Raw genomic sequence first — 111,627 nt, 5'->3', positions numbered from 1 at the left:
GCACGCAGGGCGCGCAGGGCGGCGAGGTCGTCGGCGTCGGGGTCGTAGCCGGCGGCGAGGGCGTCCTGGAGGAGCTCCAGATAGCTCGGGAGCGACCCGGGCAGGGCCTCGCGGTAGCGGGTCAGGTCGGCGAGCAGGAAGGCGCGCAGCCGGCCGGCCTCGCGGACGGCGTCGTCCACGGATTCGGCGAGGCGCAGGCAGTCCTGGACGTCCTCGTCCTGAAGGGGGGCAGGGTTGAGGGCGGTGGCAAGGGCGCGTCGGAGCACACGCAGCTCGTCCGCGCTGAACGCCATGCCGCCGCGGGATCCGTATGGCGTGGGCATGGGGTGACGATACGCGCTAATCGGACAAATTTCGTTTACCGATGATCTCGGCGCGTTGCCCTCGGGGCGGGCGGCGGACCGGGGTGCCGAGTGCGGGCCGGTGGGGGTGCGTACCCCCACCGGGGCCCGGGCTCCGGGTCCGGCGGCAGTCGCCGCCGGCGGCTACATCCGCGAGACGTTGCGTTCGTACACCAGGCGCAGGCCGATCAGGGTCAGCCAGGGCTCGTGCTCGTCGATCTCCTTGGCGTCGGCCAGGACCATCGGGGCGAGGCCGCCCGTCGCGATCACCGTCACGGTGGAGGGGTCGCCGTCCCGGCCGACCAGTTCGCGCTTCATCCGGGACACCACGCCGTCGACCTGACCCGCGTAGCCGTAGACGATGCCCGACTGCATCGCCTCGACCGTGTTCTTGCCGATCACGCTGCGCGGCCGGGCCAGCTCGATCTTGCGGAGCATGGCGCCCTTGACGCCCAGCGCCTCGACCGAGATCTCGATGCCGGGCGCGATCGCCCCGCCCGCGTACTCGCCGCGCGCGCTGATCGCGTCGTACGTCGTCGCCGTGCCGAAGTCGACCACGATCGCCGGGCCGCCGTAGAGCTCGACCGCCGCGACCGCGTTGATGATGCGGTCGGCGCCGACCTCCTTGGGGTTGTCCGTGAGGATCGGAACGCCCGTCTTGACGCCGGGCTCGACCAGGACGGCCGGGACGTCGCCGTAGTACCGCCGCGTCACCTCGCGCAGCTCGTGCAGCACCGAGGGCACGGTCGCACAGATCGCGATTCCCTCGATGCCGTCGCTCAGCTCGACGCCGAGCAGCGGATGCATGCCCATGAGGCCCTGGAGCAGGACCGCCATCTCGTCGGCGGTGCGGCGCGGGTCGGTCGAGATGCGCCAGTGCTCGACGATCTCCTCCCCGTCGAAGAGACCCAGAACCGTGTGCGTGTTGCCGACGTCGATGGTGAGCAGCATCAGCCCCGCACCTCGCGCAGGTCGAGGCCGATGTCGAGGATCGGGGACGAGTGCGTGAGCCCGCCCACCGCGAGGTAGTCCACGCCGGTCGCCGCGTACGCCGCCGCGTTCTCCAGCGTGAGGCGGCCGGAGGACTCCAGGACGGCGCGGCCGGCAACCAGGGCGACGGCCTCCTCGGTCTCCATGGGGGTGAAGTTGTCGAGCAGGATCAGGTCGGCGCCCGCGTCGAGGACCTCGCGGACCTGGTGCAGCGTGTCGACCTCGACCTCGATCGGCAGGTCCGGGAACAGCTCGCGCACGGCCTTGAAGGCCTGCGCGACGCCGCCGGCCGCCACCACGTGGTTGTCCTTGACCAGCGCGGCGTCCGACAGCGACATGCGGTGGTTGACGCCGCCGCCGCAGCGCACCGCGTACTTCTCCAGCGCGCGCAGGCCGGGCGTGGTCTTGCGGGTGTCGCGGACCCGGGCCTTGGTGCCCTCCAGGACGTCGGCCCACGCGCGCGTGGCGGTGGCGATGCCGGAGAGGCGGCACAGGATGTTCAGCGCGCTGCGCTCACCGGTGAGCAGGTCGCGGGTGCGCGTGGTGACGCTCAGCAGCTTCTGGCCGGCCTCGACGCGCTCGCCGTCCTCGACGTGCCGCTCGACCTCGAAGGTCTCCGTGCAGACGATGGACAGCACCGCCTCGGCAACCCGCAGACCGGCCACGACGCCGGCCTCCCGGGCGGTGAAGTCGGCCGTGGCGATCGCGTCCTCGGGGACGGTCGCGACGGTCGTCACGTCCACCCCGCCGTCGAGGTCCTCCTCGATCGCCAGGTGGGCGATGTCCTCGACCTGGACCGGGTCGAGCCCGGCGTCGGCGAGGAGCTGCGCGAGCGCGGGGTCGAGCCCGCACTCGTACACCTCGTCGCCGTCGGCGCAGCCGCAGCCGTCACCGCAGCCACCCGCGTCCTCGGCGGGGGCGCTGATCTGGATCAGGGGTACGTCCACGGGCTGCGGACGTGCTTCTTCGGGCGTGCTCACGACTGCGGCTCCCTGGTTGCGTCGGGGGTTACTGGCGGAAAGTCTGCGGTGGCGGTACGGCGGACGACGAGCCGTCGGTCCGAGGTGAGGCGCACGACCAGATGGCGCTGCCAGTCCTCGTCGCGCTCGGGGTGGTCCTCGCGCCAGTGGCAGCCGCGGGTCTCCTCGCGCGCCAGGGCAGCGGCGACCAGCACCCGCGCGACGCACAGGAGGTTCGTGGTCTCCCAGGACTCGACGCCCGGCTCGGCCGCCTTGCCCAGGTGGTCCTCCGCCGCCGTGAGGCTCAGCGCCTCCAGGGCGTCGGCGGCGTCCCCGAGGCTCTCGGCGGACCTCAGCACTCCGGCGTCCGCGCTCATGATCCGCTGGATGCGGACGCGGGTCTCGGGTGCGAGCAGCGGCAGCACCCGCTCGGTGGCGGACACCACCGGCAGGCCCTCGCGGTGCGGGCCGAGCGTGGCGATGTCCTCGGCGATGCGCTCGGCGAAGACCAGGCCCTCGAGGAGCGAGTTCGAGGCGAGCCGGTTGGCGCCGTGGACGCCCGTACAGGCCACCTCGCCGCACGCGTAGAGGCCCGGGACGGTGGTCCGGCCCGTCAGGTCGGTGCGGACGCCGCCGGAGGCGTAGTGGGCCGCCGGGGCGACCGGGATCGGCTCGGTGACGGGGTCGATGCCATGGGCGCGGCAGGCGGCCAGGATGGTGGGGAACCGGTTCTCCCACATCTCGGCGCCGAAGTGCCGGGCGTCCAGGTACATGTGCTCCGCGCCCTGCTCCTGCATCCGGCGCATGATCGCCTTGGCGACGATGTCGCGGGGGGCGAGCTCGGCCAGCTCGTGCTGCCCGAGCATGAAGCGGACCCCGTCGGCGTCGACGAGATGGGCGCCCTCGCCCCGTACCGCCTCGGAGACCAGCGGCTGCTGGCCCTCGGAGTCGGCGCCGAGGAAGAGCACGGTGGGGTGGAACTGGACGAACTCGAGGTCGGAGACCTCGGCCCCGGCGCGCAGGGCGAGCGCGACGCCGTCGCCGGTGGAGACGGCCGGGTTGGTGGTGGCGGAGAAGACCTGGCCCATGCCGCCGGTGGCGAGGACCACGGCGGGGGCGTGGACGGCGCCGACGCCGTCGTGCTGGCCCTCCCCCATGACGTGCAGAGTGACGCCCGCCGTGCGGCCCTCCGCGTCCTTGAGGAGGTCCAGGACGAGGGCGTGCTCGATGGTGCGCAGTCCCCCGTCCCGTATCGCCTCGACGAGGGCACGGGAGATCTCGGCGCCGGTGGCGTCGCCGCCTGCGTGCGCGATCCGGCGGCGGTGGTGGCCGCCCTCGCGGGTCAGCGCGATCTCGCCGTCGGCGGTCTTGTCGAAGTCGGCGCCGGTGGCGATCAGCCGGCGGACGGCGTCGGGGCCTTCGGTGACGAGGAGCCGTACGGCCTCGGTGTCGCAGAGCCCGGCGCCGGCCACGAGGGTGTCGTCGAGGTGCTGCTCGGGGGTGTCGCCGTCGCCGAGCGCGGCGGCGATGCCGCCCTGCGCCCAGCGGGTGGAGCCGTCGTCCAGGCGGGCCTTGGTGACGACGACCGTGCGCAGTCCGGCGGCCGTGCAGCGCAGGGCCGCGGTCAGCCCCGCGACGCCGGAGCCGACCACGACGACATCGGCGTCGATGGACCAGCCCGGCGCGGGCGCGTGCAGCCGTATTCCGGTCACTTGGTGGCTCCGAAGGTCAGCGGGATGTTGTCGATCAGCCGCGTCCGGCCCACGCGCGCGGCGACGGCGAGGATCGCCTCGCCGTCGTGGTCGTCGGCGACCTCGGTGAAGTCGGACGGGTCGACCAGGGCGAGGTAGTCGAGAGTGAGCGGCGGCTCGGCCTTCGCCGCGTCGTCGAGGACGGCGCGGGCCGCGGCCCGTACGGCTTCGGCGCCGCCGCCCTCGGCCGCCTGGGCCACCGCGTGGGCGTCGGCCGCGGCGCGGGCCTCGCCGAGCCGGGAGAGCGCCTCCGCGCGGGTCTCGGCACGGTTCTGCGCGCCGGGCAGCGAGTCGGCACGCGCGCGCAGCGCGTGCTGGGCGGCGAGCCGGTCGCTCGCCGCGAACAGGGCGCGGGAGAGGGCGAGGGCGGTGCGCCGCTCGCCGTCGGAGAGGTAGCGGTTACGGCTGGACAGGGCCAGGCCGTCGGCCTCGCGAACGGTCGGCACGCCGACGATCTCGACCGGGAAGTTCAGGTCGCGGACCATCCGGCGGATCAGGGCCAGCTGCTGGGCGTCCTTCTGGCCGAAGAAGGCCACGTCCGGCCGGGTGAGGTGGAGCAGCTTGGCGACGACGGTGAGCATCCCGTCGAAGTGGCCGGGCCGGGAGGCGCCTTCGAGGCGCTCGCCCATGGGTCCCGCGGTGATCCGGACCTGGGGCTCCCCGCCGGGGTAGACCTCGTCGACGGCGGGCGCGAAGACCGTGTCGGCGCCGGCCTCCTCGGCGGTCTTGAGGTCGGCCTCCAGCGTGCGGGGGTAGCGGTCGAGGTCCTCGCCGGCGCCGAACTGGAGCGGGTTGACGAAGACGGTGACGACGACGACGCCGTCGGGTCCGACGTACTCGCGGGCGGTACGGACGAGGGTGGCGTGGCCCTCGTGGAGCGCGCCCATGGTCATGACGACGGCGGTGCGGCTGTTTTCGGCCGCTCGGGAGCGCGCGCCCAGGGCGTGGAGCTCGTCTGCCGTGCGGACCAGCGCGAAGGTCGCTGACTTCATCGGGCTTCCCCCTCTGCGAGCACGCCCAGGAGGTCCTCGGCCAGCTCGGGCTTGAGCAGTCCGTGCGCGAGCGCCCGGTCCGCGGTCGTGCGGGCCATCGCCAGATAGCCGGCGACGGTGCCCGGCGCGTGCTTGCGCAGCTCGGCGACGTGGGCGGCGACCGTGCCCGCGTCACCGCGCGCGACGGGGCCGGTCAGGGCCGCGTCGCCCGAACGCAGGGCGTTGTCCAGCGCGGCGCCCAGGAGGGGGCCGAGCATCCGGTCGGGGGCGGCGACCCCGGCCGTACGGAGCAGCTCCATCGACTGGGCGACGAGCGTGACCAGGTGGTTCGCGCCGAGGGCGAGGGCCGCGTGGTAGAGCGGGCGGGCCTCCTCCTCGATCCACTCGGGCTCGCCGCCCATCTCGATGACCAGGGCCTCGGCGGCGAGCCGCAGCTCCTGCGGCGCGGTCACCCCGAAGGAGCAGCCGGCCAGCCGCTGCACGTCGACGGAGGTCCCGGTGAAGGTCATGGCGGGGTGCAGGGCGAGCGGCAGCGCGCCGGCGCGGCGCGCGGGGTCCATGACCTGCACGCCGTACCGCCCGGAGGTGTGCACGAGCAGCTGCCCGGGTCGTACGGCCCCGGTCTCCGCGAGGCCCTCGACCAGGCCGGGCAGGGCGTCGTCGGGCACGGTCAGGAGCACCAGCTCGGCGCGGGCGAGGACCTGGGCGGGCGGCATGATCGGCACGTCGGGCAGCAGGGTGGCGGCGCGGCGCACGGACGCGTCGGAGACCGCGGAGACGGCGACGGGGCGGTGTCCCGCGAGCTGGAGAGCGGCGGCGAGGGCGGGGCCCACCCGGCCGGCTCCGACGACTCCGACGGTGAGTCGCGCGGGACGGTCTTCCGCTCGGGGTTCTGCTGGATGGTTCACGCGGCAACGGCCTTCCGTTCCAGTCCGCGGGGGGTACCGGACGATTTCTGGTCATGCTACGCCAGCGTTTCGCGCTCCTCCGTGGCTGTCCACAGGGTGTGGGCGGTGGTGTGATGATCAGTCCATGGACCCGATGAACGAGCAGGAGGTCCGGGAGTACCGGGCGAAGGTGTGGGGCGGTGCGCGGCGCAAGCTGTGGCACCACCCGGTCGACGGCGTGGTCGGGGAGCGCCTGCGGGAGCTGGCCGACTGGGCGGCGGCCGCGCAGGACGACGGCGGCCGGCTCGACGCGTACGGCGACGGGCTCGTCGAGGAGGTCGAGCGGCGGGTCGCCGACGCGCTCGGCCTCCCGGCCGCGGTGTTCTTCCCGACCGGGACGATGGCCCAGCAGGTGGCGCTGCGCTGCTGGTCGGGACGGACGGGGAGCCCGGTCGTCGCGCTGCACCCGCTCGCGCACCCGGAGGTCCACGAGGGTGGTGCGCTGGGTGCGGTGAGCGGGCTGCGCACGGTCCATCCGACGGACGAGCCGCGGCTGCCGACGGCCGACGAGGTGCGGGACCACCCGGAGCCGTTCGGGACGCTGATGCTGGAGCTGCCGCTGCGGGACGCGGGGTTCGTGCTGCCGTCCTGGGACGAGCTGGTCGAGGTCGTGGAGGCGGCCCGGGAGCGTGACGCAGTGGTGCACGTCGACGGCGCGCGACTGTGGGAGTGCGCCCCGCACTTCGGGCGCGGGCTGCGGGAGATCGCGGGGCTCGCGGACAGCGTGTACGTGTCCTTCTACAAGTCCCTGGGCGGGCTGTCGGGGGCGGCGCTGGCCGGCCCGGAGGACGTGATGGAGGAGGCGCGGGTGTGGCGGCACCGGTACGGGGGGCTGGTCTTCCAGCAGTACCCGGCGGCCGTGTCCGCGCTGCGGGGCCTCGAGCGGGAGCTGCCGCGGCTGCCCTCGTACGTGGCGCACGCGCGCGTGGTGGCGGCGGGGTTGCGGGCGGGGTTCGAGGAGGCGGGCGTGCCGTGGTTCCGCGTCCACCCGGAGCCGCCGCACACGCACCAGTTCCAGGTCTGGCTGCCGTACGACCCGGCGGTCCTCACGGCCGCGTCCGCGTCCTTCACGGAGGCGACAGACACGGTCCTCTTCCGCCGCTGGACCGCCCCGGGCCCGGGCGGCCCGCCGGGGTTGGCGATGACGGAGGTGACGGTGTCGGAACCGGGGCTGGAGTGGACGGAGGGGGACGTGCGGGAGGCGGTACGGGAGTTCGTGGCGCGTCTGGCGTGAGACGTCCCGCGCGGTCCGTGGGCGGGGGGCCGGGCGTCAGCCCGCCCGGGGGTGGAGCCAGCGGGTGAGGGTGGTGCGGAGGCGGCCTCGGGTCGGGCGGCCGGCTTCGGAGCGGCGGTGGGTGCGGAGCGCGCGGAGGGTCTCGATGTCGTGGGTGCCGGGCAGCGGCGGTGTGCGGTCCCCGTGCTGCTCGGCGCGGTAGCTGTCGAGGAGGTACTGGTGCAGTGCGTTCATGCACGTCACGATGCGCGGGGCAGCACCCGCGGTCGCGCCGATTGACGGGCACCGTCAAACGGGACGACGCCGGCCCCAACCCGACCCGCACCATAGGGGGGTGAGCGTGACCATCGACATCACCGGACTGCCGCACGAGCGGATCTCCTTCTGCCCCTCGCCGCTGGCCGAGCTCGGCGCCGCGCTGCACGCGCTGTCCGAGCCCGCGCATCACGCCCGGCTCCACGGGTGGACCACGACGACCTCCGCCGCCCTCGAGCCCGAGCTCGCCGACAGGCTGCACGAGGCCGAGTTCATGTGGCGGTCCACGCGGTCCGACTTCCTGCTGCCCGCCCAGCCGCGCGAGACGCTCGCCGAGGAGCTCGACGACCTCGACCGGATGGACGACGAGACGTACGTGGGCGCGGCGCTGGAGATCTCCTGCAGCAGCCAGTACGGGTCCGGCCTGCCCTCCCCCCTCGTCGACCCCCACGCCCGCCGCCGTGCCCTCGACCTGGCCGCCGCGCGCGGCCCCCGCCAGGCCGCGTTCGTCGAGCGGATGCTGGCCGATCCGCCCGGCACGCGCGCGTGGATCCGCCGGCTCCTGGAGGACTGCGAGGACGCGTTCTTCGCCGACACCTGGCGCCGGGTCCGCGTCCAGCTCGCCGCCGACGCCCGGCACAAGAACGAACTGCTCCGCCGCAAGGGCCTCGCCGACGCCGTCGCCGTCGTCTCCCCGGCCATGACCCTGGAGGAGGACGAGCGCGGCTCCCGGATCGTCATCGACAAGCTGGTCCACGGCCGGACCAGCGCCGCCGGCTCGATGCTGACGTTCCTGCCGACCGCCTTCGGCTGGCCGCACCTCCTCGCCCCGCACGCACCCGGCTGGCCGCCCGTGATCCAGTACCCGGTCTCCACCCGCGAACTCGCCGGCACCGCCCCCGTGGAGACGGTCAAGCTCCGCCTGGAGGCCGTCGCGCACCCGATGCGGATGCGGATGTGCCGTAACCTCGCCCGCGCCTCGTACACGACGAGCGAGCTGGCCGACGCGTACGGCATCACCGCTCCGGAGGTGTCCCGGCACCTCGCCGTCCTGAAGAAGGCCGGGCTGATCACCACCCAGCGCCGCGGCCGCTACGTCATGCACCAGCTCGACGTGACCGTCGTCGCCCGTCTGGGCAGCGACTTCCTCGAAGCCGTCCTGCGCTAGCGCCCACCCGCCCTCAGGCCGAGCTCCACGGCCCCGACCACCTCGTCCGCACCCGAACGGGCAGCGGCACGCGCGGTCAGACCGCTCCGCCGCCCGCCCGCACCAGGCCCGTCTCGTACGCGAGCACCACCACCTGCACCCGGTCGCGCAGGTCCAGCTTCGTCAGGATGCGGCCGACGTGCGTCTTCACCGTCGCCTCCGACAGCACCAGCCGCGCGGCGATCTCCCCGTTCGACAGGCCCTGCGCCACCAGGAGCATCACCTCGCGCTCCCGGTCGGTGAGCCGGTCCAGCTCCTTGTGCTGCGGCTCCTTCCCCGACGACGGCAGCATCGGCGAGAAGCGGTCGAGCAGCCGGCGCGTGGTCGACGGGGCCACGACCGCGTCGCCGCTGTGCACGGAACGGATCGCGCCGAGCAGCTCGCTCGGCGGCACGTCCTTCAGCATGAAGCCGCTCGCGCCCGCCTTCAGCCCGGAGAAGGCGTACTCGTCCAGGTCGAAGGTGGTCAGGATCAGCACCTTGGGAGCGTCGGGCTCCGCGCAGATCCGCCGGGTCGTCTCGACCCCGTCGAGCTTGGGCATCCGTACGTCCATCAGCACCACGTCCACGGCCGTGGACCGCAGCACCTCCAGCGCCTCCACGCCGTCGCCCGCCTCAGCGACGACGTCCATGTCCGGCTGGGCGGCGAGCACCATGCGGAAGCCGGTGCGCAGCAGCACCTGGTCGTCGACGAGCATCACGCGGATGGACATGAAGATCCTTAAGGGTCGTCAGTGGGCGGGCTTCAGGGGGAGCAGGGCGCTGATGCGGAAGCCGCCCCCGGGGCGCGGCCCCGCGTCCAGGGTGCCGCCGACCATGCCGACCCGCTCGCGCATGCCGATCAGGCCGTGGCCCCGGCCGTCGGCGCCGCCGTCCTCGTACATCTCGTGGGTCGCGCCCCGCCCGTCGTCCTCGACGAGGAGACCGAGGCCGTCGTCGAAGTACACCAGACGGACGCTGGCCCCGACGTCCGGACCGCCGTGCTTGCGGGTGTTGGTGAGCGCTTCCTGCACGATCCGGTACGCGGTGAGCTCGACGCCGCTGGGCAGCGGCCGCGGCGTCCCCTCGATCCGGAAGTCGACGGTCAGACCGGCCCCGCGGACCTGCTCGACGAGGTCCTCGATCTGCTGGACGTCGGGCTGGGGCACGTACTCCCCGGCCTCCTTGTGCTCGCCGGTACGCAGGATGCCGAGCAGCCGACGCATCTCGGCGAGCGCCTGGCGGCCGGTGGAGGAGATCGTCTCCAGGGCCTGCTTGGCCTGCTCGGGCGAGGCGTCCATGACATAGGCGGCGCCGTCGGCCTGGACCACCATCACCGAGACGTTGTGCGCGACGACGTCGTGCAGCTCGCGGGCGATCCGGGCGCGCTCGGCGGCGACCGCGACCTTCGCCTGCGCTTCGCGTTCCTGCTCCAGGCGGGAGGCACGCTCCTCCAGCTGTGCGAAGTAGGCGCGGCGGGTGCGCAGGGAGTCGCCGAGCACCCAGGCGAGCGCGAACGGCACGGTCATGATGATCGTGAAGAAGACGTGGGCCGCGGTGGAGTTGATCTCCTGCTGGTCCGACCAGCGCAGCTGGGACAGGGTCGCGGCGCTCAGACCGCCGATCAGCGCCAGGCGGGAGGCCCAGCGCGGCCCGTCGTGCGCGGCGACCGTGTAGATGATCAGCAGCATCGCGAAGTCGGCGAAGAAGGGCATCAGCCCGAACGCGAGCTGGGCGATGCCCACGAGGACCGTGAGCACCAGCATCTTCTCGGGCTCGCGCCGGCGCAGCGCGACGACCAGCGACAGCAGCAGCGCGACGACCCCGTACGCGACGGGGTTGTCGATCGGCGGGTAGGTCGAGCCCACCCACAGCAGGGAGAACCCGAGGAGGACGACGGCCCAGAAGCTGTCGACGCCCGTCGGGTGTCTGCGGATGAAGTCGTAGAGGCGCTGCACGTAACCCAGCGTAGGGAAAGCGGATAGGTGCAGGGGTCAACCGTGGGGTCGATCCTTGGCGTGAAGGCCGTACTCCGCAAGGTGGAGACTGGACCGCGTGACGGATGAGACGTGTCAGTGGCAGGGGTGGCGCGAGGCCACGGAGCAGGCGCTGTACGGCCCCGGGGGCTTTTTTCTGCGCCCCGAGGGCCCCGCCGGTCACTTCCGCACCTCGGTGCACGCGTCCCCGCTCTTCGCGGGGGCCGTGACCCGCCTGTTGACGGGGGTGGCTGAGGAGCTGGGGACGGACGAGCTCGCGTTCGTGGACATGGGCGCGGGGCGCGGGGAGCTGGTGACGGGCGTGCTGGCCGCGGCGCCGACGGGGCTTTCGGTACGGGCGTACGGCGTCGAGCGCGCTGCCCGGCCGGCGGGACTCGACCCCCGGGTCGAGTGGACGGACCGGGTGCCGGAGGGGGTCCGGGGACTGCTCTTCGCGAACGAGTGGCTCGACAACGTGCCGGTGGACGTGGCGTGCGTGGACGAGGCGGGGGCTGTCCGGTACGTCGAGGTGCGGGCGGCGGACGGGGCGGAGCGGCTCGGGCGGGTCGTCGAGGGACCGGACGCGGAGTGGCTGGAGCGGTGGTGGCCGCTGCGGGAGCCCGGCGAGCGGGCGGAGATCGGGCGGGCGCGGGACGAGGCGTGGGCGGCGGCGGTCGGTTCGCTGGCGGCGGGGACGGCGGTGGCGGTGGACTACGGGCATGTACGGGAGTCCAGGCCGCCGTTCGGGACGCTGACGGGGTTCCGGGCGGGGCGGGAGGTGGAGCCGGTGCCGGACGGGTCGTGCGATCTGACGGCGCATGTGGCGATGGACGCGTGCGCCTTGGCCGGCGGGGCGGGGTCGGAGCTGGTGACGCAGCGGGAGGCGTTGCGTCGCCTCGGCGTCCGGGGCGAGCGGCCGCCGCTTTCGCTGGCGTCGAGCGACCCGGGGGCGTATGTGCGGGCGCTCGCCTCCGCGGGTGAGGCGGCCGAGCTGACCGCGCGCGGGGGGCTGGGGGACTTCTTGTGGCTGACGGTGAGGGTGCCGGGGCCGTAAGCGCGGGGCGCTCGGGGCGGACGGGCCTGACAGGGCGCCGCTCCCGTGGGTTGTGCCCACCCTCACCCAGACTTCGTCCGGGGGGACCCCCAGCCCAGCGGAACAGTTGCCCACAACGGGTGAGGGGCATTGGGGCCCGACCTGCGGGATGGGTTCCCATGGCGGGTGGTCCGGAAGGGATACTGGGCCCATGACGGAGACGACGGTCGGAATCGGCGGGGCGGCGGAGAGCACCGACATGGTGCTGAACATCGGGCCGCAGCATCCCTCGACCCATGGTGTGCTCCGCCTTCGCCTCGTTCTGGACGGCGAGGTGATCCAGCACGCCGAGCCGGTCATCGGGTACATGCACCGCGGCGCCGAGAAGCTCTTCGAGGCGCGCGACTACCGGCAGATCATCATGCTCGCCAACCGCCACGACTGGCTGTCCGCGTTCTCCAACGAGCTCGGTGTCGTCATGGCCGTCGAGCGGATGCTCGGCATGGAGGTCCCCGAGCGGGCCGTCTGGACCCGCACCCTGCTCGCCGAGCTGAACCGGGTGCTCAACCACCTCATGTTCCTGGGGTCGTACCCGCTCGAACTGGGCGGTATCACCCCGGTCTTCTACGCGTTCCGTGAGCGCGAGGAGCTCCAGGCCGTGATGGAGGAGGTCTCCGGCGGCCGGATGCACTACATGTTCAACCGGGTCGGCGGGCTCAAGGAGGATCTGCCGGCCGGGTGGCTCGGACGGGCCCGGGCGGCCGTCGCCGATGTGCGCTCGCGGATGGACGTGTACGACAAGCTCGTCCTCGGCAACGAGATCTTCCGGGGCCGTACCCGTGGCGTCGGCGTCCTCACCCCCGAGACGGCGCACGCGTACGGCGTCTCCGGGCCCATCGCCCGCGCCTCCGGCGTCGACTTCGACCTCCGGCGCGACGAGCCGTACCTGGCGTACGGGGAGCTCCAGGACACGCTGAAGGTCGTCACCCGCGAGGAGGGCGACTGCCTCGCCCGCTTCGAGTGCCTCCTCGGGCAGACCCACAACTCCCTGGACCTCGCCGACGCCTGCCTCGACCGGATCGACGACCTTCCGCCGGGGCCGATCAACCAGCGGCTGCCGAAGGTGCTCAAGGCGCCGGAGGGCCACACGTACGCCTGGACCGAGAACCCGCTCGGCATCAACGGCTACTACCTGGTCTCCAAGGGCGAGAAGACGCCGTACCGCCTCAAGCTCCGCTCGGCGTCCTTCAACAACATCCAGGCGCTGACCGAGCTGCTGCCGGGCACGCTGGTCGCCGACATGGTCGCGATCCTGGGTTCGCTGTTCTTCGTCGTCGGCGACATCGACAAGTAGATCGGCCAGTAGTCAGCCCGCGTGGCGCATCACGACGTAGTCCCTCGGGTCCTTCTCCCCGGGCGACACGCGCCGCTCGACGCTCCAGCCCCAGCGCTCGTAGCGCTCGCGCAGCTCCGGCACGTCGAGCGTCATCAGCAGGCGCGGTGCGGGGGCCCCGGCGAGCAGGGCGTCGTGCAGGGTGCGGCCCAGGCCGCGGCCCTGGTGGGCCGGGGCGACGACGAGTTCGGCGAGCTCGAAGGTCTGCTCCGCGCCGGAGAGGGCGCTGTCGACCCAGCCGGCCGCGAAGCCCGTCAGGGCGTCGTCCGCGTCGAGGCCGGCCACGCAGCGGAAGTCCGGCTGCCCGGCGTGGGCGAGGAGCCGCTCCACGGTCCGTACGGCGCCGCGGGGTGTGTCGTGCCAGGGCGCGCCGCAGAAGGCCTGCGCGCACAGGGCGATCAACTCGTCCCGGCGTCCGGCCACTTCGCCGGCGCCGAGGGCGGAGGTCACGAGTTCACGGCTCCGCGCAGCTCCGCCACGTCGATCTGCTCGGTCTCGTCGTGCGCGGTCAGGTCGATGACCTGGCCGATCGCCCGCTGTTCGGGGGTGCGCCGGGCGACGGTCGCCAGGACCTCCTCGCCCACGACGTCCGCGAGGTCGGCGTCCTGCACCGCCTCGATGGCGGCCGCCGCCTTCTGCGTACCGAAGAAGTCGAAGCCTCCCTCGGGGCGCGGGGCGCGGCGGGCGGCGTAGGGGACGATCGCGGACGCGGCCGGGACGGGCCGGACGGCGGGCAGGGTGGAGGGCGCGGGAACCACGGCGGTCGACGGGCGAGCGTGCTGCTCGGTACCGGCGGCCGCCGCGTGCTTCCCCTGCGGCTCCTCCGTCTCCCGGGCGCGCTCGGCCAGATCGCGGCTGCGGGCGGCCTCGGCGGTGCGGCGGGCCTCCTGGGCGGCGGCGTTGCGCGCGAGGTTGCGCAGGGCGTCGGCGGCCTGGCGGTACGCGGCCGGGGTCGGCGTGGATCCGGCGGCCGGCAGCTCCTTCGCGGGCGCGGCCGACTCCAGGGCGAGCTGCCTGCGGCCCTCGAGGGCGCTGGCGCGCTCGGTCTCGGCAGTGGCGTACCGGCGCAGCAGCGCGGCGTGCTCGCCCCGCAGACCGGCGAGTTCGACGCGCTTGGCGCGCAGCTTCGTGTCGAGCTTGGCGCGCAGCTCGCGGGACTCCTCGAGGTCGGCCTCGAGCTCGGCTATCCGCTCCTCGGTCTTCCACTGGTCCGCGGTGCGGGCCCGGGTCAGCTCGGCGACCTGCCGGCCGGCGCTCCGGTCCCAACTGCGCATGATGACGCCACCGGTGACCGCAGCCGCCGCGGCGGCCGCCACGAGCAGGCGCAGCGCCACGGGATCGGCGAGCAGCCAGGCGCCCGCGGCACAGACGACCGACGCTCCGGCGACCGCCGAGGGCGGCAGGAGCTTGTGCAGGGGAGGGGAATGGCGGTGGCGTCCACGTGGCATGGCCTGAAATTTACCGTGCGTAGGCGCCGTATGGGGTGTCGGCCCGGCAATCTCTTGGCCACTTCTCGCCGCCGTTCTCACCGCCGGGGCGCCACCCCGGTCGGAGCGGGCCGACTCCCCTTACCCGACCCCTACTTCTTGACCAGCCCCTTCGACTCCAGATAGGCCTTCGCGACGTCCTCCGGCTTCGCCCGCTCCGCGTCCACCTTGCGGTTCAGTTCGGCGAGATCGGCCGTCGTGAGGACCTTTGTGATCTTGTCGAGCGCGGCGGCTATCTCCGGCGATCCGGCGTCCTTGGCATTGACGACCGGCAGCACATTGTCGGCGTTCTGCAGCTTCTTGTCGTCGGTCAGGAAGACCAGACCGAAGCTCTCGATCGTCGCGTCCGTCGTGGTGGTCAGCACCAGCTGGTCCACGCCGTCCTTGACCGCCTGCTTGGACTGCGGGGTCCCGACGCCCTTGGGGTCGATCCCGGTCACGTCGATCCCGTAGGTCTTCTTCAGGCCCGGTGCGCAGAACGGCCGTATCTCGCATTCGTCACCGGCCGCGATCCTCACCTTCAGCTTGGCGGCGCCGAGATCGGAAAGCGTCGTGAGCTTGTTCTTCTCGGCGAATTCCTTCGACACCGCGAAGGCGTTCTGGTCGACCGCCTCGCCGACCGCGAGGACCTTCAGTCCGAGCGGCTCCGCGAGCTTCTTCAGCGCCGCGACCGTGGCGGTCGCGTCCCCGGACGCCACCGGCTTCTCCTCGGGCGCCTTCGGGCCGTTCACCTTGGCATTGAGGAATTCCGCGATCGTCGCCGCGTATTCCGGTACGACGTCGATCTCGCCCTTCTCCAGCGAGGGTTCGTACAGCTCACGGTTCTTCACCGTGGTGATGCTCGCGGAGTATCCGGCGTCGTTCAGCACCTGCGCGTACAGCTCGGCGAGCACCTTCGACTCGGTGAACGCCGCGGCGCCCACGACGAGCGAGCCCTTGCCCGAACCGGCGGCGGTGCTGCCGCCGCCGCCCGTCTTCTCCAGGCTGTCGCCGCCGCACGCGGCGAGCGAGACGGTCAGCGCCGCCACGCCCAGTACCGCACCCGCGATACGCGAGGTCCTGCTCACGAGATCACCCATCCCAGTCGTCGTTCGTCTCACGCTTCACTTCTTCGGGGCCGGCGGCCGAGCAGCCGGTCCGCCCCCACCAGCACCACTTCCACCAGGAGGGCGAGCAGCGCCACGAGCAGCGCGCCCGCGACCACCTGCGGGGTGTTGTACGTGTTGAATCCGGCGGTGATGATCCGGCCCAGGCCCCCCTGGCCGACCATCGCCGCGATGGTCGCCGTGGCGACCACCTGCACGGCCGCCGAGCGCAGGCCCGTCATGACCAGCGGGCGGGCGAGGGGCAGTTCGACCTTCCGGAAGACCTGGCCGCCCGACATCCCCATCCCCCGGGCCGCCTCGACCATCGCCCGGTCGACCTCCCGCATCCCCACGTACGCGTTGGTGAGCAGCGGCGGCACCGCGAAGAGCACCAGCGCGATCACCGTCGGGACGTAACCGGCGTTGCGCAGCGGCGACACCATGAAGAGGGCGAGCACCGCGAAGACGGGGATCGCCCGCCCGGCGTTGGAGACGTTGACGGCGACCGCGCCGCCCTTGCCGAGGTGTCCGAGCCCCAGCCCCACCGGCAGCGCGATGGCGCAAGCGACAAGGAGCGCGACCCCGCTCACGTACACGTGCTCACCGAGCCGGTGCCACACCCCGCCGTCGCCCGCCCAGTGGGCGCCGGTGGTCAGCCAGCTCCAGGCGTCCGCCATGACCCCCATGTCACTCCACCCCCGGCGCCGTGCGGATGCGGGTCCACGGCGTGAGGAGCCGCTGGACGCCCAGGAGCAGCAGGTCGGCGGCGACCGCGAGGAGCACACACAGCACGGAGGCGGCGAGCACCTGCGCCTTGAAGAACGTCGGCAGCGCGTCCTCGATGAGGTTGCCGAGACCGCCGCGCCCGACGATCGAGCCGACCGTCGTCAGCGCGATCGTGGAGACCGTCGCCATGCGTATGCCGGCCATCAGGGCCGGGAGCGCGAGGGGCAGTTCGACCTCCCACAGCAGCCGGCCCGAGCCGTACCCCATGCCGCGCGCGGCCTCTCTCGTCTCGGCCGGCACCGCCGCCAGCCCCGCCAGGATGTTCCGTACGAGGATCGTCAGCGAATACAGCACGAGCCCGGTCACCACCAGCGCCGCGGAGAGCCCGAAGAAGGGCAGCAGCAGCGAGAACATCGCCAGGGACGGGATCGTGTACAGCAGCGTCGTCAGGCCGAGGACCGGACCGGCGAAGCGCGGCCGCGCCCGCACGAGCAGCGCCATCGGAAAGGCGACGGCGAGCCCGATCAGTACGGACACGACGGTGATGCCCACATGTTGGACCGTGGCGTCGGTCAACTCCTGGCTGCGGGTGCGCAGATACTCACCGCAGATCCAGTCGTTCGTCACCAGACAATTCGACGTGCTCATGTGCCTCCCCCCGGTCGCCCGCAGTTGCCGAACGTATGTCCAGCGACCCTAACCCCCGCCACTGACAAACGCCGAGGACCGCCACAATGCGGCAACACGCCCTTCACACGCGCCCGGCCACCAGACGTCAGAATGGGGAACCATGATCCGGTTCGAGCAGGTGACCAAGCGGTACGAGGACGGCACGACGGCCGTCGACGACCTCTCCTTCGAGGTCGCCGCGGGGGAACTGGTCACGCTCGTCGGCCCGTCCGGCTGCGGCAAGACCACCACGATGAAGATGGTGAACCGGCTCATCGAGCCGACCGAGGGGCGCATCCTCCTCGATGGCGAGGACATATCCGCGATCGACCCGGTCCAGCTGCGCCGCCGGATCGGCTACGTCATCCAGCAGGTCGGCCTCTTCCCGCACCGTACGGTCCTCGACAACACCGCGACCGTCCCCCACCTCCTCGGCGCCCCCCGCGCCCGGGCCCGCGCCCGCGCCGCCGAACTCCTCGACCTGGTCGGCCTCGACCCGAAGAAGTACGGCGACCGCTACCCCGAACAGCTCTCCGGCGGACAACGCCAACGCGTCGGCGTGGCCCGCGCGCTCGCCGCCGACCCGCCCGTGCTGCTGATGGACGAGCCCTTCGGAGCGGTCGACCCCGTCGTCCGCGAACGCCTGCAGACCGAGTTCCTCAGGCTCCAGTCGCAGGTCCGCAAGACCGTCCTGCTGGTCACCCACGACCTGGAGGAGGCCGTCCGCCTCGGCGACCGCATCGCCGTCTACGGACAGGGCAGGATCGAGCAGTTCGACACCCCGGCCAGGGTGCTCGGCGCCCCCGCCACCCCGTACGTCGCCGAGTTCGTCGGCGCCGACCGCGGCCTCAAGCGGCTCTCCGTCACCCCGATCGACTCCACCGCCCTCGAGGAGGCCCCCGTCCTGCGGTCCGGCGACGGCGCGCCCACGACCCCCCGGCCCGAGAGCCCGTGGTCCCTGGTCCTCGACTCCGACGGCCGGGTCGCGGGCTGGGTGTCGGCGGACGACCCCGACCGCACCCGCCCGGCCCCCGAACCGGTCCCGCTCGGAGCCTCCCTCCGGGAGGCGCTCGGAGCGCTCCTGCAGAACGACACCGGCTGGCTCCCCGTCGTCGACCCCGCCGACGGCGGCCGGTACGCCGGCGTGCTCACCCCGGCGGGTGTCCACCGGGCGCTCCGCCGGGCGCAGCCGACGGCCGGACCGGACTCCGCCCCGCAGGCCGACCCGACGTCCGCCCCGGAACCCCCCGAGGCACCCGAGTCCCCCAAACAGCTCAGTTCGCGCTGAGCCGACCGCTCATCCACACAAGACCCGGCGGGATCTCCCGGTTCCAGGTGTTGAAGTTGTGCCCGCCGCTGTCGAGCGTGATGGAGGAGACCCGCGCCGGGGCCTTCACCTTCCTGACGAAGTCGCGCGTCGCCGTGCGGTTGTCCTCGCCCTCCTGCGACGTGGTCACGAGGAACGACGACTTCCCCTGCGGCGCGTGGTCCAGGCTCCACAACAGGTCGGCCCGCTTGCGCGCCGCACCGTCGCCGTGGAACAGATCGCCGGTCGTCACGTCCTCCGCCGCCTTGTAGTACGCCGAGAAACCCGCGCCCGCCGCGAACCTGTCCGGATGGTGCAGCGCGATCTTCAGCGCGCAGTAGCCGCCGGTCGAGTTCCCCATGAAGCCCCAGTTCCGCGCCTTCGTCCCCACCCGGTACGTCTCCGAGACCGCCTTCGGCAGGTCCTCGGCGAAGAAGGTCTCGGTCTGCGGCCCGCCGGGGATGTCCACGCACTCGGTGTCCCGGGGCGGCGCCACGGTCGGCCGCATCATCACCAGGATCATCGGCCGCATCTTCTTCTCCTTGGCCTGCAGGAAGGCCGTCTTCGGGTACTTCAGCCCCTTGAGGAGGTTCTCGGCCGTGCCCGGATAGCCCGTCAGCACCACCGAGGCGGGAAAGGTGCTCTTCGCGTACTCCTTCTGGAAGTACTCCGGCGGCAGGTACACATAGGCCGGGGAGTCGATCTTCGACTTCTCGCCGGCGATGACCACCTTCTGGATCTGACCGCCGACCGCCGGACGGCCGCCGCCGGGCACGTCCAGCGCCTGCGTGCCGACGACCTTGATGTCCTTGGAGCCGGCCGAGTGGTCGACGACCACCCCCAGGTCCTGCTCCTGGCCGAACAGGTCCGACCAGGAGCCGTAGAAGAGGAAGGAGTTGTTCGCCGCGAGACCGACCGAGGCGAACAGCGCGAGCTGGGTGGCGAGCAGCAGCCCGATCCGGCCGAGGACGGACCGCACGCCCCCGCGGGCCAGCCGCGGCCACAGCCAGACCGTGGCCGCGAACAGCACCACCGCCACCACGACGGCCAGCGCCAGAACCTTGTTGCTGGTGAGACCCATGAGACGCCCCGAGCCCTCTTCCTGAGAATTTCCTGTGCCTGAATGAACCCGCTCCCCCGCGAAGCCGTCCTAGAAGGCGCAAAACCTCCGGCACGGCTCGCTCCTGACCACCGCGCGCCGCCGGACCACAAATCTTTCGCGGAGCCACGGGAAGCACGGGAAGCGATGTCTGTCACGGTAGATGGGGACAAATCAGGATCGGTTCCGGTTCGGGTGCGCCGGATTCTGCGCGGTCCCCGCCCCGAGAAGGTCCCCTCCCTCGTCGGTACGGCCTGCACCCTCATCGGCCTGATCGACATCGCCGCGGGCGTCTTCCCGCGCTTCCGGGCCAGCCGGATGCACGCCGTCGCCGAGGTCCTCCCCGGCACGCTCGGGCCGCTCTCCGCGGCCCTCTCCCTCAGCGCAGGCGTCCTGCTCCTGCTGCTCGCCCACGGCCTCAAGCGCCACAAGCGCCGCGCCTGGCGAGCCGCCGTCGTCCTGCTGCCGCTCGGCGCCCTCGCCCAGTTCGTCTGGCGCCACTCCGTCCTCGGCGCCCTGCTCTCCCTCGCGCTGCTCGCCCTGCTGCTGCGCCACCGGGACCAGTTCGCCGCCCTGCCCGACCCCCGCAGCCGCTGGAAGGCGCTCGCCAACTTCGTCCTCATGGGCGCCGGATCCATCGTCCTCGGCCTCGTCATCGTCAGCGCCCACCCGCGCCGCGTCATCGGCAGCCCCAGCCTCACCGACCGCCTCGAACACGTCCTGTACGGACTCTTCGGCTTCGAAGGCCCCGTCGGCTACACCGGCAACGTCGACTGGACCGTCGGCTACTCCCTCGGCGCCCTCGGCATGCTGACCGCGCTCACCACCATCTACCTGGCCTTCCGCCCCGAACACCCCGCCGCCCGACTCACCGAGGACGACGAGACCAGGCTGCGCGCCCTCCTCGACAAGCACGGCGCCCGCGACTCCCTCGGCCACTTCGCCCTCCGCCGCGACAAGGGCGTCGTCTTCTCCCCCAGCGGCAAGGCCGCCGTCTGCTACCGCGTCGTCTCCGGCGTCATGCTCGCCAGCGGCGACCCGATCGGCGACGTCGAGGCCTGGCCCGGCGCCATCGACCGCTTCATGGACGAGGCCAAGGCCCACTCCTGGACCCCCGCCGTCATGGGCTGCTCCGAGACCGGCGGCGAGGTCTGGACCCGCGAGACCGGCCTCGACGCCCTCGAACTCGGCGACGAGGCGGTGGTGGACGTCGCGGATTTCTCCCTCTCCGGGCGCGCCATGCGCAACGTGCGCCAGATGGTGAAGCGGATCGAGCGCAACGGCTACACCACCAAGGTCCGTCGCGTCCGTGACCTGTCCGACGGCGAACTCGCCCGCGTCCGCCGCGCCGCCGCCGACTGGCGCGGCACCGACACCGAGCGCGGCTTCTCCATGGCACTCGGCCGGATCGGCGACCCCGGCGACGGAGACGCCGTCATAGCCACCGCCCACAAGGAAGATCCCGACTCCCCCTACGGCGACCTCAAGGCGATCATCCACTTCGTGCCCTGGGGCGCCGACGGCATGTCCCTGGAACTCATGCGCCGCGACCGCTCCGCCGACCCCGGCATGAACGAACTGCTCATCGTCGCCGCCCTCCAGGAGTCCCCCCGCCTGGGCATCGAACGCGTCTCGCTCAACTTCGCCATGTTCCGCGCCGCCCTCGCCCGCGGCGAGAAGATCGGCGCGGGACCCGTCCTCCGGGTCTGGCGCGGACTGCTCGTCTTCCTCTCCCGCTGGTTCCAGATCGAGTCCCTGTACAAGTTCAACGCCAAGTTCCGGCCCCGCTGGGAGCCCCGCTTCGTCGTCTACCGCAAGAGCCGCGACCTGCCCCGCATCGGCTTCGCCGCGATGCAGGCCGAAGGCTTCGTGAACCTCGAACTGCCCCGCCCCTTCGCCCGCCGCCGAGCCGCCGCCAAGGCCCGCCCCTGCGCCCACATCGTCGCCCCGCAGGCGGACCGGGAGGTCCGCGCGGCCTGACCCCGGGCCTGCCCCCTGGACAGGCCGGCACCCCCGGCGCAGGCAGCCCCTAGTCTGGACATATGAGTACGTTGATCGGTCGGGGCACGGCCACGGGCCTGCCGGAGTGGGACCGCTGCGCGGTCATGGGCGTCGTGAACGTGACACCGGACTCCTTCTCCGACGGCGGCCGCTGGTTCGACACCACGGCCGCCGTCAAACACGGGCTCCACCTCGTCGCCGAAGGCGCCGACCTCGTCGACGTCGGCGGCGAGTCCACCCGCCCCGGCGCCAGCCGCGTCGACGAGGAGGAAGAGCTGCGCCGCGTCGTCCCCGTCGTCCGCGGCCTCGCCGCCGAAGGCGTCACCGTCTCCGTCGACACCATGCGCGCCTCCGTCGCCCGCGCCGCCGTGGCGGCGGGCGCCACACTCGTCAACGACGTCAGCGGCGGCCTCGCCGACCCGGACATGGTCCCCGCCGTCGCCGCCGCCGAAGTCCCCTTCGTCGTCATGCACTGGCGCGGCTTCAGCCAGGACATGAACAGCCTCGCCGTCTACGACGACGTCGTCGGCGAGGTCGTCACCGAACTGCGCCACCGCATGGAGGCCGTCGTCGAGGGCGGCATCGCCCCCGAACGGATCGTCATCGACCCCGGCCTCGGCTTCGCCAAACTCGCCCCCCACGACCTCGCCCTCGTCGCCCACCTCCCCGAACTGCGCGCCCTCGGCAGGCCCCTGCTCGTGGCCGCCTCCCGCAAGCGCTTCCTCGGTCACGTCCTGACCCGCGAAGGCGCCGCCCCGCCCCCCGCACGCGAACGCGACGCCGCCACCGCCGCCGTCTCCGCCATCGCCGCCCACGAGGGCGCCTGGGCCGTACGGGTCCACGAGGTCAGGGCCACCGCCGACGCCGTCCGGGTCGCCCGAGCAGTCGAGGGAGCCGCGTGACCCACCCCACCGACACCGAAGCGGTCGAGGCCGCCAACACCGCCTTCTACGAGGCGATGGAACGCGGCGACTTCGAAGAGATCTCCACGCTCTGGCTCGACGACGGCGCCACCCCCATCAGCTGCGTCCACCCCGGCTGGCCGGTGCTCTCCGGCCGCGGCGAAGTACTCCGCTCGTACGCCCTGATCATGGCGAACACCGAGTACATCCAGTTCTTCCTGACGGACGTCAAGGTCTCCCTCGCCGGCGATGTGGCCGTGGTCACCTGCACCGAGAACATCCTCAGCGGCGGACCGGCCGAGGACGGGGCCGAACTCGGACCCCTCGTCGGCCAGCTCGTGGTCGCCACCAATGTGTTCCGCCGCACATTCGAGGGCTGGCGGATCTGGTCCCACCACGGCTCCCCGGTCCTCACCGAATCGGACGAGGAAGAGGACGAGGAACCCGGCTCCTGACCGGGTTCCCCGGTCCTTTCGGGTGACGCCGGGGATTGGAATCCGGCGCTCTGGGTAGGGGCCGCTCCCAGCCCCTGTGGCCGTCGCCGCAGCCCCCCGTGGGCAAGCGCTGTCGGTGCCCGCAGGTAGATTCGATGCTGGACACCCGGCCGTCCGCACCCGGCTGCGTGGCCACAAGAACTACGACAGCAGGAGTGATTCGCGTGGATCGTGTCGCGCTGCGCGGCCTCAAGGCCCGAGGACACCACGGCGTCTTCCCCAAGGAACGCGAGGAAGGCCAGACCTTCATCGTGGACCTCGTCCTCGGCCTGGACACCCGTCCCGCGGCAGCCGACGACGACCTGACGAAGACCGTGCACTACGGCGTCGTCGCGGAGGAAGTCGTCGATGTCGTCCAGGGCGAGCCGGTGGACCTGATCGAGACGCTCGCCGAGCGGATCGCCCAGCAGTGCCTCAAGCACCCCGGCGTCCAGGAGGTCGAGGTCGTCGTCCACAAGCCGGACGCGCCGATCACGGTCCCCTTCGACGACGTGACCATCACCATCACCCGGAGCCGAGTATGAAAGCCACGCACAGCGACCCGACCGTGCAGCCCGTACCCGCCTCCGTCGTCGAGGCGGTCGACGCCGCCGACGTGACGCTCTCCAACCCCAAGTGGGCGGTCATCGCACTGGGCGCCAACCTCGGCAACCGCCTGGAGACCCTCCAGGGCGCCGTCGACGCCCTCGAGGACACCCCGGGCCTGCGGGTCAAGGCCGTCTCCCCCGTGTACGAGACGGAGCCCTGGGGCGTCGAGCCCGGCTCCCAGCCCTCGTACCTCAACGCGGTCGCCCTGGTGAAGACGACCCTGCCGCCCAGCTCCCTCCTGGAGCGGGCCCACGCCGTCGAGGAAGCCTTCCACCGCGTCCGCGAGGAGCGCTGGGGCTCCCGCACCATCGACGTCGACATCGTGGCGTACGCCGACGTGGTCTCCGACGACCCCGTCCTCACGCTCCCCCACCCCCGCGCCCACCAGCGCGCCTTCGTCCTCGCCCCCTGGCACGACGTGGACCCCGAGGCCCAGCTGCCCGGACACGGCCCGGTCGCGGACCTGCTCACGGCGGTCGGCCAGGCCGGCGTCGTGCCGCGCGCCGACCTGGAACTCCGTCTGCCCGAGTAGTCGTTACGCTCGTGGGACACCACCCCCGCGACGACACGAAGGACACTCGGTGAAACAACTGCGGCTCAAGGTTCTCGCCGGACTGTTCATCGTGGCCGGAATCCTGTCCTGGGGCGCCGCGCGCCTCTGGGACGCGGTCGGCACCCTGCCGAGCGTGCCACTCGCCGCGCCGATCGTCCTCGCAGCGATCGCGGTCGTCCTGACCGCGACGGCCCTCTCCATCCGAGCCCGCCTCAAGGCCCAGCGCGAGCGCCGCCCCGGCGCGAAGGGCGTGGAACCGCTGATGGCGGCCCGCGCGGTGGTCTTCGGCCAGGCGAGCGCCCTGGTCGCCGCCCTGGTCGCCGGCATGTACGGCGGCACGGGCGTCTTCCTCCTCGGCTCCCTGGACATCCCGGCCCGCCGCGACCAGGCGATCTACGCCGGCTTCTCGGTCCTGGCCGGCTTCGCCGTGATCGCGGCGGCCCTCTTCCTGGAACGCGTCTGCAAGCTCCCGGAGGACGAGGAGAACGGCAAGGGCACGGCCCCGGTCGCCTAGGACCAGAACGCGTCGTACCCGGTCGGGTCAGTGGTGACGACCCAGCCCTCGGCGATCTTGCTGTCCCGCATGTGGAGGACGAGGGCGAGGTCCATGTCGAGCTGCTTGCCGTCACGGGACGCCGTGACATGGAGCAGAGCGACCATGTGCTCATCGTTGGCGAGGACATCGTGGAGCTGCGCGCGGTACGTGCCACCCGTCAGCTGGAACTCCCGGCCGAGCAACGCAAAGGTGTCCTCGCGCCCCCGGTAGTCACCGGCCAGCAGGTTCCTGCCCCCGATGTGCCAGACCACATCGGGGTGGAATTCCTGCGTCAGTGCGTCCATGTCGCCGGCCGAGAAGGCGGCCAGGGCGCGGTGGAACACGGCGACATGCGGGTGATCGGTCATCGGGGCCTCCAGCGGTCTCCCCGGCAACGTATGCCGCACGACGAGTCACCGCGCGCGGCGTTCGTCCATCGGGCGGAACGCAGGCGCAGGGCCCGGGCGGGTCCCGTGCGGACCTGCTACCTCGCCATGATCAGGCTCATCGCCTCGTTGCGGGTCGCGGGGTCGCGGAGCTGGCCGCGGACGGCCGAGGTGATGGTCTTCGCGCCCGGCTTGCGGATGCCGCGCATCGACATGCACATGTGCTCGCACTCGAAGACGACGATGACGCCGCGCGGCTCCAGGATCTCCATCAGCGAGTCGGCGACCTGCGTGGTCAGCCGCTCCTGGACCTGCGGGCGGCGGGCGTAGACGTCGACCAGGCGGGCCAGCTTCGACAGGCCGGTGATCTTGCCGGAGGTCGAGGGGATGTAGCCGACGTGGGCCACGCCCCTGAACGGGACGAGATGGTGTTCACAGGTGCTGTACACCTCGATGTCCTTGACCAGCACCATCTCGTCGTGACCGAGGTCGAACGTGGTCGTCAGGACGTCCTCGGGCTGCTGGCGCAGGCCCGCGAATATCTCCTGGTAGGCCCGCGCCACCCGCCCCGGCGTCTCCCTCAGCCCCTCGCGGTCCGGGTCCTCGCCGACCGCGATGAGGAGCTCTCGTACGGCGTTCTCGGCGCGCTTCTCGTCGAACTCGCCGATCGTGCCCTCGCCGTCCAGCGTCACCGGGTCGGTCATCTGTGCCTCGTTCCGTCTGACTCATGGCGCGAAATGTGCCGCGCCCCCACAGGCTAAAACCTGTGGGGGCGCGGCATCCATTCCGGGTGGTCGGAGGTCAGGCCTCCGGGGCCTCCTCGGGGGCGACCTCGATCGCCTTGGTGGTGTCCACCGGTGTGCTGCCGTTCGCGCCGTTCGTCAGGGCCAGCTCCTTGGGGGAGAGGACCGGCGGGCGGGTCGAGGGCGTGCGGCGGGACGAGCCCGTCCAGGCCGGGCGGGCCGGGCGCTTGACGATCGGGGCGAAGATCTCGGCGATCTCCTCCTTGCCCAGCGTCTCCCTCTCGAGGAGCTGCAGGACCAGGTTGTCGAGGACGTCACGGTTCTCGACGAGGATCTCCCACGCCTCGTTGTGCGCGGTCTCGATGAGCTTCTTGACCTCTTCGTCGACCAGCGCGGCGACCTCTTCCGAGTAGTCGCGCTGGTGCGCCATCTCGCGGCCGAGGAACGGTTCGGTGTTGTCGCCGCCGAACTTGATCGCGCCGAGCCGCTCGGTCATGCCGTACTGCGTGACCATCGCGCGTGCGGTGGCCGTGGCCTTCTCGATGTCGTTCGCCGCGCCCGTGGTCGGGTCGTGGAAGACGAGCTCCTCGGCCGCGCGCCCGCCCAGCATGTACGCGAGCTGGTCGAGCATCTCGTTGCGCGTGGTCGAGTACTTGTCCTCGTCCGGGAGCACCATCGTGTAGCCCAGGGCCCGGCCGCGGGACAGGATGGTGATCTTGTGGACCGGGTCGGAGTTCGGCGAGGCCGCCGCGACCAGGGCGTGACCGCCCTCGTGGTACGCGGTGATCTTCTTCTCCTTGTCCGACATGATCCGGGTCCGCTTCTGCGGGCCCGCGACCACACGGTCGATCGCCTCGTCCAGGGAGTGGTTGTCGATCAGCTTCTTGTCCGAGCGGGCGGTGAGCAGCGCCGCCTCGTTCAGGACGTTGGAGAGATCGGCACCGGTGAAGCCGGGGGTCCGGCGGGCGACGGCGCCGAGGTCGACGTCCGGGGCGACCGGCTTGCCCTTCTGGTGGACCTTGAGAATCTCCAGACGGCCCTGCATGTCCGGGCGGTCGACGGCGATCTGCCGGTCGAAGCGGCCGGGGCGCAGGAGCGCCGGGTCGAGGATGTCGGGCCGGTTCGTGGCGGCGATCAGGATGACGCCGCCCTTCACGTCGAAGCCGTCCATCTCGACGAGGAGCTGGTTGAGGGTCTGCTCGCGCTCGTCGTGGCCACCGCCGAGTCCGGCACCGCGGTGACGGCCGACGGCGTCGATCTCGTCGACGAAGACGATCGCCGGGGCGTTCGCCTTGGCCTGCTCGAAGAGGTCGCGGACCCGGGAGGCACCGACACCGACGAACATCTCGACGAAGTCGGAGCCGGAGATCGAGTAGAACGGCACACCGGCCTCGCCGGCGACGGCCCGCGCGAGGAGGGTCTTGCCGGTTCCGGGCGGGCCGTAGAGCAGCACGCCCTTGGGGATCTTGGCGCCGACGGCCTGGAACTTCGCCGGCTCCTGGAGGAATTCCTTGATCTCGTGGAGTTCCTCGACGGCCTCGTCGGAGCCCGCCACGTCGGCGAAGGTGGTCTTCGGGGTGTCCTTGGTGATCAGCTTGGCCTTGGACTTCCCGAAGTTCATGACTCGGGAGCCGCCGCCCTGCATCTGGTTCATCAGGAACAGGAAGACGACCACGATGAGGACGAAGGGGAGCAGCGAGAGCAGCACCGACAGGAACGGGCTCTGCCGCTCAGGGGAGACGGTGTAGCCCTTGTCCAGGGCGCCGGAGGCGGACTGGTCCTGGAGCGTGGTGGTCAGGTTGGCGCCCTGGTCACCGATGTAGCTGGCCTGGATCTTGGTGCTGCCGCCGTACTTGTTCTTGTCGGCGTCCTTCTTGAGTTCGACCTTGATGACCTGCTCGTCGCCGGTCGTCAGCTTGACCTGGTCGGCCTGCTTGTCATTGATCGCCTGGACGACCTTGCTGGTGTCCACCGTCTTGTAGCCCTCGGACGAGCCGACCACCTGCATCAGCACGACCACGGCGAGGACGGCCAGCACGATCCACATGACCGGCCCACGGAAGTATCGCTTCACGTCCATCCATACGGAGCGAGAACGCTCCGTCCCTCCTGCCCGTAGGTAAATGCTGCTGTGAGAGCTGCTATGAGAAAAAGCTGTTCTTCGGAAGGTACCTCAGCACGGGGACCCGTGACCGCCTTCCCTTGCTCCAACGGCGGGGAGGCGGTACGGGTTCCCGTGCCTCAGCCGCCGTAGACGTGCGGCGCGAGCGTGCCGACGAAGGGGAGGTTGCGGTACTTCTCCGCGTAGTCGAGGCCGTATCCGACGACGAACTCGTTGGGGATGTCGAATCCGATCCACTTCACGTCGATCGCGACCTTCGCCGCGTCCGGCTTGCGCAGCAGCGTGCAGACCTCGAGGGAGGCCGGCTCGCGCGAGCCCAGGTTGGACAGCAGCCACGACAGCGTCAGTCCGGAGTCGATGATGTCCTCGACGATCAGGACGTGCTTGCCCTTGATGTCGGTGTCGAGGTCCTTGAGGATCCGGACGACGCCGGAGGACTGGGTGCCCGCTCCGTAGGAGGAGACGGCCATCCAGTCCATGGTGACGGGGGTGGACAGCGCGCGCGCCAGGTCCGCCATCACCATCACGGCACCCTTGAGGACGCCGACGATGAGCAGGTCCTTGCCCGCGTACTCCGCGTCGATCTTCGCGGCCAGCTCGGCCAGCTTCGCGTCGATCTCTTCCTTGGTGATGAGCACCGACTTGAGGTCGGTGCCCATGTCCTTCTCGTTCACCCGGGTCACTTTCGTTGCAGCTTGCGACTGTGCAGTCAGCCTTGCCGAATGACCAGTCTGCCACCCTGTCGCCGTGCCTCGACGCGACCGGGCAGATTGATGGCCCCTTGGCCGCGCCAGCCGGTGATCAGCCGGTCGACCTCCTCGATGTGGCGGGCGAAGAGGGAGCCGGCGGGTGCGCCCTCGGCGATCATGGCGCGGCGCAGGATGCGGCGGCGGACCGCGGGCGGGAGTCCGAAGAGTTTGGCGCACTCGAGCCGGCCGGTCTCGTCGCGTACGGCGGATTCCGCGTCGGCGGCCCAGGAGTCGAGGGCGTCGGCGTCGTCGCGGGAGAGCTGGGCCGTCCGGGCGAGGGCTTCGACGACGCCTTTGCCGAGGGCCTTCTCCAGCGCGGGCAGGCCTTCGTGGCGGAGCCGGGAGCGGGTGTAGGCGGGGTCCGCGTTGTGGGGGTCGTCCCAGACGGCCAGTTCCTGGGCGACGCAGGCCTTGCGGACGGTCTGCCGGTCGAGCTCCAGGAAGGGGCGGCGGTAGCGTCCTGCGGCGCCGGAGACGGCGGCCATGCCGGACAGGGAGCGGATGCCGGAGCCGCGGGCGAGGCCGAGGAGGACGGTTTCGGCTTGGTCGTCGCGCGTGTGGCCGAGCAGGACGGCGGCGGCGCCGTGGCGCTCGGCGGCCTCGTCGAGGGCGGCGTAGCGGGCGTCGCGGGCGGCGGCCTCGGGCCCTCCTTCGCGGCCGACGGTGACGGAGACGGCTTCGACGGGGTCGAGTCCGAGCGCGGCCATGCGGCCGGCGACCTCGGCGGCGCGCTGGTCGGAGCCGTCCTGGAGGCCGTGGTCGACGGTGATGCCGCCGGCGCGGACGGCGAGTTTGCGGGCTTCGAAGGCGAGCGCGGAGGCGAGCGCCATGGAGTCGGCGCCTCCGGAGCAGGCGACGAGGACAAGCGGAGCGACCCGGTCCGGGGAGGGGCCGAGGGGGTGCTTGTCGGGTGCCGTGGCGGCGTCGGTCTGGTGCTCGGTGAGAACGTCGTGGAGTACGCGGCGGACCGCCAGGCGTATCGCCGCGACCGCAGGATGGGGACCCATGTCCGGTGCCCTTCGTGATGGGGTGGGGTGCCTCGGTCGGAGTCTTAACGGTCGGAAGAGGGGGTTCGGTCACTCAGAGTGCGTCGATGGTGACAGAACCTGGCCGTTACCCGAGCATTGCACGCCCCACCCCTTGCCTAGGGTCCCTCGGATGGGTGATTGGGGCCGTGTTCGTCCGTCGTGCGTCGCACCCGTCTCACGAGTCTGCCTTACGGTGCACCCTCGCGACCCAGTCGGCCGGTGTGGCGATCTCCGCCTTGGTGGGGAGGGTGTTCGGCGACGTCCAGACGCGGTTGAAGCCGTCCATGCCGACCTGGTCGACGACGGCTCGGACGAAGCGTTCTCCGTCGCGGTACTGGCGCAGTTTGGCGTCGAGGCCGAGGAGCTTGCGCAGGGCGAGGTCGAGGCGGGAGGCGCCGCGGGCGCGGCGCTGCTGGAACTTCTCGCGGATCTCGGTGACGGAGGGCACGACCTGGGGGCCGACGCCGTCCATGACGTAGTCGGCGTGTCCTTCGAGGAGGGACATGACGGCGGTGAGGCGGGCGAGGATCTCGCGCTGTTCGGGAGTCTGGACGATTTCGACGAGGGAGGGGCCGGGTTCGCCCTCCTCGCCTTCGGGGCGGCTGCCGGCGAGGGCCTGGGCGGCTTCGCGCAGTCGTTCGACGACGGTGGAGGGGTCGACTTCGGTGGCGCCGAGGAAGGCCTGGATCTCGCCCTGGAGGTGGTCGCGCAGCCAGGGGACGGCGGTGAACTGGGTGCGGTGGGTCTCTTCGTGAAGGCAGACCCAGAGCCGGAAGTCGTGGGGGTCGACGGCGAGTTCGCGTTCGACGTGGACGATGTTGGGGGCGACGAGCAGGAGCCGGCCGCCGCCGTTGTCCCCGGCGGGCAGTTCGCGGGTGGCGGGGGCGAAGGTCTCGTACTGGCCGAGGATCCGGGAGGCGAGGAAGGAGAGCAGCATGCCGAGCTCGACGCCGGTGACCTTGCCGCCGACCGCGCCGAGCATGGTGCCGCCGGGGGTGTTGGAGCGGCGCTCCTGCATCTTGTCGAGGAGCGGGGAGAGCAGTTCGCGGAAGCCGGCGACGTTGGCCCTGACCCAGCCGGCGCGGTCGACGACGAGGACGGGAGTGTCCCGTGGTTCGTGGCCTTCGGGGATCATCCGGGTGAAGGCCCTGACGTGCTCCTCGGAGGCCTTGGCGTGGCGGCGGAGTTCCGCGACGACCTCGCGGGCCTCGTCCCGGCTCACCTCCGGGCCCGGCCTCACCAGTCGGGTCGCGGTCGCGACCGCGAGATTCCAGTCGACCATCTCGGCACCACCGATGCTCGTCATGCGTCAACCGTACGTTCTCGGCGCCCGTTCGGTGAGGCTTCGGACCTGTTCAGCCCTGGGGGGCGAGGGCGGCGGAGAGCCGGTCGAGGGCGGGCTGGGCCTCGTAGGGGGAGGGGGTCCGGCCGGCGAGGAAGGCGAAGGCGAGGAGTCGGCCGTCGGCGGTGACGACGGTTCCGGCGAGCGTGTTGACGCCCGTCAGGGTGCCGGTCTTGGCGCGGACGAGGCCGGCGCCGGTCGTGGCGGGGCCGGTGTCGAAGCGGCCTTCGAGGGTGCCGCTGAAGCCGCCGACGGGCAGGCCGGTGAGGACGGGGCGCAGGGCGGGGCGGGTGGGGTCGGCCGCCCGGGTGAGGAGGCCGGTGAGCAGGGCGGCGGAGATCCGGTCGTCGCGGGACAGGCCGCTGCCGTCGGCGAAGCGGGCCCCGGCGGTGGGCAGGCCGAGGGCGGCGAGTTCGGCGCGGACGGCCTTGCCGGCGCCGTCGAAGCTCGCGGGCTGCTTGCGGGCGAGGGCGGTCTGGCGGGCGAGGGCTTCGGCGAGGTCGTTGTCGCTGTGGGTGAGGGTGCGTTCGACGAGGGCGGAGAGCGGGGCGGAGTCGGTACGGGCCAGGGGGGCGGCCTCGGCGCCTTCGGCGGCCTTGGGGTCCTTGGGGTCCTTGGCGGCGCGGGCGGGGGCCGGGGTGCCCTGGATCTTCGTGCCGGACTTGCGGAGGAGTTCGGCGAAGGCGGTGGCGGTGTCGCCGGCCGGGTCGGCGGTCCGCGGGGCGGGTCCGTGGTCGGAGCTGTCCAGGCGGCCTTCGTCGAGCATCAGCGGGCTGACGGGGGCGATGTTCTCGTTGGGGCCGATGGGGTGCCGGGCGGGGCCCGTGTAGAGGCCGGCGTCGTAGGCGACCCGTACGGCGGTGATGCCGCGGTCCTTCAGGGCGCGGGCGGTGGACTCGGCGAGGGCCTTGAGGCGGCCGCGGTCGAGGGTGGGGTCGCCGCCGCCGACCAGGGTGACCGTGCGGCCGTCGGGGGAGGCGACGACGGTGGTGGGGATGCGGTGGTCGGGTCCGAGGGCGGAGAGTGCGGCGACCGAGGTGGCGATCTTGATCGTGGAGGCCGGGGTCATGGGGGTGGTGGCGCCCTCCCCGTACAGCTGCTTCCCGGTGGTCGCGTCGACGACGGAGGCGGTGCGGAGCGTGCCGAGGCCGGGGTCGGCGAGGAGCGGTACGAGGATGCCGGCGAGGTCGCCCTGGCGGGTGGTGCCGGGCGCGCCGAGGGCGCGGAGCACTCCGGCGGCGCTGGGGGCCGGTGCGGGGCGCCGGGGGGCCGCGGGGGGCTTGGCGTCCACGTGATGTGCGCCACCTGTCGGGGCCGTGGCGGCCGCACGGGCCCGCTCGGCCTTACGCTGACCGTTGTCCCACGGGCCGGCGGCGGTCACCGCTCCGGCGGCCAGGGCCAGACCGAGCACGGCGGAACCCACCGTGACCTGCCACGTCCTCGGCTCCGGCATTGCTGACCAGCCCCTTTCGCGATCACACACAGGCGTGAGGGACACTTAATCACTGCGCGTTGCCGCAGGCATTCACATGTGTTGATTCAGGAGGAGCCACCCGTGGAGTTCGACGTCACCATCGAGATCCCGAAGGGGTCGCGGAACAAGTACGAGGTCGACCACGAGACCGGTCGCATCCGCCTGGACCGCCGCCTCTTCACCTCGACCAGCTACCCGGCCGACTACGGCTTCGTCGAGAACACCCTCGGCGAGGACGGCGACCCGCTGGACGCGCTCGTCATCCTGGACGAGCCGACCTTCCCCGGCTGCCTCATCAAGTGCCGCGCCATCGGCATGTTCCGCATGACGGACGAGGCCGGCGGCGACGACAAGCTGCTGTGCGTCCCCGCGTCGGACCCGCGCGTCGAGCACCTGCGCGACATCCACCACGTGTCGGAGTTCGACCGCCTGGAGATCCAGCACTTCTTCGAGGTCTACAAGGACCTGGAGCCGGGCAAGTCGGTCGAGGGTGCCGACTGGGTCGGCCGCGCCGAGGCCGAGGCCGAGATCCAGGCCTCCTACAAGCGCCTGGAGGCGCAGGGCGGCGCCCACTGAGTGGGTCCCTGCTGAAGCTGTGACGGGCGGTGCACCTCGTGCGGGTGCGCCGCCCGTCTCGCGTGCGGTCGTATGCCCGTGCCCATACTGGGCAGACAGCGCGAATGGGAGTGAGGGCGAAGAGAGTGGTCGCGGAGGCGGACGGCCCGGAGGACCGGAAGCCGCAGTCGGACGAGGCGCGCAGCGCTTTCACGCCGCCGGCGGGGGTCGAGCAGCCGGTGGTGCCGGAGGAGGAGCATCCGACCTCCGAGTTCGCCGTTCCCGAGGGGCTTGCTCCCGAGCCGCCGGCCGAGCCCGAGGGTTCGGCGTTCGCGCCGCCGTCGACGTACTCCGCGAAGCACGCGCCGCCGGCGTTCACGCCCGCGCACGGCATGCCGCTGGTGCGGCTGCCTGCGGACGCGCCGTGGCAGGACCGGATGCGGACGATGCTGCGGCTGCCGGTCGGCGAGCGGCCGGTGCCGGAGATCGCGCGCAAGGAGGACGAGGCCGGGCCCGCGGTGGGTCGTGTGCTCGACCTGACGCTGCGTATCGGCGAGCTGCTGCTCGCGGGCGGTGAGGGCGCGGAGGACGTCGAGGCGGCGATGTTCGCGATCTGCCGCTCGTACGGTCTGGACCGCAGCGAGCCGACCGTCACGTTCACGCTGCTGTCGATCACGTACCAGCCGTCGCTGGTGGACGATCCGATCACGGCGAACCGGACGGTACGGCGCCGGGGCACGGACTACACCCGGCTGGCGGCGGTCTACCAGCTGCTCGCCGACATCAACGCGGAGGAGCACGACGTCACGCCGGAGGAGGCGTACCGGCGGCTCGCGGAGATACGGCGCAACCGGCACCCGTACCCCGGATGGGTGCTGACGACGGCGGCGGGTGTCCTGGCGGGCGCGGCCTCGGTGCTGCTGGGCGGTGATCTCACGGTCTTCTTCGTGGCGGCGCTGGGCGCGGTGCTCGGGGACCGGCTGGCGTGGCTGTGCGCGGGGCGCGGGCTGCCGGAGTTCTACCAGTTCCTGGTGGCGGCGATGCCGCCGGCCGCGATGGGGGTGCTGCTGACGCTGCTGCACACGGATCTGCGGCCCTCGGCGGTCATCACGGGTGGCCTGTTCGCGCTGATCCCGGGGCGGGCGCTGGTGGCGGCCGTGCAGGACGGTCTGACCGGCTTCTACATCACGGCCTCGGCCCGGCTCCTGGAGGTCGGGTACTTCTTCGTGGCGATCGTGGTGGGTGTGCTGTCGGTGCTGTACGTGGCCGTGCAGTTCGACGCGCAGCTCAATCCGGAGGGGACGCTCAGTGCGGTCGAGCGGCCGGTCGTTCAGATCCTGGCGTCGATGGTGCTGTGCGCGACCTTCGCGATCCTTTTGCAGCAGTCCCGGGAGACGGTGCTGTTCGCGACGCTGAACGGCGGGGTGGCGTGGGTGATCTACGCGTCGATCGCGGTGACGGCGGACGGCTCGGCGGTGATGGCGACGGCCGTGGCGGCGGGTCTGGTGGGTCTGTTCGGGCAGCTGATCGCCCGGTACCACCACACCTCGTCCCTGCCGTACGTGACGGCGGCGATCGGCCCTCTGCTGCCGGGTTCGGCGACGTACTTCGGGGTGCTCTCGATCGCCCAGAACAATCTGGACCAGGGCTTCGCGAACCTGGCGAAGGCGGCGGCCCTGGCCCTGGCGATCGCGATCGGCGTGAACCTGGGAGGCGAGCTGGCCCGCCTGTTCATGCAGGCTCCGGGCGCGGCGGCGGCCCGCCGCGCCGCGAAGCGGACGCGTGGTTTCTAGCGCTCGGCGAGTGAGTCGGGCCTCTAGCGCTTGGCGTGGCGGCCGCGCTCGGCGGGGGCGTCCTGGGTGGCGTGGTCGCCCTCGGCGGCCCGGGCCTTCTTGGACTGGGAGCGGGCGCGGAGGTACTCGATCACGATCGGGATCACCGAGATCAGCACGATCAGGATGAGGATCGCCTCGATGTGCTTGTGCACGAAGTCGATCTTGCCGAGGGAGGCGCCGAGGAGGGTCACGCCCGCGCCCCACAGCACGCCGCCGATGATGTTGAACGTGATGAACGAGCGGTAGTTCATCCGGCTCACACCGGCGATGATCGGGGTGAACGTCCGCACGATCGGTACGAAGCGGGCCAGGATCAGCGACTTCGGGCCGTGCTTCTCGAAGAACTCGTGCGCCTTCTCCACGTTCTCCTGCTTGAAGAGCTTGGAGTCCGGGCGCTTGAAGAGGGCCGGGCCGACCTTGCGGCCGAAGAGGTAGCCGACCTGGTCGCCGATGATCGCGGCGGCCACGACGAGGGTGCAGACGAGCCACAGCGGCTGGTCCAGCTTGCCGGTGGTGACCAGCAGGCCGGTGGTGAAGAGCAGCGAGTCGCCGGGCAGGAAGAACCCGATGAGCAGGCCGGACTCGGCGAAGACGATGACGAGGACACCGATCAGGCCGAAGGTCTGGATCAGATAGTCCGGGTCCAGCCAGCTCGGTCCGAGGGCAAGCGTATTCACGGGTTCCGGGCTCCTGCGGTTGGTGGGGGCATGGGACGGCTGCCCCAAAGTATCAACGCTTTCTTACGACTCCGGGTTCCATAAGCGTCTCATCGGGCCCCGCCGGGATGCGAGCGTGGGCGGCCGAGCCGAGGCTGGTGGCCTGGAGGTGGATGCGTATGGGCATCGAGGAGTACGGAGGCGGTCAGGGGCCGCAGTCCGACGTGCTGGTCGTCACGACGAACGACGTTCCCGGCTACGAGGTCCGGCAGGTGATCGGCGAGGTCTTCGGGCTGACCGTGCGCTCGCGGCACCTGGGCAGCCAGATCGGCGCGGGCCTGAAGTCGATGATCGGCGGCGAGCTGAAGGGTCTGACGAAGACCCTGGTGGAGACCCGCAACCAGGCCATGGATCGGCTGGTGGAACAGGCGAAGGCGCGCGGCGCCAACGCCGTGCTGATGTTCCGGTTCGACGTGACGGAGGCGGCGGACGTGGGGACGGAGGTGTGCGCGTACGGCACGGCGGCGGTGATCGCACCTCGCGCCTGATCGGACGGCGACACCCCCAACTCTCCGGGTGTTATGCGGCTTTTGTGCACTTATGGTGGGGCGGTGGTCACCGATACCCCGACGTCCGGGCCCCCGCCCCCCGTCCCCAAGTCGCCCGCCCGTGTCCTGCTGCCGCAGGTCCTGCCCGCCCTCGTGGTGGGCGTGCTGGCGAGTCTGCTCTTCCTCGCGATCGAGTGGGTCTCCGAAGAGTTCGAGCACGTGCTGTGGGACACCCTTCCGGACGCCCTGGGCATCGGCGGCTACTCCTCCCTCTGGATGATCGTCATGCTCACCGCGACCGGGATCGCGGTGGGTCTCGTCGTCTGGAAGATGCCCGGGCACGCGGGCCCCGATCCTTCCTCGACCGGCCTCGGCGGCAGCCCGCTGGCCCTCGCGGTGCTCCCCGGCCTGCTGATCGCAGCCACGCTCACGCTGGCCGGCGGGGTCAGCCTCGGCCCGGAGAACCCGATCATCGCGGCCAATGTCGCACTCGCCTACTGGATCGGCCGCAAGGCCCTGCCGGCCGTACCGGGAGCGATGTGGGTGGTGCTCGCCTCCTCCGCCACCATCGGCGCCCTCTTCGGCACCCCGGTGGCCGCCGCCCTCGTCATCTCCGAGGCCCTCACCCACCAACCGAAGGGGCAGGGCTCCCTGTGGGACCGGCTCTTCGCGCCGCTCGTCGCCGCCGGGGCCGGGTCGATGACGACGACCCTCCTGGCGCATCCCAGCTTCGACATGTCGCTGCCCCCGCTGACCGAGCCGGGGTGGAGCGATCTGCTCGCCGCCATGGTCGTCGCCACCGTCGCGGCCCTCTTCGGCCTCCTCTGCTGCTACGGCCTCCCCTACGTCCACCGGGCCTTCAAACGGCTGCGGCACCCGATGCTGATGCTCCCCGCCGGCGGACTGGTCCTCGGCCTGCTGGGCGCGCTCGGCGGACATCTGACGCTCTTCAAGGGCCTGGAGCAGGCCAAGGAGCTCACCTCGAACATCGGTGGGTGGTCCTCGGGCGAGCTGGCCAGGATGGCCGTGGTCAAGCTGGCCGCCCTGCTGGTCGCCGCCTCGTGCGGCTTCATCGGCGGCCGGATCTTCCCCGCGGTGTTCATCGGCGTCGCCTTCGGGATGCTCGCCCAGGCCCTCGTCCCGGAGATCCAACCGGCCGTCGCGATCTCCTCCGCCGTCCTCGGCGTGCTGCTCGCGACCACCCGGCAGGGGTGGGTCAGCCTCTTCGTCGGCGCCGTCCTCACCACCTCGCCCGAGATCATCCCCCTGCTCTGTCTGGCCTCCCTGCCTGCCTGGCTGGTCGTCACCGGCCACCCCCAGCTCGAACTGGACGAGTCGGGCGCCCCCCTGCACTGAACCATCCCCCGAATGGAGTCCTCATGCCGCTGCACAAGGGTCCCGCCGAGCCCGAGCCCGACCGGCACCTCGCCCTCAACCCCTTCTACGGCCAGGCCAATCCGGTCGGCGGCATGACCGAGGCACCACCGCGCCACCAGCTCCCCGACGGTCCGCTGCCGCCCATGAGCGCCTATCAGGTGGTCCACGACGAGCTGATGCTCGACGGCAACTCCCGGCTCAACCTCGCCACTTTCGTCACCACCTGGATGGAGCCCCAGGCCGGCGTCCTGATGGCCGAGTGCCGGGACAAGAACATGATCGACAAGGACGAGTACCCGCGCACCGCCGAACTGGAACGGCGCTGCGTGGCCATGCTCGCCAATCTGTGGCATGCCCCGGACCCCTCGACAGCCGTCGGCTGCTCCACCACCGGCTCCAGCGAGGCGTGCATGCTCGCCGGCATGGCCCTCAAGCGCCGCTGGGCCAAGAGGAACGCCGAGCGCTACCCGGGCAGCGCCCGGCCCAATCTGGTGATGGGCATCAACGTCCAGGTCTGCTGGGAGAAGTTCTGCAACTTCTGGGAGGTCGAGCCCCGGCTCGTGCCCATGGAGGGCGACCGCTTCCACCTGGACCCGGAGTCGGCCGCCGCGCTCTGCGACGAGAACACCATCGGCGTGGTCGCCGTGCTCGGCTCGACCTTCGACGGCTCCTACGAGCCGGTCGCGGAGATCTGTGCCGCGCTCGACGCCCTCCAGGAACGGACCGGCCTCGACATCCCCGTCCACGTCGACGGAGCGTCGGGCGCAATGATCGCCCCCTTCGTGGACGAGGACCTGGTCTGGGACTTCCGGCTGCCTCGGGTCTGCTCGATCAACACCTCCGGTCACAAGTACGGCCTGGTCTATCCGGGCGTCGGCTGGGCACTGTGGCGCTCGCCGGCCGAACTCCCCGAGGAACTCGTCTTCCGGGTCAACTACCTCGGCGGCGACATGCCCACCTTCGCCCTCAACTTCTCCCGGCCGGGCGCCCAGGTCGTCGCGCAGTACTACACGTTCCTGCGACTCGGCAGGGAGGGCTACCGGGCGGTCCAGCAGACCACCCGAGACGTCGCCCGGGGACTCTCCGAACGGATCGAAGCGATGGGCGACTTCCGCCTCCTCACCCGCGGCGACCAGCTGCCGGTCTTCGCGTTCACCACCGCCCCCGACATCAGCCGCTTCGACGTCTTCGACGTCTCGCGCCGGCTGCGGGAGCGCGGCTGGCTCGTCCCGGCGTACACCTTCCCGGCCAATCGGGAGGACCTGTCCGTGCTGCGGGTGGTCTGCCGCAACGGCTTCTCGGCCGACCTGGCGGGGCTGTTCCTCGAGGACCTGAACCAGGTCATGCCCGACCTGCGGCGTCAGCCCGGCCCGACCGGCGACAGGGCGGCCGCCACCTCCTTCCACCACTGAGCGGGAGACGGGCTCAGGGGGTCTCGCCCTCGCAGCCCAGGCTGAACTCCGCCCAGCGCTCGCCGTCGACGGATATGTCGTAGAGGCAGCCGGTGCTGTGGCGGAGCAGCCCGACCGGCGTACGGCGGGTGTAGCCCGTGCCCTCGCCCGAAGGGCGGAAGCTGCGGCCGCCGTCGACGCTCACGTACTCCCGGCCCTCGGCCCCGATCAGCACCCGGCCGCCCGGGCCCGGCACGGGGAGCCCCAGGAGCGTGCGGGGCTCCACCATCGGCCCCGTCGTCCACATCCGCTCCCAGGTCCGGCCGCCGTCCCGCGAGCGGTGCAGCGCCCGCATGGGGTTCTTGACCGGCTCGCCGCCCTTCAGCTCCCCCATCTCCGCCGCGTAGACGGCGTCCCGGCCGACCACGACGGAGGTGTGCCGGCCGGGCTCGGCGGTCGGGCTCGGCAGCCGGCTCACCGACCAGCTGCGGCCCGCGTCCCGCGACACGGCGACGGCCGCCCGCCCCGAGAGGGGGTCGGTCCCCGAGGCCCACCACGAGCCGTCGGGCTCCGCGACCTCGGCCGGCCTCGGGTGCGCCCCGAGCAGCGGCCCCTTGGCGAGGGCCCGCCGCCTCCCGTCCTGCGGGGAGATCACGACCAGCCGCTCCCGGGCGCAGTCGTCCACGGACGACCCGGCGGGCTGCGCGCAGTCGGTGGTGAGCACGGCCCCGGCCGGTATCGCCGCGGTCGTGCCGACCGTCCTCCGGTCGCCCTGGCGCCAGCTCCGCCCGCCGTCCCTCGTGAACCAGGTCCGCTGCGTCTCCGGCTCGGCACCGCCCTCCTCGATCAGGGCGCGTCCCGGCCCGAGCACCAGCAGGTTCGCCGAGACGCCGTCCGTCCCCCGGAGTTCGGGCAGCGGGGACTTCCGCAGCACCCAGCTCTTCGCGCCCCGGTCGAGCACGGCCACGTGCTGCCGGCAGAAGCCGTTCGCCGGCACCTTCTCGTCCGTCACACAGTCCGCGAGCAGCACGAAGCCGCTGCCGTCGGCGGCGAACCCCGGAGCGTGCGACCACCCGGGCACCTGCGGCGCGGACGGTATCCGCGGCGGCGGGACGGCCGACGCGCCCGAACCGGGGGCCGGCGTCCCACCCGAGGCCCTCCCACCCGAGCCCGCCGAACCCGCGCCCGCCGAACCCGGCGACCCCGACACGGGCGACCCCGACCCCGAAGCCCCCGCACCCACACCCGTACAAGCCGTCAACACCAGCGCCACGACGGCGCCGGCCACCCCGTAGAGCCTGCGCATCGCCCGTCCCCCTGTCCCTTCGCCCGGTCCGCGGTGAACCGTCTGCCTTAGTTACACCGCTCGACCGCTTCGGGTTCCCACCTCCCGGCGCAGGGCTCCAGGCGAAGGGCTCCCGGCGCAGGGCTCCAGGCAAAGGGACTACGCGCTCAGCCGCCTGAACTTCCGTACCGCCAGCGGGAAGAAGACCGCGAGCAGCAGCAGCGGCCACACCACCGCCGCCATCACATGCCCCGGCTCCCCGCCCGGGTTGCCGAACAGGTCCCGTACCGCCGTCGCGGTCGCCGACATCGGGTTCCACTCGACGGCCGTGCCCAGCCACCCCGGCATGGACTCGGGCGAGGCGAAGGCGTTGGAGAGGAAGCCGATCGGCCAGACCAGGATCTGCACGGCCATCACCAGCTCCGCCCGGCCCGCGACCAGCGCGAGGAAGATGCCGATCCAGAGCATCGCGAAGCGCAGCAGGAGCAGCAGTCCCACGGCCCCCAGGGAGGCGCCGAAGCCGCCGTGCGCCCGCCAGCCGATCGCGTACCCGACGCCGATCATCAGCAGCAGCCCGGCCGCGGACTGGAGCATGTCGGCGACCGAACGCCCCACGAGCACCGCGCCGTCGGCCATCGGCATCGAGCGGAAGCGGTCGATCACCCCCTTGTTCAGGTCCTGGGTGACGGCCGTCATCGTGCCTTCGAGGCCGAAGACCATCGTCAGCGTGAGCATTCCGGGGACGAGGTAGTCGACGTACGCGCCCTCGACGTCCCGCCCGCCGCCGACGAGGTAGCCGAACATCAGCAGCATCATGATCGGGAAGAGCAGCCCGACGACCACCTGGACCGGCTGTCGCGCCCAGTGGGCCAGCTCCCGCCGGGTCATGGTCCAGCAGTCGCTCATCACATACGCCGCGCTCATGCCGCCGCCTCCTTCTCACGATCGGTCAGGTGCAGGAAGACCTCGTCGAGGGTCGGCCGGCGCAGGGCGATGTCCTCCGCCTCGATCCCGGCCGCCTCCAGGGCCCGCACGGTCTCGGCCAGCGCGGCCATCCGGTCCGTCACCGGGGCGCTGATCCTGCGCCGGTCCGCGTCGACGCTCACCTCCGGTCCGAAGACCGGCAGCAGCCGTGCCGCCTCGGCGAGCCGCCGCCCGTCCCGCAGGACGACGTCGATCCGGTCCCCGCCGACCTTGGCCTTCAGTTCGTCGGCCGTGCCGTCGGCGACCACCCGGCCGCGGTCGACGACCGAGATCCGGTCAGCGAGCTGGTCGGCCTCCTCCAGGTACTGCGTGGTCAGCAGGACGGTCGTCCCGCCGCCCACCAGCGAGCGCACCGACTCCCACACCTCGCCCCGGCCGCGCGGGTCGAGTCCGGTCGTGGGCTCGTCGAGGAAGAGCACCTCCGGCTCCGTGACCAGCGAGGCCGCGAGGTCGAGTCGGCGCCGCATCCCGCCGCTGTACTGCTTCACGGGCTTGCGGCCGGTGTCCGCGAGCCCGAAGCGCTCCAGGAGTTCGTCGGCCCGCACGCCGGCCCGCCTGGCACCCAGGTGGTGGAGCCGCCCGAACATCTCCAGGTTCTGCCGGCCGCCGAGCTCCTCGTCGACGGCCGCGTGCTGACCGAGCAGCCCGATCCGGCGCCGCACCTCGGCCGCCCGGGTCCGGACGTCGAAGCCCGCCACCCGCACCACGCCCTCGTCGTGCCGCAGCAGCGTGGCCAGGATCCGCACCGCCGTGGTCTTGCCCGCGCCGTTGGGGCCGAGCACCCCGTGCACCGTGCCGGCGCCGACGACCAGGTCGAGGCCGTCGAGCGCCTGCTTGTCCCCGTACCGCTTCCGCGCGCCATCGACGACGATCGCGTCAGTCATCCGTTTCCCTCCAGCCGGGCCGAGCGGCCCAGTAGTCAAATTTGACCACCGAGGGAAGGTATGCCCGCCACATCGATTAGTCAAACTTGATTAGTCGTGATACTCGTCCGGTGACCCCGTCGCGAACGGGTTCTCCTCACCCTCGGCGAGCACTCCCACGAAGGGCTCCCCGCCCTCCCCCGCGAAGGAGTACGCACCCGCCTCGATCCGCTCGATCAGGCCGAGCGTCCACTCCTTGCCGGCGTCCGCCGAGTGCACCCAGAGGTGCATGATCTCGCCGATGTGCCCGAGCTGCTGCGGGCCGCCCTCCGGGGTGTAGTACTCGGTGACGGCGGCCCGCCACGCGTCGAGCGCCCGCACCCGCTCACGCAGCAGCCCCACGACCTCCGCCCGGGGGAGGTCCACGATGAACCCGATCCCCGCCGACAGGACGTCCATCTTCTGGTCGTACGTGGTCAGCGCCTCGCGCAGCAGCGCGAAGTACTCCTCCGTGCCCTTCTCCGTCACCTCGTACTCGGTACGCGGCGGGCCGCCCGCCGTGCTCGGCGCGATCTCGTACGCGTGCAGCAGACCTTGCTTGGCCATCTGCTTGAGCGCGTGGTAGATCGAGCCGGGCTTGGCGTTGGACCACTCGTGCGCGCCCCAGAACTCCAGGTCGTTGCGGACCTGGTAGCCGTGGGCCCGCCCGTGCTGGCGGACCGCACCCAGAACAAGAAGCCGGATCGCTGACACCCTCGCCACCTCCTAGTCAATTTTGACTAGGGTACGGCGGTCCCGCCTCTCAGAGGCCCGCCTCTTCCGTGATCAGCGTGAACGAGTCCTTGCCGTCGAGGGACTCCCGGACGATGTCCGCGTGCCCCGCGTGCCGACCGATCTCCTGGACGAGGTGGAGCAGCATCCAGCGCATCGAGACCCGCCCGTCCTTCGGGAACCAGGGGGCCGGGGGCAGCGGGAAGGTGTCGTCCAGGCTCGGCACGGACCGGACGAACTCCTCGGTCTCCTTCGCCACGCCCTCCCAGAAGTCCAGCACCTCGGGGACGGTCTCGCCGTCGACGAGTCGGAAGCCGTCGCCCCAGGTCTCCTCGGTGCGGTGCTTTTCGTTCCGTCGCTGCTGGGCCAGCCGGAGCCAGGTCAGCTCCACCTCGGCGACGTGCTTGATCAGCCCGGACAGGCTGAGCGAGCTGGCGCTGGGGCGGCTCGCCGCCTGCTCCTCGGTGAGACCGAGGGCGGCCCGGCGGATCGCGGCCCGTTGGGCCTCGATGAAGGTGAGGAACGCCCCGCGCTCATCGCCCTGGGCCTCAGCGGGAACAAAAGCAACCATGAGAGGTCCGCCTTCCATGTGCGTAAGAACGACTCGTGGGTGCCGGGGAAGCTCTTCCTCCTCCCGACACCCACCACGCTACGGAGCCTTGCGGACAGCTACGGTCCTAGAAGGGGAAGCGGCTCCGGCCGTGCTGGATCGAGATCCACTTCTGGGTCGTGAACGCGTCGATCATCGCGTCGCCGTTCAGCCGGCCGATGCCCGAGTGCTTCTCGCCGCCGAACGGCACGATCGGCTCGTCGTGCACGGTGCCGTCGTTGATGTGGATCATGCCGGTGTGGATGCGCTGGGCGACGCGTACACCCCGCTCGATGTCACCCGTGTGGACGGCGCCGCTCAGGCCGTACGGCGTGTCGTTGGCGATCCGTACCGCCTCCTCCTCGCCGTCGACGGGCACGATGAGCGCCACCGGGCCGAAGATCTCCTGGCTCAGCACGGGCGCGTCGGCCGCGAGGCCGGTCAGCACCGACGGGGAGACGACGTTGCCGTCCGCCGAGCCGTGCAGCAGGGCGGTCGCGCCCCCGGCCACCGCCTGCTCGACGACGGACGACACCGACTCCGCCTGCTGGGAGTTGATGAGCGGGCCGATGTGCGTGGCGGGGTCAGCCGGGTCGCCGACGCGCAGGGTCTTCACCTTGGCGACGAACTTCTCGGTGAACTCCGCCTCCAGGGTGCGGTCCACCAGGATGCGGTTGGCGGCCATGCAGACCTGGCCCTGGTGCACGAAGCGGCTGAAGACGGCCGCGTCCACCGCGTAGTCGACGTCGGCGTCGTCGAGGACGATCAGCGCGCTGTTGCCGCCGAGTTCGAGGACGGCGTGCTTGAAGTTCTGCGCGCAGACGGTGGCCACATGGCGGCCGACCTTGTCGGAGCCGGTGAAGGAGATGACCTTCGGGACCGGGTGGGTCAGCAGCGCGTCGCCGATCTCGGCGATGTCGGTGACGACGACGTTCAGCAGTCCGGCCGGAAGGCCGGCCTCCTCCAGGACCTTCGCGACGAGCGTGCCGCCGCAGATCGGGGTGTTCTGGTGCGGCTTGAGGACGACCGCGTTGCCGAGCGCGAGCGCCGGGGCGACCGACTTGATCGACAGGAGGAAGGGGAAGTTGAAGGGCGAGATGACGCCGACGACACCGACCGGGAGGCGGTAGACGCGGTTTTCCTTGCCGTCGACGGGGGAGGGCAGGATCCGGCCCTCGGGGCGCAGCGCCAGCTGGATCGCCTCGCGCAGGAACTCCTTGGCGAGGTGCAGCTCGAACGCCGCCTTCAGGCGCGTACCGCCGAGCTCGGCGACGATCGTGTCGCCGATCTCCTGCTCGCGCTCCTCGACGATCCGCAGGGCGCGCTCGAAGACGAGCCGGCGGGTGTACGGGTTGGTCTCGGCCCACTCGCGCTGGGCGCGCTCGGCCGCGCGGTAGGCGCGGTCGACCTCGCCGGCGGTGGCGACGGTGATCGAGGCGAGCTTCTCCCCGGTGTACGGGTTGAAGTCGATGATGTCCCACGAGCCGCTGCCGGGCTTCCACTCGCCGTCTATGTACTGGTGGGCGAGCTCGGTGAAGTAGGACATGTACGAGACCCCTTAACCCGCGGTGGCGGACGTGGCGACTGTGACGACTGACATCTGATGTCACGTCATCGTACTGACGTCCTACGAGAGTTGAAGGAGTCCTCGGAGAAGATCACGGGATTCGGCCGGATCGGGGCTGTCCGCGCGCAACCGCTCCATGACGCGCGCGTACTGGGCGACCTCCTCGCGCTTGTCGAGGTAGAGGGCGCTGGTCAGCTGCTCCAGATAGACGACGTCGGAGAGGTCGGACTCCGGGAAGCTCAGCATGGTGAACGCGCCGCTCTCGCCGGCGTGCCCGCCGAAGCTGAAGGGCATGACCTGGAGCGTCACGTTGGGGTGCTCGGAGATCTCGATGAGATGCCTCAACTGCCCCTGCATCACGGACCGGTCGCCGTAGGGACGGCGCAGCGCGGCCTCGTCGAGGACGGCGTGGAAGTGCGGGGCGCGCTCGGAGACGAGGACCTTCTGGCGCTCCAGGCGGAGCGCGACGCGGCGCTCGATCTCGGCGCGCGGGGCGCCGGGCATGCCGCGGGAGACGACGGCGTGCGCGTACGCCTCGGTCTGCAACAGGCCGTGCACGAACTGGACTTCGTAGACACGGATCAGGGAGGCGGCGCCCTCCAGGCCGATGTACGTCTGGAACCAGCCGGGCAGCACGTCGCCGAAGCTGTGCCACCACCCGGCCACGTTGGCCTCACGGGCCAGCCCGAGGAGCGAGCCGCGCTCGGTCTCGTCACTGACGCCGTAGAGCGTGAGCAGGTCCTCGACGTCCCTCGCCTTGAAGCTCACCCTTCCCAACTCCATACGGCTGATCTTGGATTCGGACGCGCGGATCGAGTAGCCGGCCGCCTCGCGGGTGATGCCGCGCGATTCGCGCAACCGCCTCAGCTGCGAACCCAGCAGGATGCGCCGCACCACGCTCCCGCTCGCTCCGCTCGATTCGACTGCGGTCACGGCTCCAGCCTCTCCTTCGCGGGTCTCGGGCCCCCGGATTCTGCCACTAAACGCTTCAGCGCGTACACATTCGATTACGGAAAGAGGGCAAGTTCAGGGCGACTTCCTGATCAAGACGAAAGTAGTCGGCAGAAGATATGCACAGAATCGGCACGGGGGTGGACAGGTCCGGCGCGTGCACGTGCATCTGCCCTTGCATCCCTTGGTCGCATTCGGAACCATGGACCCCGCGCAGCTGCGTACTCGTTCGTGTTGTCGCACCACAGTCGCGATTCCCGGGAGTGCCTCGCATGGGGACGAATGGATCGACCATGCTCGAGCCGTTACGGCAGGGGCTTCCTCCGATCGACGTCGCGGCCGTCTCCAACTCCGCCTCCTGCGCCCTGCCACCCCGCTACGAAGCGGTGCGCGGCGCACGGAAGTTCACCCAGTCGACGCTCGCGCAGTGGGACCTGACCGACCGTTTCGACGACGTCGCCCTGGTCGTCTCCGAACTCGTCACCAACGCGCTGCGCCACGCGCTGCCGTCGGACACGCCCCAGGACGACGACGACCGGCACGCTCCGTCCGTCCGCCTGCACCTGATGCGCTGGACGAGCCGCCTGGTGTGCGCGGTACGGGATCCGAGCCACCGCAGCCCGGAGGCGCGCGAGGGCGACGAGGACTTCGCCGCGGAGTCCGGCCGGGGGCTGTTCCTGGTCGACTCCTTCAGCGACGGCTGGGGATGGCACCCGCTGGCCGGGACGCTCCAGGGCAAGGTGGTCTGGGCGCTGTTCCGGCTCGGGCCGGAGTGACATGCGTACACACGAAGGGCCCCGGCAGGCATGTGCCGGGGCCCTTCGTACGCGTACGTCACACCAGGTGGTCGAACTCGCCGTCCTTGACGCCGAGCAGCAGCGCCTCTATCTCGGCGGGCGTGTAGACCAGAGCGGGACCGTCGGGGTGGCGCGAGTTGCGCACGGCAACGTTGCCACCGGGCAGCTTGGCGAACTCCACGCAGGATCCCTGGGAGTTGCTGTGCCGGCTCTTCTGCCACACGACACCATGAAGCTCCGTGGCCGCCATGCCGTTGTACGCGCGATGCGCATGATGCACTGGTAGCTCCCCGAGATGCTTGGTGCAGGTGTCAACTTCCTCGGATCATAGCTGTGTTCATATGCCAATGCATGAGCAGATGCACGTGCACGCGGGGTGGCGTAGCGACTACGCGACTCAGTGCACTCAGCGAGCTACCGACGAGTAAGGCAAGAGTGCCATCTCCCGGGCGTTCTTGACGGCCCGGGCGATCTGCCGCTGCTGCTGCGCGCTCACCCGTGTCACCCTACGGCTCCGGATCTTCCCCCGGTCGGAGATGAACTTCCGCAGCAGATCGGTGTCCTTGTAGTCGATGTACGTGATGCCGTCGCGGTCCAGGGGGTTGGGGCGCGGCTTGGCGGGCTTGCGGGGGGACTTGGGGGGCACGGGTCAGACCTCCAGGAGGTTGTCGAAGGCGGGCGGGAGCTGCTTCCAGGCGTCGCGGCCCGCGGCGTACTCGGCATCGGTGAGCAGGCAGGAGTCGAGGACCTCGGCCAGGCCCTCGCGGTCCAGGCCGGGCGAGGTGAAGACCAGGTGCTGGCAGCGGTCGCCGTGCTCGGGGTGCCAGTCCAGGGCGGCGGCGGCCCGGCGGACGGGCGGGACCATGTCCCAGGCGGCGTCAGGAAGCGAGGCCAGCCAGGGGCCGACGCTCTCGACGCAGAGCGCGCCGCCCGCGGCGTCCCAGTGGAGCAGGGTGTCGGGCCTGTCGGCGAGCCAGAACCGGCCCCGGCTGCGGGCCGCGGCGCAGGTCAGGTCCTCCAGGGCCGCGTACAGCCGCTCGGGGTGGAAGGGGCGGGTGTGGTGCCAGACGTAGGTGGCCACCCCGCTCTGGTCCGCCTCCTGGGGCAGCAGCGCGCAGGCCGGGTGCTGCGCGGCCGCGGCGGCCTCGACGTCGAAACCGGCCAGCGCGGCGGCGGCCAGCTCCGTACCGGACTCGACGGGGATACGCCGGGCGGTGGGGTGGAGCTGGGCGAGCAGCGCCCGGTCCTCGTCGTCCGCGTCGGCGTTGTCGACCACCGCAAGGACGGGCGCGTACTCGAGCTGGCGCGCCCAGGTGTCGGCGACGGTCCGCTGGTCGGTGGCGGCGGCCGCGAGGCCCGCATCGGCGAGGTCGTCGCCGTTGCCGAGGTAGGGCAGGACCAGGGCCGGGTCGACGGCCGTCATCACGGCGGTGAGCCGGAGCCCGGCCGCGGCGACGACCTCGGCCATCGCCTTGGGCTCGACCGAGTCCCAGAGTTCGACCACCGCGAGGCGGGTCAGTCCGGAGTCGGCGAGGCGCTGGAGCTCGGGGACGAGGTCCTCGCGCAGCGCGCAGCAGGCGCAGTCGTTGACGAGCGGGGTCTCGTCGGTGGACAGGACGCCGGTGGTGTCGCGGACGGTACGGGCGACCGTCCCCGTCTCCGGGGCCGTCGCGAGGTCGTGGTGGAGCGCGACGCTGCCGGGGACGGTGGCGAGGAGCCGGTCCACGACGGCGCGGCGGGCGTCGGAGTGGAGTCCTCCGACCAGGGCGACGGAGAGGCCTGCGGACATCAGCGAGCCTCGCGCCGTCCGTACCGCTTCTCGAAGCGCTCCACCCGGCCGGCGGTGTCGAGGACGCGCGCGGTGCCGGTGTAGAAGGGGTGGCTCGCCGAGGAGATCTCGACGTCGACGACGGGGTAGGTGTTGCCGTCCTCCCACACCACCGTCTTGGCGCTGGTGATCGTGGAGCGGGTGAGGAAGGCGAAGTCACCGGCCTTGTCGCGGAAGACGACGGGGCCGTACGGGGGGTGGATGTCGTGCTGCATGGGGTGGTCAGCGCTCCTCTCGGAAATCGACGTGCCGGCCGGCGACGGGGTCGTACTTGCGCAGGGTGAGGCGGTCGGGGTCGTTACGGCGGTTCTTGCGGGTGACGTAGGTGTAGCCGGTGCCGGCGGTGGACCGGAGCTTGATGATCGGGCGGAGTTCGTTGCGGGCCATGGTGTGTAGAGTAAATGAACATGGTTCCCATTACCAATAATCCCTCGGAGAGGTAGGTCACCCGTGTCCGCCCACTGCCAGCTGACCGGCGCGCAGCCCGGTTTCGGCAACCGCATCTCGCACTCGCACCGCCGTACGTCACGGCGCTTCGACCCGAACATCCAGAAGAAGCGCTACTGGCTGCCCAGCGAGGGCCGGTACGTCCGGCTGACGCTGAGCGCCCGCGCGATCAAGACCGTCGACACGATCGGGATCGAGGCCGCGGTGGCCCGGATCCGCGGGCGGGGGGTGAAGGTCTGATGGCGAAGAAGAGCAAGATCGCGCGCAACGAGCGCCGGAAGACCGTGGTGGAGCGGTACGCCGAACGGCGGGCCGAGCTGAAGGAGATCATCCGCAGGCCGTCCACGCCGGAGGCCGAACGCGAGGCGGCGATGCGGGAGTTGCAGCGCCAGCCCCGGGACGCGAGCGCCACGCGGGTACGCAACCGTGACGCGGTGGACGGCAGGCCGCGGGGGCACCTGCGGAAGTTCGGAATCTCCCGCGTCCGCCTGCGGGAGCAGGCCCACGCGGGCTTCCTGCCGGGGGTACGCAAGGCGTCCTGGTAACGGGCGCGGGGCGGCCCGTGGGGCCCGGGGCGCGAGGCTCGCCCCGGGCCCCCCAGGGCTCGGGGCCGGGGCGCGTCAGGGCTCGGGGCCGGGGCGCGTCAGGTGCGCTTCGGAGTGGTGGCCTCGATGAGGGCATCGGGCAGGTCAGGGCGAACCAGATACTTACCCCACCGGCCCTGTGACTCGGGTCGCTTCCGGAGATGTCACGTCCGGGCGCCCATGCTCGTCGCATGAGCATGACTGACACGAAGAACGTGCTGCTGGCAGGGGCGAGCGGGGTCTTCGGACGCCACGTCGCCGCGGAGCTCACCACGGCCGGACACACCGTGCTGGGGCTTGGGCGAGGGGCGGAGAACGAGGTCGTCGCCGATCTCATGGACCGGGATCGGCTGCTGCGGGCGGTGGACGGGCTGGAGATCGACACCGTCGTGCACGCGGCGACCGCCCTGCGCGACGCTCCGATGAAGCACCGGGACATGGCCGCGACCGACGCGCTGCGGATCGAGGGCACGGCCCATCTCGTCGAGGCGGCGCGCGCGACGGGGGCGCGGCGGATGATCGCCGAGTCGATGGTGTTCGGGTACGGGTACGGGGACTTCGGGGACCGGGTGATCACGGAGGAGGACGTCTTCGGGCCGACCGGCCTTGACCGGCCGTCCCAGCGGCACGTGGACGCCATGCGGATCAAGGAGGACCTGATGCTCGGGGAGAAGGGCATCGAGGGCGTGGCGCTGCGGTTCGGCGTGTTCTATGGGCCCGGCGGCACCGAGGCCGTGGTGGAGCTGCTGCGGAAGCGGAAGCTGCCGGCGGTCGTCGACCGGGGCAGGGTGCTGCCGTGGGTCCACCTGCGGGACGCGGCGCGCGCGGTGGCACTGGCGGTCGAGGGCGGGCGGCCGGGGCAGGCGTACAACATCGTGGACGACGTCCCGATGGGCTTCGGCGCGCATGTGCACGCGGTCGCCGAGGTGTTCGGCACCCCGAGGCCGATGACCGTTCCGGCGTGGCTGACCCGGCCGATGTCGTACGCGCACAAGGTGTTCACCACCAGCCTGTGCGTCTCCAACGCCAAGGCCGCGGCCGAGCTCGGCTGGACGCCGCGGTACGCGGACTGCGCGGCGGGGCTCGCCGCGCTGGCGACGGGTCGGTCGGTTCAGAGCTGACGGGCCGACGGGCCGACGGGCCGACGGCTGACGGCTGACGGCTCGACCGATCAACCGCCCGGACCGCCCCCGCCCCGAATCGTCAGCCGTTCTCCGGGATCTCCCGGTGCCCGCGCCCCAGGCCCGCCGCGTTCGCGGCCGTCGTGCCGTGGGTCCAGCCCGCCTCGTCCCACATCGCGCGGACGCGGGTCGTGCGGGTCTCCGGGAACATCTCGTCCGCGCGGGAGGTGACCGCGACCTCGCGGGAGGCGAGCGCCGGGAGGAGGGTCGGGGCCTCGGCCGCCACGCGGCGGGAGGTGGTCGCCAGGCGCGCGCCCAGGCGGTTGGCGTAGGCGAGCAGGAACGACTGGCGGAAGGACTTCGTGCGCTTCCGGCCGCCCGCCCGCTGCTCCGCCTCCGCCCGCGTCATCGCCGCCGTGCCCTGGACCAGGAGCGAGGTGTACAGCAGCTCCACCGGATCCAGGTCCGCCTCGAAGCCGACCACCGTCGAGAAGCCGTACGCCTCGTTCCACACCGCCCGGCAGTGGTTCGCCGTGGCCACCGCGTCCAGCAGGATCGCCTTGGCCTGCTCGTACGGCGGCTCCACCCCGATCCGGATCGCCCCCGGGGTGTCCCCCGAGGGCGTACGGGACTCCAGCGCCGCCTCGTCCAGGCTGTGGCGGGCCATCAGCTCCTGCGCCTTGGCCGTCAGCGCCTCCGCCTCCTCCGGGTAGCCCGTCGCCTCCGCCTTCGCGAGCAGGGCGCGCACGCGCGTCAGCATCCGCGGTTCCCCCGCCACGGCGACCGGGAGCGCGTCTCCCGGGACCGGGCCCACCGGCTCCAGGGACGGCAGCCTGACCAGCAGGCGGTACAGCTCCAGGTGCGTCGTCGCCGCGGAGAAGCGGTCCGCCCGGGCGGGGGTCGTGTCCAGGTCGGCGAGCTGTGCCGCCCAGCGCGACGGCAGGCGCTCGTAGCGTCCCGTCTCCGCGGCGATCAGGCCGCCCGCCAGCCTGACGTGCTCCTCCGCCAGCTCCCGCCGCAACAGCCGTACGAGGTCCCCCGGCTGCCAGCCCCGCTCCCATGCCCGCCGTACGAACTCCTCGCCACGGCGCGTCAGTTCCGCGTCCGACGCCCGGTCCGCCGCGAGCAGCGACGCCGCCGAGTCCAGGGCCGTGTCGTCGTCCGTGTACAGGGCTTCGAAGGCCCTCTCGACCGTGCTCCTCGTCGTACTCACGCCTGCTTCGCGTCCCATTCCTCGCGCGCCCGCCCGATCACCGCGCGGTGGTCGAGCGACCAGTCGATCAGCTGCTTGATCAGGTGCGTCATGCTGTGCCCCGTCTCCGTCAGCGCGTACTCCACCTGCGGCGGCGTCGTCGGATGCACCGTCCGCGTCACCAGGCCGTCCCGCTCCAGGCGGCGCAGCGTGAGCGTCAGCATCCGCTGCGAGATGCCGGTGACCAGACGCTGGAGCTCCCTGAACCGCCGTGGCCCCGGCGCCAGTTCGACCACGACGTGCACGGTCCACTTGTCGCCGAGCCGGTCCTGCACATCCCGTACACCGCACTCCTCCGCGCAGCTCACCACGGGGTCGGTGGTTACCTCGGTGTTCCCCGCTGACATCAATGTGCCTCCTTACAGGATCCGCGCGCTGCCTCCAGGATGGTCCTCATCGAACACGATCACGAAATCAGGGGGAATCATGCTGCTCGTCACCGGTGTCTCCGGCAGCCTCGGCTCGCTCGTCGCAGGGCGTCTGGCCGGCCGTGACGACGTCGTCCTCGGCACGCGCGCCGGACTGTCCGGCACCCGCCTCGTCGACTTCGACGAGCCCGCCACCCTGCCGGGAGCCTTCGCCGGGGTGGACACCCTGCTGCTGATCTCGGCGGGGTACGGCGAGGACGACACCGTGATCGCCCGGCACGAGGCCGCGATCTCCGCCGCCGAGGCGGCCGGGGTCGGCCACATCGTCTACACGAGCCTCTCCGGCGACGGGGACCACCTCACGTACTCCCTCGCGCACCGCTGGACCGAGCGGCGGCTCCAGCGGTCGAGCGCGGAGTGGACGGTCCTGCGCAACGGGCTGTACGCCGAGTTCCTCACCTGGATCGCGACCCCGGACGCCGACAACCGCATCACGGGCCCCCTCGGCGAGGGCCGGCTCGCCGCCGTGGCCCGCGAGGACCTCGCCGAGATCGCGGTCACCGTCGCCACCGCCCCGGCCGTGCACGCCGGGCGCACGTACGAGCTCGTCGGCGAACGCCCGCTGGGCGGGGCCGACCTGGCGCGGGCGCTGGGCGCCGAGTACGCCCCCGGCACGCTCGCCGAGGCGCGGGCCGCCATCGCCGCCTCGGGAGCCGAGTCGTTCCAGGTCCCGATGTTGACGGGGACGTACTCGGCGATCGCGCACGGCTTCATGGACGGTACGGGCGTGCAGAGCAGCCTGCGCGAGCTCCTTGGCCGGGAGCCGCTGGACGCGCTCGATGTGTTCGTGGAAGCCGTACGCAAGGGGTAGGACGTACGGCGGGGTAGGGCCAGGCATACCCCGCATACGCCCTCCAGTGGTCGTGAGCCCCGGGCGCGAAAACGGTTCGCTTGAGCCATGACAACGACGCACTCCGACACCGCCGTTCGGCTCACCGGCCTCCGCCGCCATCACCGCGACGTCCGCGCCCTGGACGGCGTCGACCTCGACTTCCGTACCGGGACCTTCACCGCCGTCATGGGGCCATCGGGCTCCGGCAAGTCCACGCTGCTGCAGTGCGCGGCCGGTCTCGACCGGCCGACCGGCGGGACGGTCGAGGTGGGCGGGGTCGCCCTGGAGGGGCTGAGCGAGCGGCGGCTGACGCTGCTGCGGCGGGACCGGATCGGCTTCGTCTTCCAGTCCTTCAACCTGCTGCCCTCGCTCACCGCCGCGCAGAACGTGGCCCTGCCGCTGCGGCTGGCCGGGCGGCGCCCGTCGCGTACCGAGGTGCGGGATGCGCTGGCGCGGGTCGGGCTCGGCGGACGGGAGAAACACCGACCCGGGGAGCTGTCCGGCGGACAGCAGCAACGGGTGGCGATCGCACGGGCGTTGATCACCCGGCCGGCGGTGCTCTTCGGGGACGAGCCGACCGGCGCCCTGGACTCCACCACGAGCCGTGAGGTGCTGACGATGCTGCGGGAGCTGGTGGACCGGGACGGCCAGACGATCGTCATGGTGACGCACGACCCGGTGGCGGCGGCGCGGGCGGACCGGGTGGTGTTCCTGGTCGACGGGCGGGTCGAGGGGGAGCTGCACGAGCCCACCGTCGAGCGGGTCGCGGCCCGTATGGCCGGCCTCGAGACGGGGGCCCTGGCATGCTGACCGTCGTCCTCTCCGGGCTGCGCGCCCGCTGGGCCGCCTTCCTCGGCAGCTTCGTCGCCCTCGCCCTCGGCGTCGGGCTCCTCACGGTCATGGGCCTCGGCCTCGCCTCGACCTTCGACGCACCGGAGCGCCAACCGCAGCGGTTCGCGTCCGCGCCGGTGGTCGTGAAGGGGAAGGACGCGGTCACCGTCGACGTCCGGCGGGGGCCGGACACGGCCTCCGTCTCGAGGAGGCTCGACCGTCCACAGCCTGTGGACACCGAACTGCTGCGCGAGCTGAAGGCCCGCTGGACCGTCACCACCGCCGGCGGCCCCGACGCCGTCGGCGTGCACGGTCCCGCCGCCGAGATCCGAACCCTCGTCGGCGACCGCGGCCAGGTCCTCACCGGGAACGAACGGCGGCTCGCCGACCCCGAGCCCGAGCAGGACGCCGAGGCGCTCGTCGCCCTCAACTCCCTCCTCGGCACCGCCGGTGGCGTCACCACCTTCGTCTCCGTCTTCGTCGTCGCCTCCACCTTCGCCTTCGCGGTCGCCCTGCGGCGGCGGGAGTTCGGGCTGCTGCGCACCGCAGGGGCCACCCCCGGCCAGGTGCGTCGGATGCTGCTCGCCGAGGCCGCGGGCGTCGGTGTCCTCGCCTCGGCCGCCGGGTGCGCGCTGGGCGCGTGGGGTGCGCCGTGGCTGGCGCGGGTGCTCGTCGACGGCGCTCTCGCCCCCGACTGGTTCGCGATCGGCGACGCCGGCTGGCCGCTGCACGCCGCCTTCTGGACGGGGGTGACCGTGGCCCTCGCCGGGGCGGTCGCCGCCTCCCGCAGGGCCGGGAAGGTCGGCCCGACGGCCGCACTGCGCGAGGCGGACGTCGACACCGACGTCCTGCCGCTCGGCCGGGCGCTGTTCGGCGGCGGGCTGCTGGCGGCGGGTCTTGGGCTGCTCGTGTGGACGTACGCCACCGAGCCGTCGGAGCTGCTCAAGCGCAAGACGTACACAACCCTGCCGATGCTCCTGATCACCGGCGTCGCGCTGCTCGCCCCGCTGCTCGTCCGGCCGGTGGCGCGCGCCCTGCGGTTGCCGGGGGCCGTGGGGATGCTCGTCCGGGAGAACAGCGCGGCGGCCGTACGCCGTACCGCCGCCGTCGCCGCGCCCGTCCTCGTCACAGTGGCCCTTGCCGGCTCGCTGCTGGGCTCGGCGACGACGGTGACCGGCACGAAGGCGACGGAGGCGCGGGAGCAGACGGCCGCGGAGTGGGTGGTGAGCGGCGAGGACCTGCGGCCCGTGCCCGGCACCTCGGCGACCGCGACGACGTCCGTCTTCGTACGGGACGGGGCCGAGGCGCTCGTGAAGTACGGGGCGCGGGCGGTCTCCGACCCGGCGGCCTTCGCGGACCTGGCGCGGCTGCCGGTGGTGGCCGGGGACGTACGGGACCTCGACGACCGGTCGATCGTCGTCAACGAGGAGTGGGAGCGGCGGACGGTCGGCGAGCAGGTCGAGGTGTGGCGCGCGGACGGCAGCGGACCGGTGCGGCTGCGGATCGTGGCGGTCCTGGCGCTCGGGACGGGCGACAACGGGCCGTACGTGACCCGGGCCAACGCGCCGGGCGCGGCGGTGGACCGGATCGAGGCGCGCGGGGTGGCGCCGGAGGCCCTCGCGGCGGCGGGTGGGACGGTGCGCACGGCGGACGAGTGGGCCGCCGCCACGCACCCCGCGACCAGCCCGCAGACCCGGCTCGGGCTGCTCCTGGTCCTCGGCATCGCGCTCGTCTACACCGTGATCGCGCTCGCCAACACGCTGCTGATGGCGACGTCGGTACGGGGCGGGGAGCTGGCCTCGCTCCGGCTGGCCGGCGCCACGCGGGCGCAGATCCTGCGGGTCGTGACGGGTGAGGCGGGCCTGGCCGTGGCGATCGGCGCGGTCCTCGGTCTCGCCGTGACGGCGGTGAATCTGGGGGCGCTCGGTGCGGGGCTCGCGGCGCTGTCCGCGCCGGTCTCCCTGACGGTCCCGTGGGCCGCGGTCGGGACGGCGGCGGGGGCGTGCGCGGCGGTCGCCATGGCCGCCTCGGCGCTCCCCGCGTGGCGGGCGACGCGCTGAGCGGCGAAGGTGGGTGGACGGGGCGGTGACCGGGGTCGGAGCCGGGTCACCGCCCCGCCCTGCATGGGCCCGGCCCGGGATCCGCTCGGCACCCCTACGGCAGCAGGATCAGCTTGCCGCGCGCATGGCCCGACTCGCTGAGTTCCTGGGCGCGGGCCGCCTCCTTCAGGGGCAGGGTCTCCGCCAGGCGGACGGAGAGGCGGCCCTCGGCGGCCAGGCGGGCCTGGGCCGTGATCCAGGCGCGGACCCGGTCCGGGCTCGCGCTCACGCCGCTGAAGACGATCCCGTGCTCCTCCGCGTCCGTCGCCGCGATCGTCACGATCCGTTCCTTCGCGCCGCCCAGCAGCTCGATCGAGACCGGCAGCGTGTCGTGGCCGGCCGCGTCGAAGACCGCGTCGACGCCCTGGGGCGCGGCCGCCCGGACGCGGTCGGCGAGGCCGTCGCCGTACGTCACCGGGATCGCGCCCAGCGAGCGCAGGTACGCGTGGTTGGGCTCCGAGGCCGTGCCGATCACGGTCACCCCGGCCGCCACCGCGAGCTGGACGGCCACCGAGCCGACCACGCCCGCCGCGCCGTGCAGGAGCAGGGTCTCGCCCGAGACCACCCCGAGCAGGTCGAGGACCCGCTGCGCGGTCTCGCCCGCCACCGGGAGGCTCGCCGCCTGCTCCCAGGTCAGGTCGGCCGGCTTGGGCGCGAAGACCTCGGCCAGGGCGTACTCGGCGTAGGCGCCGGTCGTCGTCCAGCCGAACACCTCGTCGCCGACCTCGACACCGGTCACATCCGGACCCAGCGCGTCGACCGTCCCGGCGAACTCCAGGCCGGGGACGGCCGGGAAGGTCGTCGGGTAGAACGCCTCGACCCAGCCGTAACGCCGCTTGTGGTCCAAGGGGTTGACGCCGACCGCGGCCACCTTCACCCGGACCTCGCCGCGGGCCGGCTCGGGCACCGCGACCCCGGTCTCGTGGCGCAGCACATCCGGGCCGCCGAACTCGTCGTACACGATCGCTTCCATCGCATCCTCCTCAGGTCGGCCTCCAGCTTCGATCGACGACCCCTTCCTCCCGGCCGCCCGAACGGCCAGTCCCACCTGTCCGAAAGACCAGCCACGGACAGGGCGGGGCTCACTACGCTGATCCGCATGGACGCGACCACGCTGACGACCGCGTACGAGATCATCCGGCAGCCGCTCGGCGAGATCCTGCCCCGGCTCTCGGCCGCGCTCGCGCCGCTGATCCCGCACCGGGCCGCCGCCGAACTCTCCACGCACTGCGCGCACTCGCCCTTCAAGGCGGTCGACGAGAGCGGCCTGATCAACGCAGCCGAACTGGCCCCGCTGCTGGCCTCCGGCACGCCCGGCAGCCCCTGGCAGGGCAGGGCGACGGTCGGCGGCGCGGAGCGTGATGTCGTCGCCGTCACCAGCGACGCGACCGCCCGCCGTTCGGTCCTCGTGCTCGTACGGGAGGACGGCACCGGGCCCGTACCTGACGGGACCCTGGCCGTCGCGCAGGCCCTCTGGGACCTGGTGACCAGTCACTTCGACCGGTTCGCGGTGGAGGCGCTGCCGGGCGCCCTGGCCCGTTCGCGGGCGGCGGCCGACACCCGGGCGCGGGTCATCGCGGAGCTGACGACGGCGCACGCGGCGGCCCTCTCCGGGATCCTCGGGGTGCTCCGCAGCCGGGCCCTGGACGACGGGGCGGCCCGGGTGACGGCCACCGACCTCGCGGTCAACGCGCTGATCGAGATGCGGGCGGAGTCGAAGCGGGACCGCTCGGTCGCGGAGGAGCCGGCCCACGAGGCCTTCGACCGGCTCGCGGACGGGCTGCGGATCATGCTTCGGCACAGCCCGGTACGGCTCGAACTCGGCCCGCCGGACAGCTCGCGCTCCCTGGCGGCGGACGTGGCGCACGGGGCGCGGGCGATCGTGCGGGCGCTGCTGCTCGTGGTCCTGGAGCAGGAATCGGTGAGCCGGGTCCGCGTCGGCTGGCAGGTCACGGAGCACGAGCTGCGGGCCACGCTGCGGGACGACGGCGCGGGCGCTCTGGACGCCTGCCCGCTGGGCGCGGGCAGCGTCACCGACCGGCTGGAGGTGCTCGGCGGCCGGCTGGACATGGACGCCGTCCCCGGCTGGGGCACGACGCTCACGGCGACCCTCCCGCTGGCCACCCCGGACGCACCGACCACGGCCGTGGACCCGCTCACCGACCTCGGCGGCCGCGAACTGGAGGTCCTGACCCAGCTCGCGCTCGGCCACCGCAACCGGCAGATCGCGCAGGAACTCCACATCAGCGAGTCCACGGTGAAGTTCCACGTCGCCAACATCCTGACGAAGCTGGGAGTCGCCTCCAGGGGCGAGGCCGCGGCGCTCTTCCACAAGGCGGCGTGACGGCGTCGGCGGGCGGCGGTGCGGTGACCGGGCGCTGTCAGTGGCAGGTGTCAGACTCGCACCCATGAGCGAGAGGTGGGCGCTGGACCGCGAGGCGGAGGGGGACGGAGCGCTGCTCGTCCCGCTCGGTCCCGACGGGCTGCCCTCCGGCGCTGTCGTCCGGGAGCCGGATCTCGTCGAGGCCGTCCGATCCCGGCCCGACGTCGCCCGCTGGGTGTGGCGTTCGACCGCCGAGGTCCATCCCCGGCTCCTCGCCGCCGGCGTACGCGTCGAGCGGTGCTACGACATCGAGGCGGCCGAGCAGCTGCTCCTCAGCCACGAGGGGCGCCTCGGGGAGCCCCGGTCCGCGGCCGCCGCCCTCGCGCGCCTGCGGAACGCACCCGTACCGCCCGATCCACCGCAGCGGGCCGCCGAGCCCGGCTCCCAGGACTCGCTCTTCGAGCCCAGGGCCAGCGCCACCGCCGTCCCCTTCGAAGGGCTCCTGGAGGTGTACGCCGAGCAGCAGCGCCGCCACGAACGGGCGGAGCATCCGGGCAGGATGCGGCTGCTCACGGCCGCCGAGTCCGCCGGGATGCTCCTCGCCGCCGAGATGCACCGGGCCGGGCTGCCCTGGCGGGCCGATGTGCACCGGGAGGTGCTGCACGAGCTGCTGGGCGAGCGGTACGCGGGCGGCGGCGAGCCCCGTCGCCTGGCCGAACTCGCCGACGAGGTCTCGGCCGCCTTCGGCCGGCGCGTCCGGAGCGATCTGCCCGCCGACGTGGTCAAGGCCTTCGCCCAGGCCGGCATCCGGGTGCGGTCCACCCGCCGCTGGGAGTTGGCGCAGATCGACCACCCGGCGGTGGAGCCGCTCATCGCGTACAAGAAGCTGTACCGGATCTGGACCGCCCACGGCTGGTCCTGGCTCCAGGACTGGGTGCGCGACGGCCGCTTCCGGCCCGAGTACCTGCCCGGGGGCACGGTCAGCGGCCGCTGGACCACCAACGGCGGGGGCGCCCTGCAGATCCCCAAGGTCATCCGTCGGGCCGTCGTCGCCGACCCGGGCTGGCGGCTGGTCGTCGCCGACGCCGACCAGATGGAGCCCCGGGTCCTGGCCGCGATCTCCCGCGACCCCGGCCTGATGGAGGTCGCCGGGCACCCCGACGACCTCTACACCCGGCTGTCGGACCGTGCGTTCTCCGGCGACCGCGACCACGCCAAGCTCGCGCTGCTCGGCGCGATCTACGGCCAGACGAGCGGCGACGGCCTGAAGAACCTGGCCGCGCTGCGCCGCCGCTTCCCGCTGGCCGTGGCCTATGTCGACGACGCGGCGAAGGCCGGCGAGGAGGGCCGGCTCGTACGGACCTGGCTCGGCCGGACCAGTCCGCGCGCGGTCGGCGCGGGCGAGGCCGAGGAGGCGGGCATCCCCCAGGAGGGCGGCGAGAGCGGTGAACCCTCCGTGGCGGAGGGCGAGTTCACGCCCGGGTACGCCTCCAGCAACGCGCGGGCGCGCGGCCGGTTCACGCGTAACTTCGTCGTACAGGGCAGCGCCGCGGACTGGGCGCTGCTGATGCTCGCCGCGCTGCGCCGCGCCACCGCGGGGATGCGGGCCGAGCTGGTCTTCTTCCAGCACGACGAGGTGATCGTGCACTGCCCGGCCGAGGAGGCGGAGGCGGTCACGGAGGCGATCCGCGCCGCCGGGGACGAGGCCGGGCGGATCACGTTCGGACAGACCCCGGTGCGCTTCCCGTTCACGATCGCCACGGTGGAGCGGTACGCGGACGCGAAGTAGCGGCCGGCCGGGCCCCCGCCGGGGTCCGGCCGCCCGCTCACCCGTCGGCTCCCCCTACTTCGCCGGGAGCTTCGCCCACGTGTCGCTGAGGGCGATCGCCTTGAGCTGCTCCATCGTCAGGGCGGGCTCGGCGCGCGTCGCGTCCTGGTGCTGCGCGCCCGTGTTGAACGCGGAGACCACGACGCGGAAGCCGGCCTTGGTCATGGTGTCGGCCGTCCACCAGACCACGCCCGCGCCGCCCTTCTCACCGGGCTGCCGGGTCAACTTCAGGAACCGCCCGTCGGGCAGCGTGGTGGCGCCGCTGCCGAACAGGTCGCCCGCGACATCGTCCATGCCGTACTGCACGTTGATCTGGACGAGGCTCTTGCCCTTGCCGTCGTCGACGACCACGAAGGCGAACTCGCCCTCACCGCCCTTGGAGGTGACCTTCAGGCCCTTGGGCAGCAGCGAGCGCAGCGTCGCCTGCACGGCCGCGCCGTTCACCTCCAGGGGTCCGGTGACGGCGCCCGGCGGAAGCTGCTCGGTCCGCGGCACGGGCAGCTGCTGGAGCAGCGGCCGCCAGCCCTCGGCCGTGACCAGCTTCTTCAGCTGGGAGGGGGTGAACGGCGGGCCCGTGCGCGTGATCTCCGAGCCCTTGGCGGTGGGCGCGTTGTACTCGCTCGCGTCGATCAGGAACCCGTCCTTGGTGAGCAGGACCGCCCGCCAGTTCTTGGTGTCCACACGCCGGTCCGGGTACTCGTATCCCTGGAACACCATCAGCCGGTCGCCGTTCGGCAGCGTGTCGCTCGTACAGGCGTCGAACTCGACGAAGGCGGCGTCCGGGCAGGTCACCTGGCCCGCGCCGGCCTCCTTGCCCTGCCCCGCCCGGGAGAGGCCGACGGAGACGCCCGCCTTGCCCTTGCCGTCGTCGTAAACACCCGTGACGCTCTGCCCCGTGCCGTTCTCCCCGTCGATGGCCCAGTCGCCGGCGGGGGTGTTCGCCTTCAGCACGGCCGCCAGGTCCTCGACCGGGATCCGGGCCTCGGCTCCCGCCTTGTCGGCCGGTACGGCCTTGTCGCGTGCGCTCCGCCCCTGGCCGTCCCCTTCCGGCTTCGGGGCCGCGACCGAGGCCCCCTTGGCCGCCCCGCCCGAGCCCAGCAGGTCACCGCCGTACACGCCGCCGATGCCCACCACGGCGAGCGCCAGCACGCTGCCGGTGACCGCTGCCGCCCGGCGGCGCACCACGCGGCGCCGGCCGCGGGTCAGCCCGCCGGCCACCAGGTCGCGGCCGTCGCCCGCGGCGAAACCGTCGCCGGTACGGCGCAGGGCGTCACCGAGCTCCTCCTCGAATCGTTCGTGTCCCTCGTTCAGAGGCATGCCGAATCACCGTCTCCGGTCCATGGGTGTGTGAAAGGTACAGAAGTTCTGAAGCGCCGGGGTGAGCGCGAGGTCAGCGGTGTGCGAACTCGGCGATGCTGCCGCCGAGCCGTTCCCGGAGCTTGCCGAGCGCCCGCACCGAGCGGGTACGTACCGCCGCGGAGCTCACGTGCAGCGCGTCGGCGGTCTCGTCGACGCTGCGGTCCTCCCAGTACCGCAGCACCACCACCGCCCGGTCCTTGGGCGCCAGCGCGGCCAGCGCGTCGAGCAGGGCGATCCGCAGCGCCGGGTCGTCGCCGGTCTCAGGGGCCCGGTCGGGCAGCTCCCCGAGTGGCCGCTCGGTCGCGGAGCGTCGCCGCTGGTGGCTGAGGAACGTGCGGACGAGGACGGTCTGCGCGTACCCGGCGGGGTTGCCGATCCGCTGTACGCGCCCCCACAGCGCGTACATCCGGCCCAGCGTCTCCTGCACCAGGTCCTCGGCGAGGTGGGTGTCGCCGCTGGTCAGCAGGCATGCCGACCGGAACAGGTGACCGGAACGGGCGGAGGCGAACTCCAGGAACTCGTCCGCGCGGGACTGTCTCATGCCCCTCCCCTCCGTCGTGGCCGCCTTACACCTCAATGACGCGATGGGCGCGAGGAAATGTTTCACACGACTTCGACCCATCCGAAATGTCCCAGAACGCCCGAGAAGGGGTATCCCTGAGACATGAACGCTTTTCTCTTGGATTCCGCAGGGGTCACGACGGCGGCCGGAGTCTGGCAGTCCGGACTGGCCCAGGTTCTCGGCGGCCTGGTCGTGGTCGCCGTACTGATCGGCGCGTTCTGGCTGGGCATGCGGGTCAGGGACAAGGAGTCCCCGACGCCCAAGCCCGAGGATCAGCCCCACCGGCCGGAAGGCGGCCTTCCAGGCGAGACGTCCGAGTACCGCAGGCCCGCCGAGATGCCCCAGACCGACGGCGAACACCGGCTCATGCCGTACCAGCTGAAGGACGGCGGCACGTCGGGCTCCGAGACCTCGCCCGACCCGCCGAGCGAGGAGAAGCGCAAGTGGGGCGGGATCTCGAGCGGCGGCTTCGGCAGCGGTGGGCCGGGGCACGGCGACTGACGCCTCACGGAGGTTGCGACCGGTGGTCGATCACGCGCTGAATCCTGACGATCACGCGTCCCTGACGGACCGCTTCGAGGAGCAGAGGCCGCGGCTGCGTGCGGTCGCGTACCGGATGCTCGGCTCGGCCGGCGAGGCGGACGAAGCCGTGCGGGAGGCGCGGCTGCGGCTGGGCGACGCCGGCTCCGACGCCGACGCGCGCTCCGGCTTCGGCTCCGGCCCCGACTCGCGCTCCGAGGACATGACCCTGGCCGTCGCCCGGGTCTGTCTGGACATGCTGCGGTCGCGCGAATCGCGGCGCGCGGATCCCTGGGACCCCTGGGGCGCGGGCGAGCCCGGGCAGGTCACCGACCCCGAGGAGAGGGCGCTGCTCGCCGTCCTGGACACGCTGACGCCCGTCGAGCGGCTGGCGTTCGTGCTCCACGACATGTTCACGGTGCCCCTCGAGGAGATCGCGCCGATCGTGGAGCGCACCCCCTCCGCGGCCCGGCAGCTGGCCGCCCGGGCGAGGCGGCGGGTGCAGGGCACGGAGGAGATGCCGGAACCGGACCTGCCGCGCCAGCGCCAGGTCGTCGCCGCCTTCCTCGCCGCGTCGCGGAGCGGCGACGTCGACGCGCTGCTCGCCCTCCTCGACCCCGACGTCGTGCTACGGGCGGACGAGGCGGCGGTACGGGCCGGGGCGGGCACCGCACACGGGGCGAGGGCGGTGGCGGAGAGCTTCGCCGGCCGGATCGGGCCGGCGGCGCGGCTCGCGCTGGTGGACGGCGCGGCCGGACTGGTGGAGGCGCCGTCCGGCCCCCCGACGTCGGTGATCGCCTTCACGGTCCTCGACGGCCACGTCACGGCCGTCGACACCCTGAGGGACCCGGGCCACCTCGACCGCCTGGACGTGAAGATCCTCCCGGAGTGAGGTCCCTGCGCGGCCCCACCGAGCCGGTCAAGAAGCCGCGGACTCGGCGTCCTTCGTCCGGGTGTCCCGTGGGGCCGTGGGGGTGGCGGCGGCCTGGGGCGGGAGAGTGCGGCGCCTTCTCACCGGCGAGAGGAACACCGGGAGGAACGCCGTGGCGAGCAGCGCGCCGCCCACCCACATCGTGGGGTGGATGCCCACGAGTTCGCCGAGGAGGCCCGCCACCGCCGCGCCGATCGCGAGCGCCCCGGTGAGCAGGAAGCGGAAGGTCGCGTTCATACGGCCGAGCAGGACATCCGGCGTCATCCGCTGGCGCAGGCTGACGCCGAGGACGTTGTCGATGCCGGTCTTGAACATGGCCAGCAGCCACCCGGCGCCCGCGATCCACAGCCACGGACCGTGCCCGATGAGCGGGACGAGCAGCCCGGCGGGGGCGAGCACGAGGCCGGCCAGGCCCAGGGTGCGGCCGTAGCCGAGGCGGGCCGCCACCGCCCGCGCGCAGCGGGAACCGAGCAGGAGGCCGAGGCCACCGGCCGCCCAGTAGACGCCGAGGAAACCGGCGGAGAGCCCGAGTTCGCGGACGAAGAGCACCGGCATCATCGTGTTCATGATCTGCGAGCCGAGGTTGGTGAGCGCGGCCGACAGCGCGAGCGCCCGCAGCTCCTTGTTCCCGAGGACGTGCCGTACACCCGCCGCGATCTGGGCACGCAGCGGTTCCCGCTTCCGGCCGGCCGGCGCGGGCGCCGCCGCCGCTTCCTTCAGCCACAGGAGCCGTACGGCGGAGGCCAGATGGCTCACCGCGGCACCCGCCACCGCCAGGGGGGCGGTGAGCAGCTGGACCAGACCGCCGCCCGCTCCGCGTCCGGCGACGTTGGTGACGGCCATCAGGCTGACCATGGCCGCGTTGGCCTGTACGAGTCCGTCCCGGCCGACGAAACGGGGCAGGATGCTCTGCCCGGTGACGTCGTGGAAGACGGTGGCACAGCCACTGAGCAGCACGACCGCGTGGAGCTGGGCGAGGGTCAGCGCGTCGCACCACCAGGCGACGGGCACGGAGGCGAAGAGCAGTCCGCGGGCCGCGTCCGCCGCGATCAGCACGCGCCGCTGGGGCAGCCGGTCCACCCACGCCCCGGCGGGGAGGCCGATGAGCAGGAAGGCCAGCGTGGCGAGGGTGGCCAGCGCCCCGACCTCGCCGGGGCTCGCGTCCAGGGCCTCGACCGCGATCAGCGGGACGGCGACGTATCCGACGTTGGTACCGAGGTGGCTGAGGACCGCCGCGGAGAACAGAGTTCGGAAGTCGCGCACGCGCCAGGGTGAGTCGGATCGCATGTCTGCGAACCTGCCGCACCCCGACGCGTCAGCACAAGCGAATAGTTCTATAGAGACAGTTAAGCCGCGCTACACCGATGCCCGGGCGGCCCGGCGAACGACGTCCGACCGGGTCCGCCGCCGATCACCGCGCTTCCGCGTCCGCGACCTCCAGCGCCTCGTCCAGGATCGCCAGGCCCTCCTTCGCCTCCGACTCCGTCAGGTTGCAGGGCGGGGCGACATGGATGCGGTTCATGTGGACGAAGGGCCACAGGCCACGCGCCTTGCAGGCCGCGGCGACCCGGGCCATCGGCGCGGCCGCCTCGCCGGTGGCCGCGTAGGGCACGAGCGGCTCGCGCGTGGTGCGGTCGGTGACCAACTCCAGCGCCCAGAAGGCGCCGAGGCCCCGGACCTCGCCGACACTGCGGTGTCGGGCGGCCAGTTCGCGCAGCCCCGGGCCGAGCACGCGCGCACCGAGGTCGGCGGCGTGCTCGACGACGCGCTCGGCGCGCATGGTCTCGATGGTGGCCACCGCCGCCGCGCAGGCCAGCGGATGGCCGGAGTACGTGAGGCCGCCGGGGTACGGGCGGTCGGCGAAGGTCGCGGCGATCTTCGCGCCGATCGCGACCCCGCCCAGCGGCACGTAGCCGGAGTTGACGCCCTTGGCGAAGGTGAGCAGGTCCGGCACCACACCCCAGTGGTCGGCCGCGAACCAGCGTCCCGTACGCCCGAAGCCCGCCATCACCTCGTCCAGGACGAACACGATGCCGTACCGGTCGCACAGCGCGCGCACCCCGGCCAGATAGCCGTCCGGGGGCACCAGGACGCCCGCCGTGCCGACCACCGATTCGAGCAGCACCGCCGCGATCGTGCCCGGCCCCTCGCCGACGATCGTCTCCTCCAGGTGACGCAGCGCCCGCTCGCACTCCTGCCGCTCGTCCGTGGCGTGGAAGGACGACCGGTAGGCGTACGGACCCCAGAAGTGCACGACACCGGCCGCGCCGGTGTCCGAGGGCCAGCGGCGCGGGTCGCCGGTCAGGTGGATCGCGGTGGAAGTGGCGCCGTGGTACGAGCGGTACGCGGACAGGACCTTGGGCCGGCCGGTGTGCAGCCGGGCCATCCGTACCGCGTGCTCGACCGCCTCCGCGCCGCCCGTGGTGAAGAAGATCCGGTCCAGGTCGCCGGGCGTGTGCTCGGCGATCAGCCGGGCCGCCTCGGAGCGGACGTCGACGGCGAAGCTCGGGGCGACGGTGCACAGTTGCCCGGCCTGCTCCTGGATCGCGGCGACGACCCGCGGATGCTGGTGGCCGATGTTCGTGTAGACGAGCTGGGAGGAGAAGTCGAGGTAGCGGTTGCCCTCGTGGTCCCAGAAGTACGCGCCGGAGGCGCCGGCCACCGGCATCGGCTCGGTCTGCGCCTGCGCGGACCAGGAGTGGAAGACATGGGCGCGGTCGGCGGCGCGCGCCTGGTCGTTGGTACGCGTCATGCCTGGACCGCCTCGTCGTCGGTGCGCGTCATGCCTGGACCGCCTCGTCTCTCGTACGCGTCATGCCTGGACCGCCTCCCCGGTCAGGACGCGGCCCGCGCGGGCCGCGATGTGCGCCGGCGGCTCGATGCCCGCCGGCAGGACGGGATCGGCGACCGGCTCCCCGTACGTGGTGACGACCGGCAGCACCCCGGCCCACAGCCCCAGCTCCGCGTCCGGGCTGTCGCCGTCGTCCGGCGGCCCGGTGGCGATCTTCACCGAGGCCTCGACGAGGTCGAGCGCGACCAGCGCGGTCGCCGCCAGCTCCTTCCGGCTGGGTTGCCGGGCGTACTCCCACTGCCCCGGCGCGCACTGCTCGGTGAGCGCCCGCAGCCCCCGCAGCTTCTCGTCCGGGTCGGTCACGAGCCGCGGCACGCCGTAGATCATCGCGCACCGGTAGTTGACGCCGTGCTCGAAGACGGAGCGGGCGAGCACCAGGCCGTCGACGTGCGTCACCGTGACGCAGACGGTCGCGTCGGGGGCCTGGACCAGGCTCCGGCTGGCGACCGAGCCGTGCAGATAGAGCCGGTCGCCGTCGGTGCCGTAGGCGGTGGGCACCACCATCGTGGTCCCGTCGACGGTGACGCCGAGGTGGCACAGGAAACCGGCGGCGAGCACCTCCTCCAGATCGGCGCGCCGATGACTGCCCTTGTGACGCATCCGGCGCAGCCGGGTGCGTTCGGTGGGGGCCAGTTCGTCCGGTGCGGGTACCTGTTCGGCGGCGGTGCTCATGGTGTCCTCTTCGTAGGGTCGTACCGACGTGCTTCCGGGGTTTCTACGGGCTTCAGCCGCGGGCCGCCACCGGCGCCCGCCTGTCGGAACGGCGGCCGGCCACGAGCGAGTCGCAGATCTCGCCCGCCCGCACGGCGGCCATCGACAGCAGGTTCGCCGTGATGCCGTGGCTGTGCTCGGTCCCGCCCATCAGGTACACGGCGGCGGCGAGCTCCGGTCCGGTCTGCACCCGGTAGTCGCGGTGCACCCGCAGCCGGCCGTCCTCGTCACGCAGGCAGGCCGCGTCCAGTCCGCCGAGCAGCCGGGCCGGGTCGGGCTCGGTGTAGCCGGTGGCGTAGACGACGGCGTCGGCGGTCAGCGCCTCGGTCTCACCGGTCGCGAGGTTGCGCACCCGCACCCGGACCTCGTCGGCGTCCGCCTCGACCGACGTCAGCTGCGAGGCGCCCATGATGCGCAGCCGCCGCTCGCCGCGGACCTTCTCCTGGTAGGAGCGGCGGTAGAGCTCCTCGATCAGGTCCATGTCCACCACGCCGTAGTTGGTGTTGCGGTGGTACGCCATCAGCTTGCGCCGGACCTCCGAGTCGGCGCCGTGGTAGAGGTCGACGGCCTCCGGGTCGAAGATGCGGTTCGCGTACGGGCTGTCGTCGGCGGGGCTGTAGCCGTACCGCGTGTGAACGGCGACGACCTCGGCGTTCTCATACGTACGGTGCAGATGGTCGGCGATCTCGGCGGCGCTCTGCCCGGCGCCCGCGACCACGAAACGGCGCGGGTTCCTCGTCGGCAGTGCGGCGAGCCGGTGCAGGAACTCGCTGCTGTGCCAGAGGCGTTCGGAGGATTCGACGCCCTCGGGCAGCCGGGGCACGAGACCGGTGCCCAGGACCAGGTTGCGCGCCCGGTAGGTGGCCGCCTCACCCTCGCCGACCGCGATGACGTCGACCTCGACGGCCGGACCGGCCTGGCCGGCGGAACGGACGGCGGTCACCTCGAGGCCGTAACGGACCATGTGGTCCACGCCGTTGGCGGCCCACTGGAGATAGTCGTGGAACTCCTCGCGGGTCGGGAACAGCACCTTGTGGTTGATGAAGTCGACCAGTCGGTCCCGGTCGTGGAGGTAGGGCACGAAGCCGAAGCGGCTCCGCGGATTGCGCATCGTGGCCAGGTCTTTCAGGAACGAGACCTGCATGGTGGCGTCCGGGATCAGCATGCCGCGGTGCCAGCCGAAGGACGGCTGCTTCTCCAAGAAGACGGCGGTGAGCTTCTCGTCGGGCGCGGCCAGCTCGTTGTACTCCTCGATGGCGATGGCCAGGGCGAGGTTGGCGGGGCCGAAGCCGACGCCGACGATGTCGTAGACGGGGGTGGTGCGGTTCATGGCGCGGGGCCTTTCTGGCGTCAGGCGGAGCGGGTGGAGGTGCGCCGGGCGGTGACGGCGGCGCAGCCGGCGGCGAGGAGCAGGGCGAGCAGGAGACCCGTCCCCGCGAAGGAGAGGAAGACGGCGGCGATCACCAGGGTCACGACCGAGGTGGTGCGCAGAGCGCGCCCGGTGCCGCGGGCCCGGAGGGCGGCGGCGGCCGCCGCCACGTACAGCAGCAGGAACGCGCTGCTGGTGACGATGAGGACGAGTTCCTCACCGGTGCCGGTGAGGGTGAGGGTGCCGAGGACGGCGGTGTAGGCGAGGGTCAGCGCGACGGTGGCCGGCACCGGACGGTCGGCCAGGGCGCCCGGCAGGATGCGGTCGCGGGCGGCGGCCCGGACGACGCGGGTGGCGCCGAGGACCCAGGCGTTGGTGGCGACGACCGCGAGCCCGAGGGCGAGCAGATCACCGGCGACGGCCCCGGCCTCGCCGAGGGAGGCGCCCAACAGGGCGGTGATGACGACGGGTTCGTCGCCGGGGACGGCGAGGTAGGCGGCGGTCACGGCGGCGTAGAGCAGCCCCACGATGGGCACGGCCCAGCGGATGGCGCGCCGGTAACTGCGGGCCGGGTCGTCGACCTGCTCGGCGAGGGTGGAGACGTTCTCCCAGCCGAGGAAGGAGAAGAACGCGGTGACGACGGCGATGCCGACGCCGCCCCAGCCCTGGGTGAGGAAGGGGGTGTACTCCCCGGTGTCGAACCGCGGCGCGGCGATGGCCACGGCCCCGCCGAGCCCGAGCAGCAGCACGACCAGCGAGGCGGCCTGGACCCGGGCGCCGGCGGTGAGGCCGAGCAGGGTGAACGCGGCGGAGAGGGCCATGAAGCCCATGGCGATCGGGTACACCGGCCCGTCGGGCTGCCCGAGCAGACCGAGCAGACAGCGGGCGGAGACGATGCCCATGACCGGGTTGCCGATGACGTACGTGGCGACGAGCAACAGCGCGGCGGCCCGCCCCGGCCGCCGCCCCAGACCGGCGGTCACCATCGCGGCGAGACCGGCGGCGTCCGGCCGCCAGGCGGACATCTCCGCGAAGAACCGCGCGAACGGATACGAACAGACGGCAAGCGCCAGCCACGCCAGCACGGAGGCCGGCCCGGCCTGCCGCTCGGTCAGCCCGGGCACCAGCAGAATGCCGGTCCCGACGAGGCTGCTGACGTAGAACACGACCAGCGCCCGAACACCGAGCTTGGGGCCCGCCTCCGCGCCGACAGAAGCGGGGCGGGACACGAGGTCCGTCATGGGGTCACCTCCAGTGGGTGGGGGGTGGGGGAAACGAGGGCGGTGGCCGGGCCCGGCCGGGCAGGGTCCCGGCGTCATCCGCCTGCCAGGACGTCCAGGGCTTCCGCCGCCGCGAGTTCGGCTGCCGCCGGGGCCGTTTTGAAGCCGGCGCCGGACCAGCCGGTGGCGAGCACGATGCGGCTGTCGGACCGTTCCCGCCCGAGGTGGGGCAGGGAGTGCGGGGTGTACAGGTCGACGCCCTGCCGCCCGCCGAGAAAACGTGTCGCCGGGTCCGCGAGCCAGGGCCAGCGCTCGGCCGCCCCTTGGCGGATGTACGCCACGTGCTCGTCGGTGAGCGTGTCGTCGCCGCCCGCGGGTACGTCCCACTCATCGACCGGCCGCCCCGCCATGTACCCGCCCGCCGCCTCCCCGGTGACCTGGGGTCGCCCCCAGACGCCGGTCACCATGTCGACGACGGTCGGCAGACCGGCCGTGTCGGGGTGGTGGAAGAAGCCGTACCGAATGCTCTTCGTACGCCCGGCGTCCGAGCCGCTCAGCCGGTGCCCGGCGATCGCCCCGGTGCCGCTGCCGGCCGCCAGGACGACGGCCAGGGCCTCGACGGGCCCGCCCGGTTCCAGGAGGACCCGCACGCGGTCGGCCCCGGGCGGTGCGACCAACTCCCGTACGCGGGCGGGCAGCAGCCGGGCGCCGTGGGCCAGGGCCCGGTCCCGGTAGACGCGTGCCGTGCGCGGCGGATCGGCGTAGCCGCCCTCCGGCTCCCACACGGCCGCGGTCACGCCATCGACCGCCAGCCCCGGGAACCGCTCCCTGAGCACCTCCGGTGCCAGCAACTCGGCCGGCACCCCGGCCCCGTTGAGCTCGGCGACGCCCTTCTCGGCCTGGTCCAGGTCGGCACCGCCGCACAGCACGAGCGAGCCGGTCGGCACGAAGCCGTACGGTCCCGGCGCGAGGGCGGCGGGTCCCCAGGCCAGCTGGTGGCTGCGGAGGGCGAGCCCCCGCAGGTACGGGTCGGCCTCGAAGGCCCGCACGAGCCCGCCCGACCAGGCGGTGGCGTGGTCCCGGCGCCCGTCCATCGGCGCGACGAGCGCCACCCGCGCGCCCTGCCGGGCGAGTACGGCGGCGGTCGCGGCCCCGACGACTCCGGCGCCGACGACGATCACGTCATAGGCCCGGCCGCGGTGACCACCGGCCGGGGAGACCGAAGCGGCCACGGGTGCGGGCACCGGTACGAAGTCCCAGCCCACGCTCCCCTCCACCGGCTCCCCGAGCGCGGTGAACGCCCGGTCGGCATGGGCGCGTACGGCGGCGAGCAGGACCCGTCCGGTCCGCTCCGGGTCCTCCGTGAGGGCCTGGGTCGCCGCCGCGAAGGCGGCCATGACGTGGGTCTCCGGCCCTCCCCGCATCCGGGCCACCCTGGCCCCGCGGTTCGCGTCCCCGAGGAGCTCGGAGAACTCGTCGACCGCGCAGTCGTCGGTGAAGTACAGCTCCCCGCCGAACCCCGCCTCCCGCCACTCCCGCCCGACCCGCGCGGCCCCACCGTGCGTCCCGCACACGACGAGCGCGGTGAGCGCCGCGGCGTCCGCCCCGGGCTCGGAGACGATGTCCGGTGCGGGGACGGACGGGAGCGGACCGGCGACCGAGCCCGCGACGCCGGTCGTGACGCCGGTCGCGAGCGGGCCGACGCCCGGCACGGCGCCGGTGGCCGGTCCGCTCCCGTCCGAGACCACGGGCCCCGCCGGCACCCCGGCCGGCGAGCCGACGGCGAGACCGAACCGGCGCATCGAACCGACGGCGCCCTGGAGAGGCACGCCGTCGGAGCCCCCCGGCCCCGTCGGCACCCGGCCGCCACCGCCGCCCGGGCCCGCATCGGCGGCGGGCCCGGGCTCCCGGGCCACGAGCGGCCAGGCGTCCCGTACGAGGCGCGCCAGGCCCTCCCCGTACGCCGTCCCGTCGTGCGTGACGGCGATCCGGGTGTGGCCCGCCGCGCCGACGGCCCTGAGCAGGTCCGTCGCCTGGGCACGGTCGTCCGGGCACCAGCGCAGCACCGTGCCCGCGCTGTCGGCGAGCAGGTCCGGGGTCGTGGCCAGCGGCAGCAGGACGGGCAGACCGCCCTTCCGGTAGACGGGGAGCGCGGCCCGCGCGCCCGCGCTGTTGAAGTGGCCGATCACCAGCGTGTGCCGGCCCTCGGCGACCACGGCCTCGGCGATCTGCCGGGCCGTCTCCGCCTCCCCCCGGTCGTCGTACAGCTCCCAGTTGACGGCCCCGTGCAGGGCCGCGGCCCGCTCCAGATGCTCGCCCCAGGCGGCCCGGGGCCCGGAGAAGGGCCCCACGACCGCGCCGCGCGGCAGCTCGGACTCAGCCACTGAAGACCGTCCCGGGCCAGGCCGCCAGCGGCGCGCCCGCGACCAATGGCGTCAGGGCCACCGCGTCCACGGGCCGTACCGCCGGAAGGCCGAGCAGTTGCGCAAGCCGGGCCGAGCCGTACGGCAGCGCCGGCGCCGCCCAGGCGGACAGTGCGGCCGCCACGGCGAGCTGCGCGGCAAGCGCGGCGCGGTACGCCGAGGTGCCGTCCGGGCGCTCCGCCTCGAAGCCGTGGACGTACCCGAAGTCCTCGGCAAGCGCGACGACTTCGTCGAGCAGCGCGATCGCGCGCCGGGTGTCGTAACCCTCGACCCCGTACGCCTCCCGCAGCTGACCGACGGTCTCCGTCAGCCGCCCGCGCAGCCGCTCCCAGGCAGCACCCTGCGGCGCCTCCGCCGGGACCACGCCCCCGCCCTCGGCGACGGCGGTGAACAGCCGGCCCAGCCAGCCGTCCCAACGGTCCGCGAGCCGCGCCCGGCTGATCGCCAGGGCGGTCGAACTGAAGCTGGTCTGCCGCCCGTTGGGCCGGTCCGACAGCACGTGGTAGCGCAGGACGTCCGCACTCGTACGGGCCAGCTCCTCGTGCGCCCAGATGGCGTGGCGGCGGCTGGTGGAGAACTTCAGCCCTTCGAGCCGGTAGAACTCGTTGACCACGAACGCCTTCGGCAGCGCGATCTCCGCGTCGTACGCCCGGAACGCCGCCGGGAACAGCACGGCGTGGAAGTACCCGTTGTCGAAGCCGAAGAACTGCACGGGCGCGGGCGCGGGCCCGGTCTCCCCGGTGCCCGTCCACTCCAGCAGATAGCCCGGGGCCATCTCGAACCACACGTAGATCCGCTGCTCGGTGAAGCCCGCGACCGGCACCGGCACGCCCCACTCGGAGGGGTGGCTGACGGCGATCTCCGGCAGCCCCTCGTCCCGCATCCACTCGCACAGCGACCGCAGGTGCGGCGGCATGTCGACCTCGGCCCAGAATGCGGCGAGCTGCTCCTCGAAGGGGGCGAGCGGGAAGTAGAGCCGTTCGCAGTCGCGGAGTTCGGGGGTGGCGCCGCAGCCGGTGCAGACCGGGTCGACCAGGTCCGCGCAGTCGTTGGGGCGGCCGCAGGGCTCGCAGGCGTTGCCGTTGGAGCCGGAGCCGCAGTGCGGGCAGTCGCCCTTGAGGTACGCCTCGTACAGCCAGCGCTCGCAGCCGGTGCAGTACGGCAGCGGCTGCGTACGGGCGACGATGTGCCCGGCGTCGTACAGCCGCTGGAAGAACTCCTGGACCGCCACCTGGTAGCCGATGTCACGGCGCGGACGGACGATCGCGTCGAAGTCGGCGCCGGCCTGTCGCCAGACGGACTCGATGGAGGCGCCGTAGCCGTCGGCGACCTCCTCGCCCTTGCGTCCGCCGTCGTTGAAGCCGCGGACGGGGACGTAGCTCTGGTGGTCGTCGAGGCCGGTGGTGTACCGGACGGTCCCGGCCTCCTCGGCCACCAGGTAGCGGCGCAGCACGTCACCGGCGAGGTACGGGCCGGCGAGATGGCCGATGTGCAGGTCGCCGTTGGGCGTGGGCGGGGTGGCGGTGATCCAGTGTGTCGCGCTCACGCGGCGACCTCCTCGTTCTCGGTGCGGACGGCGGGCTCGCGCAGCGGCCAGTAGAGGGAGACCCAACTCAGCTCCTCGTCGCCCGTGTTGTGGACGACGTGCTCCTGGTTGCGGGGCAGGACGACGATGTCGCCGGCGCGGAACGGCGGTTCGAGCTCGCCGTCGAGGGTCACGCTGCCGGTGCCGGAGAGGATGATCATGACCTCGTCCTGGTTGTGGCAGTCGGGGTCGGAGTCACCGCCGGGCCGCAGGAAGCAGGCCATGGCGCCGACCGGCGGCTCCTTGTCCCCGCCGGGCCACGGAATCAGCCGCTGACAGGCGAGGCCGAACTCCTCCTCGGCGGAACTCCGGTCGATACGGAAGCGGATCGGGGTGCGGTCGGCCATGGCCTCTCCTGTGCGGTGTTCCCGCCGGACCGGCGGGGTGGTGGCGGTGGCGCTGCCGTACGGGGTGACGGCGGCGGCCGGCTCTCCCGGGGGCAGGATGGGTGCGGTGAAGGGCATACGGGTCTCCTGAGGCGGGGCCACGGGACGGAACGTTCAGGGGAGCGGGACGGGGCGGGCGGGGCGGAGCGAGCCGAGGGGCGGGGCGAGCCGAGGGGCGGGGCGAGCCGAGGGGCGGGAACCAGGGGGACGGGCCACGGGTCTGGTCGGCCGGCGGGTCGGACCACGGGCCTGGCCGGCGAATCGGCGGCGGGCGGACGGGTCGGACCACGGACGGGTCGGCGCACGGACGGGTCGGGACACGGACAGGTCGGCGCACGGACGGGTCGGGACACGGACAGGTCGGCGCACGGACGGGGTCGGCGCACAGGGCCTCCGCCGATGGGCCGGCGATCGCCCACCGTTCGGACCGCCCCCGCCAGGCCCTCAGCTCGCGCCGAGCCCTCGTACCGCCGTCACCGGGATCCGGGCGAGGCCGGCCATGACCTCGCGCGGCCCGGCGCCCCAGCCGTACCGCCGCTTGAGCGGGGCGACGTGGGTGGCGATCAGTTCGAGGAGCGGACCGAGATCGCTCGGCGCGGCGCCGAGGAGGGCGAGGAGCTGTTCGGTGCGGGTGACCCCCGCCCCCGGGCCGATCCCGTACACGGCGGCGTCCTGCCAGGTGGCCCCGGCGCTGCGGGCCACCACGGTGTTGTGCAGGGCGAAGCCCTGGTTGTCGTGGGCGTGGATGCCGACCGGGGCGGGTACGGCGGCGCGGGTGGACTGGACGAGTTCGATGACCCGTTCCGGACGGAGCGAGCCGAGCGAGTCGACGAGGAAGACGGCGTCGAGCGGGCCGAGCGTCGCCGTCTCGGCGAGACATCGGTCGAGCTCCGGGTAGGAGGCGAGGTCGATCTCGGCGAGGAGGAGACAGACACCGAACCCGGCTTCGCGCAGCCGGCCCAGCGGGGCGGCGGCCCGCGCCACCTCGTCGTAGCGGACGGCGACGCGGACGAGGCCGACAGGGAGTGGCGCGCCGGTGATCCGCTCGGCGATCCGGTCGGCCGCCGCGGCGGCCGGCGCGTCTCCCGAGGGCAGTTCGGCGGCGTCGAGCAGGACCGCGAACCGTGGACCGTACCGCTCCGGTCGGACGGCGGCCGGAAGGACGTCGGGCAGCGGGGCGCCGGCCGTCCGGTCGGCCGGATCGTGCACACGGCCCAGCTCGATCACGTCGATCCCGAGCCGCGCGCAGACCGCGAGGTAGTCGGCGACCAGCTGCGGTGACGGCGTTCCGCCGGTGAGCTGCCCGCTGGTGCGCAGGGTGCAGTCGAGCAGCGTCATACGGTCATCCCCAGCCGGTGTCGTTCGTACCCGCGCCGGGGACGGGAGCGCCCCAGCCGGTGTCGTAGGTCCCGCTGACGACCGCCGCGCCCCATCCCGTGTCATCGGTACCGGCGCCGCTGCCGGCGAGCTGCGTCCCGGTGACGGTGGCCAGGCCCGCGAGGGCGGTGATCAGGGTGGCGTGCACGGTGCTGCGGATCCGCCGCTTCATCTCGTCTTCTCTCTTCTTCCACGATGAGTAAGTCCGGGTGTTTTCAAGGGTTGTGCGCGGCTCGCGTGCTTCACGAGCTCTGTGAGCTTTGACCTTGTGGGCGGTGAGATGAACGTATCCGGGATTGCATGACTATCGGGCGGACCGCATGGCTCATTAGGCTGCATGGCAGCAACAGGACGCTGTCACAAGCGGGGGTAAAGGTGGCGATAGCAGACGAAAGCGCGAGGCCCGAGGGGCTCGCGAGCGGCCCGGGGGGCGGCTTCGCGATCGGTCTCATGGGCGCGTCCCCGGGGGAGGGCCTACCGGAGGACCTCGCGCCGGACGATCCGCCGGCCCGCGTCTACACGACGGTCCTCGGGCGCGAACCGGACCTCCCGGCGCACCCTGCGGACCTCGCCGAGGAGCTGGAACTCCCGCTCGCACGCGTGGAGTCGGCCGTGTCGGCCCTGCTCGACATGGGGCTGCTGCGCCGCACCCCGGAGCGCGGCGTCCTGCCCGTGCCGCCGGACGAGGCCGTCCAGCGCACCCTGGGCCCGCTGGAGCGCGAGATGCGGGCCCGACGCCTGCACATGGAGCGCACGCGCGAGCAGTTGATGGCCTTCATGCCGCTCTACGAGACGCACCTGGCCCGACTGACCCACCTCCGGCAGGCGGAGTACGTGGAGGTCCTCACCGATCTCCGGGCGGTCCGGGAGGCCATCACCGAACTGGGCCGCAGCTGCGAGAGCGAGGTCATGACGGCGCAGCCGGGCGGCGGCCGCCGCGCCGAGGTCCTCGAGGAGGCGGTCGCCCGCGACGAGGAACTCCTGCGCCGCGGGGTCCGGATGCGCATCCTCTACCAGCACACCGCCCGCTTCTCCTCGGGCACCTGCGCCTACGTCGAGCGGGTCGGCAGACTGGGCGCCCAGGTCCGCACCCTGGACGACGAGTTCATCCGGATGCTGGTCTTCGACCGCAAGACGGCGGTCATCCCCGTCCCGGACGACCCGAACGCGGCGGTCCTGATCCGCGAACCCCACGTCGTCTCGTTCATGGTCGGCGCGTACGAACGACTGTGGCTGGAGGCGCTCCCGTTCGAGACCGAATGGGACCGCCAGACCATCATGGACATCTCCGACGAGCTCAAGCAGACGATCGTCCGCCTCCTCACGGAGGGCCTGACCGACGCCGCGATCGCCCGCCGCCTCGGCCTCTCGGTCCGCAGCTGCCGCCGCCACGTCGCCGATGTGATGGCCGCCCTCGGCGCCGAAAGCCGCTTCCAGGCCGGCTACCTCCTGGCCCAGCAGGAACGGGACCAGCCGACGGGGTAGGGCTCGGCGTAGGGCCGGTCCTCGCCCGCCGCGGAGCGCCGGTGCCAAACCCCTCGCCTCCGCCGGTCGGGCCGTCCGCATGATGACGAACGACCAGCAGCGGGGCGCGTACCCAGCGAACCCGAGTCACCCGGAGGAGGCGTAGCCCTGTCGGCCGCGGCCTTCGGTGCCGTCCTCCGGGATCGCCCAGGAGGGCCGGGCGGGGGAGGTCGTCTGCCGCGTCTGCCCCGCGGGGCCGGGACGCGAGCGGGGAGCAGGGGCGGCGCCCGGCCGCGCCGGACTCGGCACGGGCACCGGAGCGAGCTGCCGGCCCGGGCCGGCGGTCGCCGAGCCGCGTGGTGGCGTGAAGCGGGCCACCTCGCTCGGTGACATGCCGAGCAGACGCCCGGCGTCGCCCTGGCTCACGCGCAGCTCGTCCACGAGCTCCTGAACGGCTGCGGCGACCGCCTGGTCCTCGGCGGCGACCGCGGCCGCCCGGCGCCGCCGCGCTTCCGCCACCGGGCCGAGCACGGGTCCGAGTTCGGGCGCCACCATGTCCAGGACGATGACGTCCGGAGGGGCACCGACGGCTTCGGCGACGAGTCCGCGGGCCACGTCCTCCGCACCCTCCAGAGTGCGGCACTGGGCGTGCAGGTCGAGGCGGGGGACGTCGACGGCCCACCACCGGCCGATGCGGCGCAGCAGGACTTCGACTTCGTAGCGGGGACTCACGGGCTCTGCCTCCTCTCCCTTGCAGCGGCTGGGGCTGTTGCTCACCCCTCCCGGTGGACACTCGTCATTCGCGACCCAGGTCCCGCTCGTCGAGCCGGGAACGGCCGGGTGTCGGCAGGGTCAGCCGAGGCACACCACGAGCACGCACACCTCCGGCGGCGACGTCGATATCAATGCGGGGCCGGTCTGGGACGCGCCCGAGTCCGTGCTGTCGGCGGGCGCGGGCGCCGCCGGTCGTTCCGCCGTCGTATCGGAGCGCTCCGGGGCCGATTCGCCGACGGACGGGGCGGTGCTCTGCGGCTGCGGGGTCGACGACGCAGCCGGGCGGGGAGGCGCGGCGGCATCCGGCCGAGCGATCGGCGGCTGCGTGCGGGGCGGGGCCGCGTGGGTCTGCTGTCGCGGGGCGCTGGTCGTCGGCGACTGGGGCTGAGCAGGGGTGTGTGACGACCGGTGAGTGCGCTGAGTGGTGGCCGGCGTGGACGCCGGAGGGTTCTGCTCGGGCGTCTGCTCTTCCACGGCGCCCATACTCCGTTGGTCCGGCGCCGTGGCCGCCTGTGCCCGGTCCGTGGAGTGCCCGTCCATCGCGGCGATGGTCAGGCCGCCTCCGACGAGGGCGAAGGCGCTCGCGACCGCTGCCCGGCGCTTGTTCTTCTTCCAGCGGGCCAGCTGGCGACGGCGCGCGGCCCGACCCTGTTGCGCCGGTGGCGGGCCCTCGACGTCGGCGGCGAGGGCGTACGGGGCCGCGTCCACATCAGCAGTGAACCCCGCCTCGTTGTCCAGGGGTCTGTCGTGCCACGTGCCGGAGGTCGTGGATGTCCGGTGGGCCGTGGTGGCCGGTGGGGCGGAACCGATGCGGCCGTCGGTGGTGAACGGGGCGATGTCCGGGGCGTAGGCGCCACACCCAGGGCACACCAGGGCGCCGTTGAGATGCCGGCGGCACGAGGAGCAGTAATCCATCTGCAGTTCTGGTCTTCCTGGGCGGACTGCGCCGTCGGCCCCCCTGGGCCACGGCCTGGTCATGTTTCGCGTAGGGGATCCAGCGGCCAGTCACGCTAACGAGGCTTTCGAAAGGCTGTGTGCAGCCTGTGTGATGCTCCTGCGTGGATCCCTCGGGTGAGGACGGGACGGACGGACGCATCCGCGCCGAGTTCCTCTACGGCAGGCCCCCGTGCCACTCCGGATGACCACCCGCAGCGGCTCTGATGTCGTCCCGGCGATGTGCTTGCAAGGCCTCATCCGGTCCGGTCAGCAGTGCCGCTGCCTGATGCTGCACGTGAGCGGCCGCCAGCTGAGCTTCGGCGACGACATCACCGCATTCGCGTACCAGGTCCGCATAGATCGGCAGGTGATCGTTTTCATGGAAGGTGCGTGTCACAGTCGGCCCTTCGGCTGCCGTCATTTCCCTGCGTGGTGGTTGGCGAGGAAAGCGTCGGCAGCAGCGGTTCGTGGCGATCGATAAAGGATGGTCCGCTGTCAGGCCCGGTTGAGCCGGGCAGCGATCCCATGGCCGATCAGCAAATACATGGCAGCCGGAAGACCATAATTGAGGGCAACACGTAGACCCTCTGTGTCCATCGTGAAAATGTCCCGTGCCCACCAGGCCAGCCAGTCCGCCGTTTCCCGCACGAACTCGACGAACACATTCGCCTGGTTCGCGTCGAGCAGGAACAACAGGATCCACAGACCGAGCAAACCTGCGGCGATGTCGGCGATCGTGCAGACGGTGAGAGCGGTGCGCCGTGTGGCGGCCTGGTGACGCACGGAGCGGTCGGGCCCCGAGGGCTGGTTGTGCGTCTGGTATCCGGGAACCGGGTCGATGTTGCTCACAGGAAATCCGATCGACGTAGTGCCATGTCGGTGCGCTCGCTCCAGGTGTCCGAATTCAGCCCGGCTCGCCGCCCCGCTTCTTCCTGCTTCTGCGTTCCGTATGCGCTGCCTGTTACACCGCCGCCCGCGATGACTCTCATATGGCCGCCTATTCAGGTACTTACGCAGATGTTCGCGCACGAGGGCCCATTTCGGGATGGACCGAAGGAGATCGTTCAGGGCGCCAAAACGGCTCCCCACCCCGGTGTGTGCGCTATTCGTGGCCAAGCCATGATGGCGGCAAGTACGTGCCTTCATAAGGGTGTCGGTCTGGCGACCATTTCCGTCCGCCCGTGACACTTCTGACGTCCGGCACGCTGTGAGGAGTGACCCCGGGCGGGGTCATGGCGCCCATCCTCCGAGGGGGAGGTGCACGGGCGCCTGTGCAGGGGCAGGCTCGGCCCCCCGTGACCGGGTCTGCCCCTGCGCGCACAGCCCCTGCTCGCACGGCGCCGCAATCCCACGGCCCAACCCTGGACTTCACGGCACCCAACCGTGTGCCCGTCCTGCCCGGGCAACAGAAAAGGCCAGGTCAGACGATGTCTGACCTGGCCTTCCTCTGAGCCGCCTTCGGGATTCGAACCCGAGACCTACGCATTACGAGTGCGTTGCTCTGGCCAACTGAGCTAAGGCGGCATGCCGTGCGTTCCCATGGTGGGTGCAGCGGCCTCGCCAAGTCTACACAGTTTCGGGGGGTGCTCCTGACCACCCTCCGAGTGGCCCACGCCACCCCTCACGTGCAGCGCTTGCCCGGCTTCGGGACCGTGCCCTCCAGGAGGTACGCGTTGATCGCGGTGTCGATGCAGTCGCTGCCGCGGCCGTACGCCGTGTGCCCGTCGCCCTCGTAGGTCAGCAGGTTTCCGGAGGAGAGCTGGTCCGCGAGGGACTCGGCCCACTTGTAGGGGGTCGCCGGGTCGCGGGTGGTGCCGACGACCACGATCGGGGGCGCGCCCTCGGCGGTGATGCGGTGGGGGCGGCCGGTCGCCGGGGTCGGCCAGTAGGTGCAGTTCAGGGCGGCCCAGGCGAGGCCCTCGCCGAAGACGGGGGACGCCTTCTCGAAGGACGGCACCGCCTTCTCGGCGTCGGTCGGCCCGCCGAAGGCGGCCGGGAGGTCCAGGCAGTTCACGGCCGCGTTGGCGGACATCAGGTTCGCGTACGAGCCGTCCGCCTCGCGCTCGTAGTAGCTGTCGGCCAGCGCGAGCAGGCCCGCGCCCTCGCCGCCCATCGCCCCGGTCAGCGCCTCGCGCAGCTGCGGCCAGGCCCCCTCGTCGTACATCGCGGCGATCACCCCGGTCGTCGCCAGGGACTCCCCCAGCTCGCGGCTCTCTCCCGTCGGCACCGGCTGGGCGTCGAGCCGGCGGAAGAAGGCCTTCAGGTTGTCGCCGGCCGCGGCGACGGACCCGGTGCCGAGCGGGCAGTCCGACTGCTTGACGCAGTCGGCCGCGAAGGCGCGGAAGGCGGTCTCGAAGCCGGCGGTCTGGTCGCGGTTGAGGTCGATCGCGGGCAGCGACGGGTCCATCGCCCCGTCCAGGACCAGCCGTCCGGCCCGGGAGGGGAACAGCTCGGCGTAGGTGGCGCCGAGGAAGGTGCCGTACGAGGCCCCGACGTAGTGCAGCTTCTCGTCGCCGAGTACGGCCCGCAGGATGTCCATGTCCCGGGCCGTCTCCACCGTGGAGACATGGGGCAGGACCTCCCCGGACCGCTGCGCGCAGCCCGCCGCGAAGCCCTTGAACGAGACGGCGAGGGCGTTGACCTCGGTCAGGTCGTCGGGGGTCTGGTCGGCCTGTGTGTACGAGTCCATCTGCGGGCCCGTCAGACACTCGACGGGCTCACTGCGTGCCACCCCGCGCGGGTCGACGGCGACCATGTCGTAGCGGGCGCGGACGGGGAGGGGGTAGCCGATGCCCGCGTACCCCTGGAGGTATCCGACGGCGGAGCCGCCGGGGCCGCCCGGGTTGACCAGGAGCGAGCCGATGCGCTTGCCGGGGCCGGTGGCCGCGACCCGGGAGACGGCCAGTTCGATGTCCCCGGCCTCCGGGTTCGCGTAGTCGAGCGGCACTCGGAGCGTCGCGCACCGGAACGACGGCACGCCGCAGTCCCGCCAGGCGAGCGTCTGTCCGTAGTAGCTCCGCAGGGCGGCAGGATCGGGTTTCGCGGCCGTTGTCGCTGTCGCAGGCGCGGCGGCGTCGCTTCCGCCGGTGCAGCCGGAGAGGATCAGTCCGGCGGCCGCGAGGGCCGTGGCGGACATACGGAGCAAACGCCTGGAGTCCATCCCCGGAGCGTATCCGTACGAGTACGGACCGTGTCCAATCAGGGGTCGGCGCTCCGGGTCAGGGAGCGGTGCTCCGGTCAGAGATCGGTGCTCCGGGTCAGGGATCAGTGCTTCGGTCAGGGATCGGTGCACCGGTCGGGGATCGGTGCACCGGCAGCCCTCAGTCGCGCAGGGCCATCGTCATCGCCTCCACCGCCAGCAGCGGGGCGACGTTGCGGTCCAGCGCGTCCCGGCAGGCCAGCACCGCCTCGATCCGGCGCAGGGTCCGCTCCGGCGGGGTGTCGCGGGCGATCCGCTCCACCGCGTCCCGTACGTCCTCGTTGGCGAGCGGTGTCCGGGCCCGCAGCTGCAGGGTGAGCACATCGCGGTAGAAGCCGGTGAGGTCGGTGAGCGCGAGGTCCAGGCTGTCGCGCTGCGTACGGGTCTTCCGCCGCTTCTGCCGCTCCTCCAGCTCCTTCATCGCGCCCGCCGTGCCGCGCGGCATCCGCCCGCCCTGGCCGCCGCCGAGCGCGGCCTTCAGCTCCTCGGTCTCCTTGACGTCGATCTCCTCGGCGACCTGCTTGGCGTCCTCACCGGCCGCGTCGACCAGCTCCTGGGCCGCCTTGAGGCAGCCGCCGATGTCCTCGACCCGCATCGGGAGCTTCAGGACGACGGCCCGGCGGGCCCGGGCCCGCTCGTCGGTCGCCAGCCGGCGTGCGCGGTCGATGTGGCCCTGGGTGGCCCGGGCGGCCGCCGCGGCGACCTGGGGTTCGATGCCGTCCCGGCGTTCGAGCACGTCGGCGACCGCGTCCACCGGCGGCGTCCGCAGGGTCAGGTGGCGGCAGCGGGAGCGGATGGTGGGCAGCACGTCCTCCAAGGAGGGTGCGCAGAGCAGCCACACCGTGCGGGGCGCGGGCTCCTCGACTGCCTTCAGGATCACGTTGCCCGCGCCCTCGGTGAGCCGGTCGGCGTCCTCCAGGACGATCACCTGCCAGCGGCCGCCGGCGGGCGAGAGCTGGGCGCGCCGGACGAGGTCGCGGGTCTCCTTCACACCGATCGAGAGCAGGTCCGTACGCACGACCTCGACGTCGGCGTGCGTGCCGACGAGCGCGGTGTGGCAGCCGTCGCAGAAGCCGCATCCCGGCGCCCCGCCCAGCGCCCGGTCCGGGCTCACGCACTGCAGCGCGGCCGCGAAGGCGCGCGCCGCGGTCGCCCGACCGGAGCCCGGGGGGCCGGTGAACAGCCAGGCATGGGTCATCTTGGACGCCTCGGGGACGGGCTCGCCCGCGGCGTGGGCGGTCACCAGCGCGTCGGCGTCCCGCGCCGCGGCGGCGAGCTGCTCCTCGACCCTCGCCTGTCCGACGAGGTCGTCCCATACGGCCATGTGGTGCCCCTCCTCAGGTACGCACTCCATTGTGGGGCACCGCTACGACAACGGGTCGCGGGCAGCAAGCCCGCGACCCGTCCGTCGGTCCTTCAGCGCGTCAGCGACGGCGGCGTCGGCCGTCGTCCTCGTCGTCGTGCGGGCCGAGCAGTTCGTCCGCCAGGGACGGCAGATCGTCGAGCGGGGTCTCCTCCGCCCAGTCGGAGCGGCGCTTCGGGCGACCCTGGTCGTCGACCTGCGGCAGCTCGCGCGTCCGGTCGTTCGAGCCCTGGGGCTCGGCCGCGGCGGCGGGCCGCTCGTCACGGAAGATGCCGGGCGGCACCCGGTCGACCGGGTCGGCGTCCCGTACGGGAGGCAGCACGGCCGTTTCGTCGGCGGCCGGCACGGGCGGCAGCACCGCGGTCTCGTCGGCGTCCCGCACCGGGCGGAGGACGGTGGTCTCCTCCTCCGGCCGGGCGTCCGGCCGAACGATCGGCGTCGGGACGGTGATCTCGTTCGGCGACACGGGCGACACGATCGGCACGGTCTGCGTCACGTCGTCGGGCCGCGTATCGGGGTTGACGATCGGCGTCGGGACGGTGATCTCGTTGGCCGAAACCTCCGAGGTCTCGGTCGCCTTCGCGGCCCGAGCAGCCTCGGCGGCCTTCGCAGCGTCCGCGGCCCGAGCAGCCTCTGCCGCCCGAGCAGCCTCGGCCGCCTTCGCAGCGTCCGCCGCCCGAGCAGCCTCCGCTGCCCGAGCAGCCTCCGCCGCCTTGGCGGCCTGAGCAGCCTCGGCCGCCTTCGCAGCCGCTGCGGCCTTCGCCTCGGCAGCCTCCCTGGCCGCCTGCTCTGCGGCTTCCGCAGCGGCCTTCTGTGCCGCCTCCTCGGCGGCCTTCGCCGCCGCGGCCTCGGCCAGACGCCGGGCCTCCTCCGCCCGCAGCAGGGCCTCCTCGGCCTTGCGCTGCTTCTCGCGGCGGCGCTCCTCCGCCTCCGCGCGCAGCCGGGCCTCTTCCTCGGCCTGCTTGCGGCGGCGTTCCTCCTCCGCACGGCGGGCCTTCTCCTCGGCCTCGCGCCGCTTGCGCTCCTCCTCGGCGGCCAGCCGGGCCTCCTCGGCCCGCTGACGGGCCTCCTCCGCCTGCCGTTCGGCCTCGCGGCGCCGCGCCTCTTCCTCTTCCTGGCGCTTGCGCTCCTCCTCCTCGGCGCGGAGCTTGGCGAGCTGCTCCTGGCGCTCGCGCTCCAGCCGCTCCTCCTCCGCCTTGCGGGCGGCCTCCTCCTCGGCCCGGCGCCTGGCCTCCTCCTCGGCCTTCCGCCGCGCCTCCTCCTGGGCCTTCACCTCGGCCTCGGACAGCGGCAGCATCCGGTCGAGCCGGTGGCGTACGACGGTGGTGACGGCCTCCGGCTCCTGGCCGGCGTCGACGACGAGGTAGCGGCCGGGGTCACCGGCGGCCAGGGCCAGGAAACCGGCCCGCACGCGCGCGTGGAACTCCGGCGGCTCGGACTCCAGCCGGTCGGGGGCCTCGGTGAACCGTTCCCGCGCGGTCTCCGGGGAGACGTCGAGCAGCACGGTCAGATTCGGGACGAGCCCGCCGGTCGCCCAGCGGTTGATCCGGGCGATCTCGGTCGGCGACAGGTCCCGCCCGGCGCCCTGGTAGGCCACCGAGGAGTCGATGTACCGGTCGGAGATCACCACCGCGCCGCGCTCCAGGGCGGGCTTGACCAGCGAGTCGACGTGCTCGGCGCGGTCGGCGGCGTACAGCAGCGCCTCGGCGCGGTTGGACAGGCCGGCGCTGGACACGTCGAGCAGGATCGAGCGCAGCCGCTTGCCGATCGGCGTCGCCCCCGGCTCGCGGGTGACGACGACCTCGTGGCCCTTGGCGCGGATCCACTCCGCGAGCGCCTCTGCCTGGGTGGACTTGCCGGCGCCGTCGCCGCCCTCCAAGGCGATGAAGAAGCCGGTCGGGGCGGGCGCCTGGACGGGGTCGCCGCCGCGCAGCGCGTCGCGCAGATCGCGGCGCAGCGGTACGCCGGACCGGTCGTCGGTCTTGGCCAGGACGACGGCCGCGACGGGCAGTAGCAGCGCGCCGACCAGCATGAGCGTGAACGCTGCGCCGCCGTGCGCGAAGACGAAGCTGCCGGAGGCGAGCCGGTGCGGCCCGATCGCGGCGGCGAGCAGCGGCGCGCCGAGCGCGCCGAGCGCCATGCCGACCCGGGCGACGGCCTGGAGGTGTTCGGTGACCCGGGGGCGCCGGGCCTCCTCGGTCTCCTGGTCGATGAGGGTGTGGCCGGTGTTGGCGGCGACACCGGCCGCGTACCCGGCGAGCACGGAGAGGAACAGCACCGTGGCGGTGTCCGGCACGAGGCCCATCGCGAGCAGCGCGACGCCGGTGAGGGCGATCGCGAGGGCGAGGAGCCGGCGGCGGGAGAGGACGGGGAGCACGGAGCCGGCGGTCCGGATGCCGACGCCGGTGGCCCCGCTCAGCGCGAGGATCAGCAGCGCGAAGGTGACCGGTCCCCCGCCGAGGTCGTACGCGTGCAGGACGGCGACCGCCGCGGCGGCGGCGATGGCCCCGGCGACGGTGGCGCAGGCGAGGACGAGCAGCGCGACGGCTCCCGTGCGGCCCTTCTCCGCGGCGGGCCGGCGCAGGCCCTCCAGGGGCGAGCGCGGCCTGGGCGTCTGGCCGCCGGGCAGCTCGACGGCGTAGAGCACGGAGAGCGAGGCGGCGAACAGTCCGGCGGCGACGTACGCGCCGAGGGCGGCCTGGTGCAGCGAGAACCAGTCGATGCCCGTGCCGAGCAGGTTGCCGACGAGCGTGGCGACGAGGAGCACGGCGGCCGCGGCCGGTACGGCGAGGAATCCCGTACGCAGCGACAGCCGGCGCAGCGCGTCCAGGTGGTCCGGCAGGGGCCGCACGGCGGCGCCTTCCAGCGGCGGCGCGGGCAGCAGCGCGGGGGCCGCGCCCTCCCGGGCGACGGTCCACAGCCGTTCGGCTGCGCCGGCGACGAAGACGGTGCCGAGCAGGAACCACAGGGCCTTGTCGGGTGTCCAGTCGATCCACAGCGGCGCGATCACGAGCAGCGCGATCCGCAGACCGTCGGCCCCGATCATGGTCCAGCGCCGGTCGAGCGCGCCGCCGGGCGCGGTCAGCGTGGTGAGCGGGCCGAGGAGGACGGCCCCGAACAGCACCGAGGCAAGGAGGCGGGCACCGATCACGGCGGCGACGGCGAACGCGGCCCCGCGGTATCCGCCCCCGAGGGCTCCCTCGGAGACGGCGGCCTGGAGTCCGAGGAGCACCAGGACGAGCAGGGCGAGGGCGTCCCCGGTCCCGCCGACGAACTGTGCGCTCCACAGTCGTCGCAACGGTTGATGGCGCAACAGCGCCCGTACGGCACGCTCCCTGGAGTCTGCGACAAGCGCGACGTCGGAGTCTGGCTGCTCTGCTCGCGTCATCCGTCCACCCTATCCGGACCCCTTTACTCCCCGTGTCCTCCACCCGAACAAACGTCGGGCAGAGCCCGCACTTGTAAGGGGCGGGGGCCATGGGCCCCCGCCCCTTACAAGATCAAGCGCTGCTACTCCGGCTTCGCCGCCGTCGACTTCGCCGCCGTCTTCTTGGCGGCGGTCGTCTTCTTCGCGGCGGCGGTCTTGGCCGTCGTCGTCTTCTTCGCGGCGGTCTTCTTGGCCGCCGTCTTCTTCGCCGGCGTCGCCTTCTTGGCGGCCGTCTTCTTCGCGGGCGCCTTCTTGGCCGTCTTCTTCGCCGGCCCCTTGGCCCGCTTCTCGGCGAGCAGCTCGAAGCCGCGCTCCGGCGTGATCTCCTCGACGCTGTCCCCGGTCCGCAGGGTCGCGTTCGTCTCGCCGTCGGTCACGTACGGGCCGAAGCGCCCGTCCTTGACGACCACCGGCTTCTCGCTGACGGGGTCGACGCCCAGCTCCTTCAGCGGCGGCTTGGCGGCCGCCCGGCCACGCTGCTTGGGCTGCGCGTAGATCGCGAGCGCCTCCTCCAGCGTGATCGTGAAGAGCTGCTCCTCGTCCGTCAGCGACCGCGAGTCCGTGCCCTTCTTCAGGTACGGGCCGTAGCGGCCGTTCTGCGCCGTGATCTCGACGCCCTCCGCGTCCGTGCCGACCACGCGCGGCAGGGACATCAGCTTGAGCGCGTCCTCCAGCGTCACGGTGTCCAGCGCCATCGACTTGAAGAGGGAGGCGGTCCGCGGCTTCACCGCGTTCTTGCCGGTCTTCGGGGTGTCCTCGGGCAGGATCTCGGTGACGTACGGGCCGTACCGGCCGTCCTTGGCGACGATCTGGTTGCCGCTGACCGGGTCCACGCCCAGCTCGAAGTCGCCGCTCGGCTTGGCCAGCAGCTCCTCGGCGTGGGCGACCGTCAGCTCGTCCGGGGCGAGGTCCTCGGGGACGTCCGCGCGCTGGTGGCCCTCGGTGTCCTTCTCGCCTCGCTCGACGTACGGGCCGTAGCGCCCGACGCGCAGCATGATGCCCTCGCCGACCGGGAAGGAGGAGATCTCCCGGGCGTCGATCGCACCGAGGTCGGTCACCAGCTCCTTCAGACCGCCAAGGTGGTCGCCGTCGCCGTTCCCGGCGTCGGCGGCGCCACCGGAGGCACCCTCCGCACCGCCCTCGCCGAAGTAGAAACGCTTCAGCCACGGCACGGCCTGGGCCTCGCCCCGCGCGATGCGGTCGAGGTCGTCCTCCATCTTGGCGGTGAAGGAGTAGTCCACGAGCCGGCCGAAGTGCTTCTCGAGCAGGTTGACCACGGCGAAGCTCAGGAACGACGGCACGAGCGCCGTCCCCTTCTTGAAGACGTAGCCGCGGTCCAGGATCGTGCCGATGATCGACGCGTACGTCGACGGGCGGCCGATCTCGCGCTCTTCCAGCTCCTTGACCAGCGAGGCCTCGGTGTAGCGGGCCGGCGGCTTGGTCGCGTGGCCGTCGGCGGTGATCTCCTCGGCGGACAGCGGGTCGCCCTCGGCGACCTGCGGCAGCCGGCGCTCACGGTCGTCCAGCTCGGCGTTGGGGTCGTCGGCCCCCTCCACATACGCCTTCATGAAGCCGTGGAAGGTGATCGTCTTGCCGGACGCGCTGAACTCGACGTCCCGGCCGTCCGCGGAGCGGCCGCCGATCTTCACGGTGACCGAGTTTCCGGTCGCGTCCTTCATCTGGGAGGCGACGGTCCGCTTCCAGATCAGCTCGTAGAGCCGGAACTGGTCGCCGGTCAGAGGGGTCTCCGCCGGGGTGCGGAAACGATCACCCGAAGGGCGAATCGCCTCGTGCGCCTCCTGCGCGTTCTTGACCTTGCCCGCGTAGACGCGCGGCTTCTCCGGCAGGTAGTCGGCGCCGTAGAGCTGCGTGACCTGGGCGCGGGCGGCCGCGACGGCGGTGTCGGAGAGGACCGTCGAGTCCGTACGCATGTACGTGATGTAGCCGTTTTCGTACAGCTTCTGGGCGACCTGCATGGTCGCCTTCGCCCCGAAGCCCAGCTTCCGGCTCGCCTCCTGCTGGAGGGTCGTCGTACGGAAGGGCGCGTACGGGGAGCGACGGTACGGCTTCGACTCGACCGACCGGACGCTGAACGAGGTGTCGGCGAGCGAGGCGGCCAGCGCCCGCGCCTTCTCCTCGTCGAGGTGCAGGATGTTCGCGGTCTTCAGCTGCCCGTCGGCACCGAAGTCACGGCCCTGGGCGACGCGCTTGCCGTCGACCGTGTTCAGGCGGGCGACCAGCGACGACGGGTCGGACGGGTCACCGGCGCGGCCGGTGGAGAAGGTACCGGTCAGGTCCCAGTACTCGGCGGAGCGGAAGGCGATGCGCTCGCGCTCGCGCTCGACGACGAGACGGGTGGCGACGGACTGGACCCGGCCCGCGGACAGGCCGCGCATGACCTTCTTCCACAGGACCGGCGAGACCTCGTAGCCGTACAGCCGGTCGAGGATGCGGCGGGTCTCCTGGGCGTCCACCATGCGCTTGTTCAGCTCGCGCGGGTTGCGGACGGCCTCCTGGATCGCGTCCTTGGTGATCTCGTGGAAGACCATCCGGTGGACGGGAACCTTGGGCTTCAGGACCTCCAGGAGGTGCCACGCGATGGCCTCGCCCTCGCGGTCCTCATCGGTGGCGAGGAAGAGCTCGTCGACCCCGGCCAGCTGCTCCTTGAGCTTCCTGACCTGCGCCTTCTTGTCGGCGTTGACGACATAGATGGGCTGGAAGTCGTGCTCGACGTCGACACCGAGGCGGCGCACCTCGCCGGTGTACTTCTCCGGCACCTCGGCGGCGCCGCTGGGGAGGTCGCGGATGTGCCCGACGCTCGCCTCGACGACGTAGCCGGGGCCGAGGTAGCCCTTGATCGTCTTCGCCTTGGCAGGCGACTCGACGATGACGAGTCGGCGGCCGCCCTGTGCGGTCTCGCTGGTCGGGGACAACTTCGCTCTTCTCTCCGGTCGACGCTCGGTGGCACGTACGGCGCTGGCACTCCGCCGCCGGCACGCTCGGCGGCGGCACGCACGGTGACGCTGCCGTCGCTGCGGAGTGTGACGGTACAACCCGCCCCCGTGTCAAACGGCAAAAGCCCGCAACGGCCACTCGAACGGTAACCCGAGTCCTGGCATTCCTGCCGCCCGGACTCCCGGTCCGGTGGGGCGGGCCCGCACGGAGCGACCTCGTCACAGCCTCCCGAAGCACCACACGCCGAGGAGAAGGAACACGATTCCGAAGATCGTCGTCAGCGTGGCGGCCACCGGCGTGCCGACCCCCTGCGCGACCGGCTCGCGGTGCGCCACGCGCACCCCCGTCCACAGCAGCAGCGCGGCTCCGAACAGCGCGAACGCCGTTCCCGCGAAGATCGCCGGCCCGCTCTCCATGCCCGCACCCCGTTTCCGCTTCACGGGCCCCCGTGGCCCCTGGAGGCCGAGGCTGGCACCTCCCGGCGTCCCTGGTGCGAATTCCGGGTGAACGACGCGGACGCTCCCGCACGGGTTCACGAATATGGCCGGTAGTGCCCCACCCCTCACTTCGGCTTCGTCACATCGCACGAGCACGGCCCGTCGTCCGCTGCCGCGCTCGCCGCCGCGCTCGACCAGGGTGAGCAGCGCCACGGCCGGGGCCGCGTACCCGGCCCCCAGCTGCGCCGCGTCGAGAGCCGGCGGGCCGCGGGGGCCCGTCCAGTACGTACGGGAGGACGCGTCCTGACCACACCGGGACGCGACGGCGCGGCGAGAGAGGAACGTTCGCGATCGCCATGGTGCCGCCGCACACGCAGGAGGCGGAAGCTGCGAGGACGGCGTTGCCGACCAGGTGGAAACGGTCGTCGGCGACACCGGGTTCTCTGCCCAGGACGACGAGGAAGAAAACCCGAAGCAGCGGCTCGACCAGCAGTGTTCCGATGAACATGGGTGGGGTCGTCCAGTTGAACAGGGCGCCGTAGGAGCGCGCTCCCCCGAGGCGTACGAGTCGGGTGGAGGTGCGGAAGTGGAACGGCGAGCGCGGCCGTGGCACGAGCAGCCCGGACACCAACCGGACGGGCGTGTCGAGCGGGTTGGCCGGCGCGTCGGCCTTGCGCGGCAGAACAGGACGCGCCTCACGCCGTCACCTCCCGCGCGGCGGACTCCGCCACGACCGCGATGTAGGCGTCCTCCAGGGAGGGTTCGCGGGCCGTCGCCCCGCACACCCGGCAGTTCAGGGATGCGCGCCGGGTGTTCCTCGCCGACGCCGTACGCCTCGTTCTCCAGGACATCCCGTTCCCGAACAACGGGACTTGAGGCGCTCGGGCGGGCCGGGGTGGCAGACGGTGTCCTGGGCGCGGACGAACTCCCGGTCAGTGGAGCGGAGCTGAAGGATCTCCTGGTGGACGTGCACCGAGCCGACACCGCCGGGCAGGCGTCCCGCAGCGGGCTGATCGCGATGCGGGGCGCCCCGAGCGCGGCCTCGTCCAGCTCGATCCGTATCAGCCCTGTTGTGCCTCCCGGGCCGGGAGGAGGAAGCCCTCCTCCACCAGGAGGCGGATCGCCTGCGGTGTGCGGTCGCGCAGCAGGACGGGGTCCTCGCCCATCAGCTGCCCGATCGCGTCGAGGATCCGGCCGGCGGTGAGCGAGCCGTCGCACACGCCCGCGAAGCCGGCGCCCACGTGGTCCACCTTGGTGGCGCGCCGCATGCCGCGGTTCTGGCGCAGCACGACGTGCTCGGGGTCCTCGGCGCCCGGCAGCCCGACCTGCTCCTGCACGACCTCGGGCGCGAGGGTGAAGCGGTCGGCGAGCAGGGCCGCGTCGTCGTGCGTGCGGAGATAGTCCTGGCGCTCGAAGTGGGCCCGTACGGTGTCGCCCAGCGGCTGCTCGACCGGGTGCGGCCACTCCTCGATCACGATCGACGGCTCGACCGCGCCGGAGGCCACGGCGGCGTTCTTGCGCAGCGTGATCCAGCCGAAGCCGACGCCCTTGGTCTTACGGGCCTCGAACTCGTCCAGCCAGGCCGCGTACCGCAGCGCGTACTCCGCCGGGTCCTCGCGGTGGTCGCCGCTGTCGCGCAGCCACAGCTCGGCGTACTGCGTGATGTCCTGGACCTCGCGCTGCACGATCCAGGCGTCGCATCCGCGCGGCACCCAGGAGCGGAGCCGGTCCTGCCACTCCTCGCCCTCGACGTGCTGCCAGTTGGCGAGGAACTGGGCGTAGCCGCCGTCGTTGAGCCGCTCCCCGGCCTCCTGCACGAGCGTGCGGCACAGGTCGTCGCCGCCCATCCCGCCGTCGCGGTAGGTGAGCCGGGCGCCGGGGGAGATGACGAACGGCGGGTTGGAGACGATCAGGTCGTACGTGTCGCCGTCGACGGGCTCGAAGAGGGAGCCCTGGAGCAGCTCGGCCTCGCGGGCCCCGGAGAGCGCGAGGGTGAGCCGGGTGAAGTCCAGCGCGCGCGGGTTCAGGTCGGTGGCGGTGACCAGGGTGGCGTGCTGGGCGGCGTGCAGGGCCTGGATGCCGGAGCCGGTGCCGAGGTCGAGCGCGGAGGACACCGGCGTACGGACGGTGATGCCAGCGAGCGTGGTGGAGGCCCCGCCGACGCCGAGGACGACGCCTTCGTCCTTGCGTCCGATGCCGCCGGCCCCGCCGACGGCGCAGCCGAGGTCGGAGACGATGAACCAGTCCTGTCCGTCGGGCCCGCCGTACGGCCTGATGTCGACCGTGGCCAGCACCGCGTCGTCCTCACGGACCACCCACCCGTCTGCGAGGGCCTCCTCCAGCGGCAGGGCCGCGGCCGCGCGTTCGTGCTCCACGGCCTTCTGGAGCAGGAAGAGCCGTACGAGGGTCTCCAGCGGGGAGTCCCCCCGGGTGGCCCGCAGCGCGGGCACGGTCTCACTGCGCGCGAGCGCGGCGTAGGCGGGGGCGCCGAGCAGTTCGAGCAGGCCGTCGGCGGTGAAGTCGGCGGCGAGCAGCGCTTCGCGCAGCCGGGCGGCGTGCGCGGGCACGGGGAGGCGGGAGGTCAGGCTGGTCGTACTCACCCCCCTATTGTGACGGCCACCACCGACATTGCCCCGACCGCCCCGCCCGGGGGCGGCGGGCGGGATGCGGCGTACGGCGGGGCGCATTCGGCCGGCACAGCGCGGGGCCCCGGGCGCGTTGTGCTCGCCCGGGGCCCCGTACCGTGCCGTCCGTCTTGCTCCGGGCCTACTCCGCGCTCTTGCTCGCGGAGCCCGACGGCTTGGCCGAAGGCTTGGTCGACGCCGCGCCCGAAGGCTTCTCCGACGGCGTGGCACCCGCCTTCGGGGAGGCCGAGCCGCCCGCCGCGGGCGACGGCGTCGCCTTCTGGCAGCCCGGCTGCTTCGCCATCGCCGTGCCCACCTCGCCGGACTGCAGCTTGGCCAGCGCGTCCTGGTCCATCTTCTCGATCTTCTTCAGGCCGTCGGCGACACCCTGCAGACCGTCCGCGAACTTCTGCTGGTTGCCCGGGTCGAGCGCGTCGACCTGCTTCTTCAGATCCTCGTACGCCACGGCCGTGGCGTTGAGCTCCTTGACGGCGTCCTGCTGGAGCTTCTCGCCGTTGTCCACCGGCGGCGCCCCGGCGGCCTCGATGGACTTGGCGAGCGCCCGGTCCGCGTCGGCGATGTCCTGGAAGGCCTTCGAGTCGGCGGCCTGGATGTCGGCCGGCTTTCCGTCCGCGGCCGTCGAGATGATGAGCTGCTGAGCGTCGGCCCGCTTCTGGATCTGGGGCTTCGCCTGGTCGCAGACCGTCTTGGCCCAGTCGTTGACCTTGTCGCCGTCGTCGCTGCAACCGGACAGCGCGAGCACGAGTACCGCGCCGCCGGACAGCGCGGCCGCAAGTTTCTTGTTCACCGGATCGGTCCCTTCCAAGGCTCTCGGCCCCGGAACATACACGCCGAGCGGGCGACATCCACCTTTCGTGCGACTGATTCATCCCACATTGCAGCCGTTCGCACCAAGGGAGACACGCCTCACGTCCCCGTACGCGACGGGCGGACGGCACGTCATCACATGCCGTCCGCCCGCTCTTTGACCAGGTGTTACGAAATCACCGGCGCGTCCGACGAGGCCGCCTTCCGATGCGCGGCGTTGCCTTCGTCACCCGCTTCGTCGCCGACGGCCACCGAACGCCGCTTGGAGATGTAGACGGCGCCGACGATGACGGCGATCGCGAGGACGGCGATCAGCGCCCGCAGTCCGGCGCTGGCGTCGTCGCCGAAGCTGAACTGCACCACGGCGGGCGCGATCAGCAGCGCGACCAGGTTCATCACCTTCAGCAGCGGGTTGATGGCCGGTCCCGCGGTGTCCTTGAACGGGTCGCCGACGGTGTCGCCGATGACGGTCGCGGCATGGGCCTCGCTGCCCTTGCCGCCGTGATGGCCGTCCTCGACGAGCTTCTTGGCGTTGTCCCAGGCGCCACCGGAGTTGGCGAGGAAGACCGCCATCAGCGCACCCGTACCGATCGCTCCGGCGAGGTACGAGCCGAGCGCGCCCACGCCGAGCGAGAAGCCGACCGCGATCGGCGCCAGCACGGCGAGCAGCCCGGGCGTGGCCAGTTCGCGCAGCGCGTCCTTGGTGCAGATGTCGACCACGCGCCCGTACTCGGGCTTCTCGGTGTAATTCATGATCCCGGGGTGCTCGCGGAACTGCCGCCGCACCTCGTAGACCACCGCGCCGGCCGAGCGCGACACCGCGTTGATCGCGAGCCCCGAGAACAGGAAGACCACCGCGGCGCCCAGGATCAGCCCGAAGAGGTTGTTGGGCTGCGAGATGTCCAACGAGAGGTTCGTCTCGGTGGCCTTGGCCCCGACCTCGGAGACCGCCGTGGCGATCGCGTCGCGGTACGAACCGAACAGTGCCGCGGCCGCCAGGACGGCGGTCGCGATGGCGATGCCCTTGGTGATGGCCTTGGTCGTGTTGCCGACCGCGTCCAGATCGGTGAGGACCTGCGCGCCCGCGCCCTGGACGTCGCCGGACATCTCCGCGATGCCCTGGGCGTTGTCGGAGACCGGGCCGAAGGTGTCCATGGCGACGATCACGCCGACGGTGGTGAGCAGGCCGGTGCCGGCGAGGGCGACCGCGAACAGCGCCAGCGTGATCGACGCACCTCCGAGCAGGAACGCGCCGTACACGCCGAGGCCGATGAGCATCGCGGTGTAGACGGCGGACTCCAGGCCGATGGAGATGCCGGCGAGGACGACGGTGGCGGCGCCGGTGAGCGAGGACTTTCCGATGTCCTTGACCGGGCGCCGGGTCGTCTCGGTGAAGTAGCCGGTGAGCTGCTGGATCAGCGCCGCCAGGACGATGCCGATGGCGACGGCGACCAGGGCGAGGATCCGCGGGTCTCCGGCGTGGCTCTGGATGCCGGGCTCCGTGACGCCCTTGAGGTCGGCGTAGGAGGACGGCAGGTAGGCGAAGACGGCGATGGCGACCAGGGCGAGCGAGATCACCGCGGAGATGAAGAAGCCGCGGTTGATGGCGGTCATTCCGCTGCGGTCGGCGCGCCGCGGGGCGACCGCGAAGATGCCGATCATCGCGGTGACCACGCCGATCGCCGGGACGATCAGCGGAAAGGCGAGGCCGAGGTCGCCGAAGGCCGCCTTGCCGAGGATGAGCGCGGCGACGAGCGTGACGGCGTACGACTCGAAGAGGTCGGCGGCCATGCCCGCGCAGTCGCCGACGTTGTCGCCCACGTTGTCGGCGATGGTGGCGGCGTTGCGCGGGTCGTCCTCGGGGATGCCCTGCTCGACCTTGCCGACCAGGTCGGCGCCGACGTCGGCGGCCTTGGTGAAGATGCCGCCGCCGACTCGCATGAACATCGCGATGAGCGCGGCACCCAGGCCGAAGCCCTCCAGGACCTTGGGCGCGTCGGCCGCGTAGACGAGGACGACGCAGGCGGCACCGAGCAGGCCGAGGCCCACGGTGGTCATGCCGACCACTCCGCCCGTACGGAAAGCGATCTTCATCGCTTTGTGCGCGACGGTCGTCAGATCCTTTTCCGGTTCGCCCGGAGCCGGGGTCGCCTCGCGGGCGGCCGCGGCCACTCGCACATTCGCCCGTACGGCGAGCCTCATGCCGATGTATCCGGTGGCCGCCGAGAAAAGCGCACCCACCAGGAAGAACAGGGAACGTCCGGCGCGCTGCGACCAGTTGTCGGCGGGAAGCAGCAAGAGCAGGAAGAACACGACGGCGGCGAAGATCGCGAGGGTCCGCAACTGCCGTGCGAGATAGGCGTTCGCACCCTCCTGTACGGCGGCGGCGATCTTCTTCATCGCATCGGTGCCCTCACCGGCCGCGAGCACCTGGCGCACCAGCACCTGGGCGACGACGAGGGCTGCCAGCGCGACGACCGCGATGACGATCACGATGGTTCGGTTCTCGTCGGTGAGTACTGCCGCGGCGAGAGAAGTGGGGTGTCCGGTCAGTTCTGGGTTGAAGAGCCCCGCCATTCGTCCTCCTTGACGTTGCGAGCTCAAGATGGACGGATTGTAGGGAGCAGAACCTGATCAAAACAGGGCGCCGCAAATGGAATTCCCCATTGACTCGATCTTCCCTCCGAAAGCGGTAATGGGGCAAAAGCATTGACACATGATCCATGATCTAGAGAAATGAAAAGAGGCCCTGCTCAGCAGGGCCTCTTCTCGTGATCTCGATGGATCGGGGAGCGCCATTCGAGGGAAGGATGTTTCAGGAGCGAACTGAGGAGCGATCGGCAGAACGCGCCACGGAACGCACCGAGAACGATCCCGACGGGACGCTCAGGGGAGCGCGACCGCGGGCGTGGTCGGCCAACTCATCCTGATGACCCCGCCCTCCTCGCCGGCTCTCACCTCGACGTCGTCGACGAGCCCGCGGATCACCGCGAGACCCATCTCGTCCTCGCCGTCGGCGTCGTCGAACTCCTCGGCCGGAGCCTCGTCTCGCGCACCGGGCACACCGGCGGCATCGGCCGCCGCCACCCCCGCGCCCGGGACCTCGTCGCCGACCTCGATGGAGAACGTCTTCTCCTCCTCGGTCAGCACGACCCGGACGGGGGTGGTGACGCCGTTGCTGCGGTGCAGCCCGACCGCGCGGGAACACGCCTCGCCGACGGCGAGTCTGACCTCGTCGAGGACCGCCTCGTCGACCCCGGCCCGGCGCGCCACCGCGGCCGCCACGAGGCGGGCCGTGCGGACGTGCTCGGGCTGGGCGCTGAAGCGGAGTTCAACGGTGGCCATGCGGTCCCCCTAGGAACGTATGGGCGGGCAACTCGGAGGACCGGGCATGGACTGCCCGGTTCTCCACTCCTTCTTCCGACGCCGGACGGCCGTCAGTCGGTGGCGTTGACGGCCTCGTCGACCGTGGTGTGAATGGGGAACACCTTGGTCAGACCGGTGATCCGGAAGATCTTCAGAATGCGCTCCTGGTTGCAGACGAGGCGCAGCGAGCCCTCGTGCGCGCGCACGCGCTTCAGGCCGCCCACGAGCACGCCGAGGCCGGTCGAGTCGAGGAAGTCCACGCCCTCCATGTCGACAACCAGGTGGTAGCTGCCGTCGTTCACCAACTCGACCAACTGCTCGCGCAGCTTGGGCGCGGTATACACATCAATCTCGCCACCGACCTCGACGACCGTACGGTCGCCACTCGGGCCGGACACATTGCGAGTCGACAGGGACAGGTCCACGGATCCTCCAGCACCTTGCTATCGAGCGGTCGCCCCTCGGGTCTCCCCGGCGGAGTCGGGGGACGGATCGCCAGCCGCGATGGCATTCAATCACTTACCAGCAGCCATGCACGACGCCTTGGGAGCATTGTCCGTCACGCCAGTGACACACTCGGTGCCGATGGCCAAGAATCACCGCCCCAGACGACCTGCCGGGGACACGGGCAGCCGCCCCTCTCCCGGCATGATCCTCGACCGGCTCTCCTCGGGCGAGAGCCGGGCCGCGCGCATCACTCATACGGAGCACTTGCCCGCCCGGGAGGGTCGCCATGCCGTCTGGCCGCATCGCATCCGGCCGGAAGTGATCGGCGCGATCCAGGCGGCGGGCATCGAGCACCCCTGGGCCCACCAGGCAGAGGCCGCGGAGCACGCCCTGGACGGCGAATCCGTGGTGATCGCGACCGGCACCGCCTCGGGCAAGTCGCTGGCCTATCTCGCCCCCGTCCTGTCCACGCTCCTGGACGGCTCGGAGGCCGCCAACGGCCGGGGCACCACCGCGCTGTACCTGGCCCCCACCAAGGCCCTCGCCACCGACCAGCGCCGCGCCGTGCGCGAGCTGGCCGCTCCGCTCGGCAACCGGATCCGGCCCGCCGTCTACGACGGCGACACGCCGGTCGAGGAGCGCGAGTGGGTCCGCCAGTACGCGAACTACGTGCTGACCAACCCCGACATGCTGCACCGGGGCATACTCCCCTCCCACCCCAGGTGGTCCTCCTTCCTGCGCTCCCTGCGCTTCGTCGTGATCGACGAGTGCCACACCTACCGGGGCGTCTTCGGCTCCCACGTCGCCCAGGTGCTGCGCCGGCTCCGCCGCGTCTGCGCCCGGTACGGCGCGGATCCCGTCTTCCTCCTCGCCTCGGCCACCTCCGCCGAGCCCGCCCTCGCCGCCGGCCGGCTGACCGGCCTGCCGGTCTCGGAGGTCTCCGACGACGCCTCCCCGCGCGGCGAGCTGGTCTTCGCCCTCTGGGAGCCGCCGCTGACCGAGCTCCACGGCGAGCAGGGCGCCCCGGTGCGCCGCACGGCCACCGCCGAGACGGCCGACCTGCTGACCGACCTGACCGTCCAGGGCGTCCGCTCGGTCGCCTTCGTCCGCTCCCGGCGCGGCGCCGAGCTGATCTCGGTCATCGCCCAGGAACGCCTCGCCGAGGTCGACCGCTCCCTCGCCCGCCGGGTCGCCGCCTACCGGGGCGGCTATCTGCCCGAGGAGCGTCGCGCCCTGGAGCGTGCCCTGCACTCGGGCGAGCTGCTGGGCCTGGCCGCCACGACCGCCCTGGAGCTGGGCGTGGACGTCTCTGGCCTGGACGCCGTGGTGATCGCCGGCTACCCGGGCACCCGCGCCTCCCTGTGGCAGCAGGCGGGCCGCGCCGGCCGCTCCGGCGAGGGCGCCCTGGCGATCCTGGTCGCCCGCGACGACCCGCTGGACACCTTCCTGGTCCACCACCCCGAGGCCCTGTTCCAGCAGCCGGTCGAATCGACGGTCCTGGACCCCGACAACCCCTACGTCCTCGCCCCCCATCTGTGCGCCGCGGCCGCGGAGCTCCCGCTGACCGACTCCGACCTGGCCCTCTTCGGCCCGGCCGTCCCCGAGCTGCTGCCCCAGCTGGAGGCCGCCGGCCTCCTGCGCAAGCGCTCCACCGGCTGGTACTGGACCCGCCGCGAGCGGGCCGCCGACCTGACCGACATCCGGGGCGGGGGCGGCAGCCCCGTCCAGATCGTGGAGGCCGCGACCGGCCGTCTCCTCGGCACGGTCGACGAGGCCGCCTCCCACACCGCGGTCCACGAGGGCGCCGTCCACCTCCACCAGGGCCGCACCTATCTGGTGAAGACCCTCGACCTGAAGGACTCCGTGGCCCTGGTCGAGGAGGCCAGTCCGCCGTACTCCACCACTGCCCGGGACACCACCTCCATCTCCGTCCTCGAAACCGACACCGAGATCCCCTGGGGAGCCGGCCGCCTCTGCTACGGCTCCGTCGAGGTCACCAACCAGGTCGTCTCCTTCCTGCGCCGCCGTCTGATCACCGGCGAGGTCCTCGGCGAGACCAAGCTCGACCTGCCACCCCGCACCCTGCGCACCCGGGCCGTGTGGTGGACGGTCACCGAGGACCAGCTGGACGCCGCCCGGATCAACCCGGAGATCCTCGGAGGCGCCCTGCACGCCGCCGAGCACGCCTCGATCGGCATGCTGCCGCTCTTCGCCACCTGCGACCGCTGGGACATCGGCGGGGTCTCGATCCCGCTCCACCCCGACACCCTGCTGCCCACCGTCTTCGTCTACGACGGGCACCCGGGCGGCGCGGGCTTCGCCGAGCGGGCCTTCCACACCGCCCGCGCGTGGCTGGCGGCCACCCGCGAGGCGATCGCCTCGTGCGAGTGCGAGGCGGGCTGCCCCTCCTGCATCCAGTCGCCCAAGTGCGGCAACGGCAACGACCCGCTCCACAAGCGCGGCGCCGTGCGCCTCCTCACGGAACTGCTGCGGGAAGCCCCGGAAGAGCCTCAGGAGGCCCCGCCCGGGCCCTGACCGCCGGCGCGTACGGCCCCAGGCGGACCGTCGCGGTCACGTCCGCGACGTCGCCCCGCACCGCGCACCGCAGCACCGACGCCCCCTGCGCGCTCGCCACCCCGGCCGCCGCCGCGCAGGCGGCCTCCTCGCCCCACAGGGCCCGGTCGGCGGCGGCGAGCGCCGCCAGGTCCGCGGCCCCGCCCGCGCGGTGCCGGGCCGCGACCGCCTGCCCGAGCGCGAGCACCGCCCCGAACACCACGCACAGCACACAGGCCGCGAACGCCGTCCACACCGTCGCCATCCCCCGGTCGCCGCGCACGAGAGCCGCCCTGCCCGACCTGCCCGTCCCGGCCGCCCTGGCTGACCTGCCCCTCCCGCCCGTCCCGGCCCCGCTCATGGCGCCGTCACCCCCACCGTGTCCTCGGCAAGCGCGGCCGCCCCTGCGCGCAGGGTGAGCCCCAACCCACCGGGCCCCGGCGCCGCCACCTCCACCGTCACCCGCCACAGCTCGCCCGACCGGGTGACCCCGATCCGGGCCCCCTCGGGCGCGGCCGCCCTGGCGGCCGCCTCGGCGCCGGCCACCGGCTCCGACCGGGCCACTGCCCGCGCCCCGGCCCGCGCCGCGTCCACGCACTGGATCTGTGCCGCCGCCGCGGCGAGCGCCCAGACCAGGGCCATGGTGAACACCACCAGGGCCGGCAGGGCCATCGCCGCCTCCACGGTCACGGCGCCCCGGTCATCAGAACGGCGCATCGAGCGCCTTCCCGATCACGGACTCCAGCGCGCCGGAGACCGAACCACTGGTCACGATCTTGTACAGCACAGCCGCGAAGGCCGCGGCCGCGATCGTCCCCATCGCGTACTCGGACGTGGTCATCCCCGCATCGCTCCGGGCCGCCCACCGGGCCCGCCACCACGCGCTCATCCTCTTCATGCCAACCCCCATGTGTCGTCGTCGTGTTCGTCGTCGAGTTCGTCGTCCGTCAGTGCCGCAGCAGTCCGCTCGCGAGGCCGATCACCACCGGCGCCACCCCCACCGCCAGGAAGGCGGGCAGGAAGCAGAGCCCTACGGGCGCGGTGATCAGCACCTGCGCCCGCTGTGCCCGGGCCGCCGCCTTCCGCGCGCGGTCCGCCCTCAGGTCGGCCGCGAGTTTCGAGACGGCCTCCGCGGCGGGCGCCCCGGAGGAGCCGGCCCGTTCCAGACAGCGGGCCAAGCCCTCGGCGCCGGGTATCGCGCCGAACCTCCGCCATACGTCGGCCGGTTCGCCGCCGAGCCGGAGCTCCGCCGCCGTCCGGGTCAGCCGTTCGCCGACCGGCCCTCCCAGCGATCGGCCCACCGCTTCCGCCGCCTCGCCGGGCCCCGCCCCGGCCGACGCGCAGGCCGCCAGCAGGTCGGCCGCGAGCGGGAGCTGCCGTGCGACCGCGCCGTCGTCGCCCGCCGCCGGACCGCGGCGCGCACGGAACCGTCGTACTCCCCACCCCGCCGCCACGCCCGCCAGGAGGCCGGCCGTGCCACCGATCAGCGCCCAGCCGACGACCGCCGCCGCGAACGGCCCCGCCCAGCTCCGCAGCCAGCCCGGCAGTCCGGCCCTGCGCCGTCCTCGTCGCTCGAACTCGGCCTCCAGCAAGGCCGCGATCCGCTTGCGCGTGCGCCGTTCACGCCGCCGGTCGGCCAGGACCAAGGCGGCCCAGGCGACCGAACCGGCCAGTGCGGCCGCCATCCCCAGCCTGGGGACGAACTCGCCCATGAGCCCCGTCGGCCCGCTCACGCCCGCTCCCCTCCCCTGACGATCCGCGCCGCCCACCACAGGCCGGCCGCCTCCAGCGCGCCCCCGACGGCCAGACACCCGAGACCCACCGGCGTGTGCAGCAGCACGTGCAGCGGTCGCGCGCCCAGGGCCGTACCGAGCGCGAGGCCCACCGCCGGGAGCACCGCGAGGACGGTCACCGTCGCCCAGGCCCCGGCCAGTTGAGCCCGCAGCCGCTCACGTTGGTCCCGGTGCTCCCGGAGCGCGGCCTCCAGCCGGTCGAGCCCCGCGGCCAGCCCCGCGCCACCGTCCACCGCGACCTGCCAGCAGGCCGCCAGGCCGGCCAGTCCGTCGGCCCCGTCCTGCCGCGCCGCCCGCCGCAGCGCGCCCGCCACGTCCCCGCCGAACCGGGCCGCCGCAAGCACCTGCGCCTCCTCCCCGGGCCCCAGCGCCCCGGTCGCCGCGACCGCGAAGAGCAGCGCCTGCGCCGGCTGCCGGCCGGCTCTCAGCTCCCCCGCGACCGCACCGCACAGGGCCACGACCGCGTCCGACCGCGCCTCCCGCTCCTTGCGGAGCGCCGCCGCGCGCAGCCGGCGCCCCACCAGCGGCACCGCGAGCGCCCCCGCCACGAGCGGCAGCGGCGACTCTCCGACAAGCGCGAGCACCACGGCCACCGGGAGGCACAGCCAGGCGCGACGCCCTCGCACGACGGCCCACCACCGCTCGCCCACCGCCCACAACGAGCGCCCCCGCCACGAAGCCTCCGGAGTGCCCGGAGCGCCCAGCGCCCCCACGCCCGCCAGCACCACCCGCGCCCTGCGCAGCCCCCGCTCCCGCTCGGCCAGCCGCCACATCGCCGCCCCGGCGCACAGCGCCGCCGCGCTCTGGGCCAGCACCCACTGCTCCCCGCTCACCACGCGCCCCCGATCAGCGACCGCAGCCGCTCCCAGCCCCGATCCCGCTCGAACCCGACCGCTCCCCACCGCAGCGCGGGCACGGTCACCACCAATCCCTCCCGGTCCCTTTCGAAGACATGGATCTCGGCGATCCGCCGACGCCCCGCCCGGTCCCGTACGAGATGAAGCACCGCCGAGAGTCCGGCACCCAACTGGCTGTGCAGCGCCGCCCGGTCGAGGCCGGCGGCCGTCCCGAGGGCTTCGAGTCGGGCCGGTACGTCCGCCGCCGTGTTGGCGTGGACCGTGCACGAGCCTCCTTCGTGGCCCGTATTGAGAGCGGCCAGCAGATCGACCGCTTCTCCGCCCCGGACCTCGCCGACCACCAGCCGGTCGGGCCGCATCCGCAGCGCCTGCCGGACCAGATCCCGCAGGGTCACGAGTCCCGCGCCCTCCTGGTTCGCCGGCCGCGCCTCCAGGCGCACCACATGCGGATGGTCGGGTCGCAGTTCGGCCGAGTCCTCGGCGAGGACGATCCGTTCCCGCTCGCCGACCAGGCCAAGAAGCGTGGAGAGGAGCGTCGTCTTTCCCGAACCGGTGCCGCCGGAGATCAGATAGGAGACCCTCGCCTCGATCAGCGCCCGCAGGATCCGCTCCCCGCCCGGCGGGACCGTGCCCGCGGCGGTCAACTCCCCCACGGAGAAGGCCCGCGGCCGCACCACCCGCAGCGACAGGCAGGTCGAGCCGACCGCCACGGGCGGCAGCACCGCGTGCATGCGGGTCCCGTCCGGCAGCCGGGCGTCCACCCAGGGCCGGGCGTCGTCCAGGCGCCGCCCGGCCACCGCCGCGAGCCGCTGCGCCAGTCGGCGTACGGCCGGCGCGTCGTCGAAGCGGACCTCGGTGAGTTCGAGACCGGCGCCCCGGTCGACCCAGACCCGGTCGGGCGCGGAGACCAGCACGTCGGTGACCGAGGGATCGGCGAGCAGCGGTTCCAGCGGTCCTGTGCCGACGAGCTCGCACCGCAACACCTCGGCCGCGCCGAGGACTTCCGCGTCTCCAAGCAGCCGTCCCTGGGCCCGCAGAGCTGCCGCGACCCGCGCCGGCGTCGGCTCGGCGCCGCTCTCCGCGAGCCTCTGCCGCACGGCCTCCAGAAGCCCCGCGCCGCCGGCCCCTCCCCTGGGCGCCCCGCCGCTCACGACACCCCGTCCGGGGCCAGGGCGCGCTGCCAGAACTCCGCGCAGAAACGGCCCAGCGGTCCATGTACCTCGCCGCCCGGCGGTGCACCACTGTCGAGGGCAGCCGTGAGGCCGTGATCGTGCGGCAGTTCTCCGGCGAGCGGCAGCCGCAGCGCGTCCGCGACCCACTGCTCGTCCAGCCCGGGGGCGTACGGGCCGCGCACCACCACACGCAGGTCGGGCACCACCATGCTCACGAGGGAGGCGACCCGGTGGGCCGCCGCGATCGCCCGCAACTCGCCGGGGACGACGAGGAGTCCGAGGTCCAGCTGCGCCAGCGCCTCGGTCACCGCCGCGTCGATCCGGCGGGGCAGGTCCACGACCACGATCCCGCCCCGCCTGCGCGCCGCGGCGAGCACCGAGCGCATCGCGTCGGGCGGCACCAGAACCGAGTCCCCCCGGTCCCAACTGAGCACCCGCAGCCCGCGCACCGAGGGCAGCGACTCCTCCAGGGCGCCGCCGGCCACCCGTCCCTTGGAGGCGGCGAAGTCGGGCCATCGTCTGCCTTCGGCCCGCTCTCCGCCGAGGAGGACGTCGAGTCCGCCGCCGAGCGGATCGCCGTCCACGAGCAGGGTGCGCCGCCCGGTCCTGGCGCCGGCCAGCGCGAGGGCGCAGGCCAGCGTCGAGGCACCGGCGCCGCCGCGTCCGCCGATGACGCCGACGGTCAGCGCCTGCTTCCCGGCACCTTCGGCCGCGTCGGCGATCCGGTCGACGAGCCAGCTCTCGGCGTCCGGCAGCCGCAGGACGCAGTCGGCGCCGATCTCGACCGCCCGCCGCCACACTTCCGGGTCCTCACCGTCCTCGCCGCCTCGGCCGACGAGGATCACCCCCTGCCTGCGCGCGGCCCCACGGCATCGCACCGCGGCGTCGTCGCCGACCAGGACCAGCGGGGCATCGGCCCAGCTCGCGCGGTGTTCGGGCACTGTGTGGTGCACCTCGGGCTCGGCCCCAGCCGCGGCACACAGCCTCAGCAGGTCGTCGAGCAGCGCGAGGTCCTCGGTCACGATCAGCGGTCCGGCCCGGTGTCCCCCGCCGGCCGTCCCGCCGGCCTCCGTCGCCCCGTCGGGCGTCCCGGACGAGCCGACGGTCCGCGCGGCCCCTGAACGCCGCGAAGTTCTGAAAGTCATGGTTCCCGCCACAGCACACGCCCCCTGTCCGTGTGATCCCGTGGGCGCACGTCGCGCCGCCGAGATCGGTGATTCCTTCCGTCCGCGGAGTTCGCGGCGGGAATCACCGTGCCGTCATCCCGGAAATCGCGTGGATCTTGCTCAAAAACTGTGGATAACTCACTGGTTGTGAATATCCCTGTGCCCCATACCGGGGATGCCCGGAGAGCAGCCCACCGGTTACGCTGAGTGACGAAATGAAGGCATCACGCAGCCGCGGCCGCACGGCCGAGGGGAGGGGGAGACATGAGGATCCGGCGAGCGAAAACGCGTCCGGACATGCGACGACCCCCGCCGGGGGGGAGAGCGGGGGTCGTCTCTCCGGCCGACTCGGGGGGGGAGGAGCCGGACCGGGTTAGCACGGTCGCGAACGATCCGTGACTTCCATGGTGTACCCGAGAGCCTTCTCAGGCAAACCCACACGCCCGAGCGTACGCCGAATGGCGGGCACCTATGCTCGGCTCGTGGAAAACCACTCGTTGCCGCGCACAGCCGCCTTCTTTGACCTGGACAAGACGGTCATTGCGAAGTCGTCGACCCTGACCTTCAGCAAGTCCTTCTACCAAGGCGGACTGATCAACCGCCGCGCCGTCCTGCGGACGGCCTACATCCAGTTCGTCTTCCTCGTGGGCGGCGCCGACCACGATCAGATGGAGCGGATGCGCGAATATCTTTCCGCGCTCTGCAAAGGATGGAACGTCGCGCAGGTCAAGGAGCTTGTCGCCGAGACCCTGCACGATCTGATCGACCCGATCATCTACGACGAGGCGGCCTCCCTCATCGAGGAGCACCACGCCGCGGGCCGCGATGTCGTGATCGTCTCGACCTCCGGCGCCGAGGTGGTCGAGCCGATCGGCGAGATGCTGGGTGCCGACCGGGTCGTCGCCACCCGGATGGTCGTCGGCGACGACGGCTGCTTCACCGGGGAGGTGGAGTACTACGCCTATGGGCCCACCAAGGCCGAGGCGGTCAGGGAGCTCGCGGAGTCGGAGGGCTACGACCTCTCACGCTGTTACGCGTACAGCGACTCGGCGACCGACGTACCGATGCTGGAGGCCGTGGGCCACCCTTACGCGGTCAACCCCGACCGGTCGCTCCGCCGCGAGGCGACCGCCCGGGACTGGCCGATCCTGGCCTTCGAGAAGCCGGTCCGGCTCAAGCAGCGCCTGCCGGAATTCCGGATGCCGCCGCGCCCCGCACTCATGGCGGTGGCCGCCGTGGGCGCCGCCGCGGCGACCGCCGGACTCGTCTGGTACGCCAACCGCCGACGGCAGAGCGCCCTTGCCGATCGCTTTGCCCGGATTTGATACGAAAGTAAAGAAGTGGAGCCAGGACTTTCGCTTCCCATCCGACAGGAGTAGAAAGGAATCAGGCCCGCGAGACCTAGGACATCCGAGAGGATCACCTGTTGAGCAAGAAGGCCCCACGGACCACGCACAGAAGCTGAGCACCCACGCGACGTCGACCCGTCGATTACGGGCCAGCCGCACCAGGCGATGGGCAAAGTCCCCGCTTGATGGGCACATATCGAGGACGCTTGGTAACTCGGCAGACGTGCCAGCGGCGGTACCAGGACTGGTACCGCCGCAACCCTGTTCCAGGCAGTTTTCTAGGCGGCGCCGCGCTGGAGCGCTTCGCAGACCGCCGTCGACTCACGGACCCCCAGCTCCACGGCCCGCCCGCAGTGCGCGATCCAGGCGGCCATGCCCTCCGGGGTCCCGGACAGATACCCGTCGAACGCCGCGACGTACGCGGCACGCCCCTGCTCGGCGTGGCCGACCTCGGCCGGGCAGATCGACTTCGGGTCGAGCCCGCTGCCGATCAGCACGATCCGCTCGGCGGCCCGCGCGATCAGCCCGTTGTACGAGGTGAACGGCCGCAGCGCGAGCAGTTCGCCGTGCACCACGGCCGCCGTCACCAGCGCCGGAGCCGTACCGCCCGCGATGATCAGCTCCGAGAGCCCGTCGAGCCGGCCCGCGACCTCGGCCGGGTCCGGCAGCGGCGCCTCGATCAGCGGCTCGTCGACCGCCTCACCGGCCTGCCGGGGCCTGCCGACGGAGTCACCGAAGTCATCACTGTCACCCACCGCGACCAGGTGCAGCCGGGCCAGCACCCGCAGCGGCGACTGGCGCCAGATGGAGAGCAGCTGGCCCGCCTCCGCGCCCAGCCGGAGGGCCGCGCCCACCGTCCGCGCCTCCGCGTCGCCACCGAAGTCGGTCCGCCGGCGGACCTCCTCGAGCGCCCAGTCGGCGCCGGAGAGCGCGGCCGAACCCCGCGCGCCGCGCAGGGCCGCCTCGGACGTGATCTCGTTGCTGCGGCGCCGCATCACGCGGTGCCCGTAGACCCGGTCGACGGCCTTGCGTACGGAGTCCACCGATTCGGCGACGCCCGGCAGGGAGCCGAGGGCGGCCAGCGGGTCAGAGGCGTGCGTACTCATAAGTAGGGAGGCTACGCGCCCTGGGCCGCGCCCCCACGTTGGAGTGGTCTTCTTCACGCACCTTGACCACGTGCCGCGATCATGCCGCTACGCTAGGTGAACATGAAGATCGCTTTCGTAGGGAAGGGCGGCAGCGGGAAGACCACGCTGTCCTCGCTCTTCATCCGCCACCTCGCAGCCAATGAAGCCCCTGTCATCGCGGTGGACGCCGACATCAACCAGCATCTCGGGGCCGCGCTGGGTCTCGACGAGACCCAGGCGGCGGCGCTGCCCGCGATGGGCGCGCACCTGCCGCTGATCAAGGAGTACCTGCGGGGTTCCAACCCGCGGATCGCCTCCGCCGACATGATGATCAAGACGACCCCGCCCGGGGAGGGTTCGCGACTGCTGCGGGTCCGCGAGGACAACCCGGTGTACGAGGCGTGCGCGCGGACCGTGCACCTCGACGACGGTGACGTCCGGCTGATGGCGACGGGGCCGTTCACCGAGTCTGATCTCGGGGTGGCCTGCTACCACTCCAAGGTCGGCGCGGTGGAGCTGTGCCTGAACCACCTGGTCGACGGGGAGGACGAGTACGTCGTCGTCGACATGACGGCGGGCTCGGACTCGTTCGCCTCCGGGATGTTCACCCGCTTCGACATGACGTTCCTGGTCGCCGAGCCGACGCGCAAGGGCGTCTCGGTCTATCGCCAGTACAAGGAGTACGCCCGGGACTTCGGCGTCGCGCTCAAGGTCATCGGCAACAAGGTCCAGGGCCGGGACGACGTGGACTTCCTGCGCGCCGAGGTGGGCGACGACCTGTTGGTGACGGTCGGCCACTCGGACTGGGTCCGCGCGATGGAGAAGGGCCGCCCGTCCCGCTTCGAGCTCCTGGAGGCGGACAACCGGATGGCACTCCAGGCCCTCCAGGACGCGGCGGACGACTCGTACGCCCACCGCGACTGGGAGCGGTACACCCGCCAGATGGTCCACTTCCACCTCCGCAACGCGGAGAGCTGGGGCAACGCGAAGACCGGGGCGGACCTGGCGGCGCAGGTCGACCCCGGCTTCGTGCTGGGCGAGCAACTGGCCGTACCCCAGCCCAGCTGACGACCACCAGGGTGACGGCCACCACGGCTGACGACCACCACCACCGACGGACGGCGTCCGAAGGGGTCAGTGCCGTTCGGCCGGCTTGATCGCGGGCTGGGGCGGAGTCAGGGGCTGGGGGGCCAGGAAGGTCGCCCAGCCGCCCTTCGGGGCCTCGCCCACCTTCAGGGTCCGCATCTTCTCGATCACCGCCGGGTCCTGGGCGTCCAGCCAGTCCGCGAGCTGCCGGAAGGACACGCACTTCACGTCCCGCTGGACGCAGACCGTGGCGATGGTCTCCTCGATGGCGCGCATGTACGTGCCGCCGTTCCAGGACTCGAAGTGGTTCCCGATGATCAGCGGGGCCCGGTTGCCCCGGTACGAGCGCTCGAAGGCCTGCACCAGGCCGTCACGCATCTGGTCGCCCCAGTACTCGTGCCGGGACGGGTCGCCCTGGGTTCTGGTGCCCGACTGGTTGACCATGAAGTTGTAGTCCATGGACAGCGTCTGGAACGCGCGGCCGGGCACCGGGACCAGCTGCATCGACAGGTCCCACAGACCGTGGTCCTTCTTGGGCCAGATCTGGTCGTTGACGCCGCTGGTGTCGTAGCGGAAGCCCAGCTGGGACGCGGCCTTGACGAAGTTCTTGCGACCCTCGAGGCAGGGGGTGCGGGCGCCGACCAGCTCCTTGTCGTAGTCGAAGGGGAGCGGCTGCTCGGCGGTCAGGCCGGCGTTCGTCTTCCAGTTCTTCACGAAGGACTTGGCCTGGCTGATCTCGCTCTTCCAGTCCTCGACCGACCAGTTGCCGACTCCGCTCTCCGGCCCGCAGAAGTGGCCGTTGAAGTGCGTGCCGACCTCGTTGCCCTCCTGCCAGGCGCCGCGCAGCTCGCGGACGGTGTCACGGATGCCCTCGACGTCGTTGAAGCCGATGTCCGAGCTGCCGACCGCGTGCCGCGGCGGGTCGTAGAGCTTGCGCTTCTCCTCGGGCAGCAGATAGACGCCGCTGAGGAAGTACGTCATCGTCGCGTCGTACTTCTTGCCCACCTTGCGGAAGTGCGAGAAGAGCTTCTGGCTGTCCTCGCCCGCGCCGTCCCACGAGAAGACCACGAACTGCGGGGGCTGTTCGCCCGGCTTCAGCTTCTGCCAGACCGGCTGATCGGGCTGGGCGCCGGTGAAGGCGGTGGAGCCGTCGCCGATCAGGCGTACCGCGCTCTGCGGGGCCGCGGCGGGCTTCTTCGCCCCGGGGGCACCCTTCGGCGGGGCGGTCCCCCCGGAGTCCGAGCACCCGGCGAGGCCGGTGATCAGGGCGGCGGCGAGAGCGCCGACGGCGAGCGTCCTGGTGCGGGCAGTGGTCCTTCTCCCGGCGGCTGTCATCCGCCCACCTCTCCTCGGTTCCGTACGAGCGGCGTCAACGTCGCACCACGGCCGCCGGAGAGATGAAACGACAAGCGGCATTTCGCGTGCCATTCACCGGAACCGGTGAATCATTGCCCTGTTTGCCCCGAAAATAATGCCGCAGTCTTTACTCTCCATTACGATCCATTTACCGAGCGTTGATACTCGCTCGGTCATCCCGCCACTGCACGCCGTGACCCAGCCGCGCTCGCGCTGCCCCGGAGGAGACGGGACTCATGACCCTCTGCACCCCACGCAACGGCACCATCACCCGCCCCGACGCCCAACGGCCGCACAGCCCGCCAGGCCGCGGACACCGCTTCCGCATCGCGGGCGCCGACCTGTCCGCATCGATCTCCGTCTTCCTGATCGCGCTGCCGCTCTCCCTCGGCATCGCACTCGCCACCGGAGCCCCGCTCCAGGCCGGCCTGGTGGCCGCCGCCGTCGGCGGCATCGTCGCCGGCCGGATCGGCGGGTCGCCGCTCCAGGTCAGCGGCCCCGCCGCGGGCCTCACGGTGGTGACCGCCGAGCTGATCCAGCGCTACGGCTGGCGCACCACCTGCGCCATCACCGTCCTCGCGGGACTGGCCCAACTCGGCCTGGCCGCACTGCGAGTGGCCCGTTCCGCCCTCGCCGTCTCCCCCGCGATCGTGCACGGCATGCTCGCCGGCATCGGCGTGACCATCGCGCTCGCCCAACTCCACATCGTCCTCGGCGGCACCCCGCAGAGCTCCGCCGTGGCCAACGTCCTCGGACTGCCGGCCCAGCTGGCCGACCTCCACCGGGCCGCGCTGCTCATCAGCGCCCTCACGGTTGCCGTCCTGCTGCTCTGGCCCCGGCTGCCCGGGCGCGCCGGCCGGTTCGTACGGAAGATCCCGGCCGCGCTCGCCGCGGTGGCCGCCGCCACCGCCGTGGCGGCCGTTGGCGGGCTGAGCCTGCCCCGTGTCGACCTGCCCTCCTGGCGCAGCCATGCCCTGCCCGAACTGCCCGACGGGCCGGTTCTCGGCCTGCTCGCCGCCGTCCTGACCATCACCCTCGTCGGCAGCGTCGAGTCGCTCCTGTCCGCGGTCGCCGTCGACAAGCTGGTCGCGGCGCGCAGAACGCCCGGCGTCACCGTGCCGCGCGCGCGGCTCGACCGCGAACTGGCGGGCCAGGGCGCGGCGAACGCGCTCTCCGGAGCGCTCGGCGGGCTGCCCGTCACCGGCGTCGCGGTGCGCAGCGCCGCGAATGTCTCGGCGGGCGCGGTCAGCCGCAACTCCGCCATCCTGCACGGTGTGTGGGTGGTGCTCGCCGCGCTGCTGCTCGTCCCGGTGCTCGACCTGATTCCGCTGGCCGCCCTCGCCGCGCTGGTCACCGTGGTCGGCGTCCAGATGGTCAACATCACCCACCTGCGCAGCGTGCACAGGAACCGCGAGATGCTCGTGTACGCGGCGACGCTCGCCGCCGTCGTCCTCACCGGCGTACTGGAAGGGGTGCTGATCGGCGTCGCGGTCGCCGTCGCCGTGGCGCTGCACCGGCTGACCAGGACCCGGATCACCATCGAGGAGACGGAGGACGGCCATCGGGTGCGGGCCCGCGGGCAGTTGACGTTCCTCGCGGTGCCCCGGCTGAGCCGGATACTGCACCAGGTGCCGCACGACTCCCCCACGGTGGTCGAGCTGGACGGCTCGTTCATGGACCACGCGGCGTACGAGGCACTGCACGACTGGCAGGCGGCGCACGGCGGCGCGGTGGAGATCACCGGCCCCTCCGGCGCCCGGATCACCGAGCCGACCTCCGAGTCCCACGCCTGCTGCCGCCCCTGGACGCCCTGGCGCAACCACCACTGCGGCGAACACCATCCGGCCGACGAGACACGCCGTGCGACCGAGCATCAACTGGCGAGCGGCATCGGCAAGTTCCAGCGCAACACGGCCCCGCTGGTGCGCGACGAGCTGGCGCGCCTCGCCCGCGAGGGCCAGCGGCCCT

106 protein-coding genes and 1 tRNA gene (2 of these 107 running past the window's edge) are annotated in these 111,627 nt (G+C 72.5%); 32 read left to right on the top strand and 75 right to left on the bottom strand.

What is annotated here, in order from left to right; translation table 11 throughout:
• The 6 genes from ACFV9D_RS22000 to ACFV9D_RS21975 form a co-directional block, all read right to left on the bottom strand.
• Window positions 1-293, bottom strand: the 5' portion of a protein-coding gene (locus ACFV9D_RS22000) for a hypothetical protein (protein WP_385148660.1). The gene continues 277 nt to the left of window position 1, outside the view; 293 of the gene's 570 nt are visible here — the first part of the coding sequence; the start codon lies at window positions 291-293; the stop codon falls past the left edge of the window.
• A 192-nt stretch (window positions 294-485) separates the two neighbouring features.
• Entirely contained in the window at window positions 486-1,292 is an 807-nt protein-coding gene (locus tag ACFV9D_RS21995; RefSeq protein WP_385148623.1) for a type III pantothenate kinase, read from the bottom strand.
• Window positions 1,292-2,311, bottom strand: a complete 1,020-nt coding sequence (gene nadC / locus ACFV9D_RS21990; protein WP_385148620.1) for a carboxylating nicotinate-nucleotide diphosphorylase — start codon at window positions 2,309-2,311, stop codon at window positions 1,292-1,294. Before nadC ends, ACFV9D_RS21995 begins: the two co-directional genes overlap by 1 nt.
• The gene (locus tag ACFV9D_RS21985) at window positions 2,308-4,002 is read right to left on the bottom strand and encodes an L-aspartate oxidase (RefSeq protein WP_385148617.1); all 1,695 of its coding nucleotides are present in this window, start codon (window positions 4,000-4,002) and stop codon (window positions 2,308-2,310) included. Before ACFV9D_RS21985 ends, nadC begins: the two co-directional genes overlap by 4 nt.
• A complete protein-coding gene (gene panC / locus ACFV9D_RS21980) occupies window positions 3,999-5,033 on the bottom strand; it encodes a pantoate--beta-alanine ligase (protein ID WP_385148615.1) in 1,035 nt (344 codons plus the stop codon). Before panC ends, ACFV9D_RS21985 begins: the two co-directional genes overlap by 4 nt.
• Complete coding sequence (locus ACFV9D_RS21975) at window positions 5,030-5,941, bottom strand: Rossmann-like and DUF2520 domain-containing protein (protein ID WP_385148612.1); 912 nt, start codon at window positions 5,939-5,941, stop codon at window positions 5,030-5,032. The genes panC and ACFV9D_RS21975 overlap by 4 nt, the downstream gene beginning before the upstream one ends.
• Window positions 5,942-6,065: 124 nt before the next feature.
• Between ACFV9D_RS21975 and ACFV9D_RS21970 the strand changes: the two genes are divergently transcribed.
• Window positions 6,066-7,214, top strand: coding sequence for a threonine aldolase family protein (locus ACFV9D_RS21970; RefSeq protein WP_385148609.1), 1,149 nt, complete (start codon window positions 6,066-6,068; stop codon window positions 7,212-7,214).
• Between the two features lie 36 nt (window positions 7,215-7,250).
• Here the strand turns inward: ACFV9D_RS21970 and ACFV9D_RS21965 are convergent, their stop codons facing one another.
• Window positions 7,251-7,448 carry a hypothetical protein gene (locus ACFV9D_RS21965; RefSeq protein WP_385148606.1) on the bottom strand — a complete coding sequence of 66 codons (198 nt, stop codon included), beginning with the start codon at window positions 7,446-7,448 and terminating at the stop codon, window positions 7,251-7,253.
• Between the two features lie 100 nt (window positions 7,449-7,548).
• Between ACFV9D_RS21965 and ACFV9D_RS21960 the strand changes: the two genes are divergently transcribed.
• Window positions 7,549-8,637, top strand: coding sequence for a DUF5937 family protein (locus tag ACFV9D_RS21960; protein WP_385148603.1), 1,089 nt, complete (start codon window positions 7,549-7,551; stop codon window positions 8,635-8,637).
• A gap of 76 nt (window positions 8,638-8,713) precedes the next feature.
• Here the strand turns inward: ACFV9D_RS21960 and ACFV9D_RS21955 are convergent, their stop codons facing one another.
• A complete protein-coding gene (locus ACFV9D_RS21955) occupies window positions 8,714-9,388 on the bottom strand; it encodes a response regulator (RefSeq protein ID WP_385148600.1) in 675 nt (224 codons plus the stop codon).
• 18 nt (window positions 9,389-9,406) lie between these two features.
• A complete protein-coding gene (locus ACFV9D_RS21950) occupies window positions 9,407-10,612 on the bottom strand; it encodes a sensor histidine kinase (protein ID WP_385148597.1) in 1,206 nt (401 codons plus the stop codon).
• Between the two features lie 97 nt (window positions 10,613-10,709).
• Here ACFV9D_RS21950 and ACFV9D_RS21945 point away from each other — a divergent pair, with 97 nt between their 5' ends.
• Complete coding sequence (locus ACFV9D_RS21945) at window positions 10,710-11,684, top strand: SAM-dependent methyltransferase (RefSeq protein WP_385148594.1); 975 nt, start codon at window positions 10,710-10,712, stop codon at window positions 11,682-11,684.
• A 190-nt stretch (window positions 11,685-11,874) separates the two neighbouring features.
• The gene (locus tag ACFV9D_RS21940) at window positions 11,875-13,017 is read left to right on the top strand and encodes an NADH-quinone oxidoreductase subunit D (protein WP_385148591.1); all 1,143 of its coding nucleotides are present in this window, start codon (window positions 11,875-11,877) and stop codon (window positions 13,015-13,017) included.
• A gap of 12 nt (window positions 13,018-13,029) precedes the next feature.
• Here ACFV9D_RS21940 and ACFV9D_RS21935 read toward each other — a convergent pair whose 3' ends face one another.
• From ACFV9D_RS21935 to ACFV9D_RS21915, 5 genes are all read right to left on the bottom strand, one after another.
• The gene (locus tag ACFV9D_RS21935) at window positions 13,030-13,506 is read right to left on the bottom strand and encodes a GNAT family N-acetyltransferase (protein WP_385148588.1); all 477 of its coding nucleotides are present in this window, start codon (window positions 13,504-13,506) and stop codon (window positions 13,030-13,032) included.
• Complete coding sequence (locus ACFV9D_RS21930; protein ID WP_385148585.1) at window positions 13,503-14,504, bottom strand: hypothetical protein; 1,002 nt, start codon at window positions 14,502-14,504, stop codon at window positions 13,503-13,505. The genes ACFV9D_RS21935 and ACFV9D_RS21930 overlap by 4 nt, the downstream gene beginning before the upstream one ends.
• Window positions 14,505-14,635: 131 nt before the next feature.
• Entirely contained in the window at window positions 14,636-15,622 is a 987-nt protein-coding gene (locus ACFV9D_RS21925) for an ABC transporter substrate-binding protein (protein ID WP_385148582.1), read from the bottom strand.
• Between the two features lie 17 nt (window positions 15,623-15,639).
• Window positions 15,640-16,314 carry an ABC transporter permease gene (locus ACFV9D_RS21920; protein ID WP_385148579.1) on the bottom strand — a complete coding sequence of 225 codons (675 nt, stop codon included), beginning with the start codon at window positions 16,312-16,314 and terminating at the stop codon, window positions 15,640-15,642.
• A 1-nt stretch (window position 16,315) separates the two neighbouring features.
• Window positions 16,316-17,002 carry an ABC transporter permease gene (locus ACFV9D_RS21915; RefSeq protein ID WP_385148576.1) on the bottom strand — a complete coding sequence of 229 codons (687 nt, stop codon included), beginning with the start codon at window positions 17,000-17,002 and terminating at the stop codon, window positions 16,316-16,318.
• A 142-nt stretch (window positions 17,003-17,144) separates the two neighbouring features.
• Between ACFV9D_RS21915 and ACFV9D_RS21910 the strand changes: the two genes are divergently transcribed.
• Entirely contained in the window at window positions 17,145-18,311 is a 1,167-nt protein-coding gene (locus tag ACFV9D_RS21910) for an ABC transporter ATP-binding protein (protein ID WP_385148573.1), read from the top strand.
• Here the strand turns inward: ACFV9D_RS21910 and ACFV9D_RS21905 are convergent.
• The gene (locus ACFV9D_RS21905; RefSeq protein ID WP_385148570.1) at window positions 18,298-19,410 is read right to left on the bottom strand and encodes an alpha/beta hydrolase; all 1,113 of its coding nucleotides are present in this window, start codon (window positions 19,408-19,410) and stop codon (window positions 18,298-18,300) included. The two genes, ACFV9D_RS21910 and ACFV9D_RS21905, sit on opposite strands and share 14 nt — an antisense overlap.
• A 165-nt stretch (window positions 19,411-19,575) precedes the next feature.
• On the opposite strand from ACFV9D_RS21905, the gene ACFV9D_RS21900 reads away from it, so the two are divergent.
• The 6 genes from ACFV9D_RS21900 (at window position 19,576) to ACFV9D_RS21875 (ending at window position 24,480) form a co-directional block, all read left to right on the top strand.
• Window positions 19,576-21,408: a phosphatidylglycerol lysyltransferase domain-containing protein gene (locus tag ACFV9D_RS21900; RefSeq protein WP_385148567.1), complete on the top strand. Its 1,833-nt coding sequence runs from the start codon at window positions 19,576-19,578 to the stop codon at window positions 21,406-21,408.
• Between the two features lie 62 nt (window positions 21,409-21,470).
• Window positions 21,471-22,331, top strand: coding sequence for a dihydropteroate synthase (folP, locus tag ACFV9D_RS21895; RefSeq protein ID WP_385148564.1), 861 nt, complete (start codon window positions 21,471-21,473; stop codon window positions 22,329-22,331).
• On the top strand, window positions 22,328-22,786 hold the full coding sequence (locus ACFV9D_RS21890) for a nuclear transport factor 2 family protein (RefSeq protein ID WP_385148561.1): 459 nt from the start codon (window positions 22,328-22,330) through the stop codon (window positions 22,784-22,786). The genes folP and ACFV9D_RS21890 overlap by 4 nt, the downstream gene beginning before the upstream one ends.
• 203 nt (window positions 22,787-22,989) lie before the next feature.
• Window positions 22,990-23,349, top strand: coding sequence for a dihydroneopterin aldolase (gene folB, locus ACFV9D_RS21885; RefSeq protein WP_361676937.1), 360 nt, complete (start codon window positions 22,990-22,992; stop codon window positions 23,347-23,349).
• Window positions 23,346-23,945 carry a 2-amino-4-hydroxy-6-hydroxymethyldihydropteridine diphosphokinase gene (folK, locus tag ACFV9D_RS21880; RefSeq protein ID WP_385148558.1) on the top strand — a complete coding sequence of 200 codons (600 nt, stop codon included), beginning with the start codon at window positions 23,346-23,348 and terminating at the stop codon, window positions 23,943-23,945. The genes folB and folK overlap by 4 nt, the downstream gene beginning before the upstream one ends.
• Window positions 23,946-23,994: 49 nt before the next feature.
• The gene (locus ACFV9D_RS21875; protein WP_385148555.1) at window positions 23,995-24,480 is read left to right on the top strand and encodes a DUF3180 domain-containing protein; all 486 of its coding nucleotides are present in this window, start codon (window positions 23,995-23,997) and stop codon (window positions 24,478-24,480) included.
• On the opposite strand, the gene ACFV9D_RS21870 is transcribed toward ACFV9D_RS21875, so the two are convergent.
• The 7 genes from ACFV9D_RS21870 to dacB form a co-directional block, all read right to left on the bottom strand.
• Window positions 24,477-24,869, bottom strand: a complete 393-nt coding sequence (locus ACFV9D_RS21870) for a nuclear transport factor 2 family protein (protein WP_385148552.1) — start codon at window positions 24,867-24,869, stop codon at window positions 24,477-24,479. The two genes, ACFV9D_RS21875 and ACFV9D_RS21870, sit on opposite strands and share 4 nt — an antisense overlap.
• Before the next feature lie 116 nt (window positions 24,870-24,985).
• Window positions 24,986-25,591, bottom strand: a complete 606-nt coding sequence (gene folE / locus ACFV9D_RS21865) for a GTP cyclohydrolase I FolE (protein WP_361676946.1) — start codon at window positions 25,589-25,591, stop codon at window positions 24,986-24,988.
• A gap of 97 nt (window positions 25,592-25,688) precedes the next feature.
• Entirely contained in the window at window positions 25,689-27,710 is a 2,022-nt protein-coding gene (ftsH, locus tag ACFV9D_RS21860) for an ATP-dependent zinc metalloprotease FtsH (protein ID WP_385148548.1), read from the bottom strand.
• Window positions 27,711-27,871: 161 nt separating this feature from the next.
• Window positions 27,872-28,411 carry a hypoxanthine phosphoribosyltransferase gene (hpt, locus tag ACFV9D_RS21855; RefSeq protein WP_132917781.1) on the bottom strand — a complete coding sequence of 180 codons (540 nt, stop codon included), beginning with the start codon at window positions 28,409-28,411 and terminating at the stop codon, window positions 27,872-27,874.
• Window positions 28,412-28,461: 50 nt separating this feature from the next.
• Entirely contained in the window at window positions 28,462-29,508 is a 1,047-nt protein-coding gene (gene tilS / locus ACFV9D_RS21850; protein ID WP_385148545.1) for a tRNA lysidine(34) synthetase TilS, read from the bottom strand.
• Window positions 29,509-29,704: 196 nt separating this feature from the next.
• Window positions 29,705-30,835: a zinc-dependent metalloprotease gene (locus tag ACFV9D_RS21845; RefSeq protein WP_385148542.1), complete on the bottom strand. Its 1,131-nt coding sequence runs from the start codon at window positions 30,833-30,835 to the stop codon at window positions 29,705-29,707.
• Between the two features lie 49 nt (window positions 30,836-30,884).
• The gene (dacB, locus tag ACFV9D_RS21840; RefSeq protein WP_385148539.1) at window positions 30,885-32,324 is read right to left on the bottom strand and encodes a D-alanyl-D-alanine carboxypeptidase/D-alanyl-D-alanine-endopeptidase; all 1,440 of its coding nucleotides are present in this window, start codon (window positions 32,322-32,324) and stop codon (window positions 30,885-30,887) included.
• A gap of 102 nt (window positions 32,325-32,426) precedes the next feature.
• Here dacB and ACFV9D_RS21835 point away from each other — a divergent pair, with 102 nt between their 5' ends.
• Both ACFV9D_RS21835 and ACFV9D_RS21830 read left to right on the top strand, forming a co-directional pair.
• Window positions 32,427-32,921, top strand: a complete 495-nt coding sequence (locus tag ACFV9D_RS21835) for an inorganic diphosphatase (protein WP_385148536.1) — start codon at window positions 32,427-32,429, stop codon at window positions 32,919-32,921.
• Between the two features lie 125 nt (window positions 32,922-33,046).
• On the top strand, window positions 33,047-34,693 hold the full coding sequence (locus ACFV9D_RS21830; RefSeq protein ID WP_385148657.1) for a threonine/serine exporter family protein: 1,647 nt from the start codon (window positions 33,047-33,049) through the stop codon (window positions 34,691-34,693).
• Between the two features lie 23 nt (window positions 34,694-34,716).
• Here ACFV9D_RS21830 and ACFV9D_RS21825 read toward each other — a convergent pair whose 3' ends face one another.
• The gene (locus ACFV9D_RS21825) at window positions 34,717-35,412 is read right to left on the bottom strand and encodes a DedA family protein (RefSeq protein WP_385148534.1); all 696 of its coding nucleotides are present in this window, start codon (window positions 35,410-35,412) and stop codon (window positions 34,717-34,719) included.
• A gap of 158 nt (window positions 35,413-35,570) precedes the next feature.
• Between ACFV9D_RS21825 and ACFV9D_RS21820 the strand changes: the two genes are divergently transcribed.
• The 3 genes from ACFV9D_RS21820 (at window position 35,571) to ACFV9D_RS21810 (ending at window position 38,728) form a co-directional block, all read left to right on the top strand.
• The gene (locus ACFV9D_RS21820) at window positions 35,571-35,939 is read left to right on the top strand and encodes a YbjQ family protein (protein WP_385148531.1); all 369 of its coding nucleotides are present in this window, start codon (window positions 35,571-35,573) and stop codon (window positions 35,937-35,939) included.
• Between the two features lie 63 nt (window positions 35,940-36,002).
• On the top strand, window positions 36,003-37,295 hold the full coding sequence (locus ACFV9D_RS21815) for an ion channel protein (protein WP_385148528.1): 1,293 nt from the start codon (window positions 36,003-36,005) through the stop codon (window positions 37,293-37,295).
• Between the two features lie 23 nt (window positions 37,296-37,318).
• The gene (locus ACFV9D_RS21810) at window positions 37,319-38,728 is read left to right on the top strand and encodes a glutamate decarboxylase (RefSeq protein WP_385148525.1); all 1,410 of its coding nucleotides are present in this window, start codon (window positions 37,319-37,321) and stop codon (window positions 38,726-38,728) included.
• Window positions 38,729-38,741: 13 nt separating this feature from the next.
• On the opposite strand, the gene ACFV9D_RS21805 is transcribed toward ACFV9D_RS21810, so the two are convergent.
• From ACFV9D_RS21805 to ACFV9D_RS21775, 7 genes are all read right to left on the bottom strand, one after another.
• Window positions 38,742-39,788, bottom strand: coding sequence for a WD40/YVTN/BNR-like repeat-containing protein (locus ACFV9D_RS21805; protein WP_385148522.1), 1,047 nt, complete (start codon window positions 39,786-39,788; stop codon window positions 38,742-38,744).
• Window positions 39,789-40,151: 363 nt separating this feature from the next.
• Window positions 40,152-40,916 carry an ABC transporter permease gene (locus ACFV9D_RS21800; RefSeq protein WP_385148519.1) on the bottom strand — a complete coding sequence of 255 codons (765 nt, stop codon included), beginning with the start codon at window positions 40,914-40,916 and terminating at the stop codon, window positions 40,152-40,154.
• A complete protein-coding gene (locus ACFV9D_RS21795) occupies window positions 40,913-41,860 on the bottom strand; it encodes an ATP-binding cassette domain-containing protein (protein ID WP_385148516.1) in 948 nt (315 codons plus the stop codon). Before ACFV9D_RS21795 ends, ACFV9D_RS21800 begins: the two co-directional genes overlap by 4 nt.
• A gap of 90 nt (window positions 41,861-41,950) precedes the next feature.
• A complete protein-coding gene (locus ACFV9D_RS21790; RefSeq protein ID WP_385148513.1) occupies window positions 41,951-42,592 on the bottom strand; it encodes a PadR family transcriptional regulator in 642 nt (213 codons plus the stop codon).
• A 49-nt stretch (window positions 42,593-42,641) separates the two neighbouring features.
• Window positions 42,642-43,181, bottom strand: coding sequence for a DinB family protein (locus ACFV9D_RS21785; RefSeq protein ID WP_385148510.1), 540 nt, complete (start codon window positions 43,179-43,181; stop codon window positions 42,642-42,644).
• A gap of 106 nt (window positions 43,182-43,287) precedes the next feature.
• The gene (locus tag ACFV9D_RS21780) at window positions 43,288-44,745 is read right to left on the bottom strand and encodes an aldehyde dehydrogenase family protein (protein WP_385148507.1); all 1,458 of its coding nucleotides are present in this window, start codon (window positions 44,743-44,745) and stop codon (window positions 43,288-43,290) included.
• Window positions 44,746-44,826: 81 nt separating this feature from the next.
• On the bottom strand, window positions 44,827-45,699 hold the full coding sequence (locus tag ACFV9D_RS21775; RefSeq protein WP_385148504.1) for a helix-turn-helix domain-containing protein: 873 nt from the start codon (window positions 45,697-45,699) through the stop codon (window positions 44,827-44,829).
• 290 nt (window positions 45,700-45,989) lie between these two features.
• Here ACFV9D_RS21775 and ACFV9D_RS21770 point away from each other — a divergent pair, with 290 nt between their 5' ends.
• Window positions 45,990-46,493 carry an ATP-binding protein gene (locus ACFV9D_RS21770; protein WP_385148501.1) on the top strand — a complete coding sequence of 168 codons (504 nt, stop codon included), beginning with the start codon at window positions 45,990-45,992 and terminating at the stop codon, window positions 46,491-46,493.
• A gap of 58 nt (window positions 46,494-46,551) precedes the next feature.
• Here ACFV9D_RS21770 and ACFV9D_RS21765 read toward each other — a convergent pair whose 3' ends face one another.
• The 5 genes from ACFV9D_RS21765 to rpmG all read right to left on the bottom strand — a co-directional run bounded on the left by ACFV9D_RS21765 (window position 46,552) and on the right by rpmG (window position 48,729).
• The gene (locus tag ACFV9D_RS21765) at window positions 46,552-46,764 is read right to left on the bottom strand and encodes a DUF397 domain-containing protein (RefSeq protein WP_361856175.1); all 213 of its coding nucleotides are present in this window, start codon (window positions 46,762-46,764) and stop codon (window positions 46,552-46,554) included.
• A 156-nt stretch (window positions 46,765-46,920) separates the two neighbouring features.
• Window positions 46,921-47,160: a 30S ribosomal protein S18 gene (gene rpsR / locus ACFV9D_RS21760; protein WP_137988604.1), complete on the bottom strand. Its 240-nt coding sequence runs from the start codon at window positions 47,158-47,160 to the stop codon at window positions 46,921-46,923.
• 3 nt (window positions 47,161-47,163) lie between these two features.
• Window positions 47,164-48,303, bottom strand: a complete 1,140-nt coding sequence (locus tag ACFV9D_RS21755) for a CobW family GTP-binding protein (protein ID WP_385148498.1) — start codon at window positions 48,301-48,303, stop codon at window positions 47,164-47,166.
• Window positions 48,303-48,557, bottom strand: coding sequence for a type B 50S ribosomal protein L31 (locus ACFV9D_RS21750; RefSeq protein ID WP_385148495.1), 255 nt, complete (start codon window positions 48,555-48,557; stop codon window positions 48,303-48,305). Before ACFV9D_RS21750 ends, ACFV9D_RS21755 begins: the two co-directional genes overlap by 1 nt.
• 7 nt (window positions 48,558-48,564) lie before the next feature.
• Window positions 48,565-48,729 (bottom strand): 50S ribosomal protein L33, encoded by a 165-nt coding sequence (gene rpmG / locus ACFV9D_RS21745; RefSeq protein WP_017949758.1) that lies wholly within the window; start codon window positions 48,727-48,729, stop codon window positions 48,565-48,567.
• A 63-nt stretch (window positions 48,730-48,792) separates the two neighbouring features.
• On the opposite strand from rpmG, the gene rpmB reads away from it, so the two are divergent.
• The 3 genes from rpmB (at window position 48,793) to ACFV9D_RS21730 (ending at window position 50,494) form a co-directional block, all read left to right on the top strand.
• Window positions 48,793-49,029, top strand: a complete 237-nt coding sequence (rpmB, locus tag ACFV9D_RS21740) for a 50S ribosomal protein L28 (RefSeq protein WP_385148492.1) — start codon at window positions 48,793-48,795, stop codon at window positions 49,027-49,029.
• Window positions 49,029-49,334 (top strand): 30S ribosomal protein S14, encoded by a 306-nt coding sequence (rpsN, locus tag ACFV9D_RS21735; protein WP_385148489.1) that lies wholly within the window; start codon window positions 49,029-49,031, stop codon window positions 49,332-49,334. The genes rpmB and rpsN overlap by 1 nt, the downstream gene beginning before the upstream one ends.
• A 230-nt stretch (window positions 49,335-49,564) precedes the next feature.
• Window positions 49,565-50,494, top strand: coding sequence for an NAD-dependent epimerase/dehydratase family protein (locus tag ACFV9D_RS21730; RefSeq protein WP_385148487.1), 930 nt, complete (start codon window positions 49,565-49,567; stop codon window positions 50,492-50,494).
• 82 nt (window positions 50,495-50,576) lie between these two features.
• Here ACFV9D_RS21730 and ACFV9D_RS21725 read toward each other — a convergent pair whose 3' ends face one another.
• Both ACFV9D_RS21725 and ACFV9D_RS21720 read right to left on the bottom strand, forming a co-directional pair.
• Window positions 50,577-51,725: a DUF2786 domain-containing protein gene (locus tag ACFV9D_RS21725; RefSeq protein ID WP_385148484.1), complete on the bottom strand. Its 1,149-nt coding sequence runs from the start codon at window positions 51,723-51,725 to the stop codon at window positions 50,577-50,579.
• Window positions 51,704-52,093, bottom strand: a complete 390-nt coding sequence (locus ACFV9D_RS21720) for a winged helix-turn-helix transcriptional regulator (RefSeq protein ID WP_385148481.1) — start codon at window positions 52,091-52,093, stop codon at window positions 51,704-51,706. Before ACFV9D_RS21720 ends, ACFV9D_RS21725 begins: the two co-directional genes overlap by 22 nt.
• Window positions 52,094-52,172: 79 nt before the next feature.
• Between ACFV9D_RS21720 and ACFV9D_RS21715 the strand changes: the two genes are divergently transcribed.
• The 3 genes from ACFV9D_RS21715 to ACFV9D_RS21705 all read left to right on the top strand — a co-directional run bounded on the left by ACFV9D_RS21715 (window position 52,173) and on the right by ACFV9D_RS21705 (window position 55,897).
• Window positions 52,173-52,985 (top strand): NAD(P)H-binding protein, encoded by an 813-nt coding sequence (locus ACFV9D_RS21715; protein WP_385148478.1) that lies wholly within the window; start codon window positions 52,173-52,175, stop codon window positions 52,983-52,985.
• An 87-nt stretch (window positions 52,986-53,072) separates the two neighbouring features.
• Window positions 53,073-53,816: an ABC transporter ATP-binding protein gene (locus ACFV9D_RS21710; RefSeq protein ID WP_385148475.1), complete on the top strand. Its 744-nt coding sequence runs from the start codon at window positions 53,073-53,075 to the stop codon at window positions 53,814-53,816.
• Window positions 53,810-55,897, top strand: a complete 2,088-nt coding sequence (locus ACFV9D_RS21705) for an FtsX-like permease family protein (RefSeq protein ID WP_385148472.1) — start codon at window positions 53,810-53,812, stop codon at window positions 55,895-55,897. The genes ACFV9D_RS21710 and ACFV9D_RS21705 overlap by 7 nt, the downstream gene beginning before the upstream one ends.
• Window positions 55,898-55,991: 94 nt before the next feature.
• On the opposite strand, the gene ACFV9D_RS21700 is transcribed toward ACFV9D_RS21705, so the two are convergent.
• Window positions 55,992-56,909 (bottom strand): NADP-dependent oxidoreductase, encoded by a 918-nt coding sequence (locus ACFV9D_RS21700; RefSeq protein ID WP_385148469.1) that lies wholly within the window; start codon window positions 56,907-56,909, stop codon window positions 55,992-55,994.
• 126 nt (window positions 56,910-57,035) lie between these two features.
• Between ACFV9D_RS21700 and ACFV9D_RS21695 the strand changes: the two genes are divergently transcribed.
• Both ACFV9D_RS21695 and ACFV9D_RS21690 read left to right on the top strand, forming a co-directional pair.
• Window positions 57,036-58,280: a LuxR C-terminal-related transcriptional regulator gene (locus ACFV9D_RS21695; RefSeq protein ID WP_385148466.1), complete on the top strand. Its 1,245-nt coding sequence runs from the start codon at window positions 57,036-57,038 to the stop codon at window positions 58,278-58,280.
• Between the two features lie 64 nt (window positions 58,281-58,344).
• Complete coding sequence (locus ACFV9D_RS21690) at window positions 58,345-60,048, top strand: bifunctional 3'-5' exonuclease/DNA polymerase (RefSeq protein WP_385148463.1); 1,704 nt, start codon at window positions 58,345-58,347, stop codon at window positions 60,046-60,048.
• A 54-nt stretch (window positions 60,049-60,102) separates the two neighbouring features.
• Here the strand turns inward: ACFV9D_RS21690 and ACFV9D_RS21685 are convergent, their stop codons facing one another.
• Window positions 60,103-61,404 (bottom strand): hypothetical protein, encoded by a 1,302-nt coding sequence (locus ACFV9D_RS21685; protein WP_385148460.1) that lies wholly within the window; start codon window positions 61,402-61,404, stop codon window positions 60,103-60,105.
• 73 nt (window positions 61,405-61,477) lie between these two features.
• Window positions 61,478-61,987, bottom strand: a complete 510-nt coding sequence (locus ACFV9D_RS21680) for a SigE family RNA polymerase sigma factor (protein WP_385148457.1) — start codon at window positions 61,985-61,987, stop codon at window positions 61,478-61,480.
• 123 nt (window positions 61,988-62,110) lie between these two features.
• On the opposite strand from ACFV9D_RS21680, the gene ACFV9D_RS21675 reads away from it, so the two are divergent.
• Window positions 62,111-62,509, top strand: a complete 399-nt coding sequence (locus tag ACFV9D_RS21675; RefSeq protein WP_385148454.1) for a DUF6479 family protein — start codon at window positions 62,111-62,113, stop codon at window positions 62,507-62,509.
• Between the two features lie 22 nt (window positions 62,510-62,531).
• Window positions 62,532-63,419, top strand: coding sequence for a sigma factor-like helix-turn-helix DNA-binding protein (locus tag ACFV9D_RS21670; RefSeq protein ID WP_385148451.1), 888 nt, complete (start codon window positions 62,532-62,534; stop codon window positions 63,417-63,419).
• Between the two features lie 27 nt (window positions 63,420-63,446).
• Here the strand turns inward: ACFV9D_RS21670 and ACFV9D_RS21665 are convergent, their stop codons facing one another.
• The 10 genes from ACFV9D_RS21665 to ACFV9D_RS21620 all read right to left on the bottom strand — a co-directional run bounded on the left by ACFV9D_RS21665 (window position 63,447) and on the right by ACFV9D_RS21620 (window position 75,552).
• Window positions 63,447-64,745 (bottom strand): MFS transporter, encoded by a 1,299-nt coding sequence (locus ACFV9D_RS21665; RefSeq protein ID WP_385148448.1) that lies wholly within the window; start codon window positions 64,743-64,745, stop codon window positions 63,447-63,449.
• Window positions 64,746-64,869: 124 nt separating this feature from the next.
• Entirely contained in the window at window positions 64,870-66,210 is a 1,341-nt protein-coding gene (locus ACFV9D_RS21660) for an aspartate aminotransferase family protein (RefSeq protein ID WP_385148444.1), read from the bottom strand.
• A gap of 60 nt (window positions 66,211-66,270) precedes the next feature.
• The gene (locus tag ACFV9D_RS21655; protein WP_385148441.1) at window positions 66,271-66,981 is read right to left on the bottom strand and encodes a pyridoxamine 5'-phosphate oxidase family protein; all 711 of its coding nucleotides are present in this window, start codon (window positions 66,979-66,981) and stop codon (window positions 66,271-66,273) included.
• A 52-nt stretch (window positions 66,982-67,033) separates the two neighbouring features.
• On the bottom strand, window positions 67,034-68,350 hold the full coding sequence (locus ACFV9D_RS21650) for a lysine N(6)-hydroxylase/L-ornithine N(5)-oxygenase family protein (RefSeq protein WP_385148439.1): 1,317 nt from the start codon (window positions 68,348-68,350) through the stop codon (window positions 67,034-67,036).
• Between the two features lie 20 nt (window positions 68,351-68,370).
• On the bottom strand, window positions 68,371-69,630 hold the full coding sequence (locus ACFV9D_RS21645; protein ID WP_385148436.1) for an APC family permease: 1,260 nt from the start codon (window positions 69,628-69,630) through the stop codon (window positions 68,371-68,373).
• Window positions 69,631-69,704: 74 nt separating this feature from the next.
• Window positions 69,705-71,993 carry an FAD-dependent oxidoreductase gene (locus ACFV9D_RS21640; RefSeq protein ID WP_385148433.1) on the bottom strand — a complete coding sequence of 763 codons (2,289 nt, stop codon included), beginning with the start codon at window positions 71,991-71,993 and terminating at the stop codon, window positions 69,705-69,707.
• Window positions 71,986-73,578, bottom strand: a complete 1,593-nt coding sequence (locus ACFV9D_RS21635; RefSeq protein WP_385148430.1) for a class I tRNA ligase family protein — start codon at window positions 73,576-73,578, stop codon at window positions 71,986-71,988. Before ACFV9D_RS21635 ends, ACFV9D_RS21640 begins: the two co-directional genes overlap by 8 nt.
• On the bottom strand, window positions 73,575-74,081 hold the full coding sequence (locus ACFV9D_RS21630) for a cupin domain-containing protein (protein ID WP_385148427.1): 507 nt from the start codon (window positions 74,079-74,081) through the stop codon (window positions 73,575-73,577). Before ACFV9D_RS21630 ends, ACFV9D_RS21635 begins: the two co-directional genes overlap by 4 nt.
• A 366-nt stretch (window positions 74,082-74,447) precedes the next feature.
• Entirely contained in the window at window positions 74,448-75,341 is an 894-nt protein-coding gene (locus tag ACFV9D_RS21625; RefSeq protein WP_385148424.1) for a hypothetical protein, read from the bottom strand.
• A gap of 4 nt (window positions 75,342-75,345) precedes the next feature.
• On the bottom strand, window positions 75,346-75,552 hold the full coding sequence (locus ACFV9D_RS21620) for a hypothetical protein (RefSeq protein ID WP_385148421.1): 207 nt from the start codon (window positions 75,550-75,552) through the stop codon (window positions 75,346-75,348).
• 278 nt (window positions 75,553-75,830) lie between these two features.
• Between ACFV9D_RS21620 and ACFV9D_RS21615 the strand changes: the two genes are divergently transcribed.
• Window positions 75,831-76,865 carry a LuxR C-terminal-related transcriptional regulator gene (locus ACFV9D_RS21615; RefSeq protein WP_385148418.1) on the top strand — a complete coding sequence of 345 codons (1,035 nt, stop codon included), beginning with the start codon at window positions 75,831-75,833 and terminating at the stop codon, window positions 76,863-76,865.
• A 126-nt stretch (window positions 76,866-76,991) separates the two neighbouring features.
• Here the strand turns inward: ACFV9D_RS21615 and ACFV9D_RS21610 are convergent, their stop codons facing one another.
• From ACFV9D_RS21610 to ACFV9D_RS21535, 16 genes are all read right to left on the bottom strand, one after another.
• A complete protein-coding gene (locus tag ACFV9D_RS21610; protein WP_385148416.1) occupies window positions 76,992-77,576 on the bottom strand; it encodes a hypothetical protein in 585 nt (194 codons plus the stop codon).
• A 120-nt stretch (window positions 77,577-77,696) separates the two neighbouring features.
• Window positions 77,697-78,533, bottom strand: coding sequence for a hypothetical protein (locus tag ACFV9D_RS21605; RefSeq protein ID WP_385148413.1), 837 nt, complete (start codon window positions 78,531-78,533; stop codon window positions 77,697-77,699).
• A 196-nt stretch (window positions 78,534-78,729) separates the two neighbouring features.
• Window positions 78,730-78,951, bottom strand: coding sequence for a hypothetical protein (locus tag ACFV9D_RS21600; RefSeq protein ID WP_385148410.1), 222 nt, complete (start codon window positions 78,949-78,951; stop codon window positions 78,730-78,732).
• Window positions 78,952-79,049: 98 nt separating this feature from the next.
• A complete protein-coding gene (locus tag ACFV9D_RS21595; protein ID WP_385148407.1) occupies window positions 79,050-79,403 on the bottom strand; it encodes a hypothetical protein in 354 nt (117 codons plus the stop codon).
• A gap of 601 nt (window positions 79,404-80,004) precedes the next feature.
• Window positions 80,005-80,078, bottom strand: a tRNA-Thr gene (locus ACFV9D_RS21590).
• 97 nt (window positions 80,079-80,175) lie between these two features.
• Complete coding sequence (locus tag ACFV9D_RS21585; protein WP_385148404.1) at window positions 80,176-81,714, bottom strand: alpha/beta hydrolase; 1,539 nt, start codon at window positions 81,712-81,714, stop codon at window positions 80,176-80,178.
• Window positions 81,715-81,874: 160 nt separating this feature from the next.
• Window positions 81,875-83,077 (bottom strand): DNA polymerase III subunit delta', encoded by a 1,203-nt coding sequence (locus tag ACFV9D_RS21580; RefSeq protein ID WP_385148401.1) that lies wholly within the window; start codon window positions 83,075-83,077, stop codon window positions 81,875-81,877.
• 100 nt (window positions 83,078-83,177) lie between these two features.
• Complete coding sequence (tmk, locus tag ACFV9D_RS21575) at window positions 83,178-86,504, bottom strand: dTMP kinase (RefSeq protein WP_385148398.1); 3,327 nt, start codon at window positions 86,502-86,504, stop codon at window positions 83,178-83,180.
• Window positions 86,505-86,626: 122 nt separating this feature from the next.
• A complete protein-coding gene (gene topA, locus ACFV9D_RS21570; RefSeq protein WP_385148395.1) occupies window positions 86,627-89,476 on the bottom strand; it encodes a type I DNA topoisomerase in 2,850 nt (949 codons plus the stop codon).
• Window positions 89,477-89,716: 240 nt separating this feature from the next.
• Entirely contained in the window at window positions 89,717-89,914 is a 198-nt protein-coding gene (locus ACFV9D_RS21565) for a hypothetical protein (protein ID WP_385148392.1), read from the bottom strand.
• A gap of 716 nt (window positions 89,915-90,630) precedes the next feature.
• The gene (locus tag ACFV9D_RS21560; protein ID WP_385148389.1) at window positions 90,631-90,786 is read right to left on the bottom strand and encodes a hypothetical protein; all 156 of its coding nucleotides are present in this window, start codon (window positions 90,784-90,786) and stop codon (window positions 90,631-90,633) included.
• 210 nt (window positions 90,787-90,996) lie between these two features.
• Window positions 90,997-92,535 carry a methyltransferase gene (locus ACFV9D_RS21555; protein WP_385148386.1) on the bottom strand — a complete coding sequence of 513 codons (1,539 nt, stop codon included), beginning with the start codon at window positions 92,533-92,535 and terminating at the stop codon, window positions 90,997-90,999.
• Window positions 92,536-92,701: 166 nt separating this feature from the next.
• Window positions 92,702-93,367, bottom strand: coding sequence for a small secreted protein (locus ACFV9D_RS21550; protein ID WP_385148383.1), 666 nt, complete (start codon window positions 93,365-93,367; stop codon window positions 92,702-92,704).
• A 188-nt stretch (window positions 93,368-93,555) separates the two neighbouring features.
• Window positions 93,556-95,964: a sodium-translocating pyrophosphatase gene (locus ACFV9D_RS21545; RefSeq protein WP_385148380.1), complete on the bottom strand. Its 2,409-nt coding sequence runs from the start codon at window positions 95,962-95,964 to the stop codon at window positions 93,556-93,558.
• A 309-nt stretch (window positions 95,965-96,273) separates the two neighbouring features.
• Complete coding sequence (locus tag ACFV9D_RS21540; RefSeq protein ID WP_385148377.1) at window positions 96,274-96,732, bottom strand: ATP-binding protein; 459 nt, start codon at window positions 96,730-96,732, stop codon at window positions 96,274-96,276.
• Between the two features lie 92 nt (window positions 96,733-96,824).
• Window positions 96,825-97,178 carry an STAS domain-containing protein gene (locus ACFV9D_RS21535; RefSeq protein WP_137988538.1) on the bottom strand — a complete coding sequence of 118 codons (354 nt, stop codon included), beginning with the start codon at window positions 97,176-97,178 and terminating at the stop codon, window positions 96,825-96,827.
• 79 nt (window positions 97,179-97,257) lie between these two features.
• Between ACFV9D_RS21535 and ACFV9D_RS21530 the strand changes: the two genes are divergently transcribed.
• Entirely contained in the window at window positions 97,258-99,735 is a 2,478-nt protein-coding gene (locus tag ACFV9D_RS21530) for a DEAD/DEAH box helicase (protein ID WP_385148374.1), read from the top strand.
• Here the strand turns inward: ACFV9D_RS21530 and ACFV9D_RS21525 are convergent.
• From ACFV9D_RS21525 to ssd, 7 genes are all read right to left on the bottom strand, one after another.
• On the bottom strand, window positions 99,677-100,036 hold the full coding sequence (locus ACFV9D_RS21525) for an Rv3654c family TadE-like protein (RefSeq protein ID WP_385148371.1): 360 nt from the start codon (window positions 100,034-100,036) through the stop codon (window positions 99,677-99,679). The genes ACFV9D_RS21530 and ACFV9D_RS21525 overlap by 59 nt on opposite strands.
• 74 nt (window positions 100,037-100,110) lie before the next feature.
• Entirely contained in the window at window positions 100,111-100,470 is a 360-nt protein-coding gene (locus ACFV9D_RS21520) for a TadE family type IV pilus minor pilin (RefSeq protein WP_385148368.1), read from the bottom strand.
• A complete protein-coding gene (locus ACFV9D_RS21515) occupies window positions 100,457-100,663 on the bottom strand; it encodes a DUF4244 domain-containing protein (RefSeq protein WP_385148365.1) in 207 nt (68 codons plus the stop codon). The genes ACFV9D_RS21520 and ACFV9D_RS21515 overlap by 14 nt, the downstream gene beginning before the upstream one ends.
• 37 nt (window positions 100,664-100,700) lie before the next feature.
• Window positions 100,701-101,465: a type II secretion system F family protein gene (locus ACFV9D_RS21510; RefSeq protein ID WP_385148655.1), complete on the bottom strand. Its 765-nt coding sequence runs from the start codon at window positions 101,463-101,465 to the stop codon at window positions 100,701-100,703.
• 17 nt (window positions 101,466-101,482) lie between these two features.
• Window positions 101,483-102,379: a type II secretion system F family protein gene (locus ACFV9D_RS21505; RefSeq protein ID WP_385148362.1), complete on the bottom strand. Its 897-nt coding sequence runs from the start codon at window positions 102,377-102,379 to the stop codon at window positions 101,483-101,485.
• On the bottom strand, window positions 102,376-103,554 hold the full coding sequence (locus tag ACFV9D_RS21500; RefSeq protein WP_385148359.1) for a TadA family conjugal transfer-associated ATPase: 1,179 nt from the start codon (window positions 103,552-103,554) through the stop codon (window positions 102,376-102,378). The genes ACFV9D_RS21505 and ACFV9D_RS21500 overlap by 4 nt, the downstream gene beginning before the upstream one ends.
• Window positions 103,551-104,720 (bottom strand): septum site-determining protein Ssd, encoded by a 1,170-nt coding sequence (gene ssd, locus ACFV9D_RS21495; RefSeq protein WP_385148356.1) that lies wholly within the window; start codon window positions 104,718-104,720, stop codon window positions 103,551-103,553. The genes ACFV9D_RS21500 and ssd overlap by 4 nt, the downstream gene beginning before the upstream one ends.
• A gap of 479 nt (window positions 104,721-105,199) precedes the next feature.
• Between ssd and ACFV9D_RS21490 the strand changes: the two genes are divergently transcribed.
• Window positions 105,200-106,066, top strand: a complete 867-nt coding sequence (locus ACFV9D_RS21490; protein WP_385148353.1) for an HAD family hydrolase — start codon at window positions 105,200-105,202, stop codon at window positions 106,064-106,066.
• 302 nt (window positions 106,067-106,368) lie between these two features.
• On the opposite strand, the gene ACFV9D_RS21485 is transcribed toward ACFV9D_RS21490, so the two are convergent.
• Complete coding sequence (locus ACFV9D_RS21485; protein ID WP_385148350.1) at window positions 106,369-107,196, bottom strand: oxidoreductase; 828 nt, start codon at window positions 107,194-107,196, stop codon at window positions 106,369-106,371.
• Window positions 107,197-107,298: 102 nt separating this feature from the next.
• On the opposite strand from ACFV9D_RS21485, the gene ACFV9D_RS21480 reads away from it, so the two are divergent.
• On the top strand, window positions 107,299-108,285 hold the full coding sequence (locus ACFV9D_RS21480) for an ATP-binding protein (protein WP_385148347.1): 987 nt from the start codon (window positions 107,299-107,301) through the stop codon (window positions 108,283-108,285).
• 66 nt (window positions 108,286-108,351) lie between these two features.
• On the opposite strand, the gene ACFV9D_RS21475 is transcribed toward ACFV9D_RS21480, so the two are convergent.
• Window positions 108,352-109,638 carry a hypothetical protein gene (locus tag ACFV9D_RS21475; protein WP_385148345.1) on the bottom strand — a complete coding sequence of 429 codons (1,287 nt, stop codon included), beginning with the start codon at window positions 109,636-109,638 and terminating at the stop codon, window positions 108,352-108,354.
• Between the two features lie 257 nt (window positions 109,639-109,895).
• Here ACFV9D_RS21475 and ACFV9D_RS21470 point away from each other — a divergent pair, with 257 nt between their 5' ends.
• On the top strand, window positions 109,896-111,627 hold the 5' portion of the coding sequence (locus ACFV9D_RS21470; protein ID WP_385148342.1) for a SulP family inorganic anion transporter. 641 nt of this gene lie beyond the right edge of the window; the window shows 1,732 of its 2,373 coding nt (coding positions 1-1,732); its start codon is at window positions 109,896-109,898; its stop codon lies off the right edge, out of view.

The organism is Streptomyces sp. NPDC059875, from assembly GCF_042731085.1.
Lineage (GTDB): Bacteria > Actinomycetota > Actinomycetes > Streptomycetales > Streptomycetaceae > Streptomyces.
This window is presented reverse-complemented; position numbering and strand designations above follow the sequence as displayed.

Bases quoted from the DNA above. Each gene is read 5' to 3' on its own strand.
- ACFV9D_RS21995 (WP_385148623.1), bottom strand. From the start codon at position 1,292: ATGCTGCTCACCATCGACGTCGGCAACACGCACACGGTTCTGGGTCTC.
- panC (WP_385148615.1), bottom strand. From the start codon at position 5,033: ATGAAGTCAGCGACCTTCGCGCTGGTCCGCACGGCAGACGAGCTCCAC.
- ACFV9D_RS21970 (WP_385148609.1), top strand. From the start codon at position 6,066: ATGGACCCGATGAACGAGCAGGAGGTCCGGGAGTACCGGGCGAAGGTG.
- ACFV9D_RS21965 (WP_385148606.1), bottom strand. From the start codon at position 7,448: ATGAACGCACTGCACCAGTACCTCCTCGACAGCTACCGCGCCGAGCAG.
- ACFV9D_RS21955 (WP_385148600.1), bottom strand. From the start codon at position 9,388: ATGTCCATCCGCGTGATGCTCGTCGACGACCAGGTGCTGCTGCGCACC.
- ACFV9D_RS21940 (WP_385148591.1), top strand. From the start codon at position 11,875: ATGACGGAGACGACGGTCGGAATCGGCGGGGCGGCGGAGAGCACCGAC.
- ACFV9D_RS21930 (WP_385148585.1), bottom strand. From the start codon at position 14,504: ATGCCACGTGGACGCCACCGCCATTCCCCTCCCCTGCACAAGCTCCTG.
- ACFV9D_RS21925 (WP_385148582.1), bottom strand. From the start codon at position 15,622: ATGGGTGATCTCGTGAGCAGGACCTCGCGTATCGCGGGTGCGGTACTG.
- ACFV9D_RS21920 (WP_385148579.1), bottom strand. From the start codon at position 16,314: ATGGGGGTCATGGCGGACGCCTGGAGCTGGCTGACCACCGGCGCCCAC.
- ACFV9D_RS21915 (WP_385148576.1), bottom strand. From the start codon at position 17,002: ATGAGCACGTCGAATTGTCTGGTGACGAACGACTGGATCTGCGGTGAG.
- ACFV9D_RS21910 (WP_385148573.1), top strand. From the start codon at position 17,145: ATGATCCGGTTCGAGCAGGTGACCAAGCGGTACGAGGACGGCACGACG.
- ACFV9D_RS21905 (WP_385148570.1), bottom strand. From the start codon at position 19,410: ATGGGTCTCACCAGCAACAAGGTTCTGGCGCTGGCCGTCGTGGTGGCG.
- ACFV9D_RS21900 (WP_385148567.1), top strand. From the start codon at position 19,576: ATGTCTGTCACGGTAGATGGGGACAAATCAGGATCGGTTCCGGTTCGG.
- folP (WP_385148564.1), top strand. From the start codon at position 21,471: ATGAGTACGTTGATCGGTCGGGGCACGGCCACGGGCCTGCCGGAGTGG.
- folK (WP_385148558.1), top strand. From the start codon at position 23,346: ATGAAAGCCACGCACAGCGACCCGACCGTGCAGCCCGTACCCGCCTCC.
- ACFV9D_RS21870 (WP_385148552.1), bottom strand. From the start codon at position 24,869: ATGACCGATCACCCGCATGTCGCCGTGTTCCACCGCGCCCTGGCCGCC.
- folE (WP_361676946.1), bottom strand. From the start codon at position 25,591: ATGACCGACCCGGTGACGCTGGACGGCGAGGGCACGATCGGCGAGTTC.
- ftsH (WP_385148548.1), bottom strand. From the start codon at position 27,710: ATGGACGTGAAGCGATACTTCCGTGGGCCGGTCATGTGGATCGTGCTG.
- hpt (WP_132917781.1), bottom strand. From the start codon at position 28,411: ATGGGCACCGACCTCAAGTCGGTGCTCATCACCAAGGAAGAGATCGAC.
- tilS (WP_385148545.1), bottom strand. From the start codon at position 29,508: ATGGGTCCCCATCCTGCGGTCGCGGCGATACGCCTGGCGGTCCGCCGC.
- ACFV9D_RS21845 (WP_385148542.1), bottom strand. From the start codon at position 30,835: ATGACGAGCATCGGTGGTGCCGAGATGGTCGACTGGAATCTCGCGGTC.
- dacB (WP_385148539.1), bottom strand. From the start codon at position 32,324: ATGCCGGAGCCGAGGACGTGGCAGGTCACGGTGGGTTCCGCCGTGCTC.
- ACFV9D_RS21820 (WP_385148531.1), top strand. From the start codon at position 35,571: ATGGGCATCGAGGAGTACGGAGGCGGTCAGGGGCCGCAGTCCGACGTG.
- ACFV9D_RS21810 (WP_385148525.1), top strand. From the start codon at position 37,319: ATGCCGCTGCACAAGGGTCCCGCCGAGCCCGAGCCCGACCGGCACCTC.
- ACFV9D_RS21800 (WP_385148519.1), bottom strand. From the start codon at position 40,916: ATGAGCGCGGCGTATGTGATGAGCGACTGCTGGACCATGACCCGGCGG.
- ACFV9D_RS21795 (WP_385148516.1), bottom strand. From the start codon at position 41,860: ATGACTGACGCGATCGTCGTCGATGGCGCGCGGAAGCGGTACGGGGAC.
- ACFV9D_RS21785 (WP_385148510.1), bottom strand. From the start codon at position 43,181: ATGGTTGCTTTTGTTCCCGCTGAGGCCCAGGGCGATGAGCGCGGGGCG.
- ACFV9D_RS21780 (WP_385148507.1), bottom strand. From the start codon at position 44,745: ATGTCCTACTTCACCGAGCTCGCCCACCAGTACATAGACGGCGAGTGG.
- ACFV9D_RS21770 (WP_385148501.1), top strand. From the start codon at position 45,990: ATGGGGACGAATGGATCGACCATGCTCGAGCCGTTACGGCAGGGGCTT.
- ACFV9D_RS21765 (WP_361856175.1), bottom strand. From the start codon at position 46,764: ATGGCGGCCACGGAGCTTCATGGTGTCGTGTGGCAGAAGAGCCGGCAC.
- ACFV9D_RS21755 (WP_385148498.1), bottom strand. From the start codon at position 48,303: ATGTCCGCAGGCCTCTCCGTCGCCCTGGTCGGAGGACTCCACTCCGAC.
- ACFV9D_RS21750 (WP_385148495.1), bottom strand. From the start codon at position 48,557: ATGCAGCACGACATCCACCCCCCGTACGGCCCCGTCGTCTTCCGCGAC.
- rpmG (WP_017949758.1), bottom strand. From the start codon at position 48,729: ATGGCCCGCAACGAACTCCGCCCGATCATCAAGCTCCGGTCCACCGCC.
- rpsN (WP_385148489.1), top strand. From the start codon at position 49,029: ATGGCGAAGAAGAGCAAGATCGCGCGCAACGAGCGCCGGAAGACCGTG.
- ACFV9D_RS21730 (WP_385148487.1), top strand. From the start codon at position 49,565: ATGAGCATGACTGACACGAAGAACGTGCTGCTGGCAGGGGCGAGCGGG.
- ACFV9D_RS21725 (WP_385148484.1), bottom strand. From the start codon at position 51,725: ATGGGACGCGAAGCAGGCGTGAGTACGACGAGGAGCACGGTCGAGAGG.
- ACFV9D_RS21720 (WP_385148481.1), bottom strand. From the start codon at position 52,093: ATGTCAGCGGGGAACACCGAGGTAACCACCGACCCCGTGGTGAGCTGC.
- ACFV9D_RS21715 (WP_385148478.1), top strand. From the start codon at position 52,173: ATGCTGCTCGTCACCGGTGTCTCCGGCAGCCTCGGCTCGCTCGTCGCA.
- ACFV9D_RS21710 (WP_385148475.1), top strand. From the start codon at position 53,073: ATGACAACGACGCACTCCGACACCGCCGTTCGGCTCACCGGCCTCCGC.
- ACFV9D_RS21705 (WP_385148472.1), top strand. From the start codon at position 53,810: ATGCTGACCGTCGTCCTCTCCGGGCTGCGCGCCCGCTGGGCCGCCTTC.
- ACFV9D_RS21700 (WP_385148469.1), bottom strand. From the start codon at position 56,909: ATGGAAGCGATCGTGTACGACGAGTTCGGCGGCCCGGATGTGCTGCGC.
- ACFV9D_RS21695 (WP_385148466.1), top strand. From the start codon at position 57,036: ATGGACGCGACCACGCTGACGACCGCGTACGAGATCATCCGGCAGCCG.
- ACFV9D_RS21690 (WP_385148463.1), top strand. From the start codon at position 58,345: ATGAGCGAGAGGTGGGCGCTGGACCGCGAGGCGGAGGGGGACGGAGCG.
- ACFV9D_RS21685 (WP_385148460.1), bottom strand. From the start codon at position 61,404: ATGCCTCTGAACGAGGGACACGAACGATTCGAGGAGGAGCTCGGTGAC.
- ACFV9D_RS21680 (WP_385148457.1), bottom strand. From the start codon at position 61,987: ATGAGACAGTCCCGCGCGGACGAGTTCCTGGAGTTCGCCTCCGCCCGT.
- ACFV9D_RS21675 (WP_385148454.1), top strand. From the start codon at position 62,111: ATGAACGCTTTTCTCTTGGATTCCGCAGGGGTCACGACGGCGGCCGGA.
- ACFV9D_RS21665 (WP_385148448.1), bottom strand. From the start codon at position 64,745: ATGCGATCCGACTCACCCTGGCGCGTGCGCGACTTCCGAACTCTGTTC.
- ACFV9D_RS21660 (WP_385148444.1), bottom strand. From the start codon at position 66,210: ATGACGCGTACCAACGACCAGGCGCGCGCCGCCGACCGCGCCCATGTC.
- ACFV9D_RS21655 (WP_385148441.1), bottom strand. From the start codon at position 66,981: ATGAGCACCGCCGCCGAACAGGTACCCGCACCGGACGAACTGGCCCCC.
- ACFV9D_RS21650 (WP_385148439.1), bottom strand. From the start codon at position 68,350: ATGAACCGCACCACCCCCGTCTACGACATCGTCGGCGTCGGCTTCGGC.
- ACFV9D_RS21645 (WP_385148436.1), bottom strand. From the start codon at position 69,630: ATGACGGACCTCGTGTCCCGCCCCGCTTCTGTCGGCGCGGAGGCGGGC.
- ACFV9D_RS21630 (WP_385148427.1), bottom strand. From the start codon at position 74,081: ATGCCCTTCACCGCACCCATCCTGCCCCCGGGAGAGCCGGCCGCCGCC.
- ACFV9D_RS21625 (WP_385148424.1), bottom strand. From the start codon at position 75,341: ATGACGCTGCTCGACTGCACCCTGCGCACCAGCGGGCAGCTCACCGGC.
- ACFV9D_RS21620 (WP_385148421.1), bottom strand. From the start codon at position 75,552: ATGAAGCGGCGGATCCGCAGCACCGTGCACGCCACCCTGATCACCGCC.
- ACFV9D_RS21615 (WP_385148418.1), top strand. From the start codon at position 75,831: ATGGGCGCGTCCCCGGGGGAGGGCCTACCGGAGGACCTCGCGCCGGAC.
- ACFV9D_RS21605 (WP_385148413.1), bottom strand. From the start codon at position 78,533: ATGGATTACTGCTCCTCGTGCCGCCGGCATCTCAACGGCGCCCTGGTG.
- ACFV9D_RS21585 (WP_385148404.1), bottom strand. From the start codon at position 81,714: ATGGACTCCAGGCGTTTGCTCCGTATGTCCGCCACGGCCCTCGCGGCC.
- ACFV9D_RS21580 (WP_385148401.1), bottom strand. From the start codon at position 83,077: ATGGCCGTATGGGACGACCTCGTCGGACAGGCGAGGGTCGAGGAGCAG.
- tmk (WP_385148398.1), bottom strand. From the start codon at position 86,504: ATGACGCGAGCAGAGCAGCCAGACTCCGACGTCGCGCTTGTCGCAGAC.
- ACFV9D_RS21565 (WP_385148392.1), bottom strand. From the start codon at position 89,914: ATGGAGAGCGGGCCGGCGATCTTCGCGGGAACGGCGTTCGCGCTGTTC.
- ACFV9D_RS21560 (WP_385148389.1), bottom strand. From the start codon at position 90,786: ATGTCCTGGAGAACGAGGCGTACGGCGTCGGCGAGGAACACCCGGCGC.
- ACFV9D_RS21545 (WP_385148380.1), bottom strand. From the start codon at position 95,964: ATGGCGGGGCTCTTCAACCCAGAACTGACCGGACACCCCACTTCTCTC.
- ACFV9D_RS21540 (WP_385148377.1), bottom strand. From the start codon at position 96,732: ATGGCCACCGTTGAACTCCGCTTCAGCGCCCAGCCCGAGCACGTCCGC.
- ACFV9D_RS21530 (WP_385148374.1), top strand. From the start codon at position 97,258: ATGGCATTCAATCACTTACCAGCAGCCATGCACGACGCCTTGGGAGCA.
- ACFV9D_RS21520 (WP_385148368.1), bottom strand. From the start codon at position 100,470: ATGCGCCGTTCTGATGACCGGGGCGCCGTGACCGTGGAGGCGGCGATG.
- ACFV9D_RS21515 (WP_385148365.1), bottom strand. From the start codon at position 100,663: ATGGGGGTTGGCATGAAGAGGATGAGCGCGTGGTGGCGGGCCCGGTGG.
- ACFV9D_RS21510 (WP_385148655.1), bottom strand. From the start codon at position 101,465: ATGGGCGAGTTCGTCCCCAGGCTGGGGATGGCGGCCGCACTGGCCGGT.
- ssd (WP_385148356.1), bottom strand. From the start codon at position 104,720: ATGACTTTCAGAACTTCGCGGCGTTCAGGGGCCGCGCGGACCGTCGGC.
- ACFV9D_RS21490 (WP_385148353.1), top strand. From the start codon at position 105,200: ATGGCGGGCACCTATGCTCGGCTCGTGGAAAACCACTCGTTGCCGCGC.
- ACFV9D_RS21485 (WP_385148350.1), bottom strand. From the start codon at position 107,196: ATGAGTACGCACGCCTCTGACCCGCTGGCCGCCCTCGGCTCCCTGCCG.
- ACFV9D_RS21480 (WP_385148347.1), top strand. From the start codon at position 107,299: ATGAAGATCGCTTTCGTAGGGAAGGGCGGCAGCGGGAAGACCACGCTG.
- ACFV9D_RS21475 (WP_385148345.1), bottom strand. From the start codon at position 109,638: ATGACAGCCGCCGGGAGAAGGACCACTGCCCGCACCAGGACGCTCGCC.